The following is a 115,343-nucleotide window of genomic DNA, read 5'->3' on the forward strand; positions in this document are numbered from 1 at the left end:
GCCTTGTCGCAGATCGGGCAGCGGATGAAGTGGCGCTCGCTTTCCGGCGCACGGCCCTTCCGGCTTGCCCTCCCGGAACATCATGCTGCGGCGCCCTTCAGCGGCGGCGTGAGCTGTATGTCGAAGCGCCTGGTCGCGTTGGCGCTGATGAAACCCTCGAGGGCGGGGGAGACTTCCTCGTCGTTGTCGACCGTGCGCCGGGCCAGCGCGTCGGCGACATCGGAGGTGGCGTCGCGCGACCATCCCTCTATCGCGTTGAAGCAGACGATCCGGACGGGATAGAGGTACTGGCCGGAGAGGAGGCCGCGCAGCACGGTCTCGAGGTCGGTGTCCGCTTCGTCCGTCTCGCGCCATGCGCAGCCGGCCCGCGCGCCGAAGTCTTCGAGGACAAGGTAGATATCGCGATCGAGGCGATCGGCCGGCACGATCGAGGGCGAGGAACGCAGGCGCTTACTCCATACAATCGACCGGGCGGAGATACGGCCCCGGCTTCAGGGGGCTCTTGAGGGTGGCCGGGGCCGCTCCGCCAGCTCGGGCGGTGAGCCGGCGACGGTTTAACCTTCGACCAAGTTCCATGTTCCTTTCCGGGAATAACGGCGGCATAATTCAACGTATTTCAGTGTTCCGTATTTCCGATGAGGTCTTTGCCATGTCCCAAGGAGTTGAAGATCTGCAGATGCTGCGCCTGATCACAGCCTTCCAGAAGATCGCAGATAAGGATGCGCGACGCCTTGTCCTGATGTTCGTCGAGGAGCAGCTTGAGAAGCAGCAGGCGCAGTCGCGTCAAAAGCTCGGGCGGATCGAGCACTAAGGCGCGATTGCAGGTACCGACTTTGCCGGTAGCGTGTTCCCGCCGGGGAGCGCGTCATGATCGAACATCTTGCGACACTGCGCGAGCAGATTGTGAAGTGCGAGCAGTTGAGGGACGCAGCAAAGTCCGTCATCAAACGCGAAGCCTTCGAGAGGATCGTCGCGCACTACAAGGTTCTTGCAGCCGAACTGGAACACGCAATTTCGCAAACCGAGAACGAGTAAGGCCGCCTCAATGGGCGGGCCTCTTCTCAACCGCACGTCCTGATGCGCTTCACTCTTTCCAGTGCAGCTTGGCGCAGTTAGGGCATTGGTACGCCCCGACTTCGCGACCGGACTGGGTGTCGAGAACGAAGGTTCTCAGGAGTGGGTTGATTACGCGGCGCACTCCATAACGCCTTGTCAAGCGCAGGAGCTCTGGGTGCGTGGACGATTACTACCCCGCGTTGGCCTTCAACCCCGCTGCCTGGATGCCGGCCACCGCGCACGCCTCGTCATTGTCGGAGGTGTCGCCGGAGACGCCTACGGCGCCTAGCAGCGTGGTGCCGTCCATGATCAGCACGCCGCCAGGGACCGGCACCAGCGCGCCCTTAGCCATCGTGTTCACGGCGTCGATGAAATAGGCCTGCTCCTGCGCGCGCTGGAATAGGGCGCGTGAACCCATGCCCAATGCGAGCGCGCCATAGGCCTTGCCGTGCGCGATCTCGGCGCGCATCAGGCTGGTGCCGTCCTGCGCCGCGGCGATCTTGAGCACGCCGCGGGCGTCCAGGATGGTGACGGCGAGCGGCTTCAGCTTCAGCTCGGTGGATTTCGCGAAGGCGGCGTCGAGGATCTTGCGAGCGATGTCGAGGGTGAGGTCAGCCATGACTGGTTTCCTTTGCAAGGGGAGGGGTTGTGGATTGGGTCTTGGCACGATTGAGGCTCATCGCCAGCACGCGAGCAACGTGAAGCGCCTCGCGCTGGGCGCCGTCGTGGATCTGGTGCCGGCAGGAGGTGCCGTCGGCAACAACGAGCGTATTCTGGTCTGCGCGCCGCACGGCGGGTAGCAGCGAGAGCTCGGCCATCTCGATCGAGGCATCGTAGGTGTCTGCGCCATAACCGAAGGCGCCGGCCATGCCGCAGCAGCTCGACTCGATGGTCTCGACCTCAAGACGAGGGATGAGGCGCAGCACCTGCTCGACCGGCTTGAACGCGCCGAAGGATTTTTGATGGCAATGGCCGTGCACCAGGGCTTTGTCGGCGACGGTGCCGAGCGGCAGTTGCAGCCGGCCAGCCTCGGCCTCGCGCACCAGGAATTCCTCGAAGGTCAGCGCGTGGGCGCGGACGGCCTTGGCGTCGTCGTCCTTGCGCAGCGAGGCGAGCTCGTCGCGCAGCGTCAAAAGACAGCTCGGCTCGAGACCGATGATCGGCACGCCGCGCGTGGCGAAGGGCGCGAACGCGGCGACCAGACGATCGAGCTCGGATCTGGCTTCGTCGACGAGGCCGGCGGACAGGAAGGTGCGGCCGCAGCACAGCGGACGGCCGCCGCTTGCGGGTTTCGGCAGATGCACGCGATAGCCCCCGGCCGAAAGCACGCGCAGCGCGGCCTCGAGGTTTTCGCGATCATAGATGCGGTTGAAGGTGTCGGCGAACAGCACGATCTCGCGGCCGGTTTCCGGCCCGACCGCCTCGGCCGGCGGCACGAATACGTCGCTGCGGAAGGCGGGGAGCGCGCGGCGGGCGCTGATGCCGGCAAAGCGCTCGAACAGCTTTCGCAGCAGCGGGCTGCGGTTGCGCAAATTCGCCAGCGGCGCGAAGCGCGACGCGAGGCCGGCATAGCGCGGGAGGTAGCCGACCAGCCGGTCGCGCAAGGTCAGGCCGTGCGAGGCCGTGCGCGCGGCGAGCACCTCGATCTTCATCTTGGCCATGTCGACGCCGGTTGGGCATTCGTGGCGGCAGGCCTTGCAGGACACGCAAAGCTTTAGCGTCTCCATCATCTCGTCGGAGGAGAGCGCGCCCGCGCCAAGCTGGCCGGAGATCGCGAGCCGCAAGGTGTTCGCGCGCCCTCGCGTCACGTCCTTCTCGTTGCGTGTTGCGCGGTAGGACGGACACATCACGCCGCCCTCGAGCTTGCGGCATGCGCCGTTGTTGTTGCACATCTCGACCGCGCCCTGAAAACCGCCACCGGCCCCGGGATAAGCCGACCAGTCGAGTTTTGTCTCGAGCTCAGCGACGCGATAGTCAGGCTTGAAGCGGAACAGCGAACGATCGTCCATCCTGGGTGCGTCGACGATCTTGCCGGGATTGAGCACGCCCTCGGGATCGAAGCGCTGCTTCACTTCCCTGAAGTCGGCGACCAAGCGCTCGCCGAACATCGTTGCGTGGAATTCGGAGCGCACCAGGCCATCGCCGTGCTCGCCGGAATGCGAGCCCTTGTATTCGCGCACCAGTTCGAAGGCTTCCTCGGCGATGGCCCGCATCGCCTTGACGTCCTTCTCCAGCTTCAAATTCAGCACGGGCCGCACATGCAGGCAGCCTTCGGAGGCGTGAGCATACATCGTGCCGCTGGTGCCGTGCTTGGCAAACACCTCGCTCAGCCGCGCGGTGTAGTCGGCGAGATGCGGCAGCGGCACGGCGCAGTCCTCGACGAAGGAGACCGGCTTACCCTCCTGCTTCATCGACATCATGACGTTGAGGCCGGCGGCGCGGAAATCGGCGATCCCGCTCTGGAGCGTGGGCTCGGTGATTTCGACCACGCCGCCCCATTTGCGCTTGTCGTTATTCCAGCCGAAGCCGAGATCGCCCATCAACTCGCCGAGTTGCTTCAGGCGTACGAGGTTGTCCGCCTGATTCTCCTCGGCGAACTCGACCACGAGCACCGCATCCGGATCACCCTTGATGGCGGTGGAGATGATGGGCCGGAACATCGCGATGTCACGGCCGAGCGCGAGCATGGTGCGATCAACCAGCTCGACCGCGATCGGCTTCAGCTTGACCAGATGCTGGGCCGCGTCCATCGCCTCGTAAAAACTGCCGAAATGGCAGATGCCGAGCGCCTTGTTGCGGATCACGGGCCACAGCTTCAGCTCGACCTTGGTGGTGAAAGCGAGGGTACCCTCGGAGCCGACGAGAAGGTGGGCCATGTTGTTGCGCGCATTGCGCGGCACCAGCGCATCGAGATTGTAGCCACCGACACGGCGCTGCACTCTTGGAAAGCGTGCGGCGATCTCGTTAGCCTCGCGGGCGCCGAGATCGAGCATGTCGCGGAACAGGGCTTGGGCGCTGTCGTTCGCATCGAGATCGGAGAGATCGCGAGACACTTCGCCGAAGCGGCTCAGCGTGCCGTCGGCGAGCGCGGCCTCCATCGACAGCGTGTTGTCGCGCATGGTGCCGTAGCGCAGGCTACGGCCGCCGCAGGAATTGTTGCCGGCCATGCCGCCGATGGTGGCGCGCGACGCCGTGGAGACATCGACCGGAAACCAGAGGCCGTGCTTTTTCAGCTGGCGGTTGAGGTCGTCGAGCACGATGCCGGGCTCGACCACGCAGGTGCGCCCTTCGACGTCGAGCGACAGGATTCGGTTCAGGTGCTTCGAGAGATCGACAACGAGGCCGTCATTGACGGTCTGGCCGCATTGCGAGGTGCCGCCGCCGCGCGGGGTCACCTTCAGTCCCTCGTCGCGCGCGATCGCCAGCGCCCGCAAGGCCTCGTCCATGGTGCGCGGCACCACCACGCCAGTGGGCATGATCTGGTAGAAGGAAGCGTCCGTGGCGTAGCGGCCCCGGCTGAAAGCGTCGAACAGGACGTCCCCGGTCACTTCGCGGGCCAGACGTTCCGCGAGGCCGTCCTTTTTGGCCGATTCCTCTGATTTACCGGGCACTTCCGCCGCCATAGTCCGCTCTTGCCTGTTCGCCGCCCCCGTCTTGCCTACGGTCACGGCCCTTGGCAAGGCGAGCCCTGCTTCTTGTGCATTGACGGACCCCGCCCGGCGAGGGACAAGCCCGGCGAATAGTGATATTCGAGCGGCTTACGCAGCCCCCTTGAGGCCGTAGGCCTCGAAGTCAAGCTGGGCTCAAAGCCAAGACAGACTCAAGAGACCGGGAAGGACGCCGATGACCGTGCATACTGGAAGGCATTTTCTCCAGATTCCAGGACCGACCAACGTGCCCGACCGGGTGCTGCGGGCGATGGATATGCCGACGCTGGACCATCGCGGTCCGGAGTTCGCAGAGCTCGGTTTCGCCGTCCTCGCCGGCATGCAGCGGGTGTTCCGCACCAAGCAGCCCGTGATCATCTTCCCCTCGTCCGGCACCGGCGCCTGGGAAGCTGCGATGGTCAACGTGCTCGCGCCCGGCGACAAGGTGCTAATGTGCGAGACCGGCCAGTTCGCCGTGCTGTGGCGCGGTATCGCCGACAAGTTCAAGCTCGACGTCGACTTCATCCCGGGCGACTGGCGCCATGGCGCCGATCTCGCCGAGATCGAGAAGCGCCTTGTGGCCGACAAGCAGCACACGATCAAGGCGGTCTGCGTCGTCCACAACGAAACCTCGACCGGCTGCGTGACGCCGCCGCTGGAGGTGCGCAAGCTGCTCGACCGGATCAAGCATCCGGCGCTGCTGATGGTCGACACCATTTCCGGCCTCGGCTCGATGGAGTACGAGCACGATGCCTGGGGCATCGACGTCTCGGTCGCGGGCTCCCAGAAAGGCCTGATGCTGCCGCCGGGCCTCGGCTTCAACGCCGTCTCGGAGAAGGCGCTCGCGGTGGCCAAGGCCAACCCCGGCATGCGCTCTTATTGGGATTGGCAGGAGGTCATCGGCTTCAACAAGCTCGGCACCTTCCCCTATACGCCCGCGACCAATTTACTGTACGGCCTGCGCGAGGCGATCAAGATGCTGGAAGAGGAGGGGCTCGAGAACGTCTGGACGCGCCACAAGCGCCACAGCGCGGCGACCCGTGCCGCGATCAAGGTCTGGGGCCTGGAGACGCAGTGCGCCGATCCTGCCGCGCATTCGCCGGCGCTGACCGGCGTGCGCGTGCCTGATGGCCACGATGCCGACGCCTTCCGCAAGGTGGTGCTGGAAAACTTCGACATGTCGCTCGGCACCGGCCTGAACAAGGTCAAGGGCAAGGTGTTCCGCATCGGCCATATCGGTCATTTCAACGATCTGATGCTGATGGGCACGCTCGCCGGAGTCGAGATGGGCCTCGATCTTGCAAAGATCCCGCACAGGAGCGGCGGGGTGTTGGCGGCCATGGACGTCCTGAAGGGACGCGACGTGGTGCCGATGTCCAAGGCTCAGGTTGCCTGAAGGCTCAGCTTGCCTGAGCCAACTTCGAGAAAAGAGAGCGCGCGATGAACGCACCGACGACCGCCAACGAAGACCTGCTCTACTCCGTCACGGACGGCATCGCGCGGATTACCTTCAACCGCCCGCAGGCGCGCAACGCACTGACCTTCGCCATGTACGAGCGCATGGCGGAGATCTGCCAGGAGATCAACGCCGACCGCTCGATCAAGGCGCTGATTCTGACCGGCGCCGGTGACAAGGCGTTTGCCTCCGGCACCGACATTTCTCAGTTCCGTGCGTTCAGAACCGCGCAGGATGCGCTCGACTATGAGGCCCGCATCGACCGCGTACTCGGCACGCTCGAGCAGTGCCGCGTGCCCGTGATCGCGGCGATCGCGGGGGCCTGCACTGGCGGCGGCGCGGGAATTGCGGCTTGCTGCGACCTCCGCATCGGGACTGAAACCACGCGCATCGGGTTTCCGATCGCGCGCACGCTCGGCAACTGCCTGTCGATGTCGAACATCAGCCGCGTCGTCTCGCTGGTCGGCCCCGCCCGCACCAAGGATCTGATCTTCAAGGCGCGCCTCGTCGAGGCGCCGGAAGCACTGGCGCTCGGCCTCCTCAACGAAATCGTTCCGGACGTCGAGACGCTGCAGCGCCGCGCCGACGAGACCGCCAGGCTCGTGGCGAGCCATGCCCCGCTGACGCTTGAAGCGACCAAGGAGGCAGTGCGCCGTATCCGCCGCACGCTGTCGCGCGAAGAAGGCGAGGATCTGATCCTCAAGGCCTATATGAGCGAAGATTTCCGCGAGGGAATGGACGCCTTCCTCAACAAGCGCACGCCGAACTGGAAGGGCAAGTAGCGCGGACCCTGGCTTGGCTTCGTCAGCCGAAAGTCATAGGCAGCGTGATGCCCGCGTGCTTGAACTCGCTCGCATTAGTCCGCACAATGCGCCGATAAATTCCTGGCAAACAAAGCCAACAATAACCAGGGGACGAAACTCGTGCGAATTCTGATCCAAGCTGTTGGCGTCGCAGCGGCGCTATCGTCGAGCACGCCGGCCCTTGCCGGCTGGGAGCCAGCCAAACCGGTCGAGATCGTGGTCGCCGCGGGCGCGGGCGGCGCCTCAGACCAGATGGCGCGGATGATGCAGGCCGCCATCCAGAAGAACAATTTGATGAAGCAGCCGATTGTGGTCTCGCTCAAGGGCGGGGCTTCCGGCGCGGAAGCACTGATGTACATGAAGTCCAGCGAGGGCGACCCCAACAAGGTGCTGATCGCCTATTCGCTGATCTACATGCTGCCGCTATCGGCAAAGATCCCGTTCAACTGGCGTGAGCTGACCCCGGTTTCGGTGATCGCGCTCGACCAGTTCGTGCTGTGGGACAACAGCGCGGGTCCCAAGACGGTGAAGGAGTTCGTCGCAGCCGCAAAGGCGGCGAGCGCGCCGTTCAAGATGGGCGGCACCGGCTCGAAGCGCGAGGATCACGTCCTGACCGTGTTCCTCGAGCAGAAGACCGGCGCGAAATTCTCCTATCTGCCCTACAAGTCCGGCGGCGAGGCCGCGACCCAGCTCGTCGGCAACCACACCGAATCCAACGTCAACAATCCATCCGAAAATCTCGAAGTCTGGCGCGCGGGCCAGGTGCGTCCGCTCTGCGTGTTCGACAAGGAGCGAATCTCCTACACCAGCAAGGTGACGGAGACGCAGTCCTGGGCCGACATCCCGACCTGCAAGGAGGAGGGCGTCGATGTACAGTATCTGATGCTGCGCGCGATGTTCCTGCCCGGCAAGGTCACGGCGGAACAGCAGGCCTTCTATGTCGAGCTGTTCCACAAGGTGACGCAGACCGCGGAATACAAGGACTACATGGAAAAGCAGGCGCTGAAGCCGATCTTCCTCACCGGCAAGGACATGGTGCAATTCCTCGAGGAGGACGATGCAGTCAACAAGTCGCTGATGACGGAAGCCGGATTCGTCGCGAAGTAGCGGCCTCTTCTCGCTCGCCCCGTTCTTACGGAGGCGCGACGAGCTTCGCTCGCGCTGGGAGGGTTGGGGTGAGGACTCTCTCCGCGAGTCCAACTCTCACCCTCCCCGTCGAGACTTCCCCTCACCCCGACCTCTCCCCACAAGCGGGGAGAGGGGGAATTGAACTTACTCCGTCCGAAACGGCTCATGCCCCAGACTGATCTTGAAATCGTCGTCGACGATCCGACCGCGCCCGAACACGACTCGCCTTCCGTCGTCTCCTCCGGCACGATCGAGATATTCGTCTGTCTCTTGCTGCTCGCGCTGGCCGCCACGCTCGGCTACGACAATTGGCGCACCGGCGCCTCCTGGGATTCGACCGGGCCGGAGCCCGGCTATTTCCCGTTCTACCTCTCCGTCATTCTCGGTGGTGCCAGCCTCTACGGTCTGATCGTGGCGCTGGTCGCGCACCGCGGGGCACCCGACACCTTCGTCACGCGCGCGCAGGCCCGCCGCGTCATGGCGGTGTTCGTGCCGACGCTGCTGTTCTGCCTGGCGACGCAGTTTCTCGGCCTCTATGTCGCGAGCTTCCTCCTGATCGCGAGCTTCATGCGTCTCGTCGGCAAGATCGCGCTGTGGAAGTCGCTGCTCACTGCTGTCGTATTCACGGCGATCATGTTCGTTACCTTCGACGTCGCCTTCGACGTCATCATGCCGAAAGGGCCGCTCGAAGCGGCCTTCGGCCACTAAGGCGAGCCTGCGATGGAAGCTTTCGGCCTGTTGCTTCACGGCTTCGCCGTCCTGCTGACGTGGAAGACTCTCGTGCTGATGATGGTCGGGCTGGTGCTCGGCATCTTCGTCGGCGTCTTGCCCGGACTCGGCGGACCCAACGGCGTCGCGATCCTGTTGCCGCTCACCTTCACGATGGATCCGACCTCGGCGATCGTGATGCTGTCCTGCATCTATTGGGGCGCGCTGTTCGGCGGCGCGATCACCTCGATCCTGTTCAACATCCCCGGCGAAGCCTGGTCGGTCGCGACCACTTTCGACGGCTATCCGATGGCGCAGCAGGGCAGGGCGGCGGAGGCGCTGACGGCGGCGTTCACGTCCTCTTTCATCGGCTCGCTGGTCGCTGTGCTCCTGATCACCTTCCTCGCCCCGATGATCTCGTCCTTTGCCTTGAAGTTCGGCCCGCCCGAGTTCTTCGCGGTGTATCTGCTGACCTTTTGCTCCTTCGTCGGGCTGGGGCGCGAGGCCAAGCACAAGACGGTCATCTCGATGTCGCTGGGGCTGTTGCTCGCCGGCATCGGCATGGACACGGTGTCCGGCAATCTGCGCATGACCTTCGGCTCGTCCGAGCTGCTCCGCGGCATCAACTTCCTCGTCGCCGTCATCGGCCTGTTCGGCATCAGCGAGATCCTGCTGACGATGGAGGAGCGCCTGGCGCTGCGCGGACACGCGGCGAGCATTTCGTTGCGCGTCGTGCTGAGTGTGTGGAAGGACCTGCCGAAATACTGGGTGACGCTGCTGCGCTCATCCTTCATCGGCTGCTGGCTCGGCATCACCCCGGGCGGCGCGATCGCTGCCTCTTTCATGGGGTACAACCTGGCAAAGCGTTTCTCCAAGGATCCCGAGAGCTTCGGCAAGGGCCGTATCGAGGGCGTGTTCGCGCCGGAGACGGCGGCGCATGCCTCCGGCACCGCGGCGCTGCTGCCGATGCTGGCGCTCGGCATTCCCGGCTCCGGCACCGCCGCGATCCTGCTCGGCGGGTTGATGGTGTGGGGGCTCAATCCGGGACCGCTGCTGTTCGTCGAGCACAAGGACTTCGTCTGGGGTCTGATCGCCTCGATGTATCTCGGCAACGTCGTCGGCCTCGTGCTGGTGCTGACGACGGTGCCGATCTTCGCCTCGATCCTGCGCGTGCCGTTCGCCGCGGTGGCGCCGATGATCGTGGTGTCCTGCGCGATCGGCGCTTATGCAATCCAGAACGCGATGTTCGATATCTGGCTGATGCTCGGCTTCGGCGTCGTCGGCTACGTCTTCAAGAAGATCGGCATTCCGCTCGCACCGTTCACGCTGGCGCTCGTGCTCGGCAACCGCGCCGAGGATGCCTTCCGTCTGTCGATGATCGGCGCGGGCGGCGACCTCAAGGTGTTTTGGGCGAACGGCCTGGTGGGCTCGATCACAACCTTGGCGATCGTGCTGCTGTTTTGGCCTGTGATCGACGGCTTGCTTGCCCGTGTCGGATTGACGCAGCGGTCCAAGCAGGCGCCCAGCTAGGTAGAATATCCCCTGGATTCAGATACATAGGGGTGATGTCGCTCTAGGCTTGGGCGTTGCACGCCCCGATTGTTTCCGGTTGTTGCTGGCGCGGCACAGCCGTTGGGCGCTCCTCCGCGTATATTTTCATCATCAAATTGGGGCGGAGGAATTGCCATGAAGCGGATTGTGATTGGAATGGCGGCGGCGATGTCGCTGTTCGCGACGGGCGCATTGGCGGCCGATCTGGCCGCAAGGCCCTACGTCAAGGCGCCGGTCATGGTCGATCCGGTCTGGAGCTGGACCGGATTCTACGTCGGCGCCAATGGCGGCTACAGCTGGGGCCGCTCGCGCACCGACGTCTCCTACTTCAACTCGGCAACCGGTGCTGCGATCGCGCCGCCGGCCGGCTCCATCACCAATGCGTCGTTCGACATGAACGGTGGCATCGCCGGTGGCCAGGCTGGCTACAACTGGCAGAGCGCCAATTGGGTCTACGGTATCGAGGGAGACCTGCAATGGTCGGGTGAAAAGGGCCGCGCCGGTTTCAATTGCGCCCCCACCGGACCTGCAGGAGGAGCCTGTCTTCCGGGCCTTACCTTCCTTCCCGCCGGCGCCGCTGCCGGCACCTCGCTGACGATCGACCAACATCTTCAGTGGTTCGGTACGGTCCGCGGCCGCGTCGGCATCTTGGCGACGCCGAAGGTGCTGTTCTACGGCACTGGTGGTCTGGCCTTTGGAGAGATCAAGACCACCGGTACGATGTCCGGCTTCACGCCCGCGGGTGTGGCGGTCGGCTCGGTCGGCTCGAACTCGACGACGCGTGCCGGCTGGACCGCTGGCGTGGGCGTCGAAGGCAAGATCACCCAGAACTGGAGCGCCAAGCTCGAATATCTCTACATGGACCTCGGACGCTTCGGCTCCGGTCCATTCACGCTGGCGCCGCTCTCCACGATCAGTGCCAACGTCTCGTCGCGCTTCACCGACCACATCCTGCGCGCCGGCATCAACTACCAGTTCGGTGGCCCGGTGGTCGCCCGGTACTAAGAAAAACAGAGGCGTCAACAAGAAGTAAAGCCCGGCTCACGCCGGGCTTTGTCGTTTCCGGCCTGGCTATTCGACCCCGCGTTGCCTGTTCATTGCTCCGCGAGTTCGCTGGCCAACCTCTCTGGCCAACCTCTAATGAACACTCACACCACTTTCGCGTCCCTGAGCTTGGCAATCTCGTCCGCGCCGAAGCCGAACTCCTTCAGCACTTCGTCGGTCTGCTCGCCGAATTCCGGCGGCCGCGCCACCATCCTGCTCGGCGTGCGCGACAGCGTCACGGGCTGGCCGACCAGGCGGATGTCGCGCCCCTCGTCATTCGGCACCTCCTGCGCGATGCCGAGATGCTTGACCTGCTCGTCTTCGAACATCTGGTCGATGGCGTAGATCGGCCCGCAGGGCACGCCGGCCTCGTTGAGTTCACGGACCCAGGTCTCGGTGGACTTCGTCAAGGTACGCTTCTCGATCTCGGCATTGAGCGCGTCGCGGTTCTTGGAGCGGGCCGGCGCGGTCAGATAGTCGGGATGGCTGTAGAGCTCCGGCGCGCCGATCGCCTGCGCGCAGCGCTCCCAGATCCGCCCGCCCGTGGTGGCGATGTTGATGTAACCGTCCGAGGTCTTGAACACGCCGGTCGGAATGCTGGTCGGGTGGTTGTTGCCGGCCTGCTTGGCCACTTCCTTCTCCATCAGCCAGCGCGCCGCCTGGAAGTCGAGCATGAAGATCTGGGCCTGCAGCAGCGAGGTCTGCACCCACTGGCCCTTGCCCGAGACCTCGCGCTCCAGCAGCGCGGTGAGGATGCCCATGGCGCAAAACAGGCCGGCGGTGAGGTCGGCGACCGGAATGCCGACCCGCATCGGGCCTTCGCCCGGCGCGCCGGTGATCGACATCAGCCCGCCCATGCCCTGCGCGATCTGATCGAAGCCCGGCCGCTTGTGGTAGGGCCCGTCTTGGCCGAAGCCCGAGATGCTGCCGTAGACGATGCGCGGATTGATCCTGGCGAGGCCCTCATAATCGATACCGAGCTTCTTTTTCACGTCGGGACGGAAGTTCTCGACCACGATGTCGGCCTTGGCGGCGAGGCGCTTGAACACGGAGAGCCCGCGCTCGTCCTTCAGGTTCAGCGTCATCGCCCGCTTGTTGCGGTGCAAATTCTGGAAGTCGGAGCCCCGCCGCGGTCCGCCCGGCTGCTCGCCGCCGGCATCCTCGGTCAGCGCGTCGATCTTGATCACGTTCGCGCCCCAGTCCGCGAGCTGCCGCACGCAGGTGGGCCCGGACCGGACGCGGGTCAAATCGAGCACGGTGAAGCGTGACAGGGCTTCCGAGGCATGCGGAAAGGGCATCTTGATGGGCTCCGGGATTGATTGCGGGCCTACCATAGTGCTGAAAGACCATGCAGCAAGACAACACGCGGCAGGTCTGGGCCGCGCGGATGCCGCCTGTCGAAGTGCAATGCCTGAGGGGCGCCGCGAAGGATCAGCGCGCCAGCTGTTTCAGCTCGGCGCGCGCCCGCTCGGCCAGCGGGTCATCACCGTGGCGCGCAATGAACAGCTCGAACGCCTCCCGCGTTCCCTTGCGACGAGCGGATTCGTACTCCTCCGCGACCGCAGCCGAGGGGTCGCGAGCCATTGGAACGGAAGGCGCGCGCCCCGCTGTGCCGCCTTGCCTGGCGCTTTCCTTGCCGCTTTCCTTGCCGCTCTCATCCGCATTGGCTTTGCCGACCATGACAGGCAGTCCTCCGAAGGGTAGATGGCCCGGCCCGGCGAGCGCCACCAAGAGGCCGAACAGCCCGGCCGAGAGTGGACCTAGTTTCATCTTTTCACTCGCAAAACGCAGTGAGCTGGAACTGACATCCTTGTCCTAGCCCGTATGAACACGGGATCTGATGGCTAACACGGCGTTATGGACGGAGTCAGGATCTCCTCGCCAAAATTAAACCAAAGATTTAACTCTCAAGCTAGAATCACCTGTCCGCGCCCCGAATCGAACGGGGTTTGCCGCTTCGGAGATCCCCTTGGCTACAGCAGTCAACGTCAGTGCGACCAACAACGCCGAGATCGACGGCCTGCTGTCAGGATATAAATGGTCCGGCACGATCACCTACAGCTTTCCGGACGCTGCAAGCGACTACCCCAATCCCTATAGCGGCGGCAGCGGTGAGCCGACGACCTCGGGTTTTGCCCCGGCGCCGAGCCAGATGCAGGCCGGGATCAATTACGCGATTGGACTGATCCTCGGCTACACCAACGCCAACATCCAGTACGCCGGAACGAACGGCGCCGACATCATGGTCGCGCAGTCGCCGGCGGCCAATCCGACATCCTACGCCTATTACCCCGGCAACTACGCGCCCGGCGGCGACGTGTGGTTCGGATCCGCCTACAACTATTCGCAGGCGGCGCTCGGCAATTACTATTTTACGACTGCGTTGCACGAGCTCGGACACGCCCTTGGCCTGAAGCACAGTCAGGAAGCCGGCGGCCCCGCCAATGTCGCGGTGCCGAGCGCGCATGACGACAGCGAATACACCGTCATGAGCTATCGCAGCTATGTCGGTGCTTCCACAACGAGCGGCTATACCAACGAAGCCTATGGGTATCCGCAGACCTATATGGCCAACGATATTCTCGCGCTGCAGACGATGTACGGCGCGAACTACACCACCCAGGGCGGGACCACCGTCTATACATGGAGCCCGACCACCGGGCAGGAGTTCATCAACGGCGCTGGCCAGCCGGCCGACAATGGCGGTGCCGGTGGCTCGGCCAATCGCATCTACGAGACGATCTGGGATGGTGGCGGCGTCGATACCTACGACCTGTCAAACTACACGACGAACTTGAGCATCAACCTTAATCCAGGTGCGTCGTCTCTGTTCTCGTCGGTTCAACTCGCCAATCTCGGCAACGGCCATTACGCGTCGGGCAACGTCTACAATGCCTATCTCTACAACAACGACGCGCGTTCCTACATCGACAACGCCATCGGCGGCGCCGGCAACGACACGATCATCGGCAATGCCATCGCCAACGCACTGACGGGCGGTTCCGGCAACGATACGCTGACCGGCGGCGGCGGCAACGACACGATTATCGGCGGCGCGGGCACGGATACGGCGGTGTATTCGGGCAGCAAGGCGAATTACGCCGTCTCGTACAATTCGGTAACCCGGACCTTCACGATCGCCGATCAGCGTTCCGGCACGCCGGATGGCACTGACACGGTGACGGGTACAGAATCTTTTCGGTTCGCCGACGGCAGCATTGCTAGCGCCAGCCTGATCAACGCTACGATCGAAGCGGTCGGGTCGACCAGTTTGGTGCAGACGGGAGACAATTTCTACCTGGACAATATCAGTACTGGCAGCGGGCCCGTCCTGAAGATTGCCGGCTCACCCGTCAGCGCCAATGCATATGGTACTTGGGCGCCAATCGCAGCCGAGCAGACCGCCAGCGGATATGATGTGGCCTGGAAGGACTCGCTGACCGGTCACTACACGGCGTGGAGTGTGGATGTCAGCGGCAATTATACTGACAATATCGTTCCCGAGGTGTCGGGGACGAACGCGTCGTTTGAGTCGCTCGAGGCCACCTTCCACCAAGACCTCAATGGGGACGGTACCATCGGTGTTCCCACCACTATCATTGAGGCGCAGGGCTCCACCAAGCTGACGCAGACGGGAGACAATTTCTACCTGGACAATATCAGTACTGGCAGCGGGCCCGTCCTGAAGATTGCCGGCTCACCCGTCAGCGCCAATGCGTATGGTACTTGGGCGCCCATCGCAGCCGAGCAGACCGCCAGCGGATATGATGTGGCCTGGAAGGACTCGCTGACCGGTCACTACACGGCGTGGAGTGTGGATGTCAGCGGCACTTATACTGACAATATCGTTCCCGAGGTGTCGGGGACGAACGCGTCGTTTAAGTCGCTCGAGGCCACCTTCCACCAAGACCTCAATGCGGACGGTACCATCGGTGTTCCCACCACTATCATTGAGGCGCAGGGCTCCACCAGGCTGACGCAGACGGGAGACAATTTCTACCTGGACAATATCAGTACTGGCAGCGGGCCCGTCCTGAAGATTGCCGGCTCACCCGTCAGCGCCAATGCATATGGTACTTGGGCGCCAATCGCAGCCGAGCAGACCGCCAGCGGATATGATGTGGCCTGGAAGGACTCGCTGACCGGTCACTACACGGCGTGGAGTGTGGATGTCAGCGGCAATTATACTGACAATATCGTTCCCGAGGTGTCGGGGACGAACGCGTCGTTTGAGTCGCTCGAGGCCACCTTCCACCAAGACCTCAATGGGGACGGTACCATCGGTGTTCCCACCACTATCATTGAGGCGCAGGGCTCCACCAAGCTGACGCAGACGGGAGACAATTTCTACCTGGACAATATCAGTACTGGCAGCGGGCCCGTCCTGAAGATTGCCGGCTCACCCGTCAGCGCCAATGCGTATGGTACTTGGGCGCCCATCGCAGCCGAGCAGACCGCCAGCGGATATGATGTGGCCTGGAAGGACTCGCTGACCGGTCACTACACGGCGTGGAGTGTGGATGTCAGCGGCACTTATACTGACAATATCGTTCCCGAGGTGTCGGGGACGAACGCGTCGTTTAAGTCGCTCGAGGCCACCTTCCACCAAGACCTCAATGCGGACGGTACCATCGGTGTTCCGCCAGCGGGGGCCACAGCCGACGGGCCATCTGCAGCGGCATATCTCCTGGCACACTTTTTGATCTACTGAAGAGTGCAATCCGCGCTGATCGATGCGTGCGGGAATGAAGATGCGTAGACTTCTTCGCGTGCCTCCGGCGATCTATCGTCATATAACGGTGGGGGACGTAACGCCTGCTGCAGGCCTGCCTGCGGATGGCGGCGGCTCGCCTATGCCGTCTGGCCGGATCCGTCGCCTCCTCCCTACGCGCCCGCTCGCCGCCGGGTGCGAGCGGCTTGAGCAAGCAGTCGAAATGGCCCGGATTAGCCTAGGGACGGCGTCCGCGCCTATCGACATTCCGCCTGCTGCCTGCTAGCCCGATCCGCAACTTGGGAGGACCCTGATCGACGCGCGTTTGCAAGGGTCTGGCGGGAAAGGCCCCGGGGTGCCTGGCATGACGTTGAGAAAAACACCGCCCGATCTGCTGGGGAATTCCGCGTGGAATGCGATGGCCTTCGTGGTAGCCGTGGTGCTGAACCTAGCCATCCTGCCTTTCGTGATCACCCATCTCGGCCTCGCGGCGTTCGGTGTCGCGGGTCTTGTCACCGCATGCATTGCTCCGGCACTGGTGTTCAGCAACGCGCTCGGGCTGTCGACATCGCGCGAGCTTGCACAGCGACTGGAGCCATCCGACCGCGACGACGCGCGACGCCTATTCGCGACCGCGGCCATGCTCGCGGTCGGCGCAGGCGGGCCGATCGCCATTTTCCTTTTGGTGGCCGGGGCTCCGCTCGCGCGTCTCGGATTTCATCTGGCCGGTCCGGCCGCCGAGGATCTTTCGCTGGCGTTTGCGTTGGCCGGTATCGGCTGGTTGTGCCAATGTGTATCGGCGGTCTTCATTTCGTTGTTCACCGCGCGGCAAGACTATCGCCGGATCGCCTCGATCGGCATCATCAGCACCGTGGTCTCGACTCTTGCGATGCTCCTCCTGATCCCTGCCGCGCCATACGCATCGACATTCCTGGGTTGCCAGGCGTTGGGGCTGGCGATCGGCCTGTTGCTGGCGCTGGCTTGGTGTCGCGGCCCAATGCGTCAGTGGCTGGCGCCTCCAGCATTGCATCACCAGGCGCTTGGCAGGCTGGTTCGGTTCGGCGGATGGCAGGTTGCCGCACAGGGTGGTGCGCTGCTTGCGGGGCAGGCCGATCGATATCTGCTTGGCGCGCTACTGCAACCGCAGTTCGTCGGCTTCTACGGCGTTGCGCAGCGCCTGCAGGAGGCGACCTATATCGGTATCCTGAAGGTCGGCGAGATCCTGTTTCCCTTCTTCAGCACGCTGCAGGGGGAGAGCGAGGACCGCAAGGTCGATCTGCTGTTCCGATCGTCTTGGATTCTCAACGTCCTGGCCGCAAGCGCGCTCGGCGGATTGATCCCCGTGGCCGGCCCGCTGCTGCATGTTTGGACCGGCGCCGAGGTCGCGGCCGAGGCTGCACAGGTTCTCGTCGTCCTGTCGATTGCCGGGATCCTCGGATCGACCGCGAACGTCTTCGGCTTTTACTTGCTGGCGCACGGGCGGTCGCGCTCCAACGCGCTCATCGCTTTGATCACGGGGGTCGTCACACTCGTAACCAGCGCCATCGCATTGCCACGCTTCGGATGGCAGGCCGCGGGCTGGAGCGCATGCGCCGGAATGATCGCGCAGATGGCGACAATTGTCTTCTTGTTGCGCCGTAGTTTTAACCTCGCCGGCATGTGGTTGCGCACCGTGCATTGCGTGCTGATGCCGCTCGGCATCGGGATCGCGACGGCGCTGGCGGTGCGATACGGTCTCGACCGCGCGCCATTCCAGCTCGCGCCGTCCTGGTGGTCGGTGGGAGCTGTTTCATCGGTGACGGCCGCGATCATTTTCGCAATCGCGGTTGCGGCGTCGCAATTGGGTCCGTATCGAAGGGCTTGCTGGCAGGATATTCGTTCGATCGTCCGTCGCTTCTTGCCCCTCAAGGCTGTCTAGGACATGTGCGGAATCGCAGGCATCGTAAATCTGGGTGGCAACGCGGTCGAACCGGCCGACATCTCGCGGCTGACCAGCCTGATCGCGCATCGCGGTCCGTTCGGCGAGGGGACCTGGTTCAGCGCGGACCGAAGCCTCGCATTCGGCCACCGCCGCCTGGCGATCATCGATCCCGGCGAGGGCGGCTATCAGCCCATGCTGTCGGCGGACGGCCGCCATGTGATCGTGTTCAACGGCGAGATCTACAACTTCCTCGAGCTTCGCCGCGAGCTCGAGGCGCAGGGCGCGGTGTTCCGCAGCCAATCCGATACCGAAGTGATCCTGGCCGCCTGGCGGGCCTGGCGGGAAGACATGCTGCCTCGCTTCAATGGCATGTGGGCCCTGGCGATCTTCGACACCAGCACCCGCGAGCTGTTTCTTGCGCGCGACCGCTTCGGCATCAAGCCGCTACTCTATGCCGCGTCGCCGGAACGATTCATCTTCGCCTCCGAGCAACGGGCGCTGGTGCGGAGCGGACTGATCGATACTTCCGTCGATATGGAGGTTGCACGCCGGCTGCTGCTCGATGCCTTCGGAATCGAAGGAAGCGAGCGGACCCTGTTTCGGCAGGTTCGACGTCTGCAGGGCGGCCACTGCATGTGGCTTCGCCAGGGCAAGGTCAGCGTCAAGCGGTGGTGGCGGACCGTGGATCATCTGCCGCCGGTACCGGCCACCGAAACCGAGCGTGTCGCGCGCTTTCGCGAGCTGTTCCAGGATGCCGTGGCGCTGCGCATGCGCAGCGATGTCCCGATCGGAACATGCCTGTCCGGTGGCTTCGATTCGTCGGCGGTGATTTGCGCCATGGCGGCGCACGAAAAAGAAGGCATGGGGCCGCGCGACAGCACGGCATGGCGTCACGCCTTTGTTGCGACGTTCCCCGGCGCCTTGAACGACGAGAGGCCGATGGCTGAGGAGGCCGCCGTCTGGGCCAATGTCGCGCCAATTTTTCTCGAAATCGGACAGGCCGATGCGCTGACGGACCTCGATCAGATTCTCGACGATCTCGATGACGTCTACATCGCGTTGCCCAGCGCCATATGGCTGCTCTATCGGCGATTGACCCAAAACAACGTGACGGTGTCACTCGACGGCCACGGAGCTGACGAGCTGATGGGCGGCTATTTGCAGGAAGGACAAGCGCGCGCATTTCAAATACGGAACGCGGCAGAGGACCTCGCGTCGCGTTCGAAACTGGCCCGGCGTTGTGTGGACGTCCTGCGTGCGTTGGCCCTCAAGCGGAAGGGCGTGTATTTTCTGCGCGGTGGCCTGCGCAATCTTCCCGCCCCGCTCCCGTTGATAGCGGAGGACGATGTGCTGCCGCGTGAATGGGGTGGCTTGAACAAGCGCCTGTACCGGATGTTTCACAGCACGGTGCTGCCCACCATCCTCCGCAACTTCGATCGCCTTTCGATGGCGCACGGCGTCGAAGTCCGCATGCCCTTCATGGATTGGCGGCTGGTGACCTATACGATGGCGCTTCCCGAAAGCAGCAAATCGGCAGACGGCTATACCAAGGCTGTTGCACGGCGGGCGATGGCCAATTTGATGCCGGAGTCCATTCGCACGGCGCGCCGCAAGGTCGGCTTCAATTCGCCGATGCCGGAATGGTTGAACGGACCGCTGGCCGGCTGGACGGCTGACCTGCTGGACAGGAATGTGCCGGCGTTTGCGGAACTGGTGGATGAAGCGGGTCTGCGCGCGGCGGTCAGCCGTTTGACGGCGTCGAAGTCCTGGGATTGGGAGTCGGTCGGGCGGATCTGGCCGTATCTGAATATGAAATGGATGTTGGCGAGGTACGTATAAGCAATGCGTCTGTTCCAAAATAGCTGTTTCTATCCATCCTACCTGCCGCGGTTGAACCAGCTCGCGGCAAAGGCCGTTAGCTTCGAAGAGCGACGCCGGGTGTTTCTCAACGATCGCTTCGGTGCCATGCATTTTCTGAAACCGGTGCTCGATGGATCGCCGGAGGCCTTCTTCACCAATGGGGATGACGAGGTCCTGCAGCGCCGCTGGGCGCGCGCGCAGGGCATGTCTGGCGAGCCGACGCTCGAGGCCATTCTGCTCGCGCAGATCGAGCATCACGCCACCGAGGTATTCTACAATCTCGATCCCGTGCGCTACCCGAGCGCATTCGTTGCCAAGCTGCCGGGTTGCGTCAAGAAGACATTGTGCTGGCGTGGCGCGCCGTCGGGAAATGCTGACTTTACGGCCTACGGTGCCGTGCTTGCAAACTTTCCCTCTATGCTCGACATGTGGCGCCGGAAGGGATGCCGGGCCGAGGTATTTTACCCGGCGCATGATCCGGTGATGGACGAGTACGGTCACGGAGAACGTCCAATCGACGTCCTCTTCGTCGGCGGTTATTCACGACATCATCGGGAGCGTGCAAAGACGCTAGAGCGAGTCGCGAGCCTAGCCGACAGCCATGATGTCGTATTTTGTCTAGACGCATCGCGCCTGACTCAGCTCGCCGAGAGCGCAATCGGACGATTGCTCCCCCTGCGAAATCACCGGCGTCCCGATGCGATTGCAGCTATTGCTCGGCCGCCGGTATTCGGGAGAGCGCTTTACGAACTGATTGGTTCATCCAAGATCGCGCTTAATGGCTCGATTGATATGGCGGGCGAAGATCGCGGCAACATGCGCTGCTTCGAGTCGATGGGGTGCGGTGCATTGCTCGTATCCGACGCCGGAAGATATATTGACGGCATGCAGGCTGGGACCACGATCGAAACGTACGATACCCCGGAGCAGGCTGCTGAAGTGATCTCGCAGAATCTGCAGGATTGGCCGAGGTCGGCCGAGATCGCGGCGCTGGGTCGGGCACGCATCCGTGACATTTACCACAAGGATATGCAGTGGGAACTGTTCGGGAAGATCGTAGGACGCCTTTGACCACGCGGTCGCTCTGTCGGAGGTGTCAAATGAGAATCCGGGCACGTTGGATTTTGGTACGTGAGAGGATGCGCTGATGTCCAGCCTTTCCACGCTGGTGCGCTGGTGCGCGCGCACCATCGACGGCCTCAACTTGCACTACATCGCTCAGCGCCTGATCGGGCGGGCGACCTGCCGCTTGCAACCGGGAGCATTCCTGGCCCATTGCGCGCGGATCAGGAATGCGCTCGGCGATAGTGACAATATTGTCATTGGTAGCCATTCGCACGTCAGGGGCGAGTTGATGATCCTCGGTCACGGCGGTCGGATCACGATCGGAGAATGGTGCTATGTCGGAGTTGGCACGCGCCTGTGGTCGGGCGCCTCGATCGACATCGGTAATCGCGTCCTGATCTCGCATTCCGTCAACATTTTCGATAATCTCTCGCATCCGATCGGTGCTGCTGAGCGGCACGAACAGGCGAAGCAGATTTTCTCTACCGGTCACCCAAGGCAGCTTTCTCTCGACGACCGGCCGATCAAGATTTGCGATGATGCGTGGATCGGTGCTTGCGCCATGATTATGCGCGGCGTGACCATTGGTGAGGGTGGGATTGTCGCCGCTGGTGCTGTAGTCACCAAGGATGTTCCGGCATATTCCATCGTAGCAGGCAATCCTGCGACTATCGTCAGGGAATTGTCGCCGGACGAGCGATGAGGGAGCGTATGGCAGTATCGATATTGTGCTTGCGAGCCAAGCGAGCGTCTCGTTGGCAACAGTCAAGGTAGCATCATGTCCACGTGGGTTACCGGTGCGAACGGATTCATCGGCCGTCATCTCGTTCGCGAGTTGGCGAGCGCCGGGCATGCGGTCCATGGCGTCGGTCACGGTGCGCTCGATCCGACCCAGGCACAGGCCCTCGGTTTGCAGACCTGGATCAATGGCGAAGTTGACGCTGCCAATCTGAATGCGCTCGCCGCCTTGCACGGCCTGCCGTCGCACGTCTTCCATCTGGCCGGCGGGTCATCGGTCGGGCTGTCGATCGCGCGCCCGTTCGAGGATTTTTCGCGGACCGTGACGAGCACGGCGCGGCTGCTCGAATGGCTTCGAAGTTTTGCGCCCAGCAGCGGGCTGATCGTGGTCTCGAGCGCCGCGGTCTACGGCGCCGATCACACCGGTCCGATTCCCGAGAGCGCGGCCCTTCTGCCGATGTCGCCCTACGGACACCACAAGCTGGTCATGGAACAGTTGTGCCAAAGCTACGTCCAGAGCTTCGGCATTCACTGCATGGTCGTGCGGCTGTTCTCTGTCTACGGTCCCGACCTTCGCAAGCAACTGCTCTGGGATATCTGCTCTCGGCTGGGGAGCGAGGTAGAAACGCTGAACCTCGGAGGGACGGGCGCCGAGATCAGGGATTGGACCGACGTTCGTGACGTCGTTCGCTTGCTGGCGCGCGTCGCGCAAGCGGAGTGGCAGGATGATTTTGGCGTGATCAATGGCGGTTCGGGGCGCGGCGTGAGCGTGGCCGATATTGCCGAGGGACTGATCAGGCATTGGGACAGCAAAACGGTCGTGCGCTTTTCCGGCGTCGGACGGCCAGGGGACCCGACGAGCTTGCTGGCGGACAACGGGCGCGTGCTCGACATGAATTTCGATTGGCGGATCCCGCTGGAGCGCGGTCTGGTCGACTACGTCGAATGGTTCAGGAGCCAGGCTCGTGCCTGAGTGCGCGCCGCTGCGGATTGCATTCACCAACATCCCACGTCGATTATGGGCGGGGGGTTACAACTATCAACGCAATCTGTTCGAGGTGCTCAACCGGCATTCTCCGGGGACGGTGGTACCCGTGCTGTTTGCCGGAACGGCGGACGATCCCGAGGAGATCGCGGTGTTGGCCGGCATTCCCGGCGTTGAGGTCGTGCGCTCGCCGGTGTTCGATCACGCAGCGACCGGTCTTGCCCGCGCGACGGACCTCGCCCGCGCGATCGTCTTTGGTTTGGACGCACCTGCCGCCGCCGCCTTCACGGCCAGCAGGATCGACATGGTGTTCGAATCCGCGCGCTTCTTTGGCTGGCGCCTGCCATTTCCGGCGGTCGCATGGTTCCCGGATTTCCAGCATCGACTACTCCCGCATCTGTTCTCCAGGAGTGCATATTGGCGGCGTGATCTCGGCTTTCGGGTTCAGATCGCATCGGGCCGGCACATCATGCTGAGCAGCGCCACGGCACTCAGCGATTTCAAGAAGTTCTATCCCGGCAATTCGAACGGCGTCTCGGTCGTCCGGTTTGCCACCGAGCCGCCCGCCGGTTTGCTCGCCACGCAGCCGTCCGACGTGATTGCGCATTATGGTCTTCCGTCACGGTATTTTTATCTGCCAAACCAGTTCTGGCGGCACAAAAATCATCAGGTCGTGGTCGATGCGCTTAATCTGCTGAAATGTCGGGGGCTGGACGTCGTCGTCGCGGCATCCGGCAGTACGGACTTCCGTGAATCCGGTCTCTTCGAGAGGACCATGACGGAGGTCCGGTCGCGCGGTCTCGAGATGAACTTCAAGCATCTCGGAATGGTCCCGCTGGATCACGTCTACGCCCTCCTGCGCGCATCGATGGCCCTCATCAATCCTTCGGAGTGCGAGGGGTGGAGCACCACTGTCGAGGAAGCGAAGGCGTTTGGTGTCCCGATGATCCTGTCCGACATCGATGTTCATCGCGAACAGACCGGGGGCGGCGCGCGATATTTCGGCATCCACGACTCCAAGTCGCTGGCGGATCACCTGACGGAGGTCGCACAATCATCCGATCATGCGACCATCCGGAACCTTTTGCCGAATCTCGAGGATCGCGTGAAGGCGTTCGTTGCGGATTTCGTCCGACTGACTGGGGACGTGATGCAAACCGCGGAAATTCGCTAGTCAGGGAGGCCGGGCCGCTCAAAGATGTTTCGTGGCACCACGTACCAGAGCAGGAAGAGTAGCGCGGTGCCGTGGGTCACCATGGTGACCGTGAGCGGGGTATTGAGCAGGACATGCGGTAGGGTGCCGCTGGAGATCAACACTAAACGCTGCGGCAATCCTGCCGAGGCACGGTTGCCCAGGGCCAGAATGAAACCCGACGCAAGCGCCGTCAGCGGTGCAAGATAAGGTCCGACCGAGGCGACACCCTCCGTCGCGAACAGGGACGCGTTGAGCATGCCGAACCCGTATGTATCCTGCATCACGACCGACAGCTGATCCTGGTAAGCGCAAGACATGACCGCATTTAACACTGAGATCTGGCAGAACCAGGTCAGCGGATGACTGGCGAAGAAATGGTTGTAGATGTCGAGCGCGCTGGATGGCGTGGCCATCATCCGGATGTTGACCACATCGAAGTACTTGGCAAGAGGGTCGTGGAGGACGTAGTCCGCCAAGACCAAGGCGGCGACGCCGAGCAGCATCGGAACGAAGAGCGATGTGATGGCCGAGGTTCTTGCGTTCAAAGAGCGTGACAGTACGGCAAGCACGATCAGCCAGGCTGACGTGAAGAACGAGAATTTCGTCAGCGTGATCGGATAGAAAGACAGGAGCAGGATCAACACGAGGCCGGCGCGCCAGCGATAGCCGAGCAGCCAGTAGCAGGCGAAGGCGAACGGCAGCAGCGTGCTGGAGACCCAGCCGATGAGATATCGCACCACTCCAGGAAATTGCAGCGCGCCGCGGTAGTCGTAGATCTCTGCGATGGCGACCACACGGAAATTATAAGTCGAGGCGACGGCAATGGTGCCAATGGAGATCGCCAAAATAGCCGTGAGCAGATGCTCGAAGGTGGTATTTGACAGCACGACGAGTTGGCGGAACGGCGCCCGGACGAACAGAATGGGCAGCAGGAAGAGCACCAGCGAGAACGCTGCCGAACATCCCGCGAGCAATCGCTCGTAGCTGTATTCGGAGAAGACGTCGATCCACAGGAAGCCCAGGATCATCGTGTAGCAATAAAAACCGACGAAATAACCGAAGCTGAAGCGGGCGGCGGTGAACAGCAGCGAGACCACGGAAAAGGCGGCCGCAATGCCGACCGCCATCCAGACACGCTCGCCGCTGAAGTGGATATACGACTGCAAGGTTGCGACCTTGATCAGCGACAGGCAGGTGACGGCACTGTGCAGCAGCAGCATGATCGCTACTGCAGCCCTGGAATCCATCCGCGATCGCACATTCTGGATGTCGCACAATGCGCTCATGGAGGACAGGCTCGCTTGCGGCCGACGTAAGTTGCGGGCTGGATCAAGCTAGCTCGAGCGTACGCTTGAAATAGGCGATCGTCTCTTTGAGCCCGTCCTCGAGCGCGACCTTCGGCTCCCAGTCCAGTGCCGCCTTTGCCTTGGTGAGGTCGGGCTGGCGCTGGCGCGGATCGTCCTGGGGCAGCGGCTGGAAGATCAGTTGCGAGCGCGAGCCGGTGAGCTTGATCACCTTCTCGGCGAGCTCGCGGATGGTGAATTCCGAATTGTTGCCGATGTTGATCGGTCCGGTGATGTTCTTGCCGGTCGCCATCAGCCGCATGATGGCTTCGACGAGATCGTCGACATAGCAGAACGAGCGGGTCTGCCCGCCGTCGCCGAACACTGTGATCGGCTCGCCCTTGAGCGCCTGGACGATGAAGGACGACACCACGCGCCCGTCATTGGGCTGCATGCGCGGGCCGTAGGTGTTGAAAATGCGCGCGACCTTGATCGGCAGGCCGTGTTGGCGCCAATAGTCGAAGAACAGGGTTTCGGCGCAGCGCTTGCCTTCGTCGTAGCAGGAGCGGATGCCGATCGGGTTGACATTGCCCCAATAGTCCTCGGTCTGGGGATGGATCAGCGGGTCGCCATAGACCTCGCTGGTTGAGGCCTGGAAGATGCGAGCCTTCAGCCGCTTGGCAAGACCCAGCATGTTGATGGCGCCATGCACCGAGGTCTTGGTGGTCTGCACGGGGTCGCGCTGGTAGTGGATCGGCGAGGCCGGGCAGGCCAGGTTGAAGATCGCATCGACCTCGATGTAGAGCGGGAAGGTGACGTCGTGCCGGACCGCCTCGAACAGGGGATTTGCGATCAGATGGGAGATATTGCGCCGGCTGCCGGTGAAGTAATTGTCCACGGACACCACCTCGGCCCCCGCATCGAGCAGTCGCTCGCAAAGGTGCGATCCGATGAAGCCGGCACCCCCCGTCACGAGGATGCGGCTGGTCTTGTAGCTTTCAAATGACATTATCGGTTCCAGATTACCCGGCGGCGGAGCGGCCCAACGAGTGGTATCGACAACAGCTTGGCTCGCCAATAGCCAAATGCCGCCTGAGATTACGGTATTATAGTACCCTCGTCTTACTATGTCTGGCGTGGTCGTCGATCATTTTGTGGGGCGCGTTAGAATTCCCGCCGCTTCAGCCAGGCGCGGGCGCCCCAATGGCCGAAGCACCAAGCCGATTTGAGCAGAGGCAGCTGCTCGACGTTGCGATAGATGTTCCAGACCCATTTGGCGGACCGCCCCGGCCGGCTGGAGACGGACGAACCCCTGACGCGGTATCTCGCGAGGTCCTCGTTGAGGCCGTGCGCGATGCGGCCGGGCCTGAGGATGGAGAGCCACAGGCAGAAATCGTCATAGCCCTCGTTGGTTATGGCGACGGGCCCGGATATCTCGCGGTCGACCAGCGCCGTTAGCGTTGCGATCGAGGTGTTCTTCAGGAGTTGATCGTAGCTCAGCTGTGCCGGCACCTCGATCAATCGGCCGGAGATGGTGTTGGCCTCGTCGATGCGGCGGAACGCGGTGTAGCTCAGCGCCGCGCGCTTCTCGCGGGCAAAGGCGAGCTGACGCTCGAGCTTGGGGGGCAACCAGAGATCGTCGCTGTCGAGGAAGGCGAGATAGCGGCCCTGCGCCTGGTCGATTGAGGCCTGGCGCGCCAGCGCCGGGCCGCCGTTCTTAGGCATCCGGATCAGCTTGACCCGGGGGTCGCGCGCGCCGATCTCCGCAATGATCGCAGGCGTGCGATCGGTTGAGCAATCGTCGGCGATCAGGAGCTCCCAGTCGCCAAAGGTCTGGGCCTGCACCGAATCGATGCTTTCCTCGATGAAGCGCTCGACATTCCAGGACGGGGTGATGATGGAGACGAGGGGCATCGCTTGTTCCGTTCAATCCGTATCGGCGGTCTCGACGACCGCCGTACGCAACGAGGCTGCGAAGGTATCGAGCAGCTTGGGGTCGCTGATATAGAGCTCGCCCGGAAACGACCGTCGCCAGGCGGCCTCGAAATAGGGCGCGCTGTTGGCCGGATCGAACGGGCCGGCTTGCAGCGCCTCGCGCAGGCGCGCCGGCACGTCGCGCAGGCGGTCGGCCGCGGTAATCAGAGGGCAGGAGCTGTAGAAGGCATCGCCCATCACCACGACCGGCTTGCCGAGCAGCAAGGCCTCCGCGCCGGACTTGCTGTTGACGGAGATGATCGCGTCGGCGCGGTTCAGCACGGTGTAATTGTTGGTCTGCGGCGGCAGCAGCACAAAATTATCGAACCGGCGCGACAGCTCAAACAAGCGGTCGGCCGCGATCGCGCCGATCTGGGCGGGATGTTCCTTGACCACGAGCACATGCGAATCCGGAATCGTGCGCAGCAGGAAATCGACGGTCGCGACCTGATCGAGATAGTCCGGCGAGCGCAGCGTCAGCGCCATGTCGGCCGGCACGTGGAAGGGGTAGTAGACGAAGCGCGTGTCCGGAATCGGTCGATAGAGTCTTTTCAGCCGTGTCGCATTGACGGCCATTGCGGCGTGCACGCGGGCGTGGCGCAGATTGTGCCCGAATTCCTGGTGCTTGCCGAGCGCGAACTGATCCCAGAGCTTTTCGACAAGGCGTCGCGAGTTGCGCACGTTGATCACCTTCTTGAAGGCGGCCGAATAGTGATGCTGGTCCTTCTTGGGGATGACGATGGCCTGCTGCTTGAGGGTGTCGTCGAGATAGGCGCGCACCTCGGGCGAGACCGCGTCGGCGGGCGTGGCCATCACCTGCGGCGCGGCAAGACTGTCCGGCGTGAAATACATCCGTCCGCGGAAGAACGACGGCTCGATGAACCAGTTGCGGATGCCGCGGCGTTTGGCGGCGTAGAAGCTCGCGATCACGGAGAGAAAGCCGCCGAGCTCCTGCACCACCACCGCGCGCTTGCCTTCCGCTTCGAGCCGGTCGAGCAACGCCTCCATAGCGTTGGCATAGATCGTGAAACGTCGGCGCAGCGCGGTCGTGTCGCGGATGCCGAAAGTGAAGCGCTCGTGGCTGAACAGGAAATTGCTGCCGTCGAGCCCGTAACTTGCGATGCGCGCGTCGAAAGCCTGCGCGTCGCCGGGCGAGGCGCCGGTCTTGAGGCCGTCGCGGTACATGTTCGTGACCGGCACGCCTGCGGCCGCCGATATCTCGGCGCTGCGATCGTCGAAGGCGAGCAGCTCGACCTCCCAACCTGTCGCGCGCAAGCGTTGCGCCACCGGAACCCAGAACCGGGTCTGGTACTCCGCGAGCGTCGTGATCAGGATGGTCTTTGTAGAACTCATGCTTCTGGCTGGGTTGCTTGGTTGCGAAGTCCGCATATAGAAGCCTGCGCGATAGCTCAAGGGCGGATTGGAGTGAGTTCCCGTGCTGAATTGTGGCAGCTGGCGGCCAGGTCAGGTACCTTGGCGACGGAAACGGAGAGGTCAACCAGGTTCATGAAGTGCATGCAGCAAACCGTTGTTCGCGTCGATGCATCGGTCCAGATGGGCATGGGCCACCTGACACGCTGCCTCACGCTGGCGAACGCGCTTGCCGAAGGCGGAATAAGATCATGCTTTCTCCTGCGCGGCCACGCCGCGGGACTTGCCTCACTTGTTGAAGGCAACCGACACGCGGTACGGCTGCTGCCTGATCCGCCGGCAGCGATCAGCGCGGAAATGACCGGCGCCGGCAGCGGCTATGCCCATTGGCTGCCGACGACATGGCAAAGGGACGCAGAGCAGACGTGCCAGGCTATGGATGAGATCGGCTCGGCCGATTGGCTCATTGTCGATCACTACGCCCTCGACGCCCGCTGGGAGAACGCATGCCGCCGCGACGGTTTGAGAATTCTTGCAATTGACGATCTGGCCGATCGCTCGCACGACTGCGACATTCTGCTCGATCAGAACCTTGTCTTGCAGATGGACACGCGCTATCGCGACAGGGTGTCGGAGGCCTGCGTGCAGCTGTTTGGACCGCGATACGCGTTGCTGCGACCTGAATTCGCCGAGCAGCGTCGCTTGTCGACCGGCCGCAGCGGCGAGATCGGACGCATTCTGGTGTGCTACGGCGGCTCTGACCCGACCAATGAGACGGCCAAGGCGGTGCAGGCGATCGCGAGCCTTGCGAGTCCACGGATGGCTGTGGACGTCGTCATCGGTCATAGCAATCCGCATGCAGAGTCGATCATGCGAATTTGCAGCGCGTTGCCGCACGCTGAGGTGCACCGGGGTGCAAACAACCTTGCCGAGCTGATGCGGCGGGCAGATCTTTCGATCGGGGCGGGCGGTGTGATGAGCTGGGAACGCTGCTGCCTGGGCCTGCCCTCCGTGGTGGTCGATATTGCCGCAAATCAGGTTGGTGCGCTGACGGCGCTGGCCGAGGCGGGTGCCGCGCTCTATCTGGGGTCGGCCGCCTCTGTCACCGCAGAAACGCTTGCCGACGCCATTCGCTCGCTGCGGGCCGATTCGGCCCGCGCAAGGGCGCTTGCAGAGGCTGCCTTTGCGCTTGCGGATGGTGAGGGGCGGAACCGGGTTGCCGCCCGCATGAGCGAATAACCCCTTGATTCTGAGCCGAAAATCCTTCCCAACGGCTTGCCGTTCGGGAAATGCCGACGTTCCCGGCGGAAGAGACAGCTATTTGGCGCTCGGCGGGGCTTTCGTGCTAAACGCTGGGCGAAACTTGGTAAACTCGTGGTTCGGCCCGTCGATTCAACATGAAGATTTCGATCCTTTGCTCCAGCGAGTTGCACCCGATCTATCCCCATCTACGGCATTGGGCGATGCTCACGGGCGCAGCACACGACGTCGAGCTCGTGCAGAAGAAGGCCGATCTCTCGGGCGGGGACATCCTGTTTCTGATCTCGTGTCATGAGATCATTTCGGCACAGGATCGCGCGAAATACGGGACGAGTCTCGTGATCCATGCGAGCGATCTTCCGCAGGGGCGCGGCTGGTCGCCCCACATCTGGCAGATCCTCGACGGGAAGAGTGATATCGTTGTTTCTCTTTTGGAGGCCGAGGACCAGGTCGATACAGGGGCCCTATGGGCGCAGCGCCACATGATCCTCGAAGGCCATGAATTATACGATGAGATCAATGCGAAGCTGTTTGCGATCGAACTCGATCTCATGAGCGACGCCTTGGCGAGCATCGGCCAAAAGGCGCCGGCGCCTCAGGATGATCGGGCGCCGACCTACTACCCTCGGCGTTCACCGGAGGACTCGAGGCTGGATCCCGGTCGGCCGCTCGCCGAGCAATTCGATCTTCTCCGGGTAGCCGATCCCGAGCGCTTTCCCGCGTTCTTCGAGCTTCGCGGTCATCGCTATCTGGTGCGCATCGAAAAGGCTGGAGCAAACGATGACTGACACGATCACCATCTCTGGGCGTTCGATTGGCAAGTCTCATGAGCCGTTCATCATTGCGGAGATGTCGGGCAACCACAATCAGTCGCTTGATCGGGCGTTGGCTATCGTCGATGCGGCAGCCAAGGCAGGCGCTCACGCTCTCAAGCTGCAGACATATACGGCCGACACGATGACGCTCGAACTCGCGCGCGACGAGTTCTTCATCGATGATCCTAGCAGCCTGTGGAAAGGCCGTTCGCTGCACGAGCTCTACCAACAGGCCTATACGCCCTGGGACTGGCACGGACCGCTCTTCGAGCGCGCGCGCTCGCTCGGCATGATTCCGTTTTCGACGCCGTTCGATGCCACCGCGGTCGAGTTTCTCGAAGGCCTCGGCGTAGACTGTTACAAGATCGCGTCGTTCGAGAACACGGATTTGCCGCTCATTCGCAGGGTTGCGGCGACAGGCAAGCCCATGATCATCTCGACGGGTATGGCCACGGTGGCTGATCTCGACGAGACGGTGCGGGCGGCGAGAGCGGGGGGCTGCAAGCAGCTCGTCTTGTTGAAATGCACGAGCACCTATCCGGCCACCCCCTCCGATACCAATTTGCTGACGATCCCTCACATGCGGTCGCTCTTCGGTTGCGAGGTCGGGCTTTCTGACCACACGTTCGGGATCGGCGCATCGGTGGCAAGCGTTGCACTCGGAGCCACCGTGATCGAGAAGCACTTTACGCTTGCTCGTGCCGATGGCGGCGTCGATTCAACATTCTCGATGGAGCCCGAAGAGATGGCGGCCCTTGTGGTCGAGACCAAGCGTGCCTGGCTTGCCCTTGGTCAGGTGTATTATGGTCTGACCGAGAAAGAGAGCAAATCGCTCGTGTTCCGTCGCTCGCTCTATGTGGCGGAGGATCTCGCCCCCGGTGACGTGTTGACAGAAAAGAACCTCCGGATTGTCCGGCCTGGCCTCGGCCTGCCGCCGAAATATTTCGAGATATTGCTCGGCAAACGCGTCGGGCGGCCGATACGCCGCGGCACGCCCATGAGTTGGGATCTTCTCTCGTCCGAGGACGATGCCGTTCCAGCATCGCAAGGGATGTCGAGGAGCGCTCGTGGCTGACAAGCCGCATGTCTGTCTGGTCGTCGACAACCCGCTTCGGGACCTCGAGGGGATGGTGCTGCTCGCGCGTCAGCTGTCGACGCGCGGCGCGCGTGCCACGCTCGTGCCCATGTACGAGCAGGGATTCGACGTTCCGGCCTTGCGGCCCGATCTTGTGCTGGTGAACTACACCCGTCCCAACAACGCCGACCTGATCAAGTCCTACAAACGCGCCGGAATCCTCGTCGGCGTCCTTGATACGGAAGGGATCGGCGGCAAGAACGCGGACCAGTTTGCGAGCATGGTGAAGAGCGCGGGGTGCCCCGATCTTGTTGATCTCTACTGTGTCTGGGGACAGTCACAGTACGCAGCGTTCCTCCGGGAGGGCACGGTCGCGCAGGATATCCTGCACGCCACCGGTTGTCCGCGCTACGATTTCTGCGCGCCGCCCTGGCGCGCGGCGTTGCCGAAGCCGTCCGTCGGCTCGGGCTACGTTCTCATCAACACGAATTTCCCGACTGTGAACCCGCGCTTCTCCAGCAGTTCGTCTCACGAGGAGGAGTCGATGGTCAAGGCAGGCTTTTCGCGCGAATTCGCCCGTCAGTTCATAGCCGATGGCGCCCACGCTTACCGGAACACGTTGGAAATGGCTATTAAGCTCGCAAAGCACTTTTCCGACGTGGAGTTCGTGCTGCGGCCGCATCCTTTCGAGAACATCAACTCGTACGATGCGTTCGCCGCCTTGCCGAATGCAAAGGTGATCCAGAGCGGAACGTCGCTCGAATGGATCAGTGGCGCGCGTCTGCTCGTCCATCAGAACTGTTCTACCGCGATCGAGGCCACCATGCTGAACGTGGAGCCGCTGAGCATGGAATGGTTCAACACACCGGCCCTGCGCCTCGATGCGGCGACACGGGTCAGTCGCGGAGCAGCCCAACAGGCCGACATGCTCGAACTGGTTCGGCAGGGGCTGGAAGGTCGCATGCCGCCGCTACCCACGGAGACGGGAGCATTTCGCCGTGAAATCATCAACGACCTCTATACCGCGGTGGACGGCGCGAGTTCTGCCCGCGTCTCCGATGCGGTCCTCGCCACCATCGCCGCCGCCGGGCGCGGCGAATTGGGGGCGCAGGCGTTGCCGTCGCCGTCCGTGCGCGGGTTAATGGCCAGTGCAGTTCGTCGAACGCTCGGGCACAGGGCAAGTTCGGTCCTGCGCCGGAGCTACAGCTCGACGGAAAGCGAGCGCCGTCGGGCCGGAAAGGTGTTCGATGTCGGGACAGTTAACGCGATATTGCAGCGTCTCGATGCAGCCTCAGTGGATCGCCAGCGGTTTGTCGCGCGACCGGCCGCAAACGTCCGGACGCGACGCATGGTCAGCGGGGCGAGCCTGCAGCTTGCGGAAGCGAATTAACTCGTGCTGCGCCGCTTTCTGCATAACACTGCAATCTCGGCCGTCGCTTACGGCATTGCCGGCGTGCTGGGTCTGTTCGCGGTCGGGCTGATTGCGAAATCTTACGGCCTGGTCGTTCTCGGCTTGATCGTCCTGGTACGCGGCTTTCTTCCGAGCGGCTTTCTCACTCTGATCGATTTCGGCGTCTCCGAGATTACGACGCAGGCGGCTGCTCGTGGGCGGCTCGGCGATTGGTCCGCGGCCAGCGAGAGGATTTCGCTTCTGGCTCTGATCGCAGCCTTCGTCGGAGTCATCTCGGGCATCACGCTGTGGTTGGCGGCAACCGGGCTTGCGCTCGTCTTCAAGGTCGCGCCGGAACAGGTGGAGGCATTCGTATCGATCCTCCAGATCACTGCGCTCGTCCTTCCCATCGCCTTTATGGGGCTGGTGGCCGAAGGCGTACTCAAGGGCTTCGAGGAGTATGGCTGGCTCCGCCTGGCGGAAGTCGGGGGCAGTATCTTCTATGTCGCCTCTATCTATCTCGCCGTCTGGCGGAACGCTTCGTTTGAATGGATCGCCTACGCATATCTCGCAACCATAGCTGCGAAATATCTCATGCTGGCGCTGGTGGTCTATCTTGCGGTGCACCGCACGCCGTTGCGATTTTGCCCCTGGACGAGCTCAAGCCGGCAAGACATCGCAAGCCGCTGCTGGTTGATGTTCAACAACAGAATAGCAGGTTCCCTGCAGCAAAGCGTCGTTCCGCTGATCATTGGCGCACTTTATGGTCCCGCCGAGGTCGGCGTCTACGATCTGCTTACGCGCCTGCCACGTTTTCTAAAGACGACGATGAGTCCTCTCTACTCGGCGATCCTTCCGATCTCCACCCATCTCGATGAGAGCAGCGATGTCCGGCGAATCCAGCTGCTCGGGCGCAACGGCCTGGTGCTGCCCGCTGCGGTCATTATCCCCATTCTCGTCGTCGTAGCACTTTTCTCCGAAGAGATATTGAAGGTATGGGTCGGCCCGCAGCATGCGGATCAATGGCCGTGGCTTGCCTTGTCGCTGTTCATCCCTGCGGTAAGCGTCATGCTTGGTGCGGGCCAAACGGCGTTGATGGTGCGGTCGGATTTCCTTCGTATCAACACCCGGTTCCTCTATTTGCAGGTTCTGACGCAGTACGTCGTCACCGCCCTCACGCTGATCTGGTTGGGCGAACGCGCCTTCATCCTTGGCTGGGTGGTGTCCTACGTCCTGTTTGCGCCGCTCATCGCCCACCGCATGCTGTCTTTCATGAGCCTGCCGATTTCGTTGTTCTGGCAGCAGCTCGGCAGGCAGCTCGTCGTGGCGGCGATCCTTGCGGCAATGGCAGTCGGCTATAAGATGTACGCGACACCGACGACCTTGGCGGCCTTGTTCATCGTCGGGTCGGTCTGGTGCATCGCGGCGTGGCTATTGAGTGTTAGTCTCATACTCACACGAAGCGACCGTGCAATGGTTGGCAAGTTTGCCCGTGCGATGGCGCAGCGGTGAAGCATCCGGTGCCCCTTGGCCTCGTCAAGTTCCGGGCGGACACTCTGCGGTTGCTCGCGATTGGCGGATTTGCTAAGGCCAAATCGGCTGACTGAGCCCCATTGGGACCAGCGCGAATCTTATTTCCGGCAAGATCGAGGACGGCATAATGGGATTGATGTCCAGGGCGCTTTGGCACGTGAACCGATCGCCACTCCGTTGGGCGGTGAAGTCGGGCGTCAGCGCTTGGCACTTGGGCGAGAAGCAGAAGCGGCGACGCCAGGCCGAACTGCTGACTGTGTCCGCCCTCGAGAAAGCCAAGGCCGACGACTTGAACCGGAATGGTTATGCCGTCGTCACCGAGTTGATGGACCCTTCGATCCAGCAGACGTTCGCGGATGCCGGGGTGATGAGGTTGAAAGATATTGAGGGGCTCGAGGCGAAGCAGAGTTCGAATTGGAAGAAGTTCTGGGTGCGCCTGCTTGATGCGGAGATGCAGAACGGCCAGCTCAGTGCAGACAACATCTTCGTTCGGTACGCGATGCAGAGTTCGGTCGTCAACGTCATCTCGACCGCACTAGGTGAACTTCCCTGGCTCGACTACGTGCTGTTATCCTATTCCCGCCACACCGGCGAGAATCTGGCGTCATCTCAGCTCTGGCATCGCGATCATGACGACGTCCGGGTGATCAAGCTCTTCAGCTATCTGACCGACGTCGAGGACGACGCCGACGGTCCGTTCACGTTCCTGCCGAAGCAGTCGACGGACAAGTTCGGCTATCCCCTCCTAGGGAGCCATTTTTCTGACGAGCAGGTATTCGATAAAGTCCCGCGCGGCGACATCAAGGTGATGAAGGCGCCACGGCTGACGTCCTTCATGGTGGACACGACCAGATGTCTGCACATGGGTAGCCGAATGGGCCCAGGGCATGGACGGCTTCTGTACACGGCGACATTCTTCTCCTTCCCGCGGATGTTCCCCGCCGCCAAGAACCGGCCGTTCTTCGCCACCCCGAACACCACCGACTTCCAGAAGCTCCTCCTGGGTCTGTGATGGAGAGGTTTCCTGATATCGTAATGGGCCTCCGAAAGAGCGTTCGGTGACATTCAGGCCTGCCATGAAGCTTGCTTCGCGACTGGAGCTGTCGAGGGCTTATGCCATCGACATTGCGCGCAGTCTTCGCCGGATCGCGTTTAAGAACATCCGCCGAACCCATGACATCGTCGACGCAGAGTATAACGCCGGGGAATGGGGCCGGATTCTCTCGGAGCGCGCGTGGCTTCGCGAAGGTTCGCTCGAGGATTTTCTGGTCGGGCATAACGACGCGCCACGTCTCGCCAAGGTCGACGGCCAGATCGTTCGAATTTCCACCAGCGACTACTATCGATACCGGCTGGGAGCGCTTTCGCAATTGATGTCGCGGCACGCCGGCGAAGCGACTTCGCTCCTCGAGCTTGGCGCAGGCTTCGGATACAATCTGTTCTCGCTTGGCCTCGACTCGCGCTGGAGCAGGCTGCGCGGTCTGGATATCGCTCCGAACGGCATCGAAGCCGGACGGCAGATTGCAGGCCATTTTCAGCTCGATAACCGGATCAGCTTCGGCCGCATCGACCTGACCGACCCTGCCGATGCCGCTTTCTCGGAGCTCGCGGGCGCGACGATCCTGACCTATTTCTGCATCGAACAGATACCGCACGCGGTCGAGGCCGTCGTGGATCATATCTTGAAGGCGCGCCCTGCGCGCGTCATCAACATTGAACCTGCGATCGACATATTGCGGCTTTCCGATCCGCGCGACATTGCGAGCCGAATCTACATCCGGTCCATGGATTACCAGACCCGGTTGTGGACGCTGCTCGACGAATTGGAGCGCAAGGGCCGCATTCGCGTGATCGCAAGGGAGCGCATGAATTTCGCGCCCACGCTGCATAATGATGGATTACTTTATGCTTGGGAGCCGCTGAGAGATCCGTGCTAGCCCGGGGCAAGCTGGGGCTTGGGGGCGGCCGGCCTTGACGGGGGAAAGATGCAAGTCTCGTGGTTGAGCTTGGAAGGCCTGTTTCCGGCGATGCTCTGCATCATGGCTGCCGGTGTCGTGCTTGTCGCCATGGGACGGATCGCGATAACCCGGCCTGGCCTTTTGCTGATCGTGTTCTTTTTCCTTTTCGCCTTCGCCTGGCGGCTTGTCTCGGTTCTCTATATTGACGTATTCGGACCGATTTTCTCCGAGCAACTGGAAAGGGAGATCGGGCCCGGTCTCGCTGTCCTGCCGCTTGCAGCGTCCCAGGGGCTCGTAATCGCGGCGCTGCTCTTCTCTTTTCGTCCGCGACGCATGCGCGCTCTGTCGTCCGAATCCGTCGTCCGGCTCTCTGGCTTGCTCAAGGCGGGGCGATGGGATCTGTCTGGCTTGGCGTTTTACGTCATTGGACTGTTTGTACTTGCGCTCTGGTTGGAATTGCTCGCGAGGGGGCCGATTCCTCTGTTCATCGGACTCGAGCGGTTCGACTATTCGCGATTGTATGGCGGACCTTTGCATCGACGTCTGCTGGAGTGGGGCCCGATGCTCGTGTTTCAGCTCGGCGTTCTCTTGGCGCTGCCCGCGTTGCACGGCAGGCCGCTAGATCGTCGGTTTGGAATGCTGCACGGTGCCGTGATGCTGTACTTGTTTGCGGTCGGGCATCGCTTTTCGTCGTTCTATCTCTATCTCTCTTTTTTCATGATCCCATTGGGAGCCGTCCTGATGGGGCGTCAGTCGACCGAACAACCCTCCTTCCTAAAGATGTTGCGGAGTTTGTGGCTGCCGGGCCTCGGGTTTCTTGCGTTGGTCGGAACTGCGCTGGTCTATTCCTACACCGTCGTTCGAGGCGCCGAAGTCGCCGAGCTTCAGAGCAAGCTGGTGCAACGCATCCTCGTGCAGCAGGGCGAAATGTGGTGGGTGACATATACGCGCGTCTTTGTGCATTTCGACTGGAACTCCAGCCTAGCCGTTTTCAAACTGTTCGTTGCCCCGTTTGATCCGAACCGTAACTCGACCATGCAATTCCTAATGGAAATGGGGCTTCCGCTTGAGCGCGCCCAATTCATCCTCCAGCAAGGCTCGGCCTACACCGGCGGTTGGCCCGAAGTGCTCTTCGAATTGGGAGGGCCGGTCGAAGGTTTTTGTCTCGTCGCCATTTCCGCCATATTGTTTTCTGAGTTCATGTTCTTGCTGACGCGCTGTATCGTCGAAGAGCGCTATGCCACCTGCTTTTTCTTGACACCCATTTTGTTTGCGGTTTCGATTTTCATGGTGTCGGGAATGGTCAATTCCTTCATACAGTTCACATTTGCCATGAAGCTCGCTGCTTCCGTCTTCGTGTATGTTCTGGAGGACCGATGGCGGCGAAGTTTGATTGTGACTGTGTCATCGAATTTAGGCGAACGTGTCGCGTAACGGGAAAGGACCGCAGCATGGATAAGACGCAGAGGCGGATATCACTCGCTGAATATGTGGGCGAGCTGTCCACATTTCTCGGTCGGTCGGTGCGGCAGCATCTGACCGTGATTCCGCTGGGCACGCTGGCTGCGATGCTCGTTACATTCTTCCTCAGCCAGACGGTGCCCGCGACCTACAGCGCGAGAGCCAGTGTTCGCCTGGCCCGTCTTGACGGCCAGGATCTTATGACACCACAGGCAACGGCCGCCCACATGAATATGCGGACGTTTCTGACCCGAGCCCTGGGTACGGCAGGGCCGGCGGACGGTAGCAACCAGCGCGACCGAAGCCTCATCCTGGACAGCTTCAACGCGCGTCCGAATACGTCGGATTCATTGATTCTCGTCCTAATTGCAACGAGCGAACAGCAGGCCCTCAATGCGTTAGGGGCTACGGTACAGCAGTTGAACAAGGATCAGGAAAAGCTGCGCAGTCCTCTGCTCTCTGAGCTCGAAGCGCAGCTCGCTTTGGCCGATTCAAACGTCGCCAGCCTGACGCGAATTCGCGAATCGTTGGCGACGAGCGATTCGATCATGCCTTCCACGACCGGCGACGCAGCCGCGCTAGCATTGCGGCGAGTATGGCTGCTCGACCTGATGGCGAGAAACGAAGAGAAGCTAGCCGCCGCAAACGCAGAACTGCGCGCGCTAGCGACAAGGAAAGGGTCTACGAAGACCTATCCGGCGTCTTTGAGCGAAGATGTGTTGATCGCGCAAGTGTCGCCGCAACCAGTTCGACACGCGCTCTTCGCTGGCGCAATTGCCTTACTCGCCTTGCTGCTGTACGCGATGATCCGGCTGCCGCGCTCGGCCCGCGTAGATTAGTGGCTCATGGCGCATGTGGGAATCATGATAAGACAAGCTGCAATCCTCGTCGGCGGTCTAGGGACACGGCTCGGCGAACGAACGCGGCTCGTTCCGAAGCCCCTGCTTGAAGTTGGGGGCAGACCTTTCCTCGACTACCTGCTGGACGAGCTGACACGCTACCCGACCATCCATGACATCGTGTTGCTCGCCGGTCATCGCGCCGAGGTCGTGCTGGAGGCTTACCACGGCAAGCGCTGGCGCGGTGCATCGGTCACGGTCGTGTGCGAACCGTCCCCGTCTGGCACTGGCGGCGCCTTGAAACACGCCGCGGCGGTTTTGCAAGACCGTTTCTTTCTTCTGAACGGGGACTCCTGGTTCGATTTCAACTTGCTGGACCTCGCTGTGCGCGCGGAGACCTCGTCCGCGATCGTTCATATGGCGCTCAAGCGAGATCAGGCGGGCGACCGCTACGGGCGCGTTCGGCTCGAAGGGAACACCGTCAAGAGCTTCCTCACGGCAGGGGCCGAGCCGAGCGGACCGATCAACACCGGCGTCTATTGTGTCGATCGCAAGATCTTCGGTTCCATCGACGAGATGCCATGCTCGCTCGAGCAGCAGGTGTTTCCGCGGCTGGTCGCCGAGGGGCATCTTGTTGCCAATCTATATGACGGCTTCTTCATCGATATTGGCATTCCCGCCGATTTCGGGCGGGTGCAGAGCGAACTACCCAACAGGTTGAACCGTCCCGCGGTGTTCTTTGACCGTGACGGCGTGCTTAACGTCGACAAAGGCTATGTCCATCGGGTTGAAGACTTCGAGTGGGTCATCGGTGCACGCGAGGCGATCAAGCTCTGCAACGATCTCGGCTACTACGCTTTCGTCGTCACCAATCAGTCGGGCGTTGCACGCGGCTATTATGGCGTCGACGACGTTCACCGGCTCCATGACTGGATGAATGGCGAACTCGCGGTGGTCGGCGCCCACATCGACGACTACCAATATTGTCCGTATCACGAAGAGGGCACAGTCGAGGCATTTCGGCGCGCCAGCGACCGGCGTAAGCCTGCGCCGGGCATGATCCTCGATTGTATGAAGGCCTGGCCGGTCCGGAAGGAGGGGAGCTTGCTCGTCGGCGACAACAGCCGAGACGTCGAAGCGGCGCACGCCGCGGGGCTGCCGGGCCACTTGTACAGAGAGGGCGATTTGGCAATGTTCCTTCGTCCGCTAATCAGCTCTCTAGCAACGCGCTAGGGTCCGGTTGGCCTTGGGAGCCGCTCGCGCCTGAAATGACGCTTTTGTTGCGCCCTTCGGGGTTGTAATGTTACGTCAGGTCAGGAAGCAACCGAGCACGGCTGGCGTATATGCGATTGTCCTCAGGTCTCAAGCATCACATTTGGCGCGCTGCCATGGGAGCAATGCCATTTCCGATCTTCGCCAAGGCACGAGATTCCTCTTATTGGCAGAAGCACTGGAAAGAGAAGCAGCACGCAAACGAGTTCGGCGGGTACGCTGCATCCACTCCGCTCAAAAAGTGGTTCGCAAGACAAGTCATCGATCTCCAGCCGAAATCCGTTCTGGAGCTGGGATGCAATGTCGGCGCCAATCTTCGCGAGATTCATGCGCTCGACGCCTCTGTTAATCTATATGGGATCGAGCTGAACGATCGTGCGATCCAGTATGGAACTGAGAACGCGGTGGCGAAAGATGCGCGGATGATTCAAGGTTCCATGGCTGATGCCAAGCTTCTCATGCAGCAACGCAATATTACGGAAGTCGATATTGTATTTAGTTCCGCAGCTGCAATGCACTGCGATGACAATATCTTCGCCGCAGCAAAGGATGCCGCTCTATCGCTCGCCACAAAAGCGATTGTGCACCTCGAATTCAACGCGTGGAGCCCCGCCGACCTTCACAATTGGCGCGGTTGGCGAAATTCGTTCGTCAGTGACAGGTGGATCCGCGATTATGCTGGAGAATATCGAGGTCACCCGAGGGTCGAACGCATCGAAACTGTGGGCATTCCGCTTGACATAAACTTCATGGACAATATCGGACGCGTGATGATTAGCGATGTCACTGGTTTGATAGTCGTGCACTTGAAGAAGGCCGGATCTGAAGCAGCCTGATCGACTTGAGAGCTGGCGCAATTTGGCCTGCGCGCCTCAAGCCACACGGCATCAGATTTGGTGCGTCATTCGGCGGCGCTTGTAACGACGCGGCCTAGCTGCGGCTGATCGCGCGGAACATGTATTCGGCCTGTTCCCAGTCCTCAAGCGTATCGATGTCCTGGACATATATCCGCGGCAGGATGATGCCGATGGATTGCTCGCCAAACAAAGGCACGTCGTCACGATATGCGGCGGCCGTTCCCCAGTAGAATTGTCCCGCATCGTGGTAGGCCGGCTCGAGGTCCTGAGAGCGGGTCAGACGGTGGTCCGGATAAAAGGGATCGACCCGTCCGGAGGTTGAGATGCGCACGGCGCGCTGGATCGGAAACGCATAGCTCGTGACCGAGAAAGCGAAGGCTGCGTCCGAACCGGTGAGGGCATCGTGGCCCTCGCGCAGATAATGTGGCTGAATCAACGGCGCGGTCGCATAGATGCAGCAGGCTTTGCTGATGTCGTTGCCTCCCTCAATGAACCAGGTGACGGCGTGTTTGACGACAGCATTGGTGCCGGTAAAGTCGTCAGAAATCTCCTTCGGCCGGACAAACGGCGTTGTCGCGCCGAATTGACGTGCCACAGTGGCGATCTCCTCGTCGTCGGTGGATACGACGACCTCGTCGAACAGCCCGCTGTCGCGGGCCGCATCGATCGAGTAGGCAATAATGGGCTTACCGCAGAACGGCCGGATGTTCTTGCGCGGGATGCGCTTGCTTCCGCCTCGCGCCGGGATGACGGCGATCTTCACGTGAGGATCTTCGTGAGTGCCGCGACGACGGCGTCTTGCTCGGCATCCGTCATCTTCGAGAACAACGGCAGCGTGATGGCGTCTTGGTAGTAGCTCTCTGCCTCCGGGAACATGCCGAAACTGAATCCAAGGCGCTGATAGTACGGCTGGGTGTGTACCGGAATGTAGTGCACGTTGACCCCGATACCTGCGGCCCGCAACGCCTCGAAGACCTGGCGCCGACTGAGCTTGATTTCGTTCCGCCGCAGCCGGATCACGTAGAGGTGCCAGGCCGAATTCGTGTCCGGATGTTGCCATGGGCAGATCACCGGCAGTTTGGCGAGAAGCGCGTCGTAACGCGCCGCGAGCTCGCGCCGGCGCGCAACAAAGGCATCGAGCCGGTCGAGCTGGCTGGCGCCCAGTGCGGCCTGGATGTCGGTCATGCGGTAGTTAAAGCCGAGCTCGACCTGCTCATACATCCAGGGACCATAGCGGTCCTCGTTCGAACGCCGCGCGTCGATCGGATCGTGCTGCACCGGGCGGACGATGCCGTGAGTGCGCAGGTAGCCAAGGCGCTCCGCCAGTCCCCGATCGCTGGCGAGTATCATGCCCCCTTCGCCGGTCGTGATGATCTTTACCGGGTGGAAGCTGAAGATCGCCATGTCGCTTAGCTGGGCGGCACCGATCTTTCGTCCCAGATATTCGCCGCCCACCGCGTGCGAAGCGTCTTCAATGATGTGAAAGCCGTAGCGGTTCGCGAGGGAACGGATCTCTGTCATCTCGCAGGACTGGCCGGCAAAATGCACAGGAATGACGATCTTTGGCACCCGTCCCTGGGTGCTTGCCTGCGCGAGCTTCTCCGCGAGCGCCGTGACGCTCATGTTGTAGGTCCGGGGGTCTATGTCGACGAAATCGACGCTGGCTCCGCAATAGAGCGCGCAGTTGGCCGAGGCGACGAACGTGTTCGGTACGGTCCACAAGATGTCGCCGGGACCGAGATCAAGCGCAAGGCAGGCAATATGAAGCGCTGCAGTCGCGTTCGAGACCGCGACGGCATGTTCTGCGCCGCAGTAACCGGCCATTGCCTGCTCGAAACGTGGCCCAGCCTGCCCTTGGGTGAGCCAGTCCGACTTCAGCACCTGAGTGACAGCATCGATATCCTGTTCAGAGATATCCTGGCGCCCATAGGGGATCATTGCACGGCAATCTCGTTGAATTCCCTGATCTCGGCAACGTCGAGGAAGTGATCGTTCTTGCCGGAGTTGTATTCGAATCCGTCAGACACCGCCTCGCCGCGCTCACCGATCGCGTTGGCGAGATAGTCGACATCCCGGCGGAAAAACTTGATCGTCGGTTTGATCACGAAGTGATCGTGGAATTTCAGGGTCAGGTGCGAGTCGTCGGTCGGGCACATGACTTCATGGAGCTTCTCGCCCGGACGGATGCCGATCACCCGGGTTGGAAGTGCGGGGGCCATGGCTTTCGCCAGGTCGGAGATGCGAACCGAAGGGATCATCGGAACGAAGATCTCGCCGCCCGACATGCGCTCAAAGCTCTTGGTGACGAAGTCGACACCTTGCTGCAGCGATATCCAAAAGCGCGTCATGCGCGGATCGGTGATCGGCAGATGATCGGCACCGGCCGCGATCAGCTTGTTGTAGAGCGGCACGATCGATCCACGGGACCCAACGACGTTGCCGTAGCGGACGACACTGAACATTGTACGGTGACCGCCGGCCATGTTGTTGGCGGCGATGAACAGCTTGTCCGATGCGAGCTTGGTCGCGCCGTAGAGATTGATCGGCTGCGCGGCCTTGTCCGTCGATAACGCGATCACCTTCTCGATGTCCGACTCCAAGGCCGCTTGGATTACGTTCTCCGCGCCATGAATGTTGGTCTTGATGCACTCCATGGGGTTGTATTCGGCAGCGGGAACCTGCTTCAACGCCGCGGCATGGACAACGAAGTCGATCCCCTTCATGGCGGTGCGAAGACGCTCGCCGTCCCGTACGTCGCCGATGAAGTAGCGCATCTCAGGCTGATCGAATTCCTGCTGCATCTCATATTGCTTCAGCTCGTCGCGCGAATAAATCACGACGCGGCGTGGCTTGAAATCCTTGAACAGGCAGCCGACGAACTTCTTCCCGAACGATCCTGTACCTCCGGTGATCAGAATAGCTTTATCATTGAACATGTTAGCTCTTGCGCCAGACCGATTTTTCGGAAAATGGGGGAATGGCGGTGGTTACCACACACTCCTGCCGCCGTCTATGACCAGGTTCTGACCGGTCATGTAGCTCGATGCATCCGAGCAGAGGAACTGCACCGCGGAGCGGTATTCGTCGACCTCGGCCATGCGCCCCATGGGGATCAGGCGCGTCAGCCGATCGACGAAGGCGGGGTCCTGGTTGTTGAAAACACCGCCCGGCGAGATCGCGTTGACGCGCACGCCGTGATCGGCCCAGTAGGTCGCCAGATATTTCGTCAGCCCGATCAAGCCGTGCTTGATCACCGAGTAGGTCACGGGCTTCACGGGCTGTTCTTCTTCGCGCGTCACTTGCGGCTGGCGATAGAGCCGCTGATCCGGCGCGATCACGCCGAGATCGGAGGCGATGTTGAGGATGACGCCGCGCCCGTGTTTGGCCATGTCGCCGCCGAACACCTGCGCGCATAACATCGCGCCGGTCAGGCCGACGGCGATCTCGGTCTGCCATTGCGGCACCGGGAACGCCTCGAAGCGCGAGGAGTGCATGACGCCAGGACTCGACGTCACCTTCGGGTCGATGGCGGCGTTGTTGACGAGGATGTCGACGGCGATGCCGCGGCCTGCGAGCTGCTCGTTCGCAGCACGCACCGAGTCGAGCGAGGTGACGTCGATCGCAAGGGCGATCAGATCGGCTGAAGCGGCGATCTGCTTCAGCGCGGCGACGGCGGCTTCGGCTTGCGTCAAGCCCACATCGGTGACGACCACGCGCGCGCCGGCTTCGCTGAGCGCCGCAACATGCTGCTTGCCCAATAGGCCGCCGGCGCCGGTCACGAGTGCGGTCCGTCCGGTCAGGTCGTAGCGGGAGGAGGGGTTTGCCATCGAAGGCTCCTGTTCAGCTTCTGAGCTGGCCGCCGTCGGCCACCATCACGCTGCCGGTCATAAAGGCGGCACGGGGCGAAGCAAGGAAGGCGACGACGCCGGCGATCTCCTCGGGAGTGCCGAGCCGGCGTAACGCCACCTCGCGCTGGAGCATGTCGTCGACCGCCTGCTTGTTTTCGGCGATCTTGCGCGCCCAGGTCCCGTCCGGGCTCAAGATGTTTCCAGGCGCGACCGCATTGATACGGATGCCTTCCAGCGCCAGCGGCCGCGCTAGACCGCGCACGGTCGCATTCAGTGCCGCTTTGGCGGCGTAGTAGGCGACCGGCGCGCCGAGTGCGGCCATGCCTGCGATCGAGGAGATGCAGACGATGGCGCGATCGCCGCTGCCACGCGCCATCAGCGGCCGGGCCGCCTCGATCATGTTGGTGGTGGCGAAGAGATTGAGGTCCATCACCCGCGACCACTCCGCCGCGGTTTCCTGCCCCGGGGGCACGGACGCGCCGCTGCCGACATTGCAGACGAGGATGTCGAGCCGGCCCCACTGCTTTTCGACGTCCTGAACAAGGCCCGTGGCGGCGGCGGGATCGGTGACGTCGGCAACGTGAATAGAGTTCCGCCCGCCGATGGCCTCGCGCGCGGCGTTCAGCGCATCGGCGCCGCGTGCCGCAAGCGCGACCTTGGCGCCTTCTGCCGCGAGCGTTGTCGCGATTGCAAGCCCGATCCCGCGGCTGGCGCCGGTGACGAGAGCGACGCGATCGTCCAGCTCTAGCTTCATCGCGCCGCGTCCTCGATCCAGCGAACCGTCATGTCGCGGTATTTTGCCAGCGCGCCGGCGTGGTCGCCGTCGACGGCACGCGCTGTCTGCAGGATGTATTGGCCCTTGTAGCCGGATCGCTCGATCAGCCGGATCGTCTTGGCAAGGTCTGCGTCGCCGGTACCGAGCGGCACGGTCGTCCCGCCGCGAACGCGGTCTTTCACGTGCACATTGAGGATGCGCGGCGCGTAGGCGCCGATCTCCTCGTCGCTGTCATAACCGAGCGAGGCGCTGTTGCCGCTATCGTAGTTGATGCCGAAGACGTGGGCTGGATATGCCTCCATGAACCGGGCGAGCTCGCGCGGCGGCAGATCGGATTCGAAGACGATCTTGACGTTCCGTCTCGCAAGCTGCTCGGAGCGAGCGAGCAACACGCGCTTCAACGTATCGCTGTCGCTCTCGCGCTCGATCTTGCCGTTGTCGACCAGCGGGATCACGATGAATTCGATGCCGATGCGGCTACAGGAGGCGATCAGCAGATCGAGGTCGGCGACGAGCGCGTCGCGCACGACGGCATCGACCTTCCAGAACGGCGCCTGCATGAAGCAGTCGCCGGTCAGGCTCGGCATCCGCACGCCGTTCTCGCGTGACAGCGCCAGAATGTTCTGTTGACCCAGCTCGGTCGTCAGCGGGTTCTCGCGCAGCCGTTCCTGATCGATGGTCCATTCCATCCGCGTCAGGCCGAGCTCTTTCGCACGCGAGAATTCCTCGCGCCACTCGTCCCAGGGGAATGCCTGGATCTTGCCGTCGACGAGAGCCGAAAGCCTGCCTTGCATGAAGCCGATGCGTTCGAGCGTTGCGGTCACGGTTGCTTGTCCGAGTTGATGGCAAGGCCCTTTGTGGTCCAGCCGCCGTCGACGAAGAGTTCCTGTCCGGTCACATAGGCGGAGGCTTCTGACGCCAGGAAGACGGCGGCTCCCACCATGTCGGCAGGCTGTCCCCAACGCCCGAGCATCGTTTGGCGGCGCCTCGCCTCGTGCATGTCGGGATCGGCAAAACTCTTCGCGGTCATCTCGGTCGCGACATAGCCGGGCGCGAGTGCGTTGACGCGGATTCCGTCGGGCGCATAATCGGCGGCGAGCGCACGCGTCAGTCCGGCAAGACCGGCCTTCGCCGCCACGTAACCGGGATTTCCGGGAAAGCCGCGGACCGAATTGATGCTGGTGACGTTGATGATCGCAGCAGAGCCCGCGTTCTTCAGAAGCGGATAGGCGGCAAGGATGGTGGCGTAGACGCCGGTGAGGTCGGTTGCGACCGTGACGCGGAAGCGCGCGAGCTCGCTCCCGGCGCTTTGGGCCGGCAGGCTGATGCCGGCGGCGTTGACCAGCGCGTCGATGCGTCCGCCTTGAGCGGTCACGATGCGGAATGCGCTCTCGATGGCCTCGTCATCGGAGAGATCGCAGGCAATCGCGCTCACGCCCTGTGGTGCGGTCCCGGAACGGCTGAGGCCGAACACCGTGGCGCCCGCATCCTTCAGGCCGGTCGCGATCGCAGAGCCAATGCCGCGGGAGGCGCCGGTGACGACCGCGATCTTGCCGGCAAGAGAAAAGGCGCTGAGGTCATGCATAGCCGTAACTACGCATGATGGCAGCGCAAAGCTTGACGTCCTCGGGACGATCGATCTGGAACATCTTGTGACGATCCATCACGTGAAAACCGATCTTGCCGCCGAGACGATTGTTCAGCTCGCGCAGGAGTGATGGGATCAGGACGTAAAACGAGCCGTTCTCCAGGTAGCGCTTCTCGATCTGCTGCCGCATGCGCCGATTGCGATAGTCGTAATTGATCGGCTCCGGCCCGCTCGCGCCGATACGCCAGTTGAAATAATCCTCGACCTCGCAGACCGAGAGCAGGCTGTCGAGATGGTCGCGATCGAAGGTCGAAAGCGCGTCCTCGATGTCGCTGGACTGGCGGATCGGCGACGTCGCCTGGAGCGCGACGATCCGCTCAAACCGTCCCATTCGCTCGTCGATCGCATTGAGTGCGTGCAGCCACGCTGATTCGGAGGAGGCGAGGTCACCCGAAATGTCTTCGGGGCGCCGCACGCCGATGGCGCCGGCGGCTTCGGCCGCGGCGATGATGCTGTCGCTGTCGGAAGAGACTGCCACGACGTCGACGCCGCGCGCCGCGCGTGCCTGCTCGACCGTCCACGCGATCAACGGCTTGCCGCAGAGATCGAGCAGGTTCTTGTGCGGAATGCCCTTGGAGCCGCCGCGCGCAGCGATCACGGCCAGTGTCTTGCGCGCCATCAGATATGCCCCTCGAGACGCTCGAGCGCGATCCAGAAGCCTTCACCCATGTTCTTGTGGCCCTGCCAGATTTCCGGGATGAAGGACGCGGTCGGGGCATGCTTGCGCAGCACCCGCCCGATCTCGTCGAAATCGATCTCGCCTTCGCCGACCTGGAGCCCTTCGCCGTCGAGCCCCTTGGCGTCCCCGAAATGCAGATGCGCAGTGTGCGGCCCGAGCTGCGCCAAGCCTTGTGCGAAGTCGAAGCCGAAATGGTTGGCGGCGAGCTTGGTGTGCGAGATGTCGACGCACATCCGCAGATCATGCTTGGCGCAAAACGCGGCCGATTCTTCCGGGAAGATGAAAATATTCTGGTGGCGCTGGCCGCCGAAATGCCAGGGGAACGGCGCCATGGTCTGCGGCGTCAGCTCGACGCCGTCCATGTCGAGCTCCTTCAGGCTCTGGGCGAAGATGCGGTAGCGCTCGGCCTTGTCCGCCGGCGGCAATGGCTCGTCCATGGTGAAACCGCCGATATTGGCGACGATGGGCGGGCGCTTCGTCTTGGGAAAGAATTTCTTCAGGCCGCGGGTGATGTCGATCACGGCCTGGGTCTGCTCCAGCGAATATCGCCGCAGCGCCTCGTCGGGGGTTGCGAGGTCCATCAGCTTGGAGCCGGCAAACAGCTCCGGCGCATGCACGACGAAGCCGAGATCATAGGTGCCGGAGAGATACGTCGCGGGATCGCGTTCCATGTCGCTGTAGCTGAGATGGAACTCGATGATATCTGGCTCGCAGATCTCCAGGAAGCGCTCGGTGTCGTGATAGCGCACCGGCACGCCCCAGGGCCGGTCGAAGCGGTAGCGCCGCGCTTTTGCGGTACCTTCGTCGAGGTCGCTCTGGAAGAAATAATCATCGCCCGCCATCGTCCGCGTCAGCTTGCGGCCGAGCAGCGCCGGCATCTTCAGCGGCGACAGGCCCTGACCCGGGCTCTTCACGGCGATGTCGCGGTCGGAGATCACGGTGCCGGCCGGAAGGTCGCGCGCGGCCACCAGGCTCTTGGCAAGGTTTTCACGGTTGATCAGCTCACCCTGGCTCAGCGCGCGCTCTGCCAGTTTCTCGCCGCGCGCCGCCTCCACCTCGCGGATGCCCGAGACCAGCGTCTTGAATTCCTCCGGCTCGAGGCTCGCGGCGTGGTCCGGACCTTCCATCCCGCGGTCGAGCGTGATGTGGCGTTCGATGACGATGGCGCCAAGCGCCACCGCGGCCGTCGAAACGGCGACGCCGCGCTCGTGCCCCGAATAGCCGACGAGCGGATGGATCTCGCGCAGCGTTTCCATGAAACGCAGATGGATGTTGTGGAGCGCGGCCGGATACGTGCTCTGGCAGTGCAGCAGCACGTAGCTCGCATCGCGGTCGTCGAGGAATTTCGCCGCGGTCTTGATTTCGTCCGTCGTGCTCATGCCGGTCGAGACGATCAGCGTCTTGCCGGTGGCGGCAAGGCACGCCAGCAGCGGCAGATTGGTGAGATCGGCGGAGGCGACCTTGTAGGCCAGCACGCCGAACTCTTCGAGGACGGCGACGCTCTTTGCGTCCCAGGGCGTGCAGAGATACTGAATACCCTTTGCTGCGCAGTACTCGGCGATTTTCTTTTGCTGTGCGGGCGGGAGCTCGAAGCGGCGCAGCAGATCGAGCGTATATTCGACGGCGAGGTCGTCGTCCTTCCCGGACAGGCTCGAAGCGCGATAGACCTCGTCGAGCTTGCGCATCTGGAATTTGGCGCAATCGGCACCGGCCGCGACCGCGGCATCGACCAGCGCAATGGCGCGATCGAAATCGCCATTGTGGTTGTTGCCGATCTCGGCGATGACGTAGCAGGGTTCGCCATCGCCCAGAAGACGGTTGCCGATGCGGACGGGGGCAGGCTGGTTGGGCGATGTCATCAACATTCTCGTCTCATATCGTCAGGCGAATCGCGCGGGAAAGCGCGACTTCCACGTCCGCAGCCCGTTTTCTTCGAACATGATGCGCGAACAGCTGTGCCCCTGCTGTTCCAGTGCGGCAATGAGCTGATAGCGCTCGAACGGACGCACGAAGAACATGAAGTAACCGCCGCCGCCGGCGCCCAGTAGTTTGCCGCCGACCGCGCCGTTCTGTTTGGCGAAATCGTAGATCGCATCGATCGCGTCCGACGAGATCTTCGAGCTCAGCTTCCGCTTGGCGTGCCAGGCGTCGTCGATCAGCCGACCGCATTCCAGCAGCTGGCCGCGCAGCAGATGTCGCCGGATGTCGCGCGTCACTTCCTTCTGCTTGGCGGCCGCAGCGACGGCGTCGCTGGTCTCGTGCTGCGCCTTCTGGTCGCGGTGGATGGCGCCGGAATCGCGGCCCGAGCCGGTGTAGCAGAGCACAAGGCTCTCCTCGAGTTCGGCGATGATGTTGGGATCGAGACGAAGCGGCACGATGGTGTTCTGGTCGGAGAAAAACTCCATGTGATTGAAGCCGCCGAACACGGTGGCGTACTGATCCTGCCAACCGCCGGGAATGTTGAGCATCAGCCGCTCGGCCTGGAACGCCATCTCGGCGACCTCGTGACGGTCCCACTGATCGCCGCGAAATTCGTTGAAGCAGCCGATGATGGCGGACGAGACCACCGCCGACCCACCGAGGCCGGAGCCGACAGGGAAGTCGGCGGACACTTCGAGTTCGAAGCCGTAAGTCGGCTTGATCAGGCGGACGACCGACTTGATCAGGGCGAGATCGCCGCCCGAGCCAAGTTCTGCGAGATCGTCAACCTCGATCGTACAGCGGAAATCGTGCGAATAGATTCGGATGCTGGGATCGCTCCGTCGCCGCAGCGTCGCGTGAGCGTACATCTTGATCGTGGCGTTGATGACAGCGCCGCCGTCATTTGCCACGAAATAATGCGTCAGGTCGGTGCCGCCGCCGGAGAAGCTGATCCGCACCGGCGAGCGCGCGCGCGCGAACACTTCGCTCTCTTCCGACAGGTTGAACAGCTCGCGGCTGAACACGTCGACCAGCCGTCCCTCGCCATCGAGGATCGGCACCACGTGCACCCGCTGGTCGAGCAGCTTGAGGATCTGTTCGCGCGGCCCGCCGGCATGCGCCCAGGCGAAGTTGCGATTGATGCAGGTCGCGACCCGGTCGTGGATCGTGATGCCGGTCAACATGCGCCTGCGGATGTCGCCGTCGGTCACCGCGCCCACGATCCGCCCGCCTGCATCCTGAGCAAACAGGATGCCGAGCATGTTGGCGTTGAGGCGCCGAAACGCTTCTTGAATCGTCTCGGTCTCGGCGATGATCACGAGGCTCGTGTCTATCAAGGTCGCGGATCCAAAAAGGTTTAGGTAATTCAGGTCCTTATCCCCGGTCGAGCCGTTAGAAAAGGTCTGAACCACGGCCTTGATACGCCAAGGTGGGCAGACGACGCAAGTTGCCCCTCAGGCGCAACTCATGATTGCCGGGGACCGTGCCGATCTGAGTGGTACAAGCTCAACATTCCAGGTGTTTTTCGAAACGGCACTGGTCGCAGTGCTCGTAATTGGTTATTCGGCGTCCGGTGTCGTTCCACGATAAGCGCCTCCCCAAATCGGTTGTTGAAGGGTCGAGCCTGCATGTTTTCTCCCCAGATCCCACAGGAAACGTTGGATCGGGCTTCCGGGGCGAGCCAGGCTTCGTCTGAAGCAGCCGCCATTTGCTTCGCGGCGATCTTCACATGCGTGATGTCAGCGACATCGGCCATGGCATGCGCAATCGTGCGCTTGCCATTGGGAAGTCCCCACTGGTTTGTGTTTGTGAAGTCGTTTCTGCTGTTGGCGGGGGCAGTATCCTGCCTGATGGTATTGACCTCACATCGCCGACATCAGCTCCGCACGAGCCATGCCAAGGTGGTTCTCTCGGCCATTGCGATCATTTTTCTGCCATGCCTCGCTTGGTTCGGTCCCGTCTTTGCCGACATCATCGTCTATCCAATTTTGCTTGGAACGATCTTCTTGGGCCTGCAGCGCACCATCGTGGTCGTGCGCGACATGGCACGACGCACGTCGATGCTGGCTGTTGTTTGCGGCTGTGGTGCGGGGATTGGTTATTTCTTCGTGGTGAACTCAAAGGGGTATGCCACTGTCCTCACGCCGGAACAGGCACTAACGGGCCTGCAGCACCTCGATACGCTTTTTCATGCGTCTATTGCCAACATGCTCGTTAACTCCGGGCATTTAAGCACGGGATTGGACGGCCTCATGCCGATCAAGTACCATGTGCTGTCCCACATATGGATGGCATGTGTCGGCCTTTGGCTCGGCGTCACGACTCTCGAGGCCTACTATCTCGCAGCGCAAATCATAGCCATCCCGTTGTTGTTCTTCGTCTTGATCATGGCCGGCTTGCTGCTGCGGCGTCCAGCACAGGGATTGACTAACGGTGCCCTCGTCACGTTGATGCCGCTCCTGCTCTTGATGGTTGCCGATCTCTGGGGGGCGACTTCGTATCTTGTTTCTGAAAGCTATTTGGTCTCTCTCCTTCTGCTCTTGCTTGCGATGCCGCTGCTTGCAGAGATTGCCGATGAGAGATCGTCGCTCGGGCCTCCCCTGATAGCCCTGGCGATCGCGGGAACGTTGGTTTTGTTCGCAAAGATTTCAGTCGGTGTGATCTTATGGGGAGTCGTGGGATATTTACTGTGGCGACGACTGGGATTGACTCTTCTGAATTTCATCAAAGTTGCGGCCCCGATTGCGCCACTGGTCGGGCTTGCCAGCGTAGTCAGTTCCCCCGACGCCGGCACTTATGTCCATGCGCTGAGTCCGCTCAGTTTTGTGCGCGAGTATCCCCGCCTAGCGCTTCCAAACATCGCGGCCAATCTGGTCCTGCTTTATGGTGCCGTGCGCCTTTGGCTCGCCGGGTCGTTGGACGAGAAACGGCTGGCAGAAGCGTTTGCACTCTTTGCGATGGGAAGCCTCGTTCCAGCTCTCCTGCTCGACATTGCGGGAGGCTCGGCGTTCTATTTCGCGAATGTCGGGACCTTTGTCTGTATCGCCTTCTTAACGGCCTATGGCGCTCCGATGCTCGAAAGGCTGCAGCTTCGGGCGTTTACTCCCGGTATGATACTGCTCGTGATCGTCTTCATCGCCCTCGCGACGAATGAGAAGAGACGCAGCTCCATCGAGTTCACGAGGCAGTTTCAGGAATTGCGCGCGCGGGCCCATGTGCTCGCCGGCAGGGGCGATGTGGCGCCGTTGCCAACCTTGCGCGCGATGGCAGCGCTGCTATCGCCCGCCGGTAGCGTTCGCGGAGAGATTGGCGATGACGTGAGGCATACGCCGGGAGCGCAGTCTATACAGACGTTGCTTTCATTGGGTGCGGCGCAGACGCACCGTACCGCGGTGTTCGTCGCGCCGAACGATCGGTCGTTCTGGACGAACAATATCGACTGTCGAGGGGACTCGTTCTTCGTTCCAGCAATCCTCGGCGTGCCGATGTTGAAAGGGCTCAGCCCTCCAGAATTCAAGTGTGGGAGGGATATCTACTACACGACCAGCCTCTACAAAAACGATGCGATTTCGGAAGTCGCTGGCGACGCGCAGCTTTGCGCGAGGGCATCTATTTTCGGGCTGAATACTATTCTGGTCCTGTCGGCTCCGGACGAGGGTCGGAGAATGAGTTGCCCTGTCTCGAAACAGTAAGCTGCGCGAACTTTAGCCCCTGCTTCTCACGATAATTCTGACCATTCCGGTGTTCCTTGCACAGAGCTCCGCGCGGGATGCCGGGATCGGCGAGGCCTACTCATCTGAGAGATCGCCGGAATTTGCAACACGCGCGACACCTGCGACGTCGCTCGCCTCGACCAGCAACCAATTGGCATGTCGAGGCGGAAATGCTGTTCAGGTCGATAACGGACTGGTCAGCGGCTTTCGCTATCGAAGGCGGCCCCCAGAACGAGAAGATTTGCTGCTTGCGCAGCCGGGGTTCAGTACCCAACCGCTTGGCAAGCGCGATTTCGAACAGAAGGCCAAGCAACGTCAGAGCTGCGCTCGACAGCAGCGGCGCCACGTCGTCGAGCCAGGCGCCCGATCGTTGCCGCACCGCCTCGTAGCGATGCTCATGCACGGCGAATGTCATGACATCGTCCCGAAAGCCTCAGACCGGCAAGGCGAGACGGTGACGGATCGCGCACCTTGCTCCGAGTTTGGGCGACGCGGGCTGCTGCTGTGGTGCGCTCGGCTGATGTGCGTCACGAGGGCACATGAGCGGCCATGCAATATTGCGCGCCGAGCGGCAGCCAACCAAAGCTAGCATCCACCTTGTGGAAGAAGGGTGTGTCGAACGGGGTGAATATGATGAACTGCCGTTCCAGATCGACCATGCCGGCGGCGCGAAACAGCTTGGCGAGCCGACCAGGGCGGAGCAACACGGCGTTCTGGTCGAACGGGCAGCTCCTGACGATCTTCTGCGTTAGCGGATTGAGCGGATTGTGCTCGATGATGACGACGAGGCCTCCCGGCCGGACCACGCGAGCCGCTTCGACGAGGAAGGACTCCCAATCGTCGGGCGGAACGTGATGCATGACGGCTATCGCGTAGGCGATGTCGAAGCTGCGATCCTGGTAGGGAAGCCGCGTGCCGTCATAGACATCGTAGTGGACGTCCGGATTGGTGGCTTTTGCTTCTTCGATGACCGTACCGGCGACGTCGATTCCGGTCAGCTTGATGCCGGATTGCGCAGGCCTCAGGTGTGGATGAATCAAGCCCTGCCCGCAGCCGATATCCAGAACGTCGACCGGTCGCAACGAAATATCGTTCTGTGAGCGGAACTTGGAGAACGCATCCAGCAGGTAGCGCGCCTTCGCGCGCGTGAAGAAATCCTGCGGCTGGCCGCTGAAGGCGATCGCGCTGTCGATTTGCGTGCTGTAGCCGTCGCGATATCGGTCGAATTCCGTCATGATGGCTGCTCCGTCCCGGTTCGGCGGGAGATCTCGACTGGTGCTATTCGGACGCCCGCCGCCGCCGGCGCTTGTAGTGCAAGACGTTCCAGGGACGCATCCGGCAGATTGACGCTGAATTCAATGACCGTCGTCGGCCGAGAGCGTACCTGATTGTAGATGCGTCCCACATACTCGCCGATGATGCCAAGAAAGATGGCATTGAGACTGATGCCGAACAGCAGCAGCACTGTTGTCGTGGCGAAGCCCGCCGGCCAGTTGATGCCGAAGACTAACCGCGAGAAGATGTAGAAAAAACTCGCGAGGCAGGTCAGTACCGAGATTCCCAGCCCAATGAAGGCGGCGAGGCGAAGCGGGAAGATCGAGTGCGTGATCAACCCGTCGACCGCCAGCGATATCAGCTTTCCGAGCGGAAATTTACTGACTCCGGCTTGCCGCGCGTGTCGGTCGTAAGCCACGCCGATCTGCTTGGTCGCGAGCAGCGACGTCAGACCGCGCGTATAAGGCGCGACGTCGTTGATCAGATGAAGCTGATCCAGCACGCTGCGGTCGATCAGCCTGAAATCGCCGCTGTCGAGCATCAGATTGTCGTCGGATAGTCGCCTGAGCAGCCGGTAGTAGACCCGTCGCGCCCACTGCAGCAGCTTGCTTTCCTGCCGGAAGCGCCTGATACCCACGACCACGTCGTGACCCTGCTCCCACAGCTCCAGAAATCTAGGGAACACTGTCGGTGGATCCTGGAGGTCGCAGTCGATCTGGATGGCGGCGTCTCCGGAGGCCAGACGATACGCCGTGAGCACGGACCTCTGGAAGCCAAAGTTTCGGGCAAATCGTACCGCGCGAACGCGCGGATCGGCTGCCGCCAGTTCGGAGATGATAGCACTCGACTTGTCGGTGCTGTGGTTGTCCGTGAAGATGATTTCGAACGTATAGCGATCATTCATTTGTTGGAAGACATGGCACACGGCGTCATAGGCCCTGCGGATGTTGCCTTCCTCGTTGAAGACAGGAATCAAAATCGAAATGAGCTTGCGTTCGGTGTCGGCGGGCTTTCCGCGCATTTCGTTTGTTGTCCTGTCCGTGTGTATCGGTATTGGTCGAGGGTTGCTGTCAGCTGAAAAATGCTAGTTATCAGATGCGGCGCATCGCGCAAAGCCGCCCGGACCTCTCGCGGGCAAATTACGCAGCATTCCGAAGGGCATATGCTTGATTAAAGGGGGGCTTTCCAGTAAGGCTCGCCCGGCGCGTTCCATATCGCGCCACCACTCGGGAGGACCGCCTCCCGGAAATCTGCTGTATCTCGTTGTTGCAATTAAGGTTCCGAATGGCCCACGCCTCATATCATGACATCCCAACGGGGAAGCTGACGCGCTGTCAGGTCTGCGGCTCGGAGCGGCTCGAGCTCGTCATCGACCTTGGACATCAACCACTGTGCGACTCGCTGCCGTCGAAGGCGCAGCTCGATGGTCCCGAAACGAGCTACCCGCTTCGTCAGGTGTGGTGCCGCGATTGCTCGCTGTCGCAGATCGACTATGTCGTTCCGCCGGAAGTCGTATTTCACCCCGAATATCCGTACCGTTCTGGCATCACCAAGGAGCTCGCGGTCTATCAGGACGCGTTCGTGCAGGATGCGGTCGCAGACCTCGGGCTTAAGGCGGACGATCTCGTTGTCGACATCGGGTCCAACGACGGAACGCTGCTCTCAGGATTCAAGCGACGCGGCATGCGCGTCCTCGGCATCGAGCCGACCAACATCGGGCGCATCGCGCAGGAACAGGGTATCGAGACGCTGCAGGCGTTCTTCGACGAGGAAACTGCCCGCAAGGTCGTGGAGACGCACGGCCATGCCAAGGTCGCCACCGCCACCAACGTCTTCGCGCATGTGGCCCAGCTCGGCGGCTTTATCCGTGGCCTGGAGCGCCTGCTGGCGCCCGACGGCGTCTTCATCCTCGAAAACCATTATCTGCTCGACGTCATCGAGGGCGGGCAGTTCGACACGATTTACCACGAGCACCTTCGCACCTATTCGTTGAAGTCGATCGTCAAGCTGTTCGAGTTCTTCGATTTCACTTGTGTCGACGCGCAGCGCGTCAGCCGTTACGGAGGCAATATCCGCGTCTACGTGGCCAAGGGCAGAGGACGTCCGGTCAAGCCCGCGGTCGCTCAACTTCTGAAGGCCGAGGATGATTTCGGCCTCTCGAACCCCGAATGCTACGCGGCTTTCCGTGCACGCGCCGAAAAGGTCAAGCGCGACCTCCTCGAGCTCGCCCTCGACTGCAACAAGAAGGGCCTGAGCTTCGTCGGCAATTCGTGCCCTGGCCGTTGCAGCACGCTGCTGAACTATGTCGGCATCGATCGCACGCTGATGCCGTATATCTGCGAGCAACCCACCTCGCTCAAGCTCGGCCTGCATTTGCCCGGAAAGCAGATTCCGATCGTCGACAACGAGCGCCTGATCCGCGAACAGCCGGACTACGTGGTACTGCTCGCCTGGCACTATGGTCAGCCGATTGCCGAACAATTGCGGGCAAGAGGACTGAAGTCGAAACTAGTCATGCCGTTGCCCGAAGTCCGCATACTTCCGGATTGAGCATGGGCCGGACGTCAAGCCGGCGCGCCGGGCCGCCTCGGTAGGAATGGTGTCATGAAAGCGATGATTCTGGCGGGAGGCCTCGGCAGTCGCCTCAGCGAGGAAACCTCCGTCCGACCGAAACCGATGGTCGAGATCGGCGGTCATCCGATCCTCTGGCACATCATGAAGATGTACTCGTCCTTCGGCATCAACGACTTCGTGATATGCCTGGGGTACAAGGGCTACCTGATCAAGGAATATTTCTCACACTACCTGCTGCACACGTCCGACGTCACGATCGATCTCAAGAACAACCAGATCGACTTTCACGCCAGCCGGTCGGAACCGTGGCGCGTGACCCTGGTCGACACCGGCGCCGAGACCGAGACGGGCGGCCGCATCAAGAGGGCGCTCCCCTTTGTGCAAGACGATGATGCGTTCTGCCTGACCTATGGCGATGGCGTCGCCGATATCGACATCGCGAAGCTGATCTCGTTTCATCGTTCGCATGGCAAGCTTGCGACCGTTACCGGCGTGCGTCCACCTGGCAGGTTCGGCAGTCTCGAACTCGAGGACAGCGTTGTGAAGGGGTTCAACGAAAAACCCCTCGGCGACGGCGGATGGATCAATGGCGGGTTCTTCGTGCTCGATCCTCGCATCGCCCAGCTGATTGCCGGTGACTCCACGACCTGGGAGCGGCAGCCGCTCGAGCAACTGGCCCAAAGCGGCGAACTACGTGTGTTTCGCCACGAAGGGTTCTGGCGGTCGATGGATACCCTGCGAGAACGCAATTTGCTCGAGGCGCTCTGGAAGGAGAATAACCCGCCGTGGCGTATGTGGACGTAAACCCGGAGTTCTGGCGTGGCCGGCGCGTTCTGGTGACAGGACACACCGGTTTCAAGGGCGCCTGGCTCAGCCTGTGGCTATCCGCCATGGACGCCCGCGTTTTCGGTTTTTCGCTAGCGCCACCGACGACGCCGTCCTTGTTCGACCGGGCAGAGGTCGCCGCCGTCGTGGATGACACGCGCGGCGATATCAGGGATATCGGGGCATTGTCGCATGCGTTAGCGACCAGCAGGCCTGAAGTGGTGTTTCACCTCGCCGCGCAATCCGTCCTGCGCGAATCCTACGTCGATCCGATCGGCACTGTCTCGACCAACGTGATGGGTACGGTGAACCTGCTCGAGGCGGTGCGTCAGTTCAATCTCAAGGCAAAGGCGGAGGGGACGGGTGACGGCGTCCGTTCGTTCGTCATCGTCACCAGCGACAAGTGCTATGAAAATCGCGAGTGGGTGTGGGGCTATCGCGAGAATGAGGCGATGGGGGGCCACGATCCCTATAGCACGAGCAAGGGATGCGCCGAGCTGCTGCTGACGTCGTATAATCGCAGCTTCGCGGAGCCGCCGGCGGCTTCGGGACGTGCAGGTAATGTTATCGGCGGTGGCGATTGGGCGAAGGATCGCATCGTGCCGGACGCGATCCGCGCCTTTGCGATGCAACGCGCACTGGAGGTGCGGCGCCCGCGAGCCATTCGACCGTGGCAGCACGTGCTTGAGCCGCTTGCCGGATACCTGCTCCTGGCCGAGGCTTCGTCCAGGCAAGGCGCCGCCATGGCCGAAGGCTGGAACTTCGGCCCAGGGCCGGAAAGCGAGCAGCCGGTGGCGCGCCTCGCCGACACGCTGGCTGCGATTTGGGGCAATGGCGCGCAATGGCAGCATGTGGGCAGCGACGACTTGCACGAGGCGACCTTCCTGAAGCTGGATTCCTCGAAGGCGCGAACACTGCTTGGCTGGCGGCCCCGGCTCGGATTTGACGACGCATTGAAAATGACAGTCGACTGGTACAAGGCCGATTTGGAGCGGTCGGCCTCCTCAATGCGTGATTTCACGCTCGGTCAGATCCGAGACTATTGCGACGCGACCTGACCGGACGTTTCCGACAGCTCACTCAGTGCGGAGGTGAGGAAAGTTTCGATGAGCGGGCTCACGGTGGCTTTGGTCGGTGGCGGACGATGGGGGCGTACGCACGCTTCCATCTTGGCACAGCTTTCCGATCGTGTCGGTTGTGTGCTGTGGGTGTCGCGCCACAATGGCGAAGCCCTCAATGCGTTTCTCTCCGATCGTACAGGAGCGCCTCCTCGGTTCACGCCGCTCGCGAGCCTTGACGCTGCGCTGGCTCTGCGTCCCGATGCCGCCATCGTCGCGACACCTGCCGCCGATCACGCCGGGACTGCCGAGAGCCTGCTGCGCAGGGACGTGCCGACCCTGGTCGAGAAGCCGCTTGCGCTGAGCGTCGACAGTGCAAATCGTCTGGTCGATCTGGCGGCTGGGCGCAACATCCCGCTCCTTGTCGGCCTGCATCTGCTCAGTGCGCCGTTCTTGCGTCATTTCCTGCGTTTGTGCGCGGGGCGTGCGATCGCTGCCATCGAATTGGAGTGGCTGGATGCTGAGCAGGAGATCCGGCACGGCATGGCCAAATTGTCCAACGTCACGACGCATAAGGTCGACGAGATCATTCCTCATCTTTGGTCGATGCTGCATCTGATCGACGACAGCGCCGAGCCGCAATTGCGCGAGGTGAGGCCGTTGCCGCAAGGTGCGGTCGAGGTGGAGCTGGGCTTGGGGCAGTCGCTTGCCGTGCTTCGGTTCGGACGGAGGGCTGTCGCGCGCAAGCGATTGATCCGCCTCGAATTGCGCGATGGCGGCAGAGCCGAGCTTGATTTCACCATCGAGCCCGGCCGGATCTTCATCGATGGCGTCGAGTTGCCAGGCTTGGAAGTCGGCGGCAAGCTCGGGCCGCTTGCGACAGAGCTGGCTGGCTTTTTGGACCTCGTCCGCGCGGGTCGGGACTTCTCGTCATCGCCCCAGCTGGCGTCCCGTTGCATCGGTGCCGTCGAGCTGGCCGAAGCGGTGCGGATCCGCTTGATTGCAGAGGAGGCGAAGGCAGTGTCAGCCCGTCTCGCACGCGGGGACACGATGGAGGATCCCGATGTCTCGGCCTGGGTCATCGATAATGTTGCCCCGCTCCTGGATATTCAGGAACCGCTTACCAGCGACCTGAGACGGGAGCTTGCAGACGTTATCGTCGATGCGCTCGAAGCCGCTGACGCGACGGCTCACGTCCACGACGACAGACTGCGCGCCGTGATCGCGACGATACGGCAATCGGACTTCTTCGCGCATCTGACGCTGAGCCGGTCGGCTTGAGCGGCACGGCTTACGTTACGGCAGCTGCGGTTTCTTGATTGAAGCGCGAACGCCCAGTCACGAAATGTCGCGGATAGGCTTTGGGCACCAACGCCATCTTCGCCTGATTTCATCGTCATCGCTCGTCCGCGATCACCTTGCCGTCGTTCGGCAGCGCGCCGGGCCTCACCAGTTCAACCTCGCCTCCGAGTTTCGTCACGGCGCGCAAGGTGCCTGCAATCTCGTCGCGTAACGCATCGTTCGCGGCCGCCGTCTCCGCTTTCAGCGTCATTGCATCGGCCTCGCCTTGGCGCGTGACGACGAGGCGTAATCTTCCGAGCGCGGAATGGCGCTTGCCGATCTCGGCGACCTGCTCGGGGCGGACGAACATGCCCTTGACCTTGGTGGTCTGGTCGGCGCGGCCCATCCAGCCCTTGATGCGCATGTTGGTGCGCCCGCAGGGGCTGGTCCCCGGCAGTGCCGCGGTGAGGTCGCCGAGAGCGAGCCGGATCCAGGGATGGTGCGGGTCGAGTGAGGTCACGACGATCTCGCCGACGTCACCGGGCGCCACGGGATCGCCGGTACCGGGCTTGACGATCTCCATGATGAGATCCTCGTTCACGACCATACCGTCGCGCGCGCTGGTCTCGAAGGCGATAATGCCGAGATCGGCGGTGCCGAAGGCCTGGTAGACGTCGGTGCCGCGCGCCTTGATCTCGGCCTGGAGCGAGGGCGGGAAGGCTGCGCCCGAGACCAGCGCGCGCTTGATCGAGGAGACGTCGCGGCCCGAGCTTGCGGCAGCATCAAGCAAGATCTTCAGGAAGTCCGGCGTGCCGCTGTAGCCGACGGGACGGTAGGCCTCGATCAGCTCGAATTGCTGCTCGGTATTCCCTGGACCAGCCGGGATCACGGCGCAACCGAGCGCGCGGGCCGACGCATCGAAGATGAAGCCGCCGGGGGTGAGATGGTAGCTGAAGGTGTTGAGCACGATGTCATCGGGCCGGAACCCGGCCGCGAACAGCGCCCGTGCGCCGCGCCAGGGGTCAGCCTGCCGCCCCTCCGGCTCGAAAATCGGCCCGGGGGAGGTGAAGAGGCGGGCGAACGAGCCGGGCGCCGCCGCGACGAACCCTCCAAAAGGCGTGGAGGCCTTGTGCAGGGCCGGTAGTTCCGACTTGCGCAGCACCGGCAGGCCCGCCAGGGCCGCCCTGGAGGTCACGGCGGCCGGATCGACGCCTTTCAGCCGATCGGCATAGGCGGGCGCGGTCATCGCAGAGCGCAGCACGCCAGGCAGGCGGGAGAACAGATCGGCCTCGCGCGCGGCTTGTTCGCGCGTCTCGAGGGCGTCGTAATGGGCGGTCATGGCTCATCTTTCCGGGTTGGCATCCGTTGCGCGCCGTCGCCGGCATGGGTATCAGACGGCCACGGGCGAGGTTTGAAGAGGACGCGATGGCGGACGAGGGAATCAGTGCGGCGGACGAGGCGGCGGACGTCGTCGCGCGCCTGAAGCGCCGCATGATCGACGAGGCGCTGCCGCTGTGGTCGACGGTCGGCTGGGACCATGGCGCGGGTGGTTTCATCGATCGGCTGCACCGCAACGGCACGGCGGACAGCGCCGCGCCGCGCCGGGTGTTCGTGCAGGCCCGCCAGATCTGGTGCTACGCCAAGGCTGCGCAGATGGGCTGGTACCCTGAGGGGCGCGCCATCGCACTGAAGGGGCTCGAGCATCTGCTCGCCAAAGCAAAGGCGCCCGACGGCCGGCCCGGCTACGTGCACCGGCTGACGCCGGAGGGCGCGGTGCTGGACGGCCGGCGCGACGCCTACGACCACGCCTTCATCCTGTTTGCGCTCGCGGCCGTCTATGCGCTCGACCAGGACGCGCAAATTCGCGCCGAGATCGACGCGCTGCTCGCCTTCCTCGACGGCCATCTGCGCTCGCCGCACGGCGGCGTCCACGAAGGCCTTCCGGTCTCGCTGCCGCGCCGGCAGAACCCGCACATGCATCTGTTCGAGGCGATGATCGCGTGCTTCGACGCGACCCACGATTTGTCGTTCCAGAACCGTGCCGGCGAGTTCTTCGCGCTGTTCCTCGCCAATCTCTACGACAAGCGGACATGCGCGCTCGGCGAATATTTCGAAGAGGACTGGTCGAAGATCGCGCCGGTCAGCGTCGAGCCCGGCCACCAGGCGGAATGGGTCTGGTTGCTGAAGGGGTTCGAACGCATCACGGGCTGCCCGACCGGACAGCGGCGCGCCGAGCTGCTGGAAACCGCGCTGCGCTATCGCGACGAGGCCACCGGCTGCCTGATCGACGAGGGGGACGACGCTGGCAATATGCGCCGCACTACGCGCCGGCTGTGGCCGCAGACCGAGATTGCGAAGGCGTGGATCGCGCAGGCCGAATCCGGCGAGGCGGGCGCGGCGGACGAGGCGCGCATGGCGCTGGCGCGGCTCGAACGCCATTATCTCAGCCATCCCGTGCGGGGCGGCTGGTACGACCAGTTCGAGCGCGACGGCAAATCGCTGATCGACACCATTCCTGCGTCGTCGTTCTATCATGTTCTCTGCGCAGTCACGGAAGCGGAACAGGTATTGGAAGGTTAAAGCCAGCGCTTGCGCCGCTTGAAGCTCTTGAGGTTCTTGAAGCTCTTGCGCTGGTCGCCGGCGCCGCCGAGGTAGAATTCCTTGACGTCTTCGTTGTCGCGCAATTCGTCCGCGGTGCCGTCGAGCACGACCTTGCCCTGCTCCATGATGTAGCCGTGGCTTGCCACCGACAGCGCAGCGCGGGCGTTCTGCTCGACCAGGAGAATGGTGACGCCGAGGTCACGATTGATCTTGTGGATGATCGAGAACACCTCTTTCACCAGCAGCGGCGACAGACCCATCGAGGGCTCGTCCATCAGGATCATCTTCGGGCGCGCCATCAGCGCGCGGCCGATCGCGAGCATCTGCTGCTCGCCGCCGGAAAGATAACCAGCCAGTCCGGTGCGCTCCTTCAGGCGCGGGAAATAGTCGAAGACCATGTCGAGATCGGCGCCGACCTCGCGGTCCCTGCGGGTGAATGCGCCGAGCTTGAGGTTTTCCAGCGAGGTCATGTCGGCAACGATGCGCCGGCCCTCCATCACCTGGAAGATGCCGCGGCGGACGATCTTGTCGGGATCGATGCCGTTGATGCGCTCGCCCTCGAACAGGATCTCGCCGCGCGTGACTTCGCCGTCCTCGGTCTTGAGCAGCCCGGAGATCGCCTTCAGCGTCGTCGACTTGCCGGCGCCATTGGCGCCGAGCAGCGCCACGATCGCGCCCTTGGGCACGTCGAGGCTGAGACCGCGCAGCACCAGGATGACGTCGTCATAGACGACCTCGATGTTGCGCACGGCAAGGAGGGGCTGCGCGGGTACAACGCCGGGGGAGGGGCGCTCGATGTGAGCCGCTTCACTCATGATCAGTTACTCTCTCGATGTGTCACCCGCCTTGTGCGCAATCGCACTGGGGCGGGTGAGCCAGTATTCCAGAGACGCCGGAGATTCACCGGGAAGCCGCGGCGGACTGGATCCCCCGCTCCAGTGCGCGCTGCGCACAAGGCGGGGGATGATAGTTGTGCGGAGGGCGAAAGGAGGCTCACCAGCCCAGCAATTCCGGCTTGCGCGGGAGCTCGACCGTCTTGACCTTCTCGAGCTTGATCGCGCCCTTGGCCATGAGGTCGTTGAGGTCGCCGTCGGTCGCGCCCGCAATCTTGGTGCGGTAGAGATCGACCTTCAGCGTGCCGCGGTGGTCCTTGTCGGTCCAGGTCGAAGGATTGCAGACGCCCTCCATGCCTGACGGCACCCAGTCCTTCTTCTGGTAGAAGCCCTTGGCGACGTTCTCGCCGGTGGCGCCGCCATTCTTGGCGGCCCAATCGATCGCCTCCTTCATGTAGAGCGCCGAGCACACCGCCGCGATGTAGTGCACGGGCCGATAGACCTTGCCGGTCGGGTCGGACATCTTCGAGATCTCCATCACGGTCTTCATGCCGGGCGCATCGCCGCCCCAGCTCACAGCGGTGCGCAGCGGGAAGATCACGCCGTCGGCGGCATCGCCGGCGGTCTTGGCGGCGTTCTCGTCCATGCCCCAGACATTGCCCATGAACTGGATGTCGACTCCGGCGGTCTTGCAGGCCTTCATCACCGAGATGTTGGACGCGGCGGTGTTGCCGAGATAGGCGTAGTTGGCGCCCGAGGATTTCAGGCTCAGGCACTGCGCGCTGTAGTCACCCGGCGCGAGCGCGAACACCAGCGGCGGTAGCACCTCGAAACCGAGCTCCTGCGCCATGGCTTCGCCGGCGGCCTTCGGTGCGTTCGGATAGGGGTGGTTGGCGCCCATGTGGACGAATTTCGGCTTGCCGGACTTGCCCTTGGCCTTCCAGTCCTCGGCCGCCCACATCAGCATGGCGCGGAGCGAGTCCGAATAGCTCGGGCCGTAGAAGAAATTGTACGGCGCGGGCTTTGCCTTGCCGCTGATACCTTCGGGGTCGGTGAGCGCGGCGGCATAGGAGCCGGACATGTCGGGGATCTTGTCCTGGGCGAGGAAGCCGGTCAGCGCCTCGGTGTCTGCCGTGCCCCAGCCCATGATGGCCGCGACCTTGGAGTCGGGCGCCGACCACTTCTTGTAGAGCGCGATCGCGCGCGGCACCTGGTAGCCGTAATCGTTGGTGTCGACATTGAGCTGCTTGCCGCCGACGCCGCCGTTCTTGTTGACCCAGGTGAAGGTGTCGGCGACGGCCTGGCCATAGGGTGTGCCGACGTCGGAGGTGCCGCCGGAATAATCGGCGAGGTGCCCGATCGCGATCTGCGCCTGCGCGCTTGCCGAGAATGCGGCGATCGCCAGCGCCAGCGACGCGGTGCTCAAAAGGGATTTTGTCTTCATGGGTTGCCTCCTCCTGTTTATTTGTTGGTTAGCGAGTTGCCCGCGCTCAATGCGAGAACGGGTAGAGTTTCCAGTACGCCTTGATCTGTCGCCAGCGATGGGCGAGCCCGTCGGGCTCGAACATCAGGAACGCGATGATGATCACCCCGATTGCGATCTCGCGCAGGAAGGTGATGTTGTTGTTGAGCGACAGCGCCTTGTCGATCGCGCCGCCCTTCAGCGCGACGCTGAGGAACTCCATCGTCTCGGGCAGCAGCACCACGAACGCGGTGCCCATCAGCGTGCCCATGATCGAACCGGTGCCGCCGATGATGATCATGGCGAGGAACAGGATCGAACGTTCGATGCCGAAACCCTCTTGCGATACCACGAGTTGGTAGTGCGCATAGAGCGCGCCGGCGATGCCGGCGAAGAACGCGGCAAGGCCGAACGACAGCGTGCGATACTTTGTGAGATTGATGCCCATGATCTCCGCGGAGAGATAATGGTCGCGGATTGCCACCAGCGCACGGCCATCGCGGGTACGCATCAGGTTGGTGACGAGGATGTAGCTCGCCAGCACATAGGCCAGCACAACATAGAAATACTGCCTGTCGCCGCGCAGCGTGTATCCGAAGATCGAGAACGGACTTGCGCTCGCCGGCACCGAGCCGCCGGTGAACCACTCGGCGCGGGAGAAGAAGTCGAGCAGGATGTATTGCGCGGCCAGTGTCGCGATCACTAGGTAGAGCCCCTTCAGGCGCGCCGCCGGGATGCCGAAGATCAGCCCGATCAGCGCCGTGATGATGCCGGCAAGCGGGATCGCGAAGAAGACCGGGATCGGCGTGTTGTTGGAGATGTAGGCCGAGGTGAAAGCGCCGAGCAGGAAGAAGGCGGCATGGCCGATCGAGATCTGGCCGGTGAAGCCGACCAGGATGTTCAGCCCCAGCGCCGCGATCGAGAAGATGCCGATCTGGATCAGGATACTGAGCCAGTAACCGCTGAAGAACTGGGGCGCGAAGCACAGCAGCAGCACGCCGACGATCGCAAAATTGCGGCTGGTCGTGGTCGGAAAGATCGTGGTGTCGGCCGCATAGGAGGTGCGGAAGTCACCAGCAGGGATGAGGACAGGGCCGGCCATGGATCAGATCCGCTCGATGTCGTGGGTGCCGAACAGGCCGTAGGGCTTGATCATCAGCACGATGATGAGGACGTAGAACGGCGCGATCTCGTAGAGATTGCCCCAGTGAAGGTATTCGCTGTCGACATATTGCGCGATGTTCTCGAGCAGGCCGATGATGATGCCGCCGAGCACGGCGCCGCCGACGGAATCGAGTCCGCCGAGGATCGCCGCCGGAAACACCTTAATGCCGTAGCCGGCCAACCCGGAGGAGACGCCGTTCACCACGGCAACGACGACGCCCGCGACCGCGGAAACCGTCGCTGAGATCGCCCACGCCATCGCGAACACGCTTTTCACGGAGATGCCGAGCGACTGTGCCACCTGCTGGTTGAACGCGGTGGCGCGCATCGCAAGTCCGTACTTCGAGGCGCGGAAGAACCAGGCCATGCCGATCATCATCGCGACCGAGACGACGAGGCTCATGACATAGACGGTTTGGATCTGGAGCCCGAGCAGGCTGACGGACTGGCTCTCGAACACACGCGGGAACGGCTGTGGATTGACACCGAATATCCATTTCAGCGTCGCCTGCAGCACGGTGGAGAGGCCGATCGTCACCATGATGACCGAGATGATGGGTTCGCCGATCATCGGTCGCAGGATCAGGACCTGCACCGCGATGCCGAACACGAACATGAACACCAGCGTCATCGGCATGCCGATCCAGAACGGCACCTGGTATTTCGCGAGCAAGGTCCAGCACACCCAGGCGCCGACAAGCAAGAGCTCGCCCTGCGCGAAATTGACGACCTGGCTAGCCTTGTAGATCAGCACAAAGGACATCGCGACCACGCCATAGAGCGTGCCGACCACGAGGCCGTTGACCAGGAGCTGGATGAGGAAGGCGGTGTTCATGAAGTGGTGCTCGCTGACAAATCCGGCGCGCTCTTCCCCTCTCCCCTTGTGGGAGAGGGTGGCTTGGCGAAGCGAAGACGGGTGAGGGGTTGTCTCAGCAGTAAGGGCGGGGAGAGAGGACCCCTCACCCGAGTGGGGTCTTGGCTAATAGCGGAGATGCCCTCTCCCGCAAAGGGAGAGGGCGCATCGACCCGCATCGCGCTCTCGGTTCGAAGTAGGCTCACTCCGCGGCCTCCGCCATGTGCCCGGGTCCGCCCAGGTCCACGACCCTCAGCGTTGTACGTACGCGCTGCGTGCTGCCGTCCTGGAAGCGGATCACGGTGTCCACGGGGATGTCGGCCTGGCCGCGGTAGATCGCGTCGATGATGCCTTCGTACTTTTCGTTGATGACGCTGCGGCGCACTTTCCGCGTGCGGGTGAGTTCGCCGTCGTCGGCGTCGAGCTCCTTGTAGAGCAGCAGGAAACGGGAGATGCGCTGTGCCGGCGGCAGAGTCGCGTTGACGGTCTCGACTTCCTTCTTCAGTAGCGCATAAACCTCGGGCCGCGAGGCCAGGTCGCTGTAGGTCGTAAACGAGAGCCGGTTCTTCTCCGCCCATTTCGAGATGATGGAGTAGCGGATGCAGATCATTGCGGCGAGCGCGTCGCGGCCCGAGCCCAGCACCACGGCTTCGGCGATATAGGGGGAGAACTTCAGCTTGTTCTCGATGAATTGCGGCGAGAAGCGCTCGCCGCGCGAGGTCTCGGCGAGATCCTTGATGCGGTCGATGACCACTAGCTGACGGTTCGCGTTGAAATAGCCGGCGTCACCGGACAGCATCCAGCCGTCCTTGATGTCGGCTACGCTCGCCTCCGGGTTCTTGTAGTAGCCGAGGAACATGTTGGGATGCCGCACCACGATCTCGCCGACGCCGTGGACGTCGGCATTGTCGATGCGGATCTCGACGCTGTCGGCCATCGGCACGCCCGTCGTGTCGGGGTCGACCTTGCCAGCAGGATGCAGCGTGTAGGCCCCCAGCAGCTCGGTCTGGCCGTAGAGCGTGCGCAGCGGCACGCCCATGGCCTGGAAGAACTTGAAGGTCTCGGGCCCGAGTGCCGCGCCGCCGGTTGCGGCTGAACGCAGGCGGGTGAAGCCGAGACGGTCGCGCAATGCACGGAACAGGATCGCGTCGGCAAAGCCGGAACGCTCGCCCTGTTCGAGCGCGGCAAGCCCGCTCTTCATGCCGATGTCGAACAGGCGCTGCTTGAACGGGGTTGCGTCCATCACCCTGGCGCGGACATCGGCGGCGATCGATTCCCAAACGCGCGGTGCAAACAGGATAAACGTCGGCGCGATCTCGCGCAGATCGTTCATCATGGTCTCGGGCTCCTCGACGAAGTTGATCTTCATTCGGCACAAGAGGCCTTTGCCGAGTACATAGACCTGTTCCATGATCCAAGGCAGCGGCAGCACCGACACGTATTCGTCGTCCGGCCCTTTCGGGTCGAAAGCGAGATACGTGGCGCAATGGCCGAGCACGCGGCCGGCGGCGAGCATCGCGAGCTTTGGATGCGACGTGGTACCTGATGTCGTGCAGAGGATCGCGACGTCCTCGCCCTTGGTCGCGTCCACCAGCCGATCGTAAAGATCCGGTTCGCGCGTAGCCCGCGCCCGGCCGAGTTCGGCAAACGTCTCCGCCGACATCAAGCGCGGATCATCGTATTTCCGCATGCCGCGCGGATCGGAATAGATGATGTGCTTCAGCTTTGGGACGCGGTCGGCGAGGGTGAGCAGCTTGTCGACCTGCTCCTCGTCCTCAGCGAAAACGAGCTGCGCCTCGCCATAATTGAGGAGATAGGAGGCCTCTTCGTCGAGCACGTCGCGATAGAGCCCGAGGCTCAATCCGCCGACCGCGTGGGTCGCGATTTCCGCCGCGACCCAGTCCGGCCGGTTGTCGCCGATGATGCCTACGACGTCTTGGCGCCCAAGGCCCAGTTCGACGAGGCCGAGCGCGAAATCGCGCACCCGCGTCTGGTAGTCGTTCCAGGTGAACGGGCGCCATAGCCCGAGATCTTTTTCTCGGAGCGCGATCTCGTTCCCGTACTCCTTCGCATTCAGCCGAAGCATTTTGGGATAGGTGTTGGCCTGCGCGACACGGCCTGCGTAATCCATCATGCCGCGCTCTCCTGCGCCGGCGGAGCATCGTCAGGGTCGACCAGCACGTCGTCCTCTTCGCCAAGATAGGCGCGCCTGACGTGCGGATCGGCGAGCACGGCGGCCGGATCGCCCTCGGCGATCTTGCGGCCGAAATCCAGCACCATGACGCGGTGGGAGATGTCCATCACCACGCCCATGTCGTGCTCGATCATCACCACGGTCATGCCGAACTCTTCGTTGAGATCGACGATATAGCGGGCCATATCCTCCTTCTCCTCGAAGTTCATGCCGGCCATCGGCTCGTCGAGGAGAATGAGGCGCGGCTCCAGCGCCATGGCGCGGGCGAGCTCGACGCGCTTGCGCAAGCCGTAGGAGAGGGTGCCGGCCGGCGCCTTTCGCACCGACTGGAGATCGAGGAAATCGATGATTTCTTCCACCTTGCGGCGGTGCTCGAGCTCTTCCTTGCGCGCGCCGGTGAGCCAGTACAGCGAGCCCGTGAGAAAATTGTTCTTCAGGAGGTGATGGCGTCCGACCATGATGTTGTCGAGCACGCTCATGTGGTGGAACAGCGCCAGGTTCTGGAAGGTGCGGCCGATGCCGAGCGACGCGCGCGCGTTGGGCGTCAGGCCGGTGATGTCGCGGCCCTGGTAGAACAGCTGGCCTTCGGTCGGCTTGTAGCGGCCGGAAATACAGTTCACGATCGAGGTCTTGCCGGCGCCGTTGGGGCCGATGATCGAGAACAGCTCGCCTTCCCTGATGGCGAAGCCGACATCGGTCAGCGCACGAACGCCGCCGAATCGCAATGACACGCCGCGCACTTCAAGACTGGTAGCCACCAAACAGATCCCTCCCGGTGATGGCGCTTTCAGTGGCGCTCTTCGTCCGTTCTATCGGGCAATCCTAGTACGACCGTGCCGGTGAGGCCATGCAGCAGATGGTCTCGACCGGAGCCGCGCCGCTCTCGTTCCCGTTTGGGATCAAAAGCCGCATCGCCCGAGGTGGTCCTCAATAGGGGAAAGCGTTATTTTAAAATGTCTCCCGCCTGACAATTCTGCGACAAAGTTTTTGGATGGGGGGATCATCCATCTTTCGTTGGATGGTGTTCGAAACGGTCATGCTGCGTTGCAGCAGAACAGGAGTGACGAACGGTGCGGCTGGCTTCGGGATCATGATTTCAGAGGATCAACTGAAGCGCGTCGCTGCCTGGTCGCGCGAGCTCACGCAAGCGGAGATCGAGGTCGCTCGTACGGGGATCACGGAGCGGTCCTACGGCACTGGCGAGACCGTCTTCATGCGCGGCGATACGTTCGACTATTGGGCCGGCATGGTCTTCGGCCTTGCCCGGATGGGTGGGGTCTCGCGCGACGGCAAGGAGACGAGTCTTGCCGGGCTGACGGCAGGGGCCTGGTTCGGCGAGGGCAGCGTGCTCAAGAACGAGCCGCGCCGCTATGACGTGGTCGCGCTGCGCAACAGCCGCGTCGCGCTGATGGAACGCAGCGCCTTCATGTGGCTGTTCGAGAACAGCGTCGGCTTCAACCGCTTCCTGGTACGCCAGCTCAACGAGCGGCTCGGCCAGTTCATCGGCATGCTCGAGGTCAACCGCACGTTGGATGCCACTGCGCGGCTTGCCCGCAGCATTGCTTCGCTGTTCAATCCGATCCTCTATCCGGAATCCACCGCGCATCTGGAGATCACCCAGGAAGAGATCGGCGCGCTTTCCGGCATGTCCCGCCAGAATGCCAACCGCGCGCTGAACCGGCTGGAGAAAGAGGGCTTGCTCCGGTTGGAGTATGGTGGCGTGACTATTCTGGATATCGAACGGCTAAGGGGGTACGGGGAGGAGTGAAGCAGCGTTCGCGGCCGCAACTGCGAGCGCCGCAACCCACCGCTTGCTCTTCCGGCACGACGAGCCCATCCTTGCCGAGATCCTGGGCCATCTGACCGGGTCCAGCAGGCTGCGCCATCGCGGCGCCCGCGGGGTCTCGACCCATGAACTGCTCCTGTTGCGGTTCCGAGGTTCAGAGCGGCTTTGTCTTCTGCCCGAAATGCGGCACGAAGCAGCCGAACGCCTGCCCCGGCTGCGGCTATGCGTGCGCACCGGATTTCGCGTACTGCCCGAAATGCGGCGCCCTCGTCAGTGAAGCCTCCAAGTCAGGCGGGCTGGCATCAATGCGGGCCAGCCGCGTGACTGTCCCGACCAGTGCGTCCTCGCCACCGCTGGCGCCGACGGCAGAAGCCCAATACGGGTTTCGATCGCAGCCGGACAAGATCGACAGCGAAGCCAACCGCCGCACCATTACCGTGCTGTTTGCCGACCTTAGCGGCTTCACCACGATGAGCGAGCGACTCGATCCTGAAGTCATGCAGGCGCTTCAGAACGAATTGTTCGAGGAGCTAACGGCGGCGGTGCAAAGCTTTGGCGGCTTCGTGGACAAATTCATCGGCGACGCGCTGCTTGCGCTATTCGGAGCGCCGGCCGCGCACGAAGACGACCCCGAGCGGGCCGTCCGCGCCGCGCTCGACATGATCGGCCGAACGGCGCAACTCAGCGAACGTGCAAAGGCGTATGCCGGGTCACCGCTCCTGCTTCATGTCGGCATCAACACCGGGCACGTGGTTGCTGGCGGACTGGGTGTTGGAGTTGCCAAATCCTACTCGGTCACGGGCGATACGGTGAATACGGCTCAACGATTGCAGTCGATGGCTTCCACGGGCGAGGTGCTGGTCGGGCCGCTGACCTACCGTCTTACGCGGCATGCATTCTCATATGAATCGCTTGGCGAGGTCTCGCTGAAGGGCAAGATGGGCAGCGTCCTGGTCCATCGCTTGAACGGACCGCTCGACACGCCCCGTGCGGCACGCGGCCTCGATACGCTGGGCCTGAGTGCGCCGGTGATTGGGCGCGACGCCGAGCTCGCCCGTCTAGTCGACAATCTTGATCTCGCGTGTGGCGGCGCGGCGCAGCTGGTGCGGCTGGTCGGTGAAGCCGGCATCGGCAAAACGCGTCTGGTGGACGAATTCGTTGCCCACGCCCGCGATGAGGACCGTTTCGCCGGCGTGGCGATCCGGCGCGCTGTCTGCTCGCCGCTGGGCGAACAGTCCTATGGCACCCTTGCCGCTGTGCTGCGCAGCGCCTACGGCATCGCGCAGAAGACGACCGTGGCGGAGGCCCAGGCCAAGCTGGCGACGGCACTGTCGGAGCTCGGCCTTGCGGTCGAAGAGGCCGATCGCCTGATGCCCCTTTATTTCCACGTTCTCGGCCTCGGCGATCCGGACGCCGCGCTGCAGCACGTCGAGCCCGAGCAGCTTCGGCGGCAGATATTCTTTGCGATTCGTACCGTGTTCGAACGGCGCCTGGTCCTGTCGCCGCTCCTGATCATTGTCGAGGATCTGCACTGGGCCGATGCCGTATCGCTTGAAGCGCTGCGGTTCCTGATGGACCGGCTGGAGCGTACGCGGCTGATGCTGTTGTTTACGCATCGGCCTATGCTGGAACTGGATCAGTTCGGCTCGGGGCGGATCAGCCATACAACCCTTCGATTGCTTCCGCTTGGTGATGCAGACGGACAAAAGCTGCTCGCGGCCTACTTCAGCCACGGTTGGAGTGAACCGCCGGGAAATCTGTTCAGTCGAATCCTGGAGCGCGCGGGCGGCAATCCACTCTTCTTTGAGGAAATCATCCGCGGTCTCATCGAAGCTGGCGCCTTGGAGCGTGACGGCTCACAGTGGCGGATCAAGTCAGATGAAGCCGCCGCCGATATACCGGCAAGCATTCAGGCCCTGTTACTGGCGCGCCTGGACCGGCTGCCGCATGAGGTGCGCCGCTTGGCCCAGGAGGCCGCGGTGATCGGCCCACGTTTCGATGCGGCTCTTCTCGGTGCGATGGCATCGCAGCGGACGAAGGTGGAAGCGGGGCTCGAACTTCTGTGCGATGCCGAGATTGTCGAGGAGGTCGCGGGCGCGAACTCGATCTCGCTGCGATCTTATCGCTTTACGCAAACCATGCTTCAGGACGTGATCTATCAAAACCTGCTCTTGCAGCGTCGGATCGAGCTCCATGGACGGATTGGTGCCGCGCTGGAGCGGCTCTATGGCAATGAGCCCGAGCGCCTCGAGGACCTCATACTGCTCGGACATCATTTCAGCCTGAGCGCGAGCAAGCCAAAAGGTGCGCGCTATCTGCGCGCGGCCGGCGATCGCGCCCGCGCGACCTACGCCAATGACGATGCCATCCGCTTCTACCAACAGGCTCTCGCCGTGTTGTTGGCCGGCGGGGAACGGGAGCCCGAACGCCTGATCCTCTGCGAGCGGATCGCGGAGCTGTGTGCCGCGGCCGGCCGGAGGATCACGGCTGAGGAGCACTACCAGAGTGCGCTGGAAGGTCATCGCAATGCGGAGGACCGCATCGGCGAAGCGCGAATTCTCCGCAAGCTTGGCCGATTGTTGTGGGACGCCGGCAAGCGGATCAAGGCAGAGGCGCATTATGCCGAGGCGGCCGAACGGCTGGGAGGGACCGACGCGCCCATCGAGTGGGCGCACCTCCTGCAAGAGCGCGGCCGTCTTTCGTTTCGCACGGGCGATCACGTGGCCGCCGCGAGATGGGCGGACGAGGCGCTTGGCTACGCCCGAAGCGTACCGGCGGACGCCGACAGGCAAGTCGGATTCGAGGCAGCGCGCGCCATTGCAGAGTCGCTCAACACCAAGGGGGTGGCACTGGCGCGGCTTGGCCGACACCAGGAGGCGGTGCGCGAGGTGGAGCAAAGTGTCGCAGCAGCCGAGGCCGCCGGGCTCCTCAACGTGGCCTGCCGCGGCTACACCAATCTCGGTGTGCTCTACACGATTGTCGACCCGGCGAAAGCCGTGGAGGTTTGCCGGCGCGGACTCGATGTCGCGTGTCGGATCGGCGATCTCGGGTTCCAGGCGCGCCTTCTTGCCAATTTTGCTGTTGCCTGTTGCACCTTCACGGACAAATGTACTGAGGAGGGGGTGCCGGCCGCCGAAAAGGCGATCGAAATCGACCGCGCGCTTGATCAGCGCGAGCATCTCTCCGTGCCGTTGATCGTGCTCGGGCAAATCCATCAATGCCATTTCCGGCCCGATCTGGCTGCTCGTTGCTACAATGAGGCAATCGAGGTGGCGAGCGAAACCGGCGAGCCGCAGCAGCTGTTTCCATGCTATGATGGTCTTGCGACGCTGAACCTTGATCGAGGCGACATGCCCGAGGCCGAGCGATATTTCGCGCTGGCACAGGACGTCTGCACGCGGCACGGGCTTGATCCCGCAGGGCTGATCGTACTGCCGTTTCTTGACTAGATCATGTGAAGGAGTGCCATCATGTCTGAACGTCACGTCGAGGGACCACTTCAACCGGGCGATCGTGCACCGAACGTCGTGCTGGACGCGATCACACGCGACGGAAAGATCGCGCTCGAAGACTTTCGCGGACAAAGCCCGATATTGGTGGGCCTGTATCGGGGGCTGCATTGCCCGTTCTGCCGCCGCCATATCGCGGCACAGGCGCAACTTGATGCCGCCTTGCACGAGAAAGGCGTCGAAAGTCTCACGGTGGTCAACACGCCGATCGAGCGCGCGCGACTCTATTTTCGTTACCATCCGTTGCCCAACCTGCTCGCTGCGTCCGATCCCGAGCGGCTCTCGCACCGCGCATTCGGCCTGCCCAATCTCGAGTTCACGGAGAACGAGACCGAGTGGCCGCACAAGGTCGGCATGAACGTGGTCATGAGCATGCAAGTCGAAATGCCCGGCGAATTGCCCGCCCCGATGAACCGGCCCGCGGCCGCGGAGTACCTCAATAACAAGGACGGCTATGAGATAACGGAAGCCGATCAGCGCATGGCGGCAACCGGCCAGGGCCAGCTCTTCGGGCAGTTTCTGCTCGACCGCGAGGGGGTTGTGCGCTGGAGCTTTACCGAGGTGCCCGAAGGCGGCCATCGCATGTTTGCCGCGCCGAGCCCGCAGGAGCTGATGTCGGCCGCCTCGCAGATGGCAAGCTAGGCACCGCGTCTGGCGATCATTCCGCCACCTTCGGCCGCTTGTCCACCAATGCTGCCGCCATCGCCGAGATCAGCGGGCGCATGAAATAGTGGTCTTCCACCGGCGAGATGTCCGTGCGCAAGCCGTGCGCTACGAGCTCGCCGGAGACGGCCGGCCCCACTGACGCGATCAGCGTCCGCTCGAATCCTGCGCGCAGGCGCGCCTCGCTGCCATGCGCCCTCGCAGCTTCGAGGAGACGGCGGACTTGGCCGAGATTGGTCAGTGCGATGGCGTCGATCCGCCCTTCCGCCATGTCGTCGATTGCGTTGACGATGCTGGCGTCCGCAGCCTTTGGATCGTAGACGTAAGGCAACACGGTATCGACCTCGGCACCTTGCGCGGCGAGCGCGCCGGTCAGCGCGCTGTGGTCCTTGTCGGGATAGAGCTGGAGGCCGAGGCGACGTCCGTTCAGGTCGAGCTTGCTCAGCATCTCGATCACACCCTCGGTGGTCGGCTTCTCCGTCATCTGTTGCTGCTCGAGCCCGATCTCGCGTAGCGCCTTGCCGGGCTTCGGGCCGCGGGTGAATTTTCGCGATCGGGCGAGGGAAGCAACCAAGGCCTGGTCGAGACCACGGGTTCGCGCGAGCTTCATGATCCGCCGCAGGCCTTCGCCGGTCATCAGCACGAGATCGTCGAAGGGCTTGTCGATGGCGCGGCGGATCCAGGCCTCGACCGGGGCGGGGTCCGGTGCATCCTGGATGGTGAACATCGGGCATTGCACGACCTCGGCGCCTTGCTCGGCCAGCAGCTTCGAAAACTGAGCCTCCTCGCGCGTTTCCAGGATCAGGATGCGGGTGCCGTTCAAGCGGTCGGCCATGAGCCTACTCCGGTCAGCCAAAGCAATGGTGCGTTCATCCTGACTCCACGGTCGGGATTGGCGCAAGGTGGGGTCGATGATAGAGCAGGGCGCAAATCGCGGGTCGTTCCGCAGCCGCTGCCCAAACCTTCATCAAGGCCCATGCCAGATCATCAATATGTCCTGACCCTGTCCTGTCCGGATCGTCCCGGCATCGTCTCGGCGGTGTCGACCTTCCTGGCGAATTCCGGACAGAACATCCTCGACGCCCAACAATTCGACGACACCGAGACCAACAAGTTCTTCATGCGGGTGGTGTTCACCGCTGCCGATCTCGCCGTGGAGCTGTCGGCACTCCAGACCGGCTTTGCCGCGATCGCCGAGCGCTTCGGAATGGAATGGCAGATGCGCGATCGCGCTGCGCATCGCAAGGTGATGCTGCTGGTGTCGAAGTCCGATCACTGCCTGGTCGACATCCTCTATCGCTGGCGCACGGGCGAGCTGCCGATGACTTTGGCCGCAATCGTCTCCAATCATCCGCGCGAGGTCTATGACGGGCTCGATTTCGGCGGGGTTCCGTTCCACTATCTGCCTGTTACGAAAGAGACCAAGCGCGAGCAGGAGGCGCAGATCCTCGATCTCGTCGCCAAGACCGGGACGGATCTCGTCGTGCTCGCCCGTTATATGCAGATATTGTCCGACGATCTCTCGGCAAATCTGTCGGGACGCTGTATCAACATCCACCACTCGTTCCTGCCGGGTTTCAAGGGCGCAAAACCCTATCACCAGGCCCATGAACGTGGCGTCAAGCTGATCGGCGCCACCGCGCATTACGTCACGCGCGACCTCGACGAGGGCCCGATCATCGACCAGGACGTCGAGCGCATCAGCCATCGCGACACGCCTGAGGATCTCGTCCGAAAGGGCCGCGACATCGAGCGCCGCGTGCTGGCGCGCGCGATCCGCTACCATCTCAACGACCGCGTCATCCTCAATGGCCGCAAGACCGTGGTGTTCGTGGATTGATTTGCTACGCTCTCGCCGCAAGCGGCGAGGGGCGCGACTAGCGCACCGCGGTGCCGGACGCCGAGCCCGTTGCGCCCTTCTGCGCCTGCTCTTCCTTTTCGCGATCCGCTGCCGGCATCAGTCGCCTGCGCTCGCGCTCCTTCATGTAGGCATCGTATTGCGGCGTGCCCGCCCGCGGCGGGGCGTCCGCCGGCAAGCCGCCGGCCCATTGCGGGACGTAGTCGCCCATGCCGGAGGAGAGCTTTTCGTTGACGGTGCCGCAGCCGGACAGGCCCGCGGAAAGCGCGAGGAGGATCAGGAGGGAACCGAAGGATCTGGGCATTGTACCATTGTACAGAGGCGAGGTCAGTCGTGTTGGACGCCAGGTCAGGCTGTCGCCGAGAGAGTAGCCTTCAACAAGGTAAAATAGGCTTATTCGAGGTAGGTAATTCGATACCGGAGTGTACCGACCCAAGCCTTGCCGATGTTCAAATTCTGCAAACAAAAGACGAAATCCTCCATCCACCCGGCTGGGAGCGTTTCTAGACTGCGGCAAGGGTTCGCGACAAAGTGGCTTGATCAGCAAAGAGGCTTTTTCGTTGACAGGTCCACTTCATTTGTACAATCGTACAAATGAAAGCGAGCGCAATCATGATGCCGGCAGTACCCGGACGTGACCCGATATCGCTTCTGCCGTCGGCAATCGAAACGCTCGGCTTGCGCCGAATGGTCGCCAAACGTCCGATTGACAATAAGGGCGCGAAAGACGCCATGTTGCGCGCGGCATCACGCGTGCGTGAGCTAGACTTAAGGCGAGGATCGGGCACTCGGTCCGGCGCACAAGAGATCAGGAATGAAGGGGAGGGACATCTGATGTTCGAACGCAAAAAACTGTCTCAAAAGACTGCTTGGGCCACAGCAGCTGCCGCCATCGCAGGCCTTGTGGCCGTCGCCCAGGCCAAGGCCGAGGATAGCGTCAAGGTCGGCCTGATCCTGCCGATGACCGGCGGTCAGGCCTCGACCGGCAAGCAGATCGAGAACGCGATCAAGCTCTACATGCAGCAGAAGGGCGACACCGTCGCCGGCAAGAAAATCGAGATCATCCTCAAGGACGATGCTGCGATACCCGACAAGACCAAGACGGCCGCGCAAGAGCTGATTGTCAACGACAAGGTCCATTTCATCGCCGGCTTCGGCGTGACGCCGGCCGCGCTCGCGGCGGCGCCGCTGGCTACGCAAGCCAAGATTCCGGAAGTCGTGATGGCAGCCGGCACCTCCATCATCACCGAGCGCTCGCCCTATATCGTGCGCACCAGCTTCACGCTGGCGCAGTCCTCCACCATCATCGCCGACTGGGCGGTGAAAAACGGCATCAAGAAGGTGGCGACGCTGACCTCGGACTACGCGCCGGGTAATGACGCGCTCAACTTCTTCAAGCAGAACTTCACCGCCGGTGGCGGCGAAGTGGTCGAAGAGGTGAAGACGCCGCTTGCAAATCCTGATTTCGCACCGTTCCTCCAGCGTATGAAGGATGCCAAGCCTGACGCGATCTTCGTGTTCGTGCCGGCCGGCCAGGGCGGTAACTTCATGAAGCAGTATGCCGAACGCGGGCTCGACAAGGCCGGCATCAAGGTGATCGGACCGGGCGACGTGACCGACGACGATCTCCTCAACAACATGGGCGACGCCGTGCTGGGCACGGTCACCGCTCACCTCTATTCCGCGGCGCATCCCTCGCAGATGAACAAGGATTTCGTCGCGGCCTACAAGAAGGCCTACGGAAACCGGCCGGGCTTCATGGCGGTGAGTGGCTATGACGGCATTCACCTGATCTACGAAGCGCTGAAGAAGACCAATGGCGACACCGACGGCACCAAGCTGGTCGAAGCGATGAAGGGCCAGAAGTGGGAGAGCCCGCGCGGCCCGATCTCGATCGACCCCGAGACCCGCGACATCGTGCAGAACATCTACATCCGGAAGGTCGAGAAGGTCGACGGCGAGCTCTACAACGTCGAGTTCGCGACCTTCGAAGCCGTCAAGGATCTCGGCAAGACCAAGAAGTGACGCACGAAAGTGCGCCATCCCGGCGCGCGCATTAGCGCACATCGGGGATCTCGCCCTCCACTCTCGTCATGCCCGAGCTTGACCCCGGCATCCACGCGAGAACCGAACCAAGAACGGGGATGACCGGGACAAGCCCGGCCATGACGATAACGCCAAGCTGAGACGATGACCTCAATCCTCACCAACCTGTTCGATGGCGTCGCCTACGGCATGCTGCTGTTCGTGCTGGCTTGCGGGCTCGCGGTTACGCTCGGCTTGATGAACTTCGTCAACCTCGCCCATGGCGCCTTCGCCATGGCCGGTGGCTATGTCTGCATGGTGCTGGTCAACCGGATGGGCTGGCCATTCTTCGCGGCATTGCCGCTTGCATTCGTCTCCTCCGCTGCGATCGGCATCGTGCTCGAGCGCACGTTGTACCGACACCTCTATGCGCGCAGCCATCTCGACCAGGTGCTGTTCACGATCGGCCTCACGTTCATGTCGGTCGCGGCCGTCGACTACATCCAGGGCTCGTCGCGGGTCTTCATCAACCTGCCGGCGGCGCTCCAGGGTCAGTTCGACCTGTTCGGCGTTGGCATCGGCCGCTACCGGCTGATGATCATCGTGATCTGCGGGCTGCTCACCATCGGTCTCCAGATGGTGCTGGCGAAGACGCGGTTCGGCAGCCGCCTGCGCGCCGCGGTAGACGATCCCCGCGCCGCGAGCGGCCTCGGCATCAACGTGCCGCAGGTGTTCGCCTTCACGTTTGCTTTTGGCTGCGGCCTGGCCGGTCTCGGCGGCGCGCTGAGCGCCGAGATCCTCGGCCTCGACCCGTATTTTCCGCTGAAGTTCATGATCTACTTCCTGATCGTGGTCACCGTCGGCGGCTCATCCTCCATCACCGGCCCGTTTCTGGCCTCGCTGCTGCTCGGCATCGGCGACGTCGCCGGCAAATATTACGTGCCGAAGATGGGACCTTTCGTGATCTACACCATGATGATCGTGATCCTGATCTGGCGCCCGAACGGTCTGTTCGGCCGCACGGCCGCGCGTTGAGTTCGCCGATGAGCGCCTCCTCCGACGTCGGCTATCACGCCCAGCGCCAGGCACGCTGGCACTATGGCGAGGCCGCTTTCTGGCTGATCGTGCTGGCCTGCGGCTTCGTATTTCCCTCGCGCTACTTGATCATGACGGATATCCTGCGGCTCGCGCTGTTTGCGATGTCGCTCGATCTGATCCTCGGCTACGCGGGCATCGTCTCGCTCGGCCATGCCGCCTTCTTCGGCGTCGGCGCGTACGCGGCGGGGCTTCTTGCGCTGCACGGGATCATCAACGAGCCCGTGCTTGCGCTTGTCGTCGCCGGCGTTGTCGCGATGGTGCTCGGCTTCGCTACCAGTTTCCTCGTGATCCGCGGCGTCGATCTGACGCGACTGATGGTGACGCTCGGCATCGCCTTGCTGCTTGAGGCATTGGCCGAACGCTTCTCCAACATCACCGGCGGCACCGACGGTCTGCAGGGTATCGAGATGCAGCCGATCTTCGGTGAGATTCCGTTCGACATGTTCGGCAAGACCGGCTTCTTCTATTCGCTCACCGTTCTGTTCCTGTTGTTCCTTTTCGCCCGCCGGGTCGTGCATTCCCCGTTCGGGCTGTCATTGCGCGCGATCAAGAACAATCCGCTGCGCGCGGCCGCGATCGGCATCCCCGTCAACCGCCGCTTGATTGCGATCTACACGCTCGCGGCGTTCTATGCCGGCATCGCAGGCGCGCTGTTCACCCAGACTACCGCGATCGCCTCGCTCGATGTGTTCGCCTTCGAGCGCTCGGCGGACCTGATGCTTGTGCTCGTGATCGGCGGCACCGGCTATCTCTACGGCGGGCTGATTGGCGCGGTGCTGTTTCGCATGCTGCAGGAATTGTTCTCGACCATCACTCCGCAATACTGGCAGTTCTGGATCGGCCTCGTGCTGGTCGTGATCGTCCTGGTCGGCCGCCAGCGCCTGCATCGCTGGATGCTGTATGTGCCCAATCTGGTCATCAGGCAGATAGCGGGGCGCAAGGCCGTCGTCGCCGTGCCGGAGAGCGACGCATGACCATCGTGCTCGAAACCCAGAATCTCGAAAAGCAGTTCGGCGGTCTGCGCGTCACCCGCGACTTGTCGCTAAAAATCGAACAAGGCGCCCGCCACGCGCTGATCGGCCCCAACGGCGCCGGCAAGACCACGGTGATCAACCAGCTCACCGGCGTGCTCAAGCCGAACTCGGGCCGCATCCTGCTCGAAGGTCAGGACGTCACGGATCTGCCCGTGCACAAGCGCGTGTTGCGCGGCTTGTCGCGCACCTTCCAGATCAACCAGCTCTATCCCGACCTGACTCCGCTCGAGACCATCGGTCTCGCTGTCTCCGAGCGCCTCGGCCATGGCGGCGACTGGTGGCGGCGGATGGGCACGCGCAGCGACGTCAACGGCGAGATCGCCGACCTCCTGACGCGCTTCCACCTGCTCGACGTCATGAACGAACAGACGGTGACGCTGCCTTACGGCAAGCAGCGCCTGCTCGAGATCGCGGTCGCGATCGCCGCCAAGCCGCGCGTGCTGCTGCTGGACGAGCCCGCCGCCGGCGTGCCCGAGAGCGAGCGCCACGACATTCTCGCCGTCGTCGGCAGCCTGCCGCGCGACGTTACCGTGCTACTGATCGAGCACGACATGGACCTCGTGTTCTCCTTCGCCGACCGCATCTCTGTCCTGGTCTCCGGCGCGCTGCTCACCGAAGGCCCGCCCGAGCAGGTCGCGCGCGACCCGCAGGTCAAGGCGGTCTATCTCGGCGAGGAGGCGGTCAATGTCTGACCTGCTCGCGATCGACTCGCTTCGCGCCGGCTACGGCGAGGCCGTGGTGCTGCCGAACATGTCGCTGCGTCTCGCCGAAGGCCAGGTGCTGGCGCTGTTGGGGCGCAACGGTACCGGCAAGACCACGCTGATCAACTCGATCGTCGGCGTCACCCGTCGCTTCTCCGGAACTGTCAGGCTCGCCGGTACCGACGTCACGACCTTGCGGCCCGACCAACGGGCGCGCTCCGGGATCGGCTGGGTGCCGCAGGAGCGCAACATCTTCCGCTCGCTCACGGTGGAGGAGAATATGTCCGCAGTGGCCCAGCCCGGTCCCTGGACCGTCGAGAGGGTCTACGAGATGTTCCCCCGGCTGAAGGAGCGGCGGAGCAATTTTGGCAACCAGCTCTCCGGCGGTGAGCAGCAGATGCTGGCGATCGGCCGCGCGCTGACCCTCAATCCGAAAGTGCTTCTCCTGGACGAGCCGACCGAGGGCCTTGCCCCCATCATCGTCGAGGAGCTCTTGAAAGCGATTGGGACCATCACGCGGGCGGGCGGCATCTGCTCGATTATCGTCGAGCAAAATGCCCAAAAGATTCTGGGGCTGGCCGACCGTGTTGTGATATTGGAGCGCGGAACGATCGTCCACGACGCCCCGAGCGCCGCGCTGAAGGCCGACCCGTCGGTCCTCGAGCGCCACCTCGGCGTTGCAGGGGCGGCGGCCCACTAAAAATAACTGGGAGTAAGAAATGCAGCGAACCAAAGCCCCCTTCCGCGCCGACGAGGTCGGCAGCCTCTTGCGTCCCGCCAAGATCAAGGAAGCCCGCGCCAGGCTGGAGAAGGGCGAGATCTCGGCCGACGATCTGCGCAAGATCGAGGATTTGGAGATCGAGAAGGTCGTGCATAAGCAGGCTTCGCTCGGCCTGAAGCTCGCAACCGACGGCGAATTCCGCCGCTCCTGGTGGCATTTCGACTTCCTGGCCAAGCTCACCGGCTGTGAAATGTTTCACCCCGACACCGGCATCCAGTTTGCGGGCGTCGAGACCCGGCACGACGCGGTGCGCGTGATCGGCAAGCTCGATTTCCCCGATGACCACCCGATGCTGGATCACTTCCGCTTCCTGAAGAAGGTTGCCGACCAGGCTCACGTCACCGCCAAGATGACGATCCCGTCGCCGGCGGTGCTGCACTTCCGTGGCGGCCGCAAGGCGATCTCCAAGGACGTCTATCCCGATCTCGATGCCTTCTACGAAGACCTCGGCAAGACCTACCGCAAGGCCGTGAAGGCGTTCTACGACGCCGGCTGCCGCTATCTCCAGTTCGACGACACCGTGTGGGCCTATCTCTGCTCGCCGGACGAATTGCAGAAGGCGCGCGAGCGGGGCGACAATCCCGAGGGTCTCCAGCAGATCTATGCGCGCGTCATCAACTACGCGCTGGCCGAGAAGCCCGCCGACATGGTGGTGACGACGCATGTCTGCCGCGGCAATTTCCGTTCGACCTGGATTTCGTCAGGCGGCTACGAGCCGGTTGCCGAGACCATGCTCGCCGGCACCAATTACGACGGCTATTTCCTCGAATACGACAGCGACCGCGCCGGTGGTTTCGAGCCGCTGCGCTTCCTGCCCAAGGGCAACAAGGTCGTCGTGGTCGGCGTCATCACCTCGAAGTTCGGTGAGCTCGAGAACAAGGACGCGATCAAGCGGCGTCTCGAGGAAGCCGCCAAGTTCGCCCCGCTGGAGCAGCTCGCGCTCTCCCCGCAATGCGGCTTTGCCTCAACCGAGGAAGGCAACATCCTCTCGGAGGAGGAGCAGTGGGCCAAGCTCAGCCTCGCGGTCGAGATTGCGAAGGAAGTGTGGGGGCAGTGATCGGGTGCAGCCGCGTCTTTGCGTAAGCGAGACGCGTTGTGTCAAAGCTGCTCGATCCGCGACATCAGAGCGGGGCCGGACTTGTCCGCCCCGCTTGTTTTTTGCGTCGAAGGGTACTGCGGATCAGGCGCTGCGCCGGCGCCTCGAACCAGCGATAGGTAAGGTGCGAGGCCACGAGTGTCGGCAGCACGAAGGCCACCCAGAACAGATGGTCGCCGTAGGGAATCGGTCGCTGCATGGCCACGCAGGCGAGTGCGATGGCGAGCTGAATCGGGAAGTGCAGAAGATAGCAGGAATAGGTCATATTGCCGGCCATCTCGAGTAGTGCCTGGACCCGCCGCGGCAAGGTGAGTTGGCCGGAACAGCAGAACAGCAGGATCGGTGTATAGATCAGCAGCAGCGGTCCGGCGGCCGGGGCGAGCTCGATGCCCGCCAGCCAGATCGCCGCCGGGACTGCGATGGCGGCGAACGCGGCCGTTGCTTCCAATGTCCGCCGATGCCCGGAATCGACGACGGCCTGCCGGGCCATGGCGGCAAGTCCGCCTGCATAGAAGAAGGCGAGGCTGGTCCCGACCTGCGTTCCGATCGTGATCGAGGCAAGGATCACGACCAAATTGAACAGCGGCGATGCCGTTACAAAGCGCAACGCCATGAAAAAGGTGGCATAGTCCATAATCTCGACTGAGACCGACCAGATGGGCCCGTTGAAGCTTTCGCTGCGCGGCGGCAGCCAGTCGCTCGCCATGAAGAGCTGTGCGAGGAAGTGCGGGAGATCGTTGTTCGGATAGACGAAGTAGACTCCATGCTGGGCGAAATAGACCGGTTGCAGCACCGCGACCAGCAGCAACGTTGCGATATGGAGCGGATAGAGGCGCGACAGCCGGTTCACGAAGAAGCTTCGGCCGTCGACCGTGCGATCGGCGATAATGGTGCGATACTTCCAGAAGAATATGAAGCCCGAGATGCACCAGAAGAACCAGACGCCGTACTCGCCGGCCTCATAGAAAGGGAACAGAACGCGGTAGAACGGCAGCTCGCTTCTGGTGAGCTTGACGGCGGGCTCGGCGACAAGGGCAAAGTGCTGATAGTGCCATAACAGCACGGCGAGGGTCGCAAGGAAGCGTAGGCCCTCCAATCCCAAGAGCTTCCGGGCCTCCGGCAGTGGCAATGTTTTCGGCATGATGAATACGGCCTTCGGCTACCTCGGCCGCATCATTGATCCCAGCATCTCGTGGACATCGTAGGTCATGACCGCGAGCAAGGCTGCGAGCGCGAGATAGGCGCCGCCATATTCGAGCTTGGTCTGGAGCGGGACACCGTAATAGGCGACGTTCTCGGGTGCATGCGGATCATATCGCCACGCGCCGAGGAGCGGAGCGCCTTGTGAGAAAACCGGCTGTAATCCGAACACGACAAACAGGACGATGCCGGCGGCGGCAACGAATTTTCTCACAGAATTCCCCAGCAACCAGTCCACCGCCTGGTCGGTGGTGCAGTCATTATAAGATAACGATAGGCTGTGGGAAAGAGCAGCCGCAGGTTGCGTTCGACTATCTCGCGCGCTGTTGTAATTTTGGCGCGTCGGCGCGGGATGTCAGCAGGATCAAAACCGCAACTTTGGCCGCAAGAGCCTCGCGATGTGCGGGACTGCTTGTTCCCGGATGCTACGCTCGCCAGGGTAAAGGCAGTTTGCCGGGACGATGCCAATTCGCATCATTTCTCCGCCAGATAGACCTCTCCCAGCAGCGACGAGTTCGACCACGGCACCTGCTTGCTCTTCGTGGTCGAAACCACCTCCGCCCGCACACGCGTCAGCATCTGCTGCACCTCGAGACCGGGCGTGCCGATGTGGCGGGAGAGGGCAGCGGAAAACGGCGAGTTGGCGCCTTCGCCGTCGAGAGCGACCTGGCCCGGCGCAGTGGCGAAAGCGATCAGCGTGCCGGCGCCGAGCATCGCGCCGGCGCCCAGGCTCGGTGGCGCTGCGAGGCCCGAGGCAGCTTCGATGGCGCGGTTGGTGCCGGCTGATGCGACCTGCTGTGCCATCGGATTATTGCGGCAGGCATCGAAGATCAAAATGTTGGTGCGGACCTGGTCGTCGAGGCCGACCATGATCGTGTCCATGTCGATCATCGCGTCCGTCATCCTCGCGCCCAGCTTGAGTTCGACGTCGACGGGAATGAGATAGTTGCGACCGTCGACCTGCACGCCGTGGCCCGCATAGTAGACTAATACGACCTGCGCCCGCGCCGCTTCCCGCAAGAAGTCACGCGTCATCTTCTGCATCGCCGCGCGGTCGAGATCGACGCCTTCTGATACCGTGAAGCCGATATCGCGCAAGGCCCTGGCAATGGCGCGCGCGTCATTGGGCGGATTGGGGAGCGCCTTGACATGCGAATAGGCGCCATTGCCGATGATCAGCGCCATGCGCGTGCCGCGCGCGGCCGGAGCAGGCGAGGGGGGCGGCGCGGCACCGGTCTGCTGGGGAGCCGGTGCCTTTGCCGGCTCGGTCGGTGACGGCGCATCGCGCGGGATCGGTGTGCTTGCGTCGGTGATCAGCGACAGCCGCACCTTTGCGGTGGCTTGATTGGCCTTGCTGCCGGCATCGGACGCCGCGATCGCCAGCGTCGCCTTGTAGTCGTCGCTCGCGTGCGCGTAATTCCCTTTCGCCTCATAGGCCAGCGCGCGATGGGTGTAGCCTGAGATCAGCACGCTGTTCGGCGGAGTCATGATGTTGACGGGCGGCTTCTCTTTCGCGAGCCGAATCGCTTCGCTCCCGTCGGCAATCGCGCGATCGTAATCGCCTCTGACACGCCAGATCGCGGTCCGGTTGATCAGCGGCTGCGGCAGCGTCGGGTCGAGCCGGATCGCCTGGTTGATGTCGGTCAGCGCGCCGTCGAGATCGCCGAGCGCCTCCTTGGAGATGCCGCGGTTCTGGTACGAGAACGCCGATTTTGGATTGGCCTTGATCGACATGTCGTAGTCGGCGATCGCCTTGGCGTAATCGCCTTTGCCGCGCCAGGCATTACCGCGATTGTGGAAGATTGTTCCGTCAGGCGGGCCGAGCTTCAGCGCATCGTCGAAATCAGCGACCGCGATCTCGTACTCGCCTCTGTCGTAATACGCCGAGCCGCGTAGATTGTAGACTGCCTGGCTCGGCTGGAGCCGGATCGCTTCCGTGGCGTCAGTGATGACCTTGGCGTAATCGCCCTTCTTATTCCAGCCCACCGCGCGCCAGAAGTAGACCGTCGCGAGCTGCTCGCCTTTAAACACGTTCAGCGAAATGATCTTGCTGCAGGCGTCGATCATCTGGTCTGCCGGCATGGTGTCGGTGGTGCAGAGCGGCCCAAGCTGGTTGCGCGCCTGCGCAAAAGCTGGCGCCGACCACAGGGTTGCGGCGAGCAGGCAGAGCGCGACGAGCAGGCGACGCATTGGCGGTGGTCCCGTAGAGGAGAGGCGTCTGTTGGTTACCCGGCAGGGGAAGGTGGTTCACGGCTCCCTGTTGTACAAACGGCAAACAGGGGCGGCTCTATCGCTATTCCCTCGGTGGGCAGAATTTGCTAGGAGGCAGTACCCAATCCCTCTGCCCACTGCGTCCCACTCCATGAAGAATGACGAAATCCTGAGCCAAATCACCGAGTTCTGCCGTAAGGCGGACATGGCGGAGTCGACGTTCGGCCGGCGCGCGGTGAACGATGGGAAGCTCGTGCACCGCTTGCGCGAGGGCAAACGCATCACGATCGATACCCTGGACCGGATCCAGGCCTACATGGCTGCATCGATGGCCGGCGGCGTGCCGCCGCCGCGGGGGCTTCAGGTGCCCCCGGAAAAGCGCGATCCGCGCGGCAATTTCCGCTTTTTCGAGAACCGGCAGAAATACCTGCTGTTCGTCCACACTTGCAGTGAGAAGCGGGTGGTCGCCGAGCGCGTGGCGCTGGAGCTTGCCAGCATCCATCCCCGGCCCCCGGCGCTGCGCGTGTTCGATGCCGGCGTTGGCGACGGCACGGTGCTGGCGCGCGTGCTGCGCTCGATGCACCAGCGCTTTCCGCACATGCCGTTCTATGTCGCCGGCAAGGAGCTCAGTCTCGAGGACCTCCGCCTGACGCTGGACAAGGTGCCGGATCGCATTTTCGAGCACCCGGCCTCGGTGTTCGTTTTCACCAACATGCTCTACGCGGAGGCGCCCTGGCTCACGCCGGCATCGCCCGCGGCGGCCGCCGCGACCGTCTGGCACGAGGTTCCCCTGCGGGGTGCTTCCTCCGGTGAGTTCGAGACGCAAATCGCGGAGTTGAAGCCGTTTTTGGAGCAGAACTGGCGCGCAGCGGTCAGCCCGCGCACGGGGATGCCGCTTTATGAGCGGCCCGTCGTGCTGGTGCTCTACCGTGAAGATCAGCGGTTTCTGCTCGATTCGACCATTCCACGGCCGGGTCAGGCCGAGGCCAATTTCGACCTCGTTATCGCATCCCAGCCATACCGGGCTCTGTCCTCGGTCAATTTCAGGGCAAAACGGATCATAGCGCCCCTGGCGCGGGCCTTGCGGGCAGGCGGCCGCCTGATCGGTATTCACTCCCATGGCCAGGATCCGGGCATGGAGATGATCCAGGCGATCTGGCCCGGAGAAAATCCTTTCTCGGTGAGCCGTCATGAGCTATTGCGCGCGGTGAAGTACGAGCTCGGCTCGGTGGGCCGCGACTTAAATTTTAATGCTTATGCAGATAACCGCTCGATCTTCAGGTATGATATGGAAGCGCTGCCCAACGAGGTGACGGGCACCATCGGAACCTCAACGGCCTTTGCAGCCTGGAATGCGGCGGTGTATGTCGCTCAGATTGAGGACGACCGGTTGACGGAAATGACTCAAAACGGCCGCACTCTGGACGCCGCCAGGGACGTGCTGCGAAAGTACAATGGGCTCTGGTTTCTCGACGAATCCTACGTCATCTCGCGCCGGCGTGATTGACATCATTCAAAGCTAAATATCGCAACGCCCGCCAGCTAGCGGCGGAACAAGGGGTTACTGATGCGCGCGTCCTATCTCTTCACCAGCGAGTCCGTGTCCGAAGGCCATCCGGACAAGGTGTGCGACCGGATCTCCGACGAGATCGTCGATCTGTTCTACCGCGAAGGACCGAAAGCCGGCATCGATCCCTGGCAAATTCGTGCCGCCTGCGAAACGCTCGCGACCACCAACAAGGTCGTGATCGCCGGCGAGACCCGCGGTCCCGCATCCGTCACCAACGAGCAGATCGAAGGTGTCGTGCGCGCCGCGATCAAGGACATCGGCTACGAGCAGGAAGGTTTCCACTGGGAGAAGGCGGACATTGAGATCCTGCTGCATCCGCAGTCTGCCGACATCGCGCAGGGCGTCGATGCGCTGCAGCCGGGCGAAGTCAAGGAAGAGGGCGCTGGCGACCAGGGCATCATGTTCGGCTACGCCACCAACGAGACGCCCGATCTGATGCCGGCGCCGATCTTCTACGCCCATAAGATCCTGCGCCTCATCTCGGAAGCGCGGCACTCCGGCCGCGAGAAGGTGTTGGGCCCGGACTCGAAGAGCCAGGTCACCGTGCAGTACGAGAACGGCAAGCCGGTCGGCGTGCGCGAGATCGTGGTGTCGCACCAGCATCTGGTCGAGGACATCTCGTCCAAGCAGATTCGCGACATCGTCGAGCCCTATGTGCGTGAGGCGCTGCCGAAGGATTGGATCACGGCGAAGACCATCTGGCACATCAACCCGACGGGTAAGTTCTACATCGGCGGTCCCGACGGCGATTCCGGCCTGACCGGCCGCAAGATCATCGTCGACACCTATGGTGGCGCGGCTCCGCATGGTGGCGGCGCGTTCTCCGGCAAGGATCCGACCAAGGTCGACCGCTCCGCGGCTTACGCTGCCCGCTATGTCGCCAAGAACATCGTCGCGGCCGGTCTTGCCGACCGCTGCACGCTGCAGCTCGCCTACGCCATCGGCGTGGCGCGTCCGCTGTCGATCTACATCGACACCCACGGCACCGGTAAGGTGTCGGAGGATCAGCTCGAGAAGGCCGCGGCCAAGGCGATGGATCTCACCCCGCGTGGCATCCGCAGCCATCTCGATCTCAACCGCCCGATCTACGCGCGCACCTCCGCCTATGGCCATTTCGGCCGTACTCCCGACAACGAGGGCGGCTTCTCCTGGGAGAAGACCGATCTCGTCGAAGCGCTCAAGCGCGCGGTCTGATCACCGACGAGATTCCGGGGCGCCGCGACAGCGGCGAACCGGGAATTCCTAATCCATCGCCTCGAGATTCCGGGCTCGCCCCTCCAGGGTGACCCGGGATGACCAATTCAACAACAGGACGCCCGCAATGAATGCGAAGCCCGGCTTCACCGATTACATCGTCAAGGACATTTCGCTCGCCGATTTCGGCCGCAAGGAGCTCTCGCTCGCCGAGACCGAGATGCCCGGCCTGATGGCCACCCGCGAGGAGTACGGCCCGAAGCAGCCGCTGAAGGGCGCGCGTATCGCCGGCTCGCTGCACATGACGATCCAGACCGGCGTGCTGATCGAGACGCTGGCCGCGCTCGGCGCCGACATCCGCTGGGTCTCCTGCAACATCTATTCGACGCAGGACCACGCCGCGGCGGCGATCGCAGCCGCCGGCATTCCGGTATTCGCCGTCAAGGGTGAGAGCCTTACCGAGTACTGGGACTACACCGCCAAGCTGTTCGACTGGCACGGCGGCGGTCACCCGAACATGATCCTCGACGACGGCGGCGACGCCACCATGTACGTCCATCTCGGCCTGCGCGCCGAGAACGGCGACACCAAGTTCCTGGACAAGCCGGGTTCGGAAGAAGAGGAAGTCTTCTTCGCGCTGCTGAAGAAGCAGCTCAAGGAGAAGCCGAAGGGCTACTTCGCCGAGATCGCCAAGAGCATCAAGGGCGTTTCCGAAGAGACCACCACGGGCGTGCATCGTCTCTATGACATGCAAAAGGCCGGCACGCTGCTATGGCCAGCCATCAACGTCAACGACAGCGTCACCAAGTCGAAGTTCGACAATCTCTACGGCTGCCGTGAATCGCTGGTCGACGGCATCCGCCGCGGCACCGACGTGATGATGTCCGGCAAGGTCGCGATGGTCGCGGGCTTCGGCGACGTCGGCAAGGGTTCGGCCGCCTCGCTGCGCCAGGCCGGCTGCCGCGTCATGGTCTCCGAAGTCGATCCGATCTGCGCGCTGCAGGCGGCGATGGAAGGCTATGAAGTCGTGACCATGGAAGACGCCGCCCCCCGCGCCGACATCTTCGTCACCGCGACCGGCAACAAGGACATCATCACGATCGAGCACATGCGCGCGATGAAGGATCGCGCCATCGTCTGCAACATCGGTCACTTCGACAACGAGATCCAGATCGCGGGTCTGCGTAACCTGAAGTGGACCAACATCAAGCCGCAGGTCGACGAGATCGAGTTCCCCGACAAGCATCGCATCATCATGCTGTCGGAAGGTCGCCTCGTGAACCTCGGCAACGCGATGGGCCATCCGTCCTTCGTGATGTCGGCCTCCTTCACCAACCAGACGCTGGCGCAGATCGAGCTTTTCGCCAACAACAAGGACGGCAAGTACAAGAAGGAAGTCTACGTGCTGCCGAAATCGCTCGACGAAAAGGTCGCGCGCCTGCACCTCGCCAAGATCGGCGTCAAGCTCACCGAGCTGCGCAAGGACCAGGCCGACTACATCGGCGTCAAGCAGGAAGGTCCGTACAAGTCGGACCATTACCGGTACTGAGCGCACACTCTTGCGACATAAAGGCCCCGGAGCGATCCGGGGCTTTTTTTGTCGCCGTTCGGCCGACTACTCCTTCTCCCTCTATCTCGTGCACCACACCATCTTGATAGCGGTCTGGTTCATTTTATCCGCATCGCGGTTTGACGGTGGGCATGGCGGCAGTCGGCGCACCCAATATAGCTGCGATCTTTTTAGCAGAGATAGGAGAGAACCATCATCGAAAAGTCGCCAGCATCTAAAGTCAGCCTCGCCCCGCCGGACATTGACCGCAGACGCGTAGCCCCTGCTGATAGGCACATTGCGACAGCCCTGACCAAGATCGGCGTTTCTAACGGGCGGCTGCACTACTCTCAACCAAGGGACGTTTCGCTTGTCGTGTTATATTCGCCGCAAATCTGTTGGAGGGCGCTTCAATGATTTTCCACGTCGCATAGGACACTAAGCAACATACGATCAGCGTGATGTATCGCCATGGCTCGCACATCCAATCGGGTAGGCCGATCCAGGCAGCGGCATAGACCATCGTAACGAATGTCACATAGTGCAGCAGATAGATTGAATAGGAAGCGTCGCCGGCTTGTATGATCCAACGAAATGGACGGCGGTCCCAAGGAAGGCGCAAGCTAATTATGCCTAGCAGGATAATGCCCATGCAAAGGGATACGGAAAAGGGGAAGTCATGAGACCGCGTGTACGCGAGTAGCGCCGATCCAAAGACAATCGGGGCGATTGCACCCAACCGCTTCAACCAATCATGAGCAAGGAAAACAAGGACACCGCAGAGAAAGTCTATTTGCGTGGTCGATACGAGGTGCCAGCTCCACGGATTCCCGAAATACCAGCCCGCGACGCCAAGGGACGCCAACGCAATCGCCAAGCCCCGGAGGCCGGCCAGAGGCACGATGAAAGTGGCAAGCGCGTAAAATACTAACTCGCGTTCCAGCGTCCAACTTACATCATAGGCCGGCGCCCCATTTTGCGGAAACAGCGTCATTGAATAGAGAAAATGCCCGATTGGCTCGGGGCGATACTTGTGGCTATCAAGAACGCGACCGCAGCCATTGCGACCCAATACATCGGGTACAGCCGAAACACGCGCTTGATGGCAAACGAAATCGGAGAAAACGTCGGCTTTGATGCAACCAGACAGATCACAAAGCCGCTGATAGCAAAAAAGAAATTGACGCCCAGATAGCCCCAATCTTTGAGCGGACCTATCGGTATTTGTGCCGATTCGGGGAAGGCACGAAGGGCAATATACGAATGAAAATAAGCTACGCTCAGCGCCGCGAGTGCGCGAGCCGCCTGAAGCCCCGGGAGCCTCGGATTGCCTTGTCCCATGCCTCCGACTAGCATAAGTCCCTACATGCTCCAAATCGTGCAGGTCCGAAAAGACCCATTCCGTGGGTGACTAGCAAATGCCTTGCAGGGGATCGAGAAGCTGAATGCGCCCGCGAAGCGATATTCCGGCGGTCACACATATCGACTGTTCCGCTCGCGTGCAGACGGTGCATGCCGAAACCAACCCGCGCTTCTCCGTCTATTGCGCGAATTTGAGGCTCGAACCGGCAGCAGCGTTCTTGTCAACACTAGCGTCAACGTCCGTGACGAGCCCATCGTGTGCAATCCCGAGGACGCGTATCGCTGCTTCATGAACTGCGAGATGGATGTCCTCGTGATCGGTAACATCGTTCTGCTCAAGGAAGATCAACTGCCGCCATTGCCGTCCACTGCTCGAGCGGAGATACGCTTATTCCCGCCCGCTAAGCCATGGTATATTTCGACTGGCGCCTACAGTTTGCTCGAAATGAGCCGGATAGCCACCGATTTGCAGTTGGATTCAGTTCGGCCCGGCGTGAAGGGGAATGATGACCAGCCTGTCTGAACATTTCGACGTGCTGATCGTCGGTGCCGGCCTGTCCGGCGTCGGCGCGGGCTACCATCTTCAGACCAAATGCCCGGGCAAGAGCTACGTCATTCTCGAAGGCCGCGACTGCATCGGCGGCACCTGGGACCTGTTTCGCTATCCTGGCGTCCGCTCCGACAGCGACATGTTCACGCTCGGTTATTCCTTCAAGCCGTGGACCGATCCGAAGGCGATCGCCGACGGTGCGCAAATCCTCAACTACGTTCGCGAAACCGCGGCCGAGAACGGCATCGAGAAGCACATCCGCTTCCACCATCGTGTCAAGCGTGCGGCGTGGTCGACGAATGAGGCGCGCTGGACGGTCGAGGCCGAGCGCATCACCGGCGAGGGCGCGACCGAACTCGTGCGCTTCACCTGCAATTTCCTGTTCATGTGCTCGGGCTATTACAAATACGAGGCCGGATATACGCCGGAGTTTCCGGGCGTCGCGGATTTCGCCGGCCGCATCGTGCATCCGCAGAAGTGGACCGACGACATCGACTGCGCCGGCAAGCGGGTCGTCGTGATCGGCTCGGGCGCGACCGCGGTGACGCTGGTGCCGGAGCTCGCCAAGTCGGCCGCGCAGGTCACCATGCTCCAGCGCTCGCCGACCTATGTGGTGTCGCGCCCGGCGCAGGATCCCGTCGCCAACAAATTGCGGCGCAATCTCCCGACGCGGCTTGCCTATCACCTGATCCGCTGGCGCAACGTGATGTGGGGGATGTTCTTCTTCCAGCTCAGTCGGCGCCGCCCTGCGAAAGTGAAGGATCTGGTTCTCAAGGGCGTGCAGATGGCGCTCGGCCCCGACTACGACGTCGCGACCCACTTCACGCCGCGCTACAATCCCTGGGACCAGCGGCTCTGCCTCGTGCCGGATGGCGATCTGTTCAAGGCGATCCGCGAGAAGCGCGCCTCGGTGGTCACCAAAGAGATCGACAGGTTTACGCACGACGGTATCCGCCTGAAGGACGGCAGCGAGCTTGCGGCGGACATCATCGTGACCGCGACGGGGCTGGTGCTCCAGGTGGTCGGCGGGTTGGAGGTTAATGTCGACGGCCGCGTCGTCGATTTTGCCAACACGCTGACCTAGAAGGGCATGATGTATGCCGACGTGCCCAACATGGCTTCCGCGTTCGGCTACACCAACGCATCATGGACGCTGAAATGCGACCTCACCTGCGAATATGTCTGTCGGCTCATCAACTACATGGACCGGCACAATTTCCGGCAGTGCATGCCGCATAATGACGATCCCACGATTACCGCGCAGCCGTCGCTCGATTTCACCTCGGGTTATGTGCAGCGCTCGGTCGCGAAGATGCCGAAGCAAGGCTCGAAGCAGCCGTGGCGGCTCTACCAGAACTACGCGCTCGACATCGTCTCCTGCGGTTCGGCCGGATCGACGACGGCGTGATGCGGTACTCCTGATCGCGACGTATATCGCCAGGCTTACCGTGAAGAAGTCTCTGATATCGAACCCGACCGCTGATGCGGTCGGGTGCGGACTTGCTGCTTGGCATCTGCGTCTGCCATGTCGTCCTCGTGCACGCGAAGGCGCGGCTGCGTTCAGTGGCCGGCGCTCTGGCCGCCGTCGACATGCAGGATCTCGCCGGTGACGAAGGAGGCACTCTCGAGATAAAGTACGGCATCGACGATGTCGGACATCTCGCCCATATGGCCGACAGGATGCAGCGCATCGAGCTGGACGTGCGTCGCGACGGGGTGCATCGGCGACTTGATGATGCCGGGTGACACCGCGTTCACGCGGATACCGCGCTTGGCATATTCGATCGCGAGCGACTTGGTCGCGGCGTTCAGGCCGCCCTTGCTCAGCGAGGCCAGCGCCGAGGGCACTTTCGAATTGGCCTGGTCGACCAGCGTGGTTGTGATCTGGACGACGTGGCCGGACCCCTGCTTCTCCATCTCGGCGATGGCGAGCTGCGTGACGTGAAAGAAGCCCGCGACGTTGGTGCCCATCACCGCCGCATAGTCCTCCGCCGTGTACTGCGTGAACGGCTTTGCGACGAAGATGCCCGCGTTGTTGACCAGCGTGTCGACGCGGCCGTAGCGGGAGATGGCGTGCGAGACCACGCGCTCGGCCGTGGCCCTCTCGGAAATGTCGCCGGGAACGGCGAGGACATCGTCATCGCCCGACGGCTTGATGGAGCGCGCCGTCGCGACGACACGATAGTTGCGATCGCGAAAACCCTGGACCAGGGCGGCACCGATGCCCTGCGAAGCACCGGTGATGATGGCAACCTTCTGTTCGATACCCATGATGGGCTCCTGTTGTTGGCTTTCAGAACCTGCGCCAGCAGCGGCTGGCTTAGTCGATGAGGTACGCCGCAGCGGGCCGGCTGCGAATACGCGCTGTCCGGCAGACAGTCTTTCGCAGCGCGAACGAAGGCCGGACCGGCTCCCGGCGGTGGTTGTCGCAGCGGGAGCGAACGCCTAGCTTGCAGTCGGAGCTCGATGGGCTGGCGGGAAACCTATGGATCGTCTGGATGCGATGAAGGTGTTTGTCCTTGCGGTGGACGAGGGCAGCCTCGCCGCCGCCGGCCGCAAGCTTGGCCGTTCGCCGGCGGCGGTGAGCCGCGCCATTGCTTTCCTGGAGCAGCGGGTCGGTGCCGAGCTGCTGCACAGGACCACACGCTCCATCAAGCTGAGCGAGGAGGGCGAGCGCTATGTCGCGGTCTGTCGCCGCGTGCTCACCGAGTTGGAGGAGGCCGACGACATCGCGGCCGGGCCGCGCACGGCGCCCCGCGGCTTGCTCACGATCACTGCGCCTGTGGTGTCGGGTGAGATGGTGCTGCGGCCGATCCTCGATGCGTTTCTCGATGCCTATCCGACCGTCTCGGCAAAACTCCTGCTGTTCGATCGCGCCGTCAATCTGATCGAGGAGGGGGTCGACGTCGCGCTTCGCATCGGTCATCTCGCGGATTCGGCAATGGTCGCGATGCGGGTCGGCGAGATCAGCCGCGTCGTGGTAGCATCACCGCGCTATCTGAAGCAGCACCCGCGCATCACCGAGCCCGGCGACCTCGCCAAGCACCAGATCGTCGCGATGGCGCACCTTCCCAATTCCTGGACCTTTGCACCGCAGGCCGGGTCGTCGGCCGCCCGCACGGTGCAGTTCACGCCGCGGCTCGTCGTCAACAGCACCTATGCGGCGGTGGCCTCGGCCGTCGCCGGCCGCGGTGTGGCGCGAATGTATTCGTACCAGGTAGGTGAGCAGGTTGCGCGCGGCGAACTCGAGATCGTCCTGGCCGGCCACGAGGATCCCGAGATGCCCGCGCATTTGATCTGTCCGCAGGGCCGGCTCTCGGTACCGAAGGTGCGGACCTTCACGGACTTTGCGGTGCCGCGGCTGAAGAAACAGTTTGCTCGGCTCAAGAACGGCATCACTGCCCGGTGAGCCGCTGCGGGCACGGGCAATGCGTTGTTTTGCGTATACGGCGGGTCGGGTGAATCGGCCATGTTGCCCGAACGGTTAACGCCGGATTAACCGCGGAGTCCTAGCCTGTCTCGGCCGGGGTTACTTGCAAGGCCGAGGTGAGCCCAATGGAAGCCCAGAGAATCGCGGTCGACGCCGTCGTGGCGTTGACCAATTGCGACCGCGACGCCGTCATCGCGTTCATCCGCCGCCTGTATCTTGCCGGCGTCACCGACCCCAAGCGCCTGACCTTCAAGGGCCTCCAGGCCCTGTCACGGGCCTGATTCGGCTCGGTTCGGCCTCAAGTTCCCAGCCGTGATGTCCGGAGCGTGATTGCAACCCACCGGCGAATATCTTGCCGCTCGGGCCGCGTCGGGATAGATCACGTCCCCGGTTGAATCACCGGGGAACGGGGGAGATGTTAAAACAGCTTTTTGCGCCGCAACTCGTCATTCTCTATGTGCTGGCGGCATCGACGATCTACGTTCATTTCCGCGGCAAGCAGCGGCTGCGCTTAGCGCGCCAGCTCGGGGACCACTCCACCTATCTCGCGCCCTACAATGTGCTGATGTACGCGGGCTCGGCGGTGCCGAACAACCCGGTGATCCCGGTGGAGCAGTTTCCGGAGCTGAAAGCCCTCAGCGAAAATTGGGAGACCATTCGCGACGAGGCCGTTCGCCTGTTCGACGAAGGCTTCATTCGCGCGGCGGCGAAGAACAACGATTGGGGCTTCTATTCGTTCTTCAAGAGCGGCTGGAAACGCTTTTACCTGAAATGGTACGATGACTTCCTGCCTTCGGCGCGCACGCTGTGCCCGAAGACGGTGGAGCTGCTCAACTCCATTCCGAGCGTGCATGGTGCGATGTTTGCGATGCTGCCGCCGGGCGGCAAGCTCGGCGCCCACCGCGATCCCTTCGCCGGTTCGCTGCGCTACCACCTCGGTCTTGTCACGCCGAACTCGAACAAGTGCCGCATCCTGGTCGACGGCGTCGAATGCGTCTGGCGCGACGGCGAGGCCTTTATGTTCGACGAGACCTTCATCCACAGTGCGGAGAATGCCACCGACGTCAACCGCATCATCCTGTTCTGCGACGTCGAGCGTCCGATGAAATACGGCTTCATGACCGCGATCAACCGTTGGGTCAGCCACCACATCGTCAAGGCCTCTGCAACCCAGAACGTCGACGGCGAGAGCGTCGGCCTGCTCAACAAGGTGTTCGGCAAGCTCTATGAGATCCATCTTGCGAGCCGCAAGGTCAAGGAATGGAATCGCAACGTCTACTACACGCTCAAATATTCGCTGACGGCGCTGATCCTCGGTCTCATCGTGCTGTCGGCATTGCGGTGATCGCCTTTAGTGACGGTGCTTGTGTTGTTCGGAGTCATCAGGGCGTTGGTAACCGCGCAGCTCCGCGTATCGCTGCATTTGGCTCTGATCGAGCAAGGCAGTTGTCGATAGATGGTATTTGAGGTGGCTTTCGCGGAGCAGTGCCTGGGTTTCCGAAATGGCCACGAGGGCCGCCTTGAGTGACTCCGATGTCACGACGCGGGCGGAGAAGAGGCGGTCCAACTCCGCTTCCTGCTCGACCAGCTTGTTACCCAGCGGGACCGCCTCTTGCTTCATGGCATCGAAGAGGCGCTGAACCCGGATGCGCTGATCCGCGGTCAAATCAAGCCGATCACCGAGCTCGAGAACATGGCTCGGACCGGGATATCCATTGAGCTCGGCGGCAAGTGCCAGGCCCATGCCACGTCCGACTCGCAGATCGTCGATCTGCTGCGGCGACAGCGCCTTGATGGGGCGATGCTCAAGACCGGCATAGGGCTGACTGGACTGCGCACTGGCAACGTTGCACGAGACGATAAGCATGGCTGCAAGCAGGAGAAGGCGTCTCATGAGTCTGGCTCCATGAAATCGGCCCGGCTCGTCGATCGATCTCCACCGGTGCTCTCCACATATCTTGCTGGACGGTTCGCCTCATGGCAACAAAGATTGCCGCGATTGAGTTGCCGAACATGGAGCAGACGATGGCCTCCTTGCCGACCGCGAATACCGAGATCACGCAGTTCTTTCAGCACTGGCTGGAGACCTTGGCGGGCTATGTCCGCGAGGTCGACTATGCTTCGGCGCGGCCGCTTTTCCATCCGGAAGTGCTGGCCTTCGGCACGCACAATGACGTCATTCCCGGCCTCGACCAATGGGTCACCACGCAATGGGACAACGTGTGGCCGAAGACGTCCGACTTCCGTTTCGTCATCAACCAGGCCTCGGTCCTGGCATCGTCCGATGACACGATAGCGACCGTGGTCGTGCCGTGGACGAGCACGGGCTATCATCCCGACGGCAGCGCGTTTCCACGCCCCGGCCGGGCCACGATGGTGTTTTCAAGACATAGCGATGGTTGGCTATGTGTGCATTCCCACATGTCCCTCAATCGGGGTGTGCCGCAGACAAGCCACGCCAATCGGCCGGTGAAGGCTTGGTAGTGCCGCCGGGCTTGTGGGCCGACTAAAGTTTTACCCTCTCATTCCAGCTCGGTTGGAACCCTTGGAACCCAATGTCGTTTTTTCAGCAACAATAACAGGTGAAACCACGCAAGCGGGGGCCTATCTGAGGATGCGCTCCCATGGCAACCCTTGATCTCGACGCCACCCGACTTACCGCCCCCGAGCATCAGCGCCAGCTTCGCCGCGCCGTGATCGCCTCCACAATCGGGACTGCGATCGAGTGGTATGACTTCTTTCTTTACAGCACCGTCACGGGTCTGGTTTTCGCAAAGCTCTTCTTTCCTCACTCCGATCCTTGGGTCGGCACGCTGGAGGCGTTTGCGATCTACGCGGTCGGATTCGCCGCGCGGCCCGTCGGCGCGGCAATCTTTGGCCATTATGGCGACCGCATCGGACGTAAATCCACGCTGATCGCGACCTTGCTCTTGATGGGACTGGCGACCGCTGCGGTGGCCGTGGTGCCGACCTATGCCAGCATTGGTATCTGGGGCGCCGTGATCCTGACCGTGCTGCGGTTCATTCAGGGCGTCGGAGTCGGTGGTGAGTGGGGCGGCTCGGTACTGATGTCGATGGAATGGGCGCGCAACGATCGATCCCGTGGATTGATCGCATCATGGCCGCAGTTCGGTGTGCCCTGCGGGCTTTTCCTCGCCAATCTTGCCGTGCTGGTGTTCAGCCAGATGGCGGGTGATCAGTTCCTGGCATGGGGCTGGCGTATTCCCTTCGCGCTCAGCATCATCCTGGTCGGCGTGGGCCTCTATATCAGGCTCGGCATTCTCGAAACCCCGGTGTTCTCTAGGCTCGTGGCCGAACGCCAGGTCGATCGCACGCCGATGCTCACGGTGATCCGGGAATACCCGAAGGAGATTCTACTGTCTGCCTTTGCGCGCATGTCGGAGCAGGCGCCGTTCTACATCTTCACGGCCTTCGTGTTCTCCTATGGCATCGGCACCCTGCACGTATCGCGCGACTTCCTGCTGACCGCGGTGCTCTCGGCCTCCGTGCTGTCGTTCGTGTCGATCCCGCTGTGCGGACATATCTCCGATCAGATCGGCCGCAAGAACATGTATATGCTCGGCGCTGCCGTGACGGGCATCTTCGGCTTCGTCTATTTCGCCATGCTCAATACGGGGTCGCTGACCATCATCTTCCTCGCGATCATCCTGTCGCTGATTCCGCACGACATGCAGTATGGACCGCAAGCCGCCTTGATCGCCGAGAGCTTCACCGGACGCCTGCGCTACAGCGGCTCCTCGCTAGGCTATCAGCTCGCATCCGTGATCGCCGGCGGCCCCGCACCGCTGATCGCTACCTGGCTGTACGGCACGTTCCACTCGGCGACCGCGATCGCGATCTACATAGCGATTTGCGCGGTCGTGACGCTGGTGGCGACCGCGATGATGACCGATTACACGGGAAAGGACATCAACGCCGCGGGGGCGTACGAGCGACGAACTTGAATCCGCAAAAAAGCCCCGGACGCGATGCCCGGGGCTTTGCTGTCCCGTGATCTCGAGCTCAGCCTTATTCCGGCTGACCGATGCTCACCTTCAGCGTGCCGACGCCGTCGACGCCACATTCGAGCTTGTCGCCGGGCTGGAGCTGCGACACGCCGGCCGGCGTACCCGTCATGATGATGTCGCCGGCGGCGAGCTTCACCTGCTGCGAGAGCTGCCAGATGATCTCGGGCACGTTCCAGATCAGCTCTGTGAGGTCGCCCTTCTGCGCTTCCTTGCCGTTGACCGTGAGCCAGATCTTGCCCTTGGCGGGGTGGCCGATCTTCGATGCCGGCTGCACTGCGGAGCAGGGCGCCGAATAGTCGAACGACTTGCCGACCTCCCACGGACGCTCCTTCTTGCGCGAGGCGATCTGCAGGTCGCGGCGGGTCAGGTCGATGCCGACGGCATAGCCGTAGACATGGTCGAGCGCCTTGTCGGCAGGAATGTTGAGGCCGCCGCTCTTCATCGCGACGATCAGCTCGACCTCGTGATGAAGATCCTTGGTCAGCGGCGGATAGGGAATGGTGGCGCCGTCGGGCACCAGCATGTCGGCGTGCTTGGCGAAGAAGAACGGCGGGGCGCGCTCGTCATTGCCCATCTCGCGGATGTGCTCGAGATAGTTGCGGCCGACGCACCAGATGCGGCGCACGGGATAACGGCCGCTTTCCCCGATGACGGGAAGCGAAGCCTGGGTCGGAAGCGGGATGACGTAGGAGGCGGCGTTCATGGTGCGATCTCGCTGCTCTTGAGGTTGAAGGGAACTCTATGCGGTTGCGCTGATCGGCGCCAGAGCACCGGCGTCGTGATGTTGCAGGCGGAAGAACGAGGCGTAGCGGCCGCCGCGGCGGAGCAACTCGTCATGCCGGCCCTGCTCGACGATCTCGCCGCCCTCGACCACCAGGATCGCATCGGCGTGCATAATGGTGTGCAGGCGGTGCGCGATCACGATGGTGGTGCGGTTCTGGCAGAGATGCTCGATCGCCTCCTGCACCTGCCGCTCGGACTCGGAATCGAGCGCGGCGGTGGCTTCGTCAAGCAGGATGATCGGCGCGTTCTTGATCAGCGCGCGCGCAACCGCGATGCGCTGGCGCTGGCCGCCGGACAGCTGCGTGCCGTGCTCGCCGACGGGCGTGTCGTAGCCGAGCGGGAAGCCCATGATGAAATCATGCGCGCAGGCCGCCTTGGCGGCGTCGATGATCTGGTCTTCAGTCGCGCCCGCGCGGCCGAACGCGATGTTGCTGCGGATGGTGTCGCGGAACAGATAGACGTCCTGACCGACATAGGCGGTCTGGGCCCGCAGCGATTTTCGCGAGACCGCGCCGATCGACTGGCCGTCGATCACGATGTCGCCTTGCGTGACCTCGTAGAAGCGCAGCAGCAACCCCAGCACGGTCGATTTGCCGCCGCCGGAGGGGCCGACCAGCGCAGTGACCTTGCCGGGCTCGGCAACAAAGCTCATGCGATTGAGGACCGTCTCACCGTTGCGATAGGAAAAGCTGACCTCGCGCAGCTCGATGCGCGCAGTCGACAGTTTCAGCGCCGGCTTGTCGTCGTCGGAATGCTCGCTCGCGGGGCTGTCGACGACTTCCAGCAGCATGCGGGCGCCAACGAGCTGGCTGTTGAGGTCGATGTTGAGCCGCGCCAGCCGCTTGGCCGGCTCGGTCGCCATCAGGAACGCGGTCATGAAGGAAAAGAACGCGCCGGGCGTGGCGTTGAGGGCGACTACGCTATAGCCGCCGTAAAGCAAACAGCCGGCGACCGCGAAGCCGCCGAGCATCTCCATCAGCGGATTGGAGCGGTTGGCGACGCGAGCCATCTTGTTGGCGTTGCGCTCGACGATCGCGATGTTCTCGTCGATGCGGGTCTGCATGGTGTCTTCGAGCGTGAATGCTTTCACCGTGCGGATCCCCTGCAGCGATTCCTGCATCGTCTCGAGGATGTCGGCGGTGCCGGTGAACTGGTTGTAGGCGAGCCCCTTGATGCGCTTGACCAGCTTGCGCAGCACCAGCATCGCCGGTGGCACGGCGACGAGGCCGATGAACGACATCACCGGATCCTGCCACACCATCACGCCGATCATGGCGAGCAGCATCATGAGGTCGCGCCCGACGGCGTTGACCAGCATGTTGAGGACATCGGTGATGGACTTCGCGCCGGCCGTCAGCCGCGCCAGGAATTCCGACGAATGCCGCTCGGAGAAGAATCCGACGCTCTCGCGCATCAACTTGGCGAACAGCTGGCGCTGGTTGGTGGCGAGGATGGCGTTGGAGATCTTGGTCAGGATCACCATGTGGCCGTAGGTCGCCACGCCCTTGATGAAGAGCAGGATCACGGTGATGCCCGAGAACATCGCGATGCCCGGGATGTTCTTGTCGACATAGGCCTGGTTGATGACCTGGCCGAGCACGTAGGTCGCGCCCGCGGTCGATCCGGCGGCAAGCGCCATCAGCGCGAAGGCGACGAGGTAGCGCCGCCAGTAGATGATCCCCTGTTCCGTGACCAGGCGGCGAATCAGCACCGCAGCCGCATAGGGATCGTCGGTGATTTTCTTTGGAAACTGAGCCATCCGCAGTCCATTGACGGCACAGGAATAAGCCTGCCCGCGCGTCAGGGATCGAGCGGCCTCTGTGCCCGCTAAGCCAGCGCTTTTCAAGCCCAATTAAGGGCTTGCGCCCGGATGGAATCTAGGCCGAGGCGGCCTGGCGGAGCTCGCCGTGGCGCTCGCGGAACAGCTTGTCCTCCCACGCCAGCGCATGCGCGGCGATGGTCTCGAGGTCGTCGTATTGCGGCTTCCAGTCGAGCAGGCCCCGGATCCGGCTGGTGTCGGCGACCATGGTCATGATGTCGCCGGGCCGGCGCGGGGCGTATTGCACGGCGAAGCTGCGGCCCGACACACGGCGCACCGCGTCGATGGTCTCCAGCACCGAGTAGCCGCGGCCATAGCCGCAATTGAGCGTCGTCGAGGCGCCGCCGTTGCGCAAATAAGCGAGCGCCGAGCGATGCGCCTGCGACAGGTCAGTGACATGGATGAAGTCGCGGATGCAGCTGCCATCCTGGGTCGGATAGTCGGTGCCGAACACGTCGATCTTGGCGCGCTGGCCGGTCGCGGCTTCCACCGCGATCTTGAGCAGGTGCGTGGCGCCGACGGTGGCCAATCCAATGCGCGCCTGCGGATCGGCGCCGGCGACGTTGAAATAGCGCAAGGTCACGTATTGCATGCCGTAGGCGGCGGCGACGTCGTGCAGCATGATCTCGGTCATCAGCTTCGACGAACCGTAGGGCGACAGCGGCCGTGTCGGCGCATGCTCGGGCACCGGCACCTGGTCCGGATCGCCGTAGACCGCCGCGGTCGAGGAGAAGATGAAGCGGTCGATGCCGCGCTTGACCGCGACGTTGAGCAGGTTGCGCGCGGTCGTGAAATTGTTTCGGTAATAGCCGAGCGGATCGCGCATCGAATCCGGCACGACCACCGAGCCCGCGAAATGGATGATGCTCTCGATGTTGTGCTGGGCGATCACGCCCTCGAGCAGGTTCTCGTCGCCGGCATCGCCAATGAACAGCGGCACGCCTTCGGGCAGATAGGACGAGAAACCGGTGGAGAGATCGTCGATCACGACGACGTCCTCGCCGGCTTCCGTCAGCGCCAGAACCGTGTGGCTTCCGATATAGCCGGCACCGCCGGTGACAAGCACAGTCATGATCTCACCCGTCTTCGATCAACGCTCCAAGCTAACGTTTACGTGGTGAAGAGTGGGTATCGGCGCGGCTGAACTGGTCACTATGCTTAATGTTGCGTATAGGGACTTTCGAAACGGAGAGTGGCGTGGCGAATTCCCCAGGCGATCTCGAAGTGATCGTGCCAAATCTGCACAGGCGCTATTCCGGGGTCACCGCGACCAACCGGATGGTGGCGCCGCGGCTGGCAAAGCTGTTTCGCGCCGCGTGGTTCGGCTCCGACGCGCCGGAGGGGATCGCACGCCTGGGCGGTGCCGATCTCCTGAGATTGTGGCGCCGCAAGGTGCCGCTGATCTGGCACGCGCGCCGCAACAACGAGATGATCGCGGGTGTGCTGTTGCGCGCGCTCGGTTGGCCGCTCAAGCTCGTCTTCACCTCGGCGGCACAGCGCCATCATAGCTGGATCACGCGCTGGCTGATCCGGCGCATGGACGCGATCATCGCGACATCAGATCTTTCGGCCTCGTTCCTGAAGGTGAAGGCGACAGTGATTCCGCATGGCGTCGACACCGCAATCTATGCGCCGCCGCTCGACCGCACTGCTGCCTTCGCGGAAACCGCGTTGCCGGGCCGCTATGCGATCGGCTGCTTCGGCCGGGTACGCGCGCAGAAGGGCACCGATGTGTTCGTCGATGCGATGTGCCGCTTGCTGCCGCGCTTTCCGGATTTCACCGCAATCATCGTCGGCCAGGTCACACCGGAGCAAACCGTTTTTGCAAACGACCTGAAGAAGCGGATCGAGGCCGCCGGCCTGCAATCGCGCATCGTCATCATCGGCGAGCTGCCGATCGAAGACGTGCAGCGCTGGTATCAGCGGCTGACGATCTACGCCTTCACCTCGCGCAACGAAGGTTTTGGCCTGACATTGATCGAGGCGATGGCGGCTGGCAGCGCGCTGGTCGCCGCGCGCGCCGGGGCGGCCGAACTCGTGGTCGAGGATGGCGTGACCGGCGTGCTGATCCCGACCGGTGATGCGGACGCGCTGGCTGCAGCGGTCGAACCGCTGATGCGTGACGTGGCCGCCGCGATCGCTATGGGCGAGCGCGGGCGGGCACGGGTGCTCGCGCAATTCAGTCTCGATGCGGAGGCGTCACGGATCGGGGACGTCTATCGGCCGCTGCTTTGAGCATCGCCTTCAGGGCAGCAAGCAAAAAAACTCGAAAACAACCCCATGCACAGTAGCCGGGGTCAACGAAATCAATGGCTTGGCCGGCATCCCGACGCTGCGGATTTTACGAAGCCGATTGACTCGTCGGGCAAAACACCGGTATGATGTCATCGTCGGCATAGCCTCGACGGCCTTCAGGTCGAAGCCCTTGTCCCCACCCCACCCAGTACCCGCTGCGCAATCTCCACCACCTCGCTCGCCGCGATATCTCGCATGCAGCGGTGGTCGTTCATCTTGCAGATCGTGCTCTGGCAGGGTTGGCAGGAGAGCACGCTCTTGTCCTGCACCACGGTCGCGGCGAGGCCGTTGAGGGGGGCCCAGAGATAGGGGCTGGTCGGCCCGAAGATGCCCATGGTCGGCGTGCCCAGGGCGGCTGCGATGTGCATCAGGCCGGAATCGTTGGAGATCGCGACGCCGGCTGCAGCCATGGCCAGCACGCCGTTGCGCAGATCATTGCCGGTGAGGTCCCGGACCCCCGGGCCGCCGGCCGCGACGATCTCCTGGGCCAGGCCCTTTTCCCCGGGACCGCCGACAACCCAGACCTCAAGGCCGCGCTCGGCCAGCAAGCGGGCGGCCTCGGGATAGTAGGTCCAACGTTTTGAGACGCCGACCGAGCCGGGGGCCAGCGCCACCGCGGCGCCGGCGCTGAGGCCATTGGCCTGCCGCCAGCGGACGATGTCCTCGGCCTGAACCCGCAACTGCGGCACCGGCCATTCCGGAGGCAGCGGGGCGCCATCGGGCTGGGCGAGGGCGGCGTTCTTGTCGATGAAGCGGGGCAGCTTCTTTTCGCCCCAGCGCCAGCGATTGAGCAGGCCGAATCGGAACTCGCCCACGAAGCCGACCCTTTCCGGAATCCCGGCCAAAGCGGGCGCAATGGCGGCCTTCCAGGTCCGGGGCAGCACCAGGGCGGTGCCGTAGTTCCGCTCGCGCAGGAGCTTCGCCAGGCCGAGCTGACGGCCCACGGCGAGCCGGCCGCGCGGCAGGTCCCAGACGATCGCTTCGCGCACGCCGGGCATGTAATCGACCAAGGGCGCACATAGGGAGGTCGTGAGCAGATCGACCGGCCGGTTCGGCCAGCGCTCATTCAGGACCCGCACGACGGTGTGATTCCGGACGAAATCGCCGATCCACATGTAGGGGACGATCAGGATCGGGCGCGTGTCGCCCTGATCTGCCTCCCCACTAAATTGCGAATCTTGGTTCATTCGTTAAAAAGGCCGGGGTGCGCTGATGTGGCGGTTCGGTTAGCCGCTCCGGGCCAGCAGGTAAAGCCGGCTGAGTGGCAATCCCAAAACCGCTTACACTTTGGCGGATCATGCGCTAGGGCAGAACCGGGCCGCAAAACTTCGGGCAGGCGGAATCTGGCAGGGAAGTTGGAATGTTGCTGGTGACCGGCGGGGCCGGTTTTATCGGATCAAATGTCGTCGCCGCGCTGAACGAGGCCGGCCGCAGCGACGTGGTCGTCTGCGATTTCCTTGGCAACGAGGGCAAATGGCGCAACCTCGCCAAGCGGCAGCTTTTGGATATCGTGCCGCCAGCTGAGCTGCCGGACTGGCTGCAGGGCCGCAAGCTCGATGCCGTGATCCATCTCGGGGCGATTTCCGCGACCACCGCGACCGACGGCGACCTGGTGTTCGAGACCAATTTCCGCCTGTCGATGCGCCTCCTGGACTGGTGCACGGCGAATGCGGTGCCGTTGATCTACGCCTCCTCGGCGGCGACCTATGGCGACGGCGAAGCAGGATTTGACGACGACAGCTCTGTGTCTGCACTGAAAAAACTGCGGCCGATGAACCTCTACGGCTGGAGCAAGCACCTGTTCGATCTCGCCGTCGCCAAGCGCGCCGCGAACGGCGAGAAGCTGCCGCCGCAATGGGCCGGACTGAAATTCTTCAACGTGTTCGGCCCCAACGAATACCACAAGGGCTCGATGATGAGCGTTCTGGCGCGCCGCTTCGACGACGTCAAAGCGGGCCGCGTCGTGCAATTGTTCAAGTCGCATCGCGAGGGCATCGCCGACGGCGATCAGCGCCGCGATTTCATCTATGTCGACGACGTCGTGCGCGTGATCATGTGGCTGCTGGCAACGCCCTCGGTGTCCGGGCTGTTCAATGTCGGCACCGGCAAGGCACGCAGCTTCAGGGACCTGATGCTGGCGGCTTATGCCGCGCTCGGCGCCAGCCCCAACATCGAATACATCGACATGCCCGAGCAGATCCGCGGCAGCTACCAGTACTTCACCCAGAGCGAGGTCGATCGCCTCCACCGCGCCGGCTACAATGGCGGTTTCACGACGCTCGAGGACGCGGTGAGGGCCTATGTCGGGGATTATCTCGACCGGCCCGACCGCTTCCGCTGAGGTCCATCACCATGCCGACGCCCATTCTCGATTTCGATGCCCTCGCGCAAGCCGTCTCAGGCTGCACGGTGCTGTGCATCGGCGACATCATGCTGGACGAGTTCGTCTATGGCGAGGTGTCGCGGATATCGCCGGAGGCGCCGGCGCCTGTCATCGCGGCCCAGCGCAGCGAGATCCATATCGGCGGCGCCGGCAATGTGGCGCGCAACGTCGCCGCGCTCGGCGCGCGCTGCATCTTCGTCGGCCTCGTCGGCGAGGACGAGGCGAGCAGGCAGCTCGCCTCGACGCTTGCGGAGCAGGGCGCCATCGAAAGCGTGCTGGTGTGCGATCCCTCGCGTCCGACCACGCGAAAAGTGCGTTTCGTCTCCGAGCATTTTTCCACGCACATGCTGCGTGCGGATTGGGAGCAGGCACAGCCTGCTTCCGATACGATCGAGACCAAGCTGATCGAAGCGATCCTGCCGCAGATCGCGCGCGCCGACATCGTGCTGCTGTCCGACTACGCCAAGGGCGTGCTGACCGCCCGCGTCATCCGCCACACCATCGACGCCGCGCGAAAACTCGGCAAGCCCGTGATCGTCGATCCCAAAAGCCTGAACTGGGCGATCTATCGCGGCGCGACGCTGCTCACGCCCAATCGCAAGGAATTTTCGGAAGCGACCCGAAGCCGCGCCGACACGCCGCAGAGCATCGTCGATGCCAGCGAGGACGTGATGCGGCTCGCCGATTGCGAAGCGATCCTCGTCACCCAAGGCGAGCACGGCATGACGCTGGTGCCGCGCAACGGCGAGGCCGTTCACGTTCCGGCGTTTCCGGTCAAGGTGCGCGACGTCTCCGGCGCCGGCGACACCGTTGCCGCGGCGCTCGCGGTCTCGCTCGCCACGGGCGCGGACTGGGACACGGCGCTTCGCATGGCCAGTGCCGCGGCCGCCGTCGCCGTCGGCAAGCAGGGCACCGCCAGCGTGAGTGCGGCCGAACTGAAGCGAAAGATCTTGCCGCATGCCTATCTCGCGGCCGAGGAGAAGATCGTGCTCGAGCCCGGCGCGCTCGACGCGCAGCTCGCGGAATGGAAGAAGCAAGGCCAGCGCGTCGGCTTCACCAATGGCTGCTTCGACATCCTGCATCCCGGCCACGTCAAGGTGCTGACAGCGGCGCGCTCCGCCTGCGACCGCCTGATCGTGGGGCTGAACAGCGACGCCTCGGTACGGCGGCTGAAGGGCGCCGACCGCCCCGTTCAGGACGAGCGAGCGCGTGCGGAAGTGCTGGCGGCGCTCGAAGCCGTCGATCTGGTCGTTATTTTCGATGAGGATACGCCGATCGACCTGATCACCCGCATCAAGCCGAGCGCGCTGATCAAAGGGGGTGATTACACCCGCGAGCAGGTGGTCGGCCATGAGGTCGTCGAGGCCGCGGGCGGGACCGTGGTGCTGGTCGACATTCTCCAGGGCTTCAGCACGACGGCGCTGGTTCATCGCGCGCGGGGAGAGGGCAAGTGACGACGCTCGCCGGGGCGACGACCGGCCAGGTGCTGTGGCGGCGTCTGCGCAGTCCGGCGGCCTGGTCCGAGACGGTCGATCTGTTTGCGATCCTGACTGCGGCCTCGCTGCCATGGTCGACGTCGCTTGCGGCGATATTCAATGTCCTGATGCTGCTCTGCATGGTGCCGTTCCTCGACGTCCGTGAGTTCCTGCAATCGCTCAAGCGTCCGATCTGTGCGGCGCCGATTGCGCTGGTCCTGCTCGCGCTGGTCGGGACGCTGTGGTCGGACGCGGCCTGGGGGGCGCGCTTCTACGCGGTCAATCCGACCGTCAAGCTGCTGGTGCTGCCGGTCCTGTTCTATCATTTTGCGCGCTCGCCGCGCGGACATTGGGTGTTCGTCGCCTTCCTAATGTCCTGCGCGCTGTTGTCGGTAATGTCCTGGCTCGTCGCCTTCTACCCAGACCTCGCGCTCAAATCCGACCGCGTCGAGCGCGGAATCTTCGTCAAGAACTACATCGACCAGAGCCAGGAGTTCACGCTTTGCGCGGTCGCGCTCGCCTATCCGATCGTGCAGTTGCTGCGCCAGAAGCGCTATTGGATCGCCGGGCCGCTCACGGCCCTTGCACTCGCCTTCTTCGTCAACATGGTGTTCGTGGTGGTATCGCGCACCGCGCTCCTCACCATTCCGGTCCTGTTCGGTGTGTTTGCGTTGCTTCATCTGAGATGGCGCAGCATCGCGATCATCTCCGCCGCCCTGCTCGCGGGCGCGGTTCTCGCCTGGCAGGCCTCGCCGCAATTGCGCAAGACCGCCGACAGCTTTGCCAGCGACTACACGCGCTATGTCGAAAAAGGCGCGCCGACCTCGGCCGGCTTGCGGCTCGAATTCTGGCGAAAATCCCTCGGCTTCTTCGCGGAGGCGCCGGTCAAGGGGCACGGCACGGGCTCGACGCGCGGATTGTTCGAACGTGCCGCGACGCCGGGCGATGCTCAGTATCAGGCGTCCGCCGAGGTGATCGGCAACCCGCATAACCAGACGCTGAACGTGGCCGTGCAATGGGGCATCATCGGGGTCGCCGCTCTCTACGCCATCTGGATCCTGCATCTGCTGTTGTTTCGCGGCGACGGGCTCGCAAACTGGGTCGGCCTCTTGGTCGTGGTCCAGAACGTCTTCACCTCGCTGTTCAACTCCCATCTGTTCGACTTCCACGAGGGCTGGATGTACGTCATCGGTGTCGGCGTTGCCGGCGGCATGGTGATCCGGGCCCAGCAGGCCGGGGCGAAAGCGGCGGAAGCAGGTTCCTGAACGGCCGGCCGGATGGCAAACCTTGACTGACAAGCCTTGACTGGCATGTCCGGCCGAGATGGGTTATCAGCGCGATCAGGTTGCATCTAACTGGATTTTCGGTCAGCGGATGACGCGTCTTTCGCATCTCACCTTGCGCAATTTCATGATCGCGCTCCACGACCTGCTGGCGACCACGGCGGCGCTGTTCGCCGCCTTCTATCTGCGCTTCGAGGGCGGCGACGGCTTCTTCGACCGCCTGCCGCTGCTGATTCAGATCCTGCCCTATTTTCTCGCCTTCAGCGTGGTCGTGTTCTTCGTCTTCAACTTGACCACGACGAAATGGCGCTTCATCTCGCTGCCCGACGCGCTGAACATCATCCGCGTCGCGACCGTGCTGACGGTTGCGCTCCTGGCGCTCGACTACATCTTCGTCGCCCCAAACGTCCGTGGCGCCTTCTTCCTCGGCAAGGTGACCATCGTCCTCTATTGGTTCCTCGAGATCTCCTTCCTCAGCGCGTTGCGCATGGCCTACCGCTATTTCCGCTATACGCGGGTTCGGCGTCACGCCCGCACCGGAGATGCCGCGCCGACGCTGCTGATCGGCCGCGCCGCGGATGCCGAGGTGCTGTTGCGCGGAATCGAGAGCGGGGCGATCAAGCGCATCTGGCCGGTCGGCGTGCTGTCGCCGTCGAGTTCCGATCGCGGCCAGTTCATCCGCAACGTCCCGGTTCTGGGCGGCGTCGACGACATCGAGGATGTCATCGCCGACTTCACGAAGCGCGGCAAGGGGATCGCGCGCGTCGTGATGACGCCAACGGCATTCGAGCCGGAGGCCCATCCCGAATCGATCCTGATGCGGGCGCGCAAGCTCGGCGTGATCGTGAGCCGCATGCCCTCGCTCGAGAGCGGCGATACCCCACGGCTCACGGCCGTCGCCGTCGAGGACCTGCTGCTGCGGCCGAGCGAAAAGATCGACTATGCGCGGCTCGAGGCCCTGATCGAGGGCAAGGCGGTGATCGTCACCGGTGGAGGCGGCTCGATCGGTTCCGAGATCTGCGAGCGTGTCGTCGCGTTCGGCGCCGCGCGCCTTCTGATCGTGGAAAATTCCGAGCCGGCGCTCTATGCGATCACGGAGACGCTCGCGGCGCTCGGCACTGCTGCTTCGATCGAAGGGCGGATCGCCGACATCCGCGACCGTGAGCGCATCATGCGCCTGATGGCCGAGTTCAAGCCGGACATCGTGTTCCATGCCGCCGCGCTCAAGCACGTGCCGATCCTCGAGCGCGACTGGAGCGAGGGCGTCAAGACCAACATCTTCGGCTCGATCAACGTTGCCGATGCCGCGCACAGCGCCGGCGCCGAAGCCATGGTGATGATCTCGACCGACAAGGCGATCGAGCCGGTGTCGATGCTCGGCCTGACCAAGCGCTTCGCCGAGATGTATTGCCAGGCGCTCGACCATGATCTTGCGGCGGGTCACGGCGGCGCCAGGCGGTCGATGCGGCTGATCTCGGTCCGGTTCGGTAACGTACTCGCGTCGAACGGCTCGGTGGTGCCGAAGTTCAAGGCCCAGATCGATGCCGGCGGTCCCGTGACGGTCACGCACCCCGACATGGTCCGCTACTTCATGACCATCCGCGAGGCCTGCGATCTCGTCATCACAGCGGCAACGCATGCGCTCGGAACGCAGCGCTCGGACGTGTCCGTCTACGTGCTCAACATGGGCCAGCCGGTGAAGATCGTCGATCTCGCCGAGCGCATGATCCGTCTCTCGGGCCTGCAACCCGGCTACGACATCGAAATCGTGTTCACGGGCATGCGGCCCGGCGAACGCCTGCACGAAATCCTGTTCGCCTCCGAGGAGCCGACCCGCGAGATCGGCGTCGCCGGCATCATGGCCGCGCAGCCGAACGAGCCGCCGATGCAGACGCTGCGCAAATGGATTGCGGCGCTGGAGCAGGCGATCGCGCGCGACGATCGGGCCACCATCAGGACCATCCTGAAGGACGCGATTCCGGAATTCGGGTCGACCGCGGCCTGATCATGCAGCCTCGAGGCAAGATTGTCGTGGCGAGCCAGCATTACCCGCCTGATCCGAGCACGACCGCGGCGATCATGGCCGAGATCGCCTGCCGCATCGCCGGGGATCACGACGTCGTGGTGCTGTCGGGCTCACCGGGCGCGTTGCCGGCCTCGCAGACCGGCCCGGGCAAGCCGCGGGTCGTCGCCGTCAAGAACCGGATGGCGGGCAAGGCGGCGCTGGTGCGGCGCGGCGCCTCCGAGCTGCTGTTCACGGTGCGCACGTTCCTGGCGTTGACACGGGAGCTGAGGCGAGGCGACGTCGTGCTCACCGTCACCGCACCGTTCATGCTGCCTTACGCAGTCGCGGCGGCGGCGAGGCTGAAGGGTGCGCGTTCGGCGCTGATCATGCACGACCTCTTCCCGGACGTGCTGGTGATGGCGGGCCTGCTGAAGCCCGGTTCGATCATCACCATGACGATGCGCGCCGCCAACGGCCTGATGTTCCGCGCGCTCAATGCCGTCATCACCATCGGCCGCGATGCGGAACGGCCGCTACTGAGCTATTCCGGCATGACGCGGAACAAGATCCGCTTCATCCCGAACTGGGCGACGCTCGTGGCCGCACCCCGGCCGGTGACGGCGGATAATCCGTTCCGCAAAGCGCTCTCGGCGGGTTTCGTTGTCGGCCTGTCGGGCAATCTCGGCTTCACCCATGATCCGGAGATCGTGTTCGAGGCGGCGCGTCTTTTGAGGGCCGAGCCTGACGTCCACTTCCTGCTCTCCGGCTGGGGCATCGGCTTCGAGCGGTTGAAGCAGTTGCAGACTGAGGCGAACTTGCCCAATGTCTCCTTCGTGGGACGGGTCGAGGATGCCGAGCTCGAACCATTCCTGGCGGCTGCCAATCTCTGGATCATTCCGTACCGGAAGGACGTTGCGGGGGTGTCGGTGCCGAGCCGGTTCTACAATCTGCTGGCGGTCGGCCGTCCCGTGGTGCTGGTCTCCGAACCGGAGGCCGAGGCCGCGTTGACCGTGGTGGAGAACGGGCTGGGCTGGGTCGTGACGCCGGGCCGTGCCGATCAACTGGCCGAGGCGATCCGCGCGGCGTCTCGCTCCGACGGTGTCGCCTTTGCGGAGCGTGCGGTGAAGGCGGCGGCGAAGTTCGATCGGGCCACCGCGATGAACGCCTATGCCGCCCTGGCCGACGAATTGTTGCGCAACCCCGAACTGCCGGAGCAACGATGAACGAGCGCAAGCCAGTCGTGCTGGTGACGGGGGCGAGCGGTTTCGTCGGCCGTCATGTCGTGCCCGCGCTGGCGCGCGAGGGCTGGTCGATCCGCCGCGCGGTGCGCAGGCCGGAAGGCATCGACGACGAGGTCGTGATCGAAACGATCGGCCCCGAAACCGACTGGCAGGCCGCGCTTCAAGGCGTCGACGCCGTCGTTCATCTCGCCGCGCGGGTGCATCACAAGCACGAAGAGCATGCGGTCCAGCTCTACCGCAACGTCAACATTGCCGGCACGCTGCAGCTGGCGCACAGCGCGGCGACGGCCGGCGTGCGCCAGTTCATCTTCATCAGCACCGTTCTCGTGCACGGTCGCAGCAATGACGGGCGCGCGCCGTTCAGCGAGGACGATGTCCTGACGCCGCGCGGTCTCTACGGCATGTCCAAGGCCGCGGCCGAAGCGGGCTTGAAGACGCTGGCGCGCGACAGCGCCATGAAGATCTCGGTGATCAGGCCGCCGCTGGTCTATGGTGCGGGCGCCAAAGGCAATTTCGCGCTGTTGACGCGCGCAGTGAATCTCGGGCTGCCGCTGCCCTTTGCCGCGATCCGCAATCACCGCGCCTTCCTTGCCGTGCAGAACCTGTCGTCGTTCATCGTGCAACGGCTCTCTCACCCAGATCCCGCGAGCAATTTCGAGATCTTCCTGGTGGCCGACAGGGAGCAGGTCTCGACGTCCGAGTTCGTCGCGCGCCTGGCCAAGGCTGCCGGCAAGAACTCGCGGCTGTTCGGCATG

100 protein-coding genes and 1 pseudogene (1 of these 101 running past the window's edge) are annotated in these 115,343 nt (G+C 62.8%); 59 read left to right on the forward strand and 42 right to left on the reverse strand.

Annotated features, from left to right (window positions below; genetic code table 11):
- Window positions 1-80: 80 nt before the first annotated feature.
- Window positions 81-446 carry a hypothetical protein gene (locus IVA93_RS12115; RefSeq protein WP_247367590.1) on the reverse strand — a complete coding sequence of 122 codons (366 nt, stop codon included), beginning with the start codon at window positions 444-446 and terminating at the stop codon, window positions 81-83.
- Window positions 447-574: 128 nt separating this feature from the next.
- On the opposite strand from IVA93_RS12115, the gene IVA93_RS12120 reads away from it, so the two are divergent.
- Entirely contained in the window at window positions 575-811 is a 237-nt protein-coding gene (locus IVA93_RS12120) for a hypothetical protein (RefSeq protein ID WP_247367378.1), read from the forward strand.
- Between the two features lie 56 nt (window positions 812-867).
- A complete protein-coding gene (locus tag IVA93_RS12125) occupies window positions 868-1,035 on the forward strand; it encodes a hypothetical protein (protein ID WP_247367381.1) in 168 nt (55 codons plus the stop codon).
- Between the two features lie 211 nt (window positions 1,036-1,246).
- On the opposite strand, the gene IVA93_RS12130 is transcribed toward IVA93_RS12125, so the two are convergent.
- Complete coding sequence (locus IVA93_RS12130) at window positions 1,247-1,675, reverse strand: GlcG/HbpS family heme-binding protein (RefSeq protein WP_247367384.1); 429 nt, start codon at window positions 1,673-1,675, stop codon at window positions 1,247-1,249.
- Window positions 1,668-4,679 (reverse strand): FAD-binding and (Fe-S)-binding domain-containing protein, encoded by a 3,012-nt coding sequence (locus IVA93_RS12135; RefSeq protein ID WP_247541626.1) that lies wholly within the window; start codon window positions 4,677-4,679, stop codon window positions 1,668-1,670. Before IVA93_RS12135 ends, IVA93_RS12130 begins: the two co-directional genes overlap by 8 nt.
- A 220-nt stretch (window positions 4,680-4,899) precedes the next feature.
- Here IVA93_RS12135 and IVA93_RS12140 point away from each other — a divergent pair, with 220 nt between their 5' ends.
- The 6 genes from IVA93_RS12140 (at window position 4,900) to IVA93_RS12165 (ending at window position 11,354) form a co-directional block, all read left to right on the forward strand.
- Window positions 4,900-6,099 carry a pyridoxal-phosphate-dependent aminotransferase family protein gene (locus IVA93_RS12140; protein ID WP_247789809.1) on the forward strand — a complete coding sequence of 400 codons (1,200 nt, stop codon included), beginning with the start codon at window positions 4,900-4,902 and terminating at the stop codon, window positions 6,097-6,099.
- A gap of 44 nt (window positions 6,100-6,143) precedes the next feature.
- Window positions 6,144-6,941, forward strand: a complete 798-nt coding sequence (locus tag IVA93_RS12145; protein WP_247541629.1) for an enoyl-CoA hydratase/isomerase family protein — start codon at window positions 6,144-6,146, stop codon at window positions 6,939-6,941.
- Between the two features lie 141 nt (window positions 6,942-7,082).
- Window positions 7,083-8,069, forward strand: a complete 987-nt coding sequence (locus IVA93_RS12150; protein WP_524536860.1) for a Bug family tripartite tricarboxylate transporter substrate binding protein — start codon at window positions 7,083-7,085, stop codon at window positions 8,067-8,069.
- Window positions 8,070-8,255: 186 nt separating this feature from the next.
- Window positions 8,256-8,798: a tripartite tricarboxylate transporter TctB family protein gene (locus tag IVA93_RS12155; protein WP_247541631.1), complete on the forward strand. Its 543-nt coding sequence runs from the start codon at window positions 8,256-8,258 to the stop codon at window positions 8,796-8,798.
- Window positions 8,799-8,810: 12 nt separating this feature from the next.
- On the forward strand, window positions 8,811-10,328 hold the full coding sequence (locus tag IVA93_RS12160; protein WP_247367410.1) for a tripartite tricarboxylate transporter permease: 1,518 nt from the start codon (window positions 8,811-8,813) through the stop codon (window positions 10,326-10,328).
- A 156-nt stretch (window positions 10,329-10,484) separates the two neighbouring features.
- Window positions 10,485-11,354 (forward strand): outer membrane protein, encoded by an 870-nt coding sequence (locus IVA93_RS12165; protein ID WP_247367414.1) that lies wholly within the window; start codon window positions 10,485-10,487, stop codon window positions 11,352-11,354.
- Window positions 11,355-11,497: 143 nt separating this feature from the next.
- Here the strand turns inward: IVA93_RS12165 and IVA93_RS12170 are convergent, their stop codons facing one another.
- Together IVA93_RS12170 and IVA93_RS12175 are read right to left on the reverse strand one after the other, a co-directional pair.
- Window positions 11,498-12,691, reverse strand: coding sequence for a CaiB/BaiF CoA transferase family protein (locus IVA93_RS12170; protein ID WP_247367416.1), 1,194 nt, complete (start codon window positions 12,689-12,691; stop codon window positions 11,498-11,500).
- Window positions 12,692-12,824: 133 nt separating this feature from the next.
- Window positions 12,825-13,163, reverse strand: a complete 339-nt coding sequence (locus IVA93_RS12175; protein WP_247367418.1) for a hypothetical protein — start codon at window positions 13,161-13,163, stop codon at window positions 12,825-12,827.
- 199 nt (window positions 13,164-13,362) lie between these two features.
- On the opposite strand from IVA93_RS12175, the gene IVA93_RS12180 reads away from it, so the two are divergent.
- From IVA93_RS12180 to IVA93_RS12210, 7 genes are all read left to right on the forward strand, one after another.
- Window positions 13,363-16,104, forward strand: a complete 2,742-nt coding sequence (locus IVA93_RS12180) for a M10 family metallopeptidase C-terminal domain-containing protein (RefSeq protein WP_247541635.1) — start codon at window positions 13,363-13,365, stop codon at window positions 16,102-16,104.
- Window positions 16,105-16,468: 364 nt separating this feature from the next.
- Complete coding sequence (locus IVA93_RS12185; protein WP_247485305.1) at window positions 16,469-18,022, forward strand: lipopolysaccharide biosynthesis protein; 1,554 nt, start codon at window positions 16,469-16,471, stop codon at window positions 18,020-18,022.
- 3 nt (window positions 18,023-18,025) lie between these two features.
- Window positions 18,026-19,864, forward strand: coding sequence for an asparagine synthase (glutamine-hydrolyzing) (asnB, locus tag IVA93_RS12190; RefSeq protein WP_247789810.1), 1,839 nt, complete (start codon window positions 18,026-18,028; stop codon window positions 19,862-19,864).
- A 3-nt stretch (window positions 19,865-19,867) separates the two neighbouring features.
- A complete protein-coding gene (locus tag IVA93_RS12195) occupies window positions 19,868-20,956 on the forward strand; it encodes a glycosyltransferase family protein (RefSeq protein WP_247367426.1) in 1,089 nt (362 codons plus the stop codon).
- Between the two features lie 76 nt (window positions 20,957-21,032).
- The gene (locus IVA93_RS12200; protein ID WP_247367428.1) at window positions 21,033-21,653 is read left to right on the forward strand and encodes an acyltransferase; all 621 of its coding nucleotides are present in this window, start codon (window positions 21,033-21,035) and stop codon (window positions 21,651-21,653) included.
- A gap of 75 nt (window positions 21,654-21,728) precedes the next feature.
- Entirely contained in the window at window positions 21,729-22,661 is a 933-nt protein-coding gene (locus tag IVA93_RS12205; RefSeq protein ID WP_247789811.1) for an NAD-dependent epimerase/dehydratase family protein, read from the forward strand.
- Window positions 22,654-23,847: a glycosyltransferase family 4 protein gene (locus IVA93_RS12210; RefSeq protein WP_247541639.1), complete on the forward strand. Its 1,194-nt coding sequence runs from the start codon at window positions 22,654-22,656 to the stop codon at window positions 23,845-23,847. The genes IVA93_RS12205 and IVA93_RS12210 overlap by 8 nt, the downstream gene beginning before the upstream one ends.
- Here IVA93_RS12210 and IVA93_RS12215 read toward each other — a convergent pair.
- The 4 genes from IVA93_RS12215 to IVA93_RS12230 form a co-directional block, all read right to left on the reverse strand.
- Window positions 23,844-25,088, reverse strand: coding sequence for a hypothetical protein (locus tag IVA93_RS12215; RefSeq protein ID WP_231190544.1), 1,245 nt, complete (start codon window positions 25,086-25,088; stop codon window positions 23,844-23,846). The genes IVA93_RS12210 and IVA93_RS12215 overlap by 4 nt on opposite strands.
- 109 nt (window positions 25,089-25,197) lie before the next feature.
- The gene (locus tag IVA93_RS12220) at window positions 25,198-26,160 is read right to left on the reverse strand and encodes a UDP-glucuronic acid decarboxylase family protein (RefSeq protein ID WP_204511841.1); all 963 of its coding nucleotides are present in this window, start codon (window positions 26,158-26,160) and stop codon (window positions 25,198-25,200) included.
- A gap of 155 nt (window positions 26,161-26,315) precedes the next feature.
- Entirely contained in the window at window positions 26,316-27,065 is a 750-nt protein-coding gene (locus IVA93_RS12225) for a glycosyltransferase family 2 protein (protein ID WP_247367441.1), read from the reverse strand.
- A 12-nt stretch (window positions 27,066-27,077) separates the two neighbouring features.
- Window positions 27,078-28,478 carry a capsular polysaccharide export protein, LipB/KpsS family gene (locus IVA93_RS12230; RefSeq protein ID WP_247367442.1) on the reverse strand — a complete coding sequence of 467 codons (1,401 nt, stop codon included), beginning with the start codon at window positions 28,476-28,478 and terminating at the stop codon, window positions 27,078-27,080.
- A gap of 153 nt (window positions 28,479-28,631) precedes the next feature.
- On the opposite strand from IVA93_RS12230, the gene pseG reads away from it, so the two are divergent.
- The 11 genes from pseG to IVA93_RS12285 all read left to right on the forward strand — a co-directional run bounded on the left by pseG (window position 28,632) and on the right by IVA93_RS12285 (window position 40,935).
- Entirely contained in the window at window positions 28,632-29,735 is a 1,104-nt protein-coding gene (pseG, locus tag IVA93_RS12235) for a UDP-2,4-diacetamido-2,4,6-trideoxy-beta-L-altropyranose hydrolase (RefSeq protein WP_247485301.1), read from the forward strand.
- Window positions 29,736-29,992: 257 nt separating this feature from the next.
- Window positions 29,993-30,544, forward strand: coding sequence for a formyltransferase family protein (locus IVA93_RS12240; RefSeq protein WP_231190546.1), 552 nt, complete (start codon window positions 29,993-29,995; stop codon window positions 30,542-30,544).
- Window positions 30,537-31,646, forward strand: a complete 1,110-nt coding sequence (pseI, locus tag IVA93_RS12245) for a pseudaminic acid synthase (RefSeq protein ID WP_204511836.1) — start codon at window positions 30,537-30,539, stop codon at window positions 31,644-31,646. The genes IVA93_RS12240 and pseI overlap by 8 nt, the downstream gene beginning before the upstream one ends.
- Entirely contained in the window at window positions 31,639-33,036 is a 1,398-nt protein-coding gene (locus IVA93_RS12250) for a surface carbohydrate biosynthesis protein (protein ID WP_247367450.1), read from the forward strand. Before pseI ends, IVA93_RS12250 begins: the two co-directional genes overlap by 8 nt.
- Window positions 33,037-33,039: 3 nt before the next feature.
- Window positions 33,040-34,548 (forward strand): lipopolysaccharide biosynthesis protein, encoded by a 1,509-nt coding sequence (locus IVA93_RS12255; RefSeq protein ID WP_204511834.1) that lies wholly within the window; start codon window positions 33,040-33,042, stop codon window positions 34,546-34,548.
- 232 nt (window positions 34,549-34,780) lie between these two features.
- On the forward strand, window positions 34,781-35,581 hold the full coding sequence (locus IVA93_RS12260; protein ID WP_247367451.1) for a hypothetical protein: 801 nt from the start codon (window positions 34,781-34,783) through the stop codon (window positions 35,579-35,581).
- A gap of 46 nt (window positions 35,582-35,627) precedes the next feature.
- A complete protein-coding gene (locus IVA93_RS12265) occupies window positions 35,628-36,506 on the forward strand; it encodes a class I SAM-dependent methyltransferase (protein ID WP_247367458.1) in 879 nt (292 codons plus the stop codon).
- 69 nt (window positions 36,507-36,575) lie between these two features.
- Window positions 36,576-37,961, forward strand: coding sequence for a DUF6418 domain-containing protein (locus tag IVA93_RS12270; RefSeq protein WP_247789812.1), 1,386 nt, complete (start codon window positions 36,576-36,578; stop codon window positions 37,959-37,961).
- Window positions 37,962-37,978: 17 nt separating this feature from the next.
- A complete protein-coding gene (locus IVA93_RS12275) occupies window positions 37,979-38,827 on the forward strand; it encodes a hypothetical protein (protein ID WP_247789813.1) in 849 nt (282 codons plus the stop codon).
- Between the two features lie 6 nt (window positions 38,828-38,833).
- On the forward strand, window positions 38,834-40,060 hold the full coding sequence (locus IVA93_RS12280) for an HAD-IIIA family hydrolase (RefSeq protein ID WP_247485297.1): 1,227 nt from the start codon (window positions 38,834-38,836) through the stop codon (window positions 40,058-40,060).
- A 155-nt stretch (window positions 40,061-40,215) separates the two neighbouring features.
- On the forward strand, window positions 40,216-40,935 hold the full coding sequence (locus IVA93_RS12285; RefSeq protein ID WP_247367471.1) for a class I SAM-dependent methyltransferase: 720 nt from the start codon (window positions 40,216-40,218) through the stop codon (window positions 40,933-40,935).
- 94 nt (window positions 40,936-41,029) lie between these two features.
- Here the strand turns inward: IVA93_RS12285 and pseF are convergent, their stop codons facing one another.
- From pseF to IVA93_RS12335, 10 genes are read right to left on the reverse strand one after another with little or no spacing between them, the layout of a single operon-like run.
- A complete protein-coding gene (pseF, locus tag IVA93_RS12290; RefSeq protein ID WP_247541645.1) occupies window positions 41,030-41,719 on the reverse strand; it encodes a pseudaminic acid cytidylyltransferase in 690 nt (229 codons plus the stop codon).
- The gene (gene pseC / locus IVA93_RS12295; protein ID WP_247367476.1) at window positions 41,716-42,894 is read right to left on the reverse strand and encodes a UDP-4-amino-4,6-dideoxy-N-acetyl-beta-L-altrosamine transaminase; all 1,179 of its coding nucleotides are present in this window, start codon (window positions 42,892-42,894) and stop codon (window positions 41,716-41,718) included. Before pseC ends, pseF begins: the two co-directional genes overlap by 4 nt.
- Window positions 42,891-43,892 carry a UDP-N-acetylglucosamine 4,6-dehydratase (inverting) gene (pseB, locus tag IVA93_RS12300; protein ID WP_247367478.1) on the reverse strand — a complete coding sequence of 334 codons (1,002 nt, stop codon included), beginning with the start codon at window positions 43,890-43,892 and terminating at the stop codon, window positions 42,891-42,893. Before pseB ends, pseC begins: the two co-directional genes overlap by 4 nt.
- Window positions 43,893-43,943: 51 nt before the next feature.
- Window positions 43,944-44,783, reverse strand: coding sequence for an SDR family oxidoreductase (locus IVA93_RS12305; protein WP_247367483.1), 840 nt, complete (start codon window positions 44,781-44,783; stop codon window positions 43,944-43,946).
- A 13-nt stretch (window positions 44,784-44,796) separates the two neighbouring features.
- A complete protein-coding gene (locus IVA93_RS12310; protein ID WP_247789814.1) occupies window positions 44,797-45,558 on the reverse strand; it encodes an SDR family NAD(P)-dependent oxidoreductase in 762 nt (253 codons plus the stop codon).
- The gene (locus IVA93_RS12315; RefSeq protein ID WP_247367491.1) at window positions 45,555-46,403 is read right to left on the reverse strand and encodes a sugar phosphate isomerase/epimerase family protein; all 849 of its coding nucleotides are present in this window, start codon (window positions 46,401-46,403) and stop codon (window positions 45,555-45,557) included. The genes IVA93_RS12310 and IVA93_RS12315 overlap by 4 nt, the downstream gene beginning before the upstream one ends.
- The gene (locus IVA93_RS12320) at window positions 46,400-47,164 is read right to left on the reverse strand and encodes an SDR family oxidoreductase (protein WP_247541648.1); all 765 of its coding nucleotides are present in this window, start codon (window positions 47,162-47,164) and stop codon (window positions 46,400-46,402) included. The genes IVA93_RS12315 and IVA93_RS12320 overlap by 4 nt, the downstream gene beginning before the upstream one ends.
- On the reverse strand, window positions 47,157-47,846 hold the full coding sequence (locus tag IVA93_RS12325) for an acylneuraminate cytidylyltransferase family protein (protein WP_247367496.1): 690 nt from the start codon (window positions 47,844-47,846) through the stop codon (window positions 47,157-47,159). The genes IVA93_RS12320 and IVA93_RS12325 overlap by 8 nt, the downstream gene beginning before the upstream one ends.
- Window positions 47,846-49,771, reverse strand: a complete 1,926-nt coding sequence (locus IVA93_RS12330; protein WP_247367498.1) for an N-acetylneuraminate synthase family protein — start codon at window positions 49,769-49,771, stop codon at window positions 47,846-47,848. The genes IVA93_RS12325 and IVA93_RS12330 overlap by 1 nt, the downstream gene beginning before the upstream one ends.
- A gap of 15 nt (window positions 49,772-49,786) precedes the next feature.
- Window positions 49,787-51,163 (reverse strand): GHMP family kinase ATP-binding protein, encoded by a 1,377-nt coding sequence (locus tag IVA93_RS12335; RefSeq protein ID WP_247367499.1) that lies wholly within the window; start codon window positions 51,161-51,163, stop codon window positions 49,787-49,789.
- Window positions 51,164-51,454: 291 nt separating this feature from the next.
- On the opposite strand from IVA93_RS12335, the gene IVA93_RS12340 reads away from it, so the two are divergent.
- Entirely contained in the window at window positions 51,455-53,518 is a 2,064-nt protein-coding gene (locus IVA93_RS12340) for a hypothetical protein (protein WP_247367501.1), read from the forward strand.
- A gap of 100 nt (window positions 53,519-53,618) precedes the next feature.
- Here IVA93_RS12340 and IVA93_RS12345 read toward each other — a convergent pair whose 3' ends face one another.
- The 3 genes from IVA93_RS12345 to IVA93_RS12355 form a co-directional block, all read right to left on the reverse strand.
- Entirely contained in the window at window positions 53,619-53,954 is a 336-nt protein-coding gene (locus IVA93_RS12345) for a hypothetical protein (protein WP_247367503.1), read from the reverse strand.
- 112 nt (window positions 53,955-54,066) lie between these two features.
- Window positions 54,067-54,774, reverse strand: a complete 708-nt coding sequence (locus IVA93_RS12350; protein ID WP_247541650.1) for a class I SAM-dependent methyltransferase — start codon at window positions 54,772-54,774, stop codon at window positions 54,067-54,069.
- Window positions 54,771-55,835, reverse strand: a complete 1,065-nt coding sequence (locus IVA93_RS12355) for a glycosyltransferase family 2 protein (RefSeq protein ID WP_247367507.1) — start codon at window positions 55,833-55,835, stop codon at window positions 54,771-54,773. Before IVA93_RS12355 ends, IVA93_RS12350 begins: the two co-directional genes overlap by 4 nt.
- A gap of 263 nt (window positions 55,836-56,098) precedes the next feature.
- On the opposite strand from IVA93_RS12355, the gene IVA93_RS12360 reads away from it, so the two are divergent.
- Genes IVA93_RS12360 through IVA93_RS12375 form a run of 4 tightly spaced genes read left to right on the forward strand, consistent with a single transcriptional unit; the run spans window position 56,099 to window position 60,552 of the window.
- Window positions 56,099-57,364 (forward strand): class I SAM-dependent methyltransferase, encoded by a 1,266-nt coding sequence (locus tag IVA93_RS12360; protein ID WP_247367508.1) that lies wholly within the window; start codon window positions 56,099-56,101, stop codon window positions 57,362-57,364.
- Window positions 57,365-57,418: 54 nt separating this feature from the next.
- Window positions 57,419-58,192, forward strand: a complete 774-nt coding sequence (rfbF, locus tag IVA93_RS12365) for a glucose-1-phosphate cytidylyltransferase (protein ID WP_247367509.1) — start codon at window positions 57,419-57,421, stop codon at window positions 58,190-58,192.
- On the forward strand, window positions 58,174-59,271 hold the full coding sequence (gene rfbG, locus IVA93_RS12370; RefSeq protein WP_247367510.1) for a CDP-glucose 4,6-dehydratase: 1,098 nt from the start codon (window positions 58,174-58,176) through the stop codon (window positions 59,269-59,271). Before rfbF ends, rfbG begins: the two co-directional genes overlap by 19 nt.
- Before the next feature lie 48 nt (window positions 59,272-59,319).
- The gene (locus IVA93_RS12375) at window positions 59,320-60,552 is read left to right on the forward strand and encodes a Gfo/Idh/MocA family oxidoreductase (RefSeq protein ID WP_247541651.1); all 1,233 of its coding nucleotides are present in this window, start codon (window positions 59,320-59,322) and stop codon (window positions 60,550-60,552) included.
- A 115-nt stretch (window positions 60,553-60,667) separates the two neighbouring features.
- Here the strand turns inward: IVA93_RS12375 and IVA93_RS12380 are convergent, their stop codons facing one another.
- Window positions 60,668-61,891 carry a phenylacetate--CoA ligase family protein gene (locus IVA93_RS12380; protein ID WP_247367517.1) on the reverse strand — a complete coding sequence of 408 codons (1,224 nt, stop codon included), beginning with the start codon at window positions 61,889-61,891 and terminating at the stop codon, window positions 60,668-60,670.
- Window positions 61,892-61,977: 86 nt separating this feature from the next.
- On the opposite strand from IVA93_RS12380, the gene IVA93_RS12385 reads away from it, so the two are divergent.
- Window positions 61,978-63,132 carry an AGE family epimerase/isomerase gene (locus IVA93_RS12385; protein ID WP_247367519.1) on the forward strand — a complete coding sequence of 385 codons (1,155 nt, stop codon included), beginning with the start codon at window positions 61,978-61,980 and terminating at the stop codon, window positions 63,130-63,132.
- Here IVA93_RS12385 and IVA93_RS12390 read toward each other — a convergent pair.
- From IVA93_RS12390 to IVA93_RS12415, 6 genes are all read right to left on the reverse strand, one after another.
- Window positions 63,129-63,968: an ABC transporter ATP-binding protein gene (locus tag IVA93_RS12390; protein WP_247789815.1), complete on the reverse strand. Its 840-nt coding sequence runs from the start codon at window positions 63,966-63,968 to the stop codon at window positions 63,129-63,131. The two genes, IVA93_RS12385 and IVA93_RS12390, sit on opposite strands and share 4 nt — an antisense overlap.
- Before the next feature lie 178 nt (window positions 63,969-64,146).
- Complete coding sequence (locus IVA93_RS12395; RefSeq protein WP_247367523.1) at window positions 64,147-65,430, reverse strand: ABC transporter substrate-binding protein; 1,284 nt, start codon at window positions 65,428-65,430, stop codon at window positions 64,147-64,149.
- A gap of 46 nt (window positions 65,431-65,476) precedes the next feature.
- Window positions 65,477-66,550: a branched-chain amino acid ABC transporter permease gene (locus IVA93_RS12400; RefSeq protein WP_085348728.1), complete on the reverse strand. Its 1,074-nt coding sequence runs from the start codon at window positions 66,548-66,550 to the stop codon at window positions 65,477-65,479.
- A 3-nt stretch (window positions 66,551-66,553) separates the two neighbouring features.
- Window positions 66,554-67,447, reverse strand: a complete 894-nt coding sequence (locus tag IVA93_RS12405; protein WP_204511807.1) for a branched-chain amino acid ABC transporter permease — start codon at window positions 67,445-67,447, stop codon at window positions 66,554-66,556.
- A 220-nt stretch (window positions 67,448-67,667) separates the two neighbouring features.
- Window positions 67,668-69,599 carry a long-chain fatty acid--CoA ligase gene (locus IVA93_RS12410; protein ID WP_247392424.1) on the reverse strand — a complete coding sequence of 644 codons (1,932 nt, stop codon included), beginning with the start codon at window positions 69,597-69,599 and terminating at the stop codon, window positions 67,668-67,670.
- Window positions 69,596-70,417 (reverse strand): ABC transporter ATP-binding protein, encoded by an 822-nt coding sequence (locus tag IVA93_RS12415; RefSeq protein ID WP_247541652.1) that lies wholly within the window; start codon window positions 70,415-70,417, stop codon window positions 69,596-69,598. Before IVA93_RS12415 ends, IVA93_RS12410 begins: the two co-directional genes overlap by 4 nt.
- A 332-nt stretch (window positions 70,418-70,749) precedes the next feature.
- Between IVA93_RS12415 and IVA93_RS12420 the strand changes: the two genes are divergently transcribed.
- The 3 genes from IVA93_RS12420 to IVA93_RS12430 all read left to right on the forward strand — a co-directional run bounded on the left by IVA93_RS12420 (window position 70,750) and on the right by IVA93_RS12430 (window position 75,596).
- On the forward strand, window positions 70,750-71,427 hold the full coding sequence (locus IVA93_RS12420; RefSeq protein ID WP_026233339.1) for a Crp/Fnr family transcriptional regulator: 678 nt from the start codon (window positions 70,750-70,752) through the stop codon (window positions 71,425-71,427).
- A gap of 143 nt (window positions 71,428-71,570) precedes the next feature.
- A complete protein-coding gene (locus tag IVA93_RS12425; RefSeq protein WP_247541653.1) occupies window positions 71,571-74,894 on the forward strand; it encodes an adenylate/guanylate cyclase domain-containing protein in 3,324 nt (1,107 codons plus the stop codon).
- 21 nt (window positions 74,895-74,915) lie between these two features.
- The gene (locus tag IVA93_RS12430) at window positions 74,916-75,596 is read left to right on the forward strand and encodes a redoxin domain-containing protein (protein ID WP_247541654.1); all 681 of its coding nucleotides are present in this window, start codon (window positions 74,916-74,918) and stop codon (window positions 75,594-75,596) included.
- 16 nt (window positions 75,597-75,612) lie between these two features.
- On the opposite strand, the gene IVA93_RS12435 is transcribed toward IVA93_RS12430, so the two are convergent.
- On the reverse strand, window positions 75,613-76,452 hold the full coding sequence (locus IVA93_RS12435) for a uroporphyrinogen-III synthase (RefSeq protein WP_204511805.1): 840 nt from the start codon (window positions 76,450-76,452) through the stop codon (window positions 75,613-75,615).
- Window positions 76,453-76,593: 141 nt separating this feature from the next.
- Here IVA93_RS12435 and purU point away from each other — a divergent pair, with 141 nt between their 5' ends.
- Window positions 76,594-77,457: a formyltetrahydrofolate deformylase gene (purU, locus tag IVA93_RS12440; RefSeq protein ID WP_085348724.1), complete on the forward strand. Its 864-nt coding sequence runs from the start codon at window positions 76,594-76,596 to the stop codon at window positions 77,455-77,457.
- A 37-nt stretch (window positions 77,458-77,494) separates the two neighbouring features.
- On the opposite strand, the gene IVA93_RS12445 is transcribed toward purU, so the two are convergent.
- On the reverse strand, window positions 77,495-77,779 hold the full coding sequence (locus tag IVA93_RS12445; protein WP_018457287.1) for a hypothetical protein: 285 nt from the start codon (window positions 77,777-77,779) through the stop codon (window positions 77,495-77,497).
- Window positions 77,780-78,309: 530 nt separating this feature from the next.
- On the opposite strand from IVA93_RS12445, the gene IVA93_RS12450 reads away from it, so the two are divergent.
- The 6 genes from IVA93_RS12450 to IVA93_RS12475 all read left to right on the forward strand — a co-directional run bounded on the left by IVA93_RS12450 (window position 78,310) and on the right by IVA93_RS12475 (window position 84,171).
- Window positions 78,310-79,500: an ABC transporter substrate-binding protein gene (locus tag IVA93_RS12450; protein WP_247541655.1), complete on the forward strand. Its 1,191-nt coding sequence runs from the start codon at window positions 78,310-78,312 to the stop codon at window positions 79,498-79,500.
- A gap of 165 nt (window positions 79,501-79,665) precedes the next feature.
- The gene (locus tag IVA93_RS12455) at window positions 79,666-80,535 is read left to right on the forward strand and encodes a branched-chain amino acid ABC transporter permease (protein ID WP_007601971.1); all 870 of its coding nucleotides are present in this window, start codon (window positions 79,666-79,668) and stop codon (window positions 80,533-80,535) included.
- 8 nt (window positions 80,536-80,543) lie between these two features.
- Window positions 80,544-81,572, forward strand: coding sequence for a branched-chain amino acid ABC transporter permease (locus IVA93_RS12460; protein WP_085348722.1), 1,029 nt, complete (start codon window positions 80,544-80,546; stop codon window positions 81,570-81,572).
- Complete coding sequence (locus IVA93_RS12465) at window positions 81,569-82,324, forward strand: ABC transporter ATP-binding protein (RefSeq protein ID WP_085394522.1); 756 nt, start codon at window positions 81,569-81,571, stop codon at window positions 82,322-82,324. Before IVA93_RS12460 ends, IVA93_RS12465 begins: the two co-directional genes overlap by 4 nt.
- Entirely contained in the window at window positions 82,317-83,033 is a 717-nt protein-coding gene (locus tag IVA93_RS12470; protein ID WP_247361668.1) for an ABC transporter ATP-binding protein, read from the forward strand. Before IVA93_RS12465 ends, IVA93_RS12470 begins: the two co-directional genes overlap by 8 nt.
- Window positions 83,034-83,052: 19 nt before the next feature.
- The gene (locus IVA93_RS12475) at window positions 83,053-84,171 is read left to right on the forward strand and encodes a cobalamin-independent methionine synthase II family protein (protein ID WP_204511800.1); all 1,119 of its coding nucleotides are present in this window, start codon (window positions 83,053-83,055) and stop codon (window positions 84,169-84,171) included.
- A gap of 64 nt (window positions 84,172-84,235) precedes the next feature.
- On the opposite strand, the gene IVA93_RS12480 is transcribed toward IVA93_RS12475, so the two are convergent.
- The 3 genes from IVA93_RS12480 to IVA93_RS12490 form a co-directional block, all read right to left on the reverse strand.
- On the reverse strand, window positions 84,236-85,351 hold the full coding sequence (locus tag IVA93_RS12480; RefSeq protein WP_247541657.1) for an acyltransferase family protein: 1,116 nt from the start codon (window positions 85,349-85,351) through the stop codon (window positions 84,236-84,238).
- 18 nt (window positions 85,352-85,369) lie between these two features.
- Window positions 85,370-85,624: a hypothetical protein gene (locus tag IVA93_RS12485; RefSeq protein WP_247367540.1), complete on the reverse strand. Its 255-nt coding sequence runs from the start codon at window positions 85,622-85,624 to the stop codon at window positions 85,370-85,372.
- Between the two features lie 260 nt (window positions 85,625-85,884).
- Window positions 85,885-87,600, reverse strand: coding sequence for a caspase family protein (locus IVA93_RS12490; protein WP_247541658.1), 1,716 nt, complete (start codon window positions 87,598-87,600; stop codon window positions 85,885-85,887).
- A gap of 172 nt (window positions 87,601-87,772) precedes the next feature.
- On the opposite strand from IVA93_RS12490, the gene IVA93_RS12495 reads away from it, so the two are divergent.
- The 3 genes from IVA93_RS12495 to ahcY all read left to right on the forward strand — a co-directional run bounded on the left by IVA93_RS12495 (window position 87,773) and on the right by ahcY (window position 91,934).
- Entirely contained in the window at window positions 87,773-89,128 is a 1,356-nt protein-coding gene (locus tag IVA93_RS12495; RefSeq protein ID WP_018457294.1) for a hypothetical protein, read from the forward strand.
- Between the two features lie 60 nt (window positions 89,129-89,188).
- Window positions 89,189-90,385: a methionine adenosyltransferase gene (metK, locus tag IVA93_RS12500; protein WP_204511798.1), complete on the forward strand. Its 1,197-nt coding sequence runs from the start codon at window positions 89,189-89,191 to the stop codon at window positions 90,383-90,385.
- A 127-nt stretch (window positions 90,386-90,512) separates the two neighbouring features.
- Complete coding sequence (gene ahcY, locus IVA93_RS12505) at window positions 90,513-91,934, forward strand: adenosylhomocysteinase (RefSeq protein ID WP_007601979.1); 1,422 nt, start codon at window positions 90,513-90,515, stop codon at window positions 91,932-91,934.
- Between the two features lie 328 nt (window positions 91,935-92,262).
- Here ahcY and IVA93_RS12510 read toward each other — a convergent pair whose 3' ends face one another.
- A complete protein-coding gene (locus IVA93_RS12510) occupies window positions 92,263-92,928 on the reverse strand; it encodes an acyltransferase family protein (RefSeq protein ID WP_253075249.1) in 666 nt (221 codons plus the stop codon).
- Entirely contained in the window at window positions 92,925-93,275 is a 351-nt protein-coding gene (locus tag IVA93_RS40670) for an acyltransferase family protein (RefSeq protein WP_253075250.1), read from the reverse strand. The genes IVA93_RS12510 and IVA93_RS40670 overlap by 4 nt, the downstream gene beginning before the upstream one ends.
- Window positions 93,276-93,357: 82 nt before the next feature.
- Between IVA93_RS40670 and IVA93_RS41175 the strand changes: the two genes are divergently transcribed.
- Together IVA93_RS41175 and IVA93_RS12520 are read left to right on the forward strand one after the other, a co-directional pair.
- Window positions 93,358-93,819 (forward strand): carbamoyltransferase C-terminal domain-containing protein, encoded by a 462-nt coding sequence (locus IVA93_RS41175; RefSeq protein ID WP_524536861.1) that lies wholly within the window; start codon window positions 93,358-93,360, stop codon window positions 93,817-93,819.
- Window positions 93,803-95,268, forward strand: a pseudogene (locus IVA93_RS12520) (flavin-containing monooxygenase). Before IVA93_RS41175 ends, IVA93_RS12520 begins: the two are co-directional and overlap by 17 nt.
- Before the next feature lie 138 nt (window positions 95,269-95,406).
- Here IVA93_RS12520 and IVA93_RS12525 read toward each other — a convergent pair.
- On the reverse strand, window positions 95,407-96,117 hold the full coding sequence (locus tag IVA93_RS12525) for an SDR family NAD(P)-dependent oxidoreductase (protein WP_247789816.1): 711 nt from the start codon (window positions 96,115-96,117) through the stop codon (window positions 95,407-95,409).
- A gap of 214 nt (window positions 96,118-96,331) precedes the next feature.
- Between IVA93_RS12525 and IVA93_RS12530 the strand changes: the two genes are divergently transcribed.
- The 3 genes from IVA93_RS12530 (at window position 96,332) to IVA93_RS12540 (ending at window position 98,621) form a co-directional block, all read left to right on the forward strand.
- Window positions 96,332-97,255 carry a LysR family transcriptional regulator gene (locus IVA93_RS12530; RefSeq protein WP_247367544.1) on the forward strand — a complete coding sequence of 308 codons (924 nt, stop codon included), beginning with the start codon at window positions 96,332-96,334 and terminating at the stop codon, window positions 97,253-97,255.
- Window positions 97,256-97,401: 146 nt separating this feature from the next.
- Window positions 97,402-97,557: a hypothetical protein gene (locus IVA93_RS12535; protein ID WP_247541661.1), complete on the forward strand. Its 156-nt coding sequence runs from the start codon at window positions 97,402-97,404 to the stop codon at window positions 97,555-97,557.
- Window positions 97,558-97,691: 134 nt separating this feature from the next.
- On the forward strand, window positions 97,692-98,621 hold the full coding sequence (locus tag IVA93_RS12540) for an aspartyl/asparaginyl beta-hydroxylase domain-containing protein (protein WP_247541663.1): 930 nt from the start codon (window positions 97,692-97,694) through the stop codon (window positions 98,619-98,621).
- Window positions 98,622-98,627: 6 nt separating this feature from the next.
- Here IVA93_RS12540 and IVA93_RS12545 read toward each other — a convergent pair whose 3' ends face one another.
- Window positions 98,628-99,170, reverse strand: a complete 543-nt coding sequence (locus IVA93_RS12545; RefSeq protein WP_247541664.1) for a periplasmic heavy metal sensor — start codon at window positions 99,168-99,170, stop codon at window positions 98,628-98,630.
- 131 nt (window positions 99,171-99,301) lie between these two features.
- Between IVA93_RS12545 and IVA93_RS12550 the strand changes: the two genes are divergently transcribed.
- Window positions 99,302-99,760, forward strand: coding sequence for a YybH family protein (locus IVA93_RS12550; RefSeq protein ID WP_247789920.1), 459 nt, complete (start codon window positions 99,302-99,304; stop codon window positions 99,758-99,760).
- 140 nt (window positions 99,761-99,900) lie between these two features.
- On the forward strand, window positions 99,901-101,241 hold the full coding sequence (locus IVA93_RS12555) for an MFS transporter (protein WP_247370156.1): 1,341 nt from the start codon (window positions 99,901-99,903) through the stop codon (window positions 101,239-101,241).
- Window positions 101,242-101,305: 64 nt separating this feature from the next.
- Here IVA93_RS12555 and IVA93_RS12560 read toward each other — a convergent pair whose 3' ends face one another.
- The 3 genes from IVA93_RS12560 to galE all read right to left on the reverse strand — a co-directional run bounded on the left by IVA93_RS12560 (window position 101,306) and on the right by galE (window position 104,978).
- The gene (locus tag IVA93_RS12560) at window positions 101,306-102,007 is read right to left on the reverse strand and encodes a fumarylacetoacetate hydrolase family protein (RefSeq protein ID WP_247370158.1); all 702 of its coding nucleotides are present in this window, start codon (window positions 102,005-102,007) and stop codon (window positions 101,306-101,308) included.
- 36 nt (window positions 102,008-102,043) lie between these two features.
- Complete coding sequence (locus IVA93_RS12565) at window positions 102,044-103,846, reverse strand: ABC transporter ATP-binding protein (protein WP_247370160.1); 1,803 nt, start codon at window positions 103,844-103,846, stop codon at window positions 102,044-102,046.
- A gap of 118 nt (window positions 103,847-103,964) precedes the next feature.
- Complete coding sequence (gene galE / locus IVA93_RS12570) at window positions 103,965-104,978, reverse strand: UDP-glucose 4-epimerase GalE (protein ID WP_247789817.1); 1,014 nt, start codon at window positions 104,976-104,978, stop codon at window positions 103,965-103,967.
- 125 nt (window positions 104,979-105,103) lie between these two features.
- On the opposite strand from galE, the gene IVA93_RS12575 reads away from it, so the two are divergent.
- Window positions 105,104-106,141, forward strand: coding sequence for a glycosyltransferase family 4 protein (locus IVA93_RS12575; RefSeq protein ID WP_247541665.1), 1,038 nt, complete (start codon window positions 105,104-105,106; stop codon window positions 106,139-106,141).
- A 176-nt stretch (window positions 106,142-106,317) separates the two neighbouring features.
- On the opposite strand, the gene waaF is transcribed toward IVA93_RS12575, so the two are convergent.
- Window positions 106,318-107,388, reverse strand: coding sequence for a lipopolysaccharide heptosyltransferase II (waaF, locus tag IVA93_RS12580; RefSeq protein WP_247541666.1), 1,071 nt, complete (start codon window positions 107,386-107,388; stop codon window positions 106,318-106,320).
- A 173-nt stretch (window positions 107,389-107,561) separates the two neighbouring features.
- Between waaF and rfaD the strand changes: the two genes are divergently transcribed.
- The 6 genes from rfaD to IVA93_RS12610 all read left to right on the forward strand — a co-directional run.
- Window positions 107,562-108,542 carry an ADP-glyceromanno-heptose 6-epimerase gene (gene rfaD / locus IVA93_RS12585; protein ID WP_247541667.1) on the forward strand — a complete coding sequence of 327 codons (981 nt, stop codon included), beginning with the start codon at window positions 107,562-107,564 and terminating at the stop codon, window positions 108,540-108,542.
- A gap of 11 nt (window positions 108,543-108,553) precedes the next feature.
- Entirely contained in the window at window positions 108,554-110,038 is a 1,485-nt protein-coding gene (gene rfaE1 / locus IVA93_RS12590) for a D-glycero-beta-D-manno-heptose-7-phosphate kinase (protein ID WP_247541668.1), read from the forward strand.
- The gene (locus tag IVA93_RS12595; RefSeq protein WP_247541669.1) at window positions 110,035-111,324 is read left to right on the forward strand and encodes an O-antigen ligase family protein; all 1,290 of its coding nucleotides are present in this window, start codon (window positions 110,035-110,037) and stop codon (window positions 111,322-111,324) included. Before rfaE1 ends, IVA93_RS12595 begins: the two co-directional genes overlap by 4 nt.
- Window positions 111,325-111,433: 109 nt before the next feature.
- Window positions 111,434-113,347: an SDR family NAD(P)-dependent oxidoreductase gene (locus IVA93_RS12600; protein WP_247541671.1), complete on the forward strand. Its 1,914-nt coding sequence runs from the start codon at window positions 111,434-111,436 to the stop codon at window positions 113,345-113,347.
- Between the two features lie 2 nt (window positions 113,348-113,349).
- On the forward strand, window positions 113,350-114,570 hold the full coding sequence (locus IVA93_RS12605; protein ID WP_247541673.1) for a glycosyltransferase family 4 protein: 1,221 nt from the start codon (window positions 113,350-113,352) through the stop codon (window positions 114,568-114,570).
- On the forward strand, window positions 114,567-115,343 hold the 5' portion of the coding sequence (locus IVA93_RS12610) for an NAD-dependent epimerase/dehydratase family protein (RefSeq protein ID WP_247541675.1). Its footprint extends 171 nt past the window's final position; the window shows 777 of its 948 coding nt (coding positions 1-777); its start codon is at window positions 114,567-114,569; its stop codon lies off the right edge, out of view. Before IVA93_RS12605 ends, IVA93_RS12610 begins: the two co-directional genes overlap by 4 nt.

Source organism: Bradyrhizobium sp. 155 (assembly GCF_023101105.1).
Classification (GTDB): domain Bacteria; phylum Pseudomonadota; class Alphaproteobacteria; order Rhizobiales; family Xanthobacteraceae; genus Bradyrhizobium; species Bradyrhizobium canariense_D.

Bases quoted from the DNA above. Each gene is read 5' to 3' on its own strand.
- IVA93_RS12605 (WP_247541673.1), top strand. From the start codon at position 113,350: ATGCAGCCTCGAGGCAAGATTGTCGTGGCGAGCCAGCATTACCCGCCT.
- IVA93_RS12185 (WP_247485305.1), top strand. From the start codon at position 16,469: ATGACGTTGAGAAAAACACCGCCCGATCTGCTGGGGAATTCCGCGTGG.
- purU (WP_085348724.1), top strand. From the start codon at position 76,594: ATGCCAGATCATCAATATGTCCTGACCCTGTCCTGTCCGGATCGTCCC.
- IVA93_RS12160 (WP_247367410.1), top strand. From the start codon at position 8,811: ATGGAAGCTTTCGGCCTGTTGCTTCACGGCTTCGCCGTCCTGCTGACG.
- IVA93_RS12305 (WP_247367483.1), bottom strand. From the start codon at position 44,783: ATGGCAAACCCCTCCTCCCGCTACGACCTGACCGGACGGACCGCACTC.
- IVA93_RS12345 (WP_247367503.1), bottom strand. From the start codon at position 53,954: ATGACATTCGCCGTGCATGAGCATCGCTACGAGGCGGTGCGGCAACGA.
- IVA93_RS12350 (WP_247541650.1), bottom strand. From the start codon at position 54,774: ATGACGGAATTCGACCGATATCGCGACGGCTACAGCACGCAAATCGAC.
- IVA93_RS12380 (WP_247367517.1), bottom strand. From the start codon at position 61,891: ATGACCGCCCATTACGACGCCCTCGAGACGCGCGAACAAGCCGCGCGC.
- IVA93_RS40670 (WP_253075250.1), bottom strand. From the start codon at position 93,275: ATGGGACAAGGCAATCCGAGGCTCCCGGGGCTTCAGGCGGCTCGCGCA.
- IVA93_RS12455 (WP_007601971.1), top strand. From the start codon at position 79,666: ATGACCTCAATCCTCACCAACCTGTTCGATGGCGTCGCCTACGGCATG.
- IVA93_RS12125 (WP_247367381.1), top strand. From the start codon at position 868: ATGATCGAACATCTTGCGACACTGCGCGAGCAGATTGTGAAGTGCGAG.
- IVA93_RS12220 (WP_204511841.1), bottom strand. From the start codon at position 26,160: ATGTCATTTGAAAGCTACAAGACCAGCCGCATCCTCGTGACGGGGGGT.
- IVA93_RS12145 (WP_247541629.1), top strand. From the start codon at position 6,144: ATGAACGCACCGACGACCGCCAACGAAGACCTGCTCTACTCCGTCACG.
- IVA93_RS12390 (WP_247789815.1), bottom strand. From the start codon at position 63,968: ATGAGTGAAGCGGCTCACATCGAGCGCCCCTCCCCCGGCGTTGTACCC.
- IVA93_RS12405 (WP_204511807.1), bottom strand. From the start codon at position 67,447: ATGAACACCGCCTTCCTCATCCAGCTCCTGGTCAACGGCCTCGTGGTC.
- IVA93_RS12330 (WP_247367498.1), bottom strand. From the start codon at position 49,771: ATGTTGATGACATCGCCCAACCAGCCTGCCCCCGTCCGCATCGGCAAC.
- IVA93_RS12465 (WP_085394522.1), top strand. From the start codon at position 81,569: ATGACCATCGTGCTCGAAACCCAGAATCTCGAAAAGCAGTTCGGCGGT.
- IVA93_RS12475 (WP_204511800.1), top strand. From the start codon at position 83,053: ATGCAGCGAACCAAAGCCCCCTTCCGCGCCGACGAGGTCGGCAGCCTC.
- IVA93_RS12175 (WP_247367418.1), bottom strand. From the start codon at position 13,163: ATGAAACTAGGTCCACTCTCGGCCGGGCTGTTCGGCCTCTTGGTGGCG.
- IVA93_RS12360 (WP_247367508.1), top strand. From the start codon at position 56,099: ATGGCCCACGCCTCATATCATGACATCCCAACGGGGAAGCTGACGCGC.
- IVA93_RS12420 (WP_026233339.1), top strand. From the start codon at position 70,750: ATGATTTCAGAGGATCAACTGAAGCGCGTCGCTGCCTGGTCGCGCGAG.
- galE (WP_247789817.1), bottom strand. From the start codon at position 104,978: ATGACTGTGCTTGTCACCGGCGGTGCCGGCTATATCGGAAGCCACACG.
- IVA93_RS12535 (WP_247541661.1), top strand. From the start codon at position 97,402: ATGGAAGCCCAGAGAATCGCGGTCGACGCCGTCGTGGCGTTGACCAAT.
- IVA93_RS12550 (WP_247789920.1), top strand. From the start codon at position 99,302: ATGGCCTCCTTGCCGACCGCGAATACCGAGATCACGCAGTTCTTTCAG.
- IVA93_RS12460 (WP_085348722.1), top strand. From the start codon at position 80,544: ATGAGCGCCTCCTCCGACGTCGGCTATCACGCCCAGCGCCAGGCACGC.
- IVA93_RS12310 (WP_247789814.1), bottom strand. From the start codon at position 45,558: ATGAAGCTAGAGCTGGACGATCGCGTCGCTCTCGTCACCGGCGCCAGC.
- rfaE1 (WP_247541668.1), top strand. From the start codon at position 108,554: ATGCCGACGCCCATTCTCGATTTCGATGCCCTCGCGCAAGCCGTCTCA.
- IVA93_RS12355 (WP_247367507.1), bottom strand. From the start codon at position 55,835: ATGCGCGGAAAGCCCGCCGACACCGAACGCAAGCTCATTTCGATTTTG.
- IVA93_RS12340 (WP_247367501.1), top strand. From the start codon at position 51,455: ATGTTTTCTCCCCAGATCCCACAGGAAACGTTGGATCGGGCTTCCGGG.
- IVA93_RS12130 (WP_247367384.1), bottom strand. From the start codon at position 1,675: ATGGCTGACCTCACCCTCGACATCGCTCGCAAGATCCTCGACGCCGCC.
- IVA93_RS12430 (WP_247541654.1), top strand. From the start codon at position 74,916: ATGTCTGAACGTCACGTCGAGGGACCACTTCAACCGGGCGATCGTGCA.
- pseG (WP_247485301.1), top strand. From the start codon at position 28,632: ATGAAGTGCATGCAGCAAACCGTTGTTCGCGTCGATGCATCGGTCCAG.
- IVA93_RS12435 (WP_204511805.1), bottom strand. From the start codon at position 76,452: ATGGCCGACCGCTTGAACGGCACCCGCATCCTGATCCTGGAAACGCGC.
- IVA93_RS12165 (WP_247367414.1), top strand. From the start codon at position 10,485: ATGAAGCGGATTGTGATTGGAATGGCGGCGGCGATGTCGCTGTTCGCG.
- IVA93_RS12195 (WP_247367426.1), top strand. From the start codon at position 19,868: ATGCGTCTGTTCCAAAATAGCTGTTTCTATCCATCCTACCTGCCGCGG.
- IVA93_RS12545 (WP_247541664.1), bottom strand. From the start codon at position 99,170: ATGAGACGCCTTCTCCTGCTTGCAGCCATGCTTATCGTCTCGTGCAAC.
- IVA93_RS12600 (WP_247541671.1), top strand. From the start codon at position 111,434: ATGACGCGTCTTTCGCATCTCACCTTGCGCAATTTCATGATCGCGCTC.
- IVA93_RS12230 (WP_247367442.1), bottom strand. From the start codon at position 28,478: ATGAGTTCTACAAAGACCATCCTGATCACGACGCTCGCGGAGTACCAG.
- IVA93_RS12375 (WP_247541651.1), top strand. From the start codon at position 59,320: ATGAGCGGGCTCACGGTGGCTTTGGTCGGTGGCGGACGATGGGGGCGT.
- IVA93_RS12530 (WP_247367544.1), top strand. From the start codon at position 96,332: ATGGATCGTCTGGATGCGATGAAGGTGTTTGTCCTTGCGGTGGACGAG.
- IVA93_RS12525 (WP_247789816.1), bottom strand. From the start codon at position 96,117: ATGGGTATCGAACAGAAGGTTGCCATCATCACCGGTGCTTCGCAGGGC.
- IVA93_RS12325 (WP_247367496.1), bottom strand. From the start codon at position 47,846: ATGGCGCGCAAGACACTGGCCGTGATCGCTGCGCGCGGCGGCTCCAAG.
- IVA93_RS12215 (WP_231190544.1), bottom strand. From the start codon at position 25,088: ATGCTGCTGCTGCACAGTGCCGTCACCTGCCTGTCGCTGATCAAGGTC.
- IVA93_RS12400 (WP_085348728.1), bottom strand. From the start codon at position 66,550: ATGGCCGGCCCTGTCCTCATCCCTGCTGGTGACTTCCGCACCTCCTAT.
- IVA93_RS12450 (WP_247541655.1), top strand. From the start codon at position 78,310: ATGTTCGAACGCAAAAAACTGTCTCAAAAGACTGCTTGGGCCACAGCA.
- IVA93_RS12280 (WP_247485297.1), top strand. From the start codon at position 38,834: ATGGCGCATGTGGGAATCATGATAAGACAAGCTGCAATCCTCGTCGGC.
- IVA93_RS12565 (WP_247370160.1), bottom strand. From the start codon at position 103,846: ATGGCTCAGTTTCCAAAGAAAATCACCGACGATCCCTATGCGGCTGCG.
- ahcY (WP_007601979.1), top strand. From the start codon at position 90,513: ATGAATGCGAAGCCCGGCTTCACCGATTACATCGTCAAGGACATTTCG.
- IVA93_RS12445 (WP_018457287.1), bottom strand. From the start codon at position 77,779: ATGCCCAGATCCTTCGGTTCCCTCCTGATCCTCCTCGCGCTTTCCGCG.
- pseC (WP_247367476.1), bottom strand. From the start codon at position 42,894: ATGATCCCCTATGGGCGCCAGGATATCTCTGAACAGGATATCGATGCT.
- IVA93_RS12320 (WP_247541648.1), bottom strand. From the start codon at position 47,164: ATGCATGACCTCAGCGCCTTTTCTCTTGCCGGCAAGATCGCGGTCGTC.
- IVA93_RS12470 (WP_247361668.1), top strand. From the start codon at position 82,317: ATGTCTGACCTGCTCGCGATCGACTCGCTTCGCGCCGGCTACGGCGAG.
- IVA93_RS12490 (WP_247541658.1), bottom strand. From the start codon at position 87,600: ATGCGTCGCCTGCTCGTCGCGCTCTGCCTGCTCGCCGCAACCCTGTGG.
- IVA93_RS12495 (WP_018457294.1), top strand. From the start codon at position 87,773: ATGAAGAATGACGAAATCCTGAGCCAAATCACCGAGTTCTGCCGTAAG.
- IVA93_RS12285 (WP_247367471.1), top strand. From the start codon at position 40,216: ATGGGAGCAATGCCATTTCCGATCTTCGCCAAGGCACGAGATTCCTCT.
- IVA93_RS12540 (WP_247541663.1), top strand. From the start codon at position 97,692: ATGTTAAAACAGCTTTTTGCGCCGCAACTCGTCATTCTCTATGTGCTG.
- IVA93_RS12410 (WP_247392424.1), bottom strand. From the start codon at position 69,599: ATGATGGATTACGCAGGCCGTGTCGCGCAGGCCAACACCTATCCCAAA.
- metK (WP_204511798.1), top strand. From the start codon at position 89,189: ATGCGCGCGTCCTATCTCTTCACCAGCGAGTCCGTGTCCGAAGGCCAT.
- IVA93_RS12425 (WP_247541653.1), top strand. From the start codon at position 71,571: ATGAACTGCTCCTGTTGCGGTTCCGAGGTTCAGAGCGGCTTTGTCTTC.
- IVA93_RS12205 (WP_247789811.1), top strand. From the start codon at position 21,729: ATGTCCACGTGGGTTACCGGTGCGAACGGATTCATCGGCCGTCATCTC.
- rfbF (WP_247367509.1), top strand. From the start codon at position 57,419: ATGAAAGCGATGATTCTGGCGGGAGGCCTCGGCAGTCGCCTCAGCGAG.
- IVA93_RS12275 (WP_247789813.1), top strand. From the start codon at position 37,979: ATGGATAAGACGCAGAGGCGGATATCACTCGCTGAATATGTGGGCGAG.
- IVA93_RS12560 (WP_247370158.1), bottom strand. From the start codon at position 102,007: ATGAACGCCGCCTCCTACGTCATCCCGCTTCCGACCCAGGCTTCGCTT.
- IVA93_RS12170 (WP_247367416.1), bottom strand. From the start codon at position 12,691: ATGCCCTTTCCGCATGCCTCGGAAGCCCTGTCACGCTTCACCGTGCTC.
- IVA93_RS12135 (WP_247541626.1), bottom strand. From the start codon at position 4,679: ATGGCGGCGGAAGTGCCCGGTAAATCAGAGGAATCGGCCAAAAAGGAC.
- asnB (WP_247789810.1), top strand. From the start codon at position 18,026: ATGTGCGGAATCGCAGGCATCGTAAATCTGGGTGGCAACGCGGTCGAA.
- IVA93_RS12395 (WP_247367523.1), bottom strand. From the start codon at position 65,430: ATGAAGACAAAATCCCTTTTGAGCACCGCGTCGCTGGCGCTGGCGATC.
- IVA93_RS12555 (WP_247370156.1), top strand. From the start codon at position 99,901: ATGGCAACCCTTGATCTCGACGCCACCCGACTTACCGCCCCCGAGCAT.
- IVA93_RS12140 (WP_247789809.1), top strand. From the start codon at position 4,900: ATGACCGTGCATACTGGAAGGCATTTTCTCCAGATTCCAGGACCGACC.
- IVA93_RS12510 (WP_253075249.1), bottom strand. From the start codon at position 92,928: ATGACGCTGTTTCCGCAAAATGGGGCGCCGGCCTATGATGTAAGTTGG.
- IVA93_RS12120 (WP_247367378.1), top strand. From the start codon at position 575: ATGTTCCTTTCCGGGAATAACGGCGGCATAATTCAACGTATTTCAGTG.
- pseI (WP_204511836.1), top strand. From the start codon at position 30,537: ATGACTGACACGATCACCATCTCTGGGCGTTCGATTGGCAAGTCTCAT.
- waaF (WP_247541666.1), bottom strand. From the start codon at position 107,388: ATGAACCAAGATTCGCAATTTAGTGGGGAGGCAGATCAGGGCGACACG.
- IVA93_RS12200 (WP_247367428.1), top strand. From the start codon at position 21,033: ATGTCCAGCCTTTCCACGCTGGTGCGCTGGTGCGCGCGCACCATCGAC.
- IVA93_RS12225 (WP_247367441.1), bottom strand. From the start codon at position 27,065: ATGCCCCTCGTCTCCATCATCACCCCGTCCTGGAATGTCGAGCGCTTC.
- pseB (WP_247367478.1), bottom strand. From the start codon at position 43,892: ATGTTCAATGATAAAGCTATTCTGATCACCGGAGGTACAGGATCGTTC.
- IVA93_RS12155 (WP_247541631.1), top strand. From the start codon at position 8,256: ATGCCCCAGACTGATCTTGAAATCGTCGTCGACGATCCGACCGCGCCC.
- IVA93_RS12385 (WP_247367519.1), top strand. From the start codon at position 61,978: ATGGCGGACGAGGGAATCAGTGCGGCGGACGAGGCGGCGGACGTCGTC.
- rfaD (WP_247541667.1), top strand. From the start codon at position 107,562: ATGTTGCTGGTGACCGGCGGGGCCGGTTTTATCGGATCAAATGTCGTC.
- IVA93_RS12480 (WP_247541657.1), bottom strand. From the start codon at position 85,351: ATGCCGAAAACATTGCCACTGCCGGAGGCCCGGAAGCTCTTGGGATTG.